The organism is Pseudomonas sp. HC1(2025) (assembly GCF_058742075.1).
In genome coordinates this window covers 4,617,593-4,732,935 of the sequence record NZ_CP196017.1, presented here as the reverse complement: position 1 = coordinate 4,732,935, position 115,343 = coordinate 4,617,593, and the positions used below count along the sequence as shown (strand labels likewise).

92 protein-coding genes (1 of these 92 cut by a window edge) are annotated in these 115,343 nt (G+C 61.5%); 52 read left to right on the top strand and 40 right to left on the bottom strand.

The features are described 5' to 3' along the window. The first annotated feature begins 111 nt into the window (after positions 1–111). Together ACSSVH_RS21145 and ACSSVH_RS21140 are read left to right on the top strand one after the other, a co-directional pair. Positions 112–2,070 (top strand): hypothetical protein, encoded by a 1,959-nt coding sequence (locus tag ACSSVH_RS21145; protein WP_170056772.1) that lies wholly within the window; start codon positions 112–114, stop codon positions 2,068–2,070. 382 nt (positions 2,071–2,452) lie between these two features. Next, entirely contained in the window at positions 2,453–7,036 is a 4,584-nt protein-coding gene (locus ACSSVH_RS21140; protein WP_492633688.1) for an RHS repeat domain-containing protein, read from the top strand. Between the two features lie 17 nt (positions 7,037–7,053). Here ACSSVH_RS21140 and ACSSVH_RS21135 read toward each other — a convergent pair whose 3' ends face one another. From ACSSVH_RS21135 to ACSSVH_RS21125, 3 genes are all read right to left on the bottom strand, one after another. Continuing rightward, positions 7,054–8,181: an NAD(P)/FAD-dependent oxidoreductase gene (locus tag ACSSVH_RS21135; protein ID WP_432754591.1), complete on the bottom strand. Its 1,128-nt coding sequence runs from the start codon at positions 8,179–8,181 to the stop codon at positions 7,054–7,056. Positions 8,182–8,326: 145 nt separating this feature from the next. Beyond that, positions 8,327–9,802 carry an ATP-dependent RNA helicase RhlB gene (rhlB, locus tag ACSSVH_RS21130; RefSeq protein ID WP_169954535.1) on the bottom strand — a complete coding sequence of 492 codons (1,476 nt, stop codon included), beginning with the start codon at positions 9,800–9,802 and terminating at the stop codon, positions 8,327–8,329. Positions 9,803–9,880: 78 nt separating this feature from the next. Beyond that, positions 9,881–10,555: an alpha/beta hydrolase gene (locus tag ACSSVH_RS21125; RefSeq protein ID WP_169954534.1), complete on the bottom strand. Its 675-nt coding sequence runs from the start codon at positions 10,553–10,555 to the stop codon at positions 9,881–9,883. 344 nt (positions 10,556–10,899) lie between these two features. Here ACSSVH_RS21125 and ACSSVH_RS21120 point away from each other — a divergent pair, with 344 nt between their 5' ends. The 4 genes from ACSSVH_RS21120 (at position 10,900) to ACSSVH_RS21105 (ending at position 15,069) form a co-directional block, all read left to right on the top strand. Beyond that, positions 10,900–11,931 carry an amino acid ABC transporter substrate-binding protein gene (locus tag ACSSVH_RS21120; protein WP_169954533.1) on the top strand — a complete coding sequence of 344 codons (1,032 nt, stop codon included), beginning with the start codon at positions 10,900–10,902 and terminating at the stop codon, positions 11,929–11,931. Between the two features lie 72 nt (positions 11,932–12,003). Then, positions 12,004–13,185, top strand: a complete 1,182-nt coding sequence (locus tag ACSSVH_RS21115; RefSeq protein WP_492633687.1) for an amino acid ABC transporter permease — start codon at positions 12,004–12,006, stop codon at positions 13,183–13,185. 10 nt (positions 13,186–13,195) lie between these two features. Then, the gene (locus ACSSVH_RS21110) at positions 13,196–14,293 is read left to right on the top strand and encodes an amino acid ABC transporter permease (protein ID WP_170041786.1); all 1,098 of its coding nucleotides are present in this window, start codon (positions 13,196–13,198) and stop codon (positions 14,291–14,293) included. Between the two features lie 11 nt (positions 14,294–14,304). Beyond that, positions 14,305–15,069, top strand: a complete 765-nt coding sequence (locus tag ACSSVH_RS21105; protein WP_169954530.1) for an amino acid ABC transporter ATP-binding protein — start codon at positions 14,305–14,307, stop codon at positions 15,067–15,069. A gap of 57 nt (positions 15,070–15,126) precedes the next feature. Here the strand turns inward: ACSSVH_RS21105 and ACSSVH_RS21100 are convergent, their stop codons facing one another. Together ACSSVH_RS21100 and ACSSVH_RS21095 are read right to left on the bottom strand one after the other, a co-directional pair. After that, complete coding sequence (locus tag ACSSVH_RS21100) at positions 15,127–15,621, bottom strand: type II toxin-antitoxin system MqsA family antitoxin (protein ID WP_492633686.1); 495 nt, start codon at positions 15,619–15,621, stop codon at positions 15,127–15,129. Further along, positions 15,618–15,929 (bottom strand): type II toxin-antitoxin system MqsR family toxin, encoded by a 312-nt coding sequence (locus ACSSVH_RS21095; protein WP_492633685.1) that lies wholly within the window; start codon positions 15,927–15,929, stop codon positions 15,618–15,620. Before ACSSVH_RS21095 ends, ACSSVH_RS21100 begins: the two co-directional genes overlap by 4 nt. Positions 15,930–16,088: 159 nt before the next feature. Between ACSSVH_RS21095 and ACSSVH_RS21090 the strand changes: the two genes are divergently transcribed. Continuing rightward, the gene (locus ACSSVH_RS21090) at positions 16,089–16,748 is read left to right on the top strand and encodes a FadR/GntR family transcriptional regulator (protein ID WP_432754585.1); all 660 of its coding nucleotides are present in this window, start codon (positions 16,089–16,091) and stop codon (positions 16,746–16,748) included. After that, on the top strand, positions 16,738–18,018 hold the full coding sequence (locus ACSSVH_RS21085; protein ID WP_172312059.1) for a CynX/NimT family MFS transporter: 1,281 nt from the start codon (positions 16,738–16,740) through the stop codon (positions 18,016–18,018). The genes ACSSVH_RS21090 and ACSSVH_RS21085 overlap by 11 nt, the downstream gene beginning before the upstream one ends. Here ACSSVH_RS21085 and ACSSVH_RS21080 read toward each other — a convergent pair. The 8 genes from ACSSVH_RS21080 to ACSSVH_RS21045 form a co-directional block, all read right to left on the bottom strand. After that, positions 18,015–18,662: a DUF1120 domain-containing protein gene (locus ACSSVH_RS21080; protein WP_492633684.1), complete on the bottom strand. Its 648-nt coding sequence runs from the start codon at positions 18,660–18,662 to the stop codon at positions 18,015–18,017. The genes ACSSVH_RS21085 and ACSSVH_RS21080 overlap by 4 nt on opposite strands. Positions 18,663–18,679: 17 nt before the next feature. Further along, positions 18,680–19,822 carry a DUF1120 domain-containing protein gene (locus ACSSVH_RS21075; RefSeq protein WP_170041791.1) on the bottom strand — a complete coding sequence of 381 codons (1,143 nt, stop codon included), beginning with the start codon at positions 19,820–19,822 and terminating at the stop codon, positions 18,680–18,682. A gap of 11 nt (positions 19,823–19,833) precedes the next feature. Beyond that, positions 19,834–22,257, bottom strand: a complete 2,424-nt coding sequence (locus ACSSVH_RS21070) for a fimbria/pilus outer membrane usher protein (protein WP_492633683.1) — start codon at positions 22,255–22,257, stop codon at positions 19,834–19,836. A gap of 193 nt (positions 22,258–22,450) precedes the next feature. Next, complete coding sequence (locus tag ACSSVH_RS21065; protein ID WP_169954522.1) at positions 22,451–23,152, bottom strand: fimbria/pilus chaperone family protein; 702 nt, start codon at positions 23,150–23,152, stop codon at positions 22,451–22,453. Positions 23,153–23,185: 33 nt separating this feature from the next. Then, a complete protein-coding gene (locus ACSSVH_RS21060) occupies positions 23,186–23,812 on the bottom strand; it encodes a DUF1120 domain-containing protein (RefSeq protein ID WP_170041794.1) in 627 nt (208 codons plus the stop codon). Between the two features lie 90 nt (positions 23,813–23,902). Beyond that, positions 23,903–24,523, bottom strand: coding sequence for a DUF1120 domain-containing protein (locus tag ACSSVH_RS21055; RefSeq protein WP_492633682.1), 621 nt, complete (start codon positions 24,521–24,523; stop codon positions 23,903–23,905). Positions 24,524–24,548: 25 nt separating this feature from the next. After that, complete coding sequence (locus ACSSVH_RS21050) at positions 24,549–25,169, bottom strand: DUF1120 domain-containing protein (protein ID WP_169954519.1); 621 nt, start codon at positions 25,167–25,169, stop codon at positions 24,549–24,551. A gap of 32 nt (positions 25,170–25,201) precedes the next feature. After that, positions 25,202–25,822, bottom strand: a complete 621-nt coding sequence (locus ACSSVH_RS21045) for a DUF1120 domain-containing protein (protein WP_169954518.1) — start codon at positions 25,820–25,822, stop codon at positions 25,202–25,204. A 397-nt stretch (positions 25,823–26,219) separates the two neighbouring features. Between ACSSVH_RS21045 and ACSSVH_RS21040 the strand changes: the two genes are divergently transcribed. From ACSSVH_RS21040 to ACSSVH_RS21020, 5 genes are all read left to right on the top strand, one after another. Then, positions 26,220–27,029, top strand: coding sequence for a response regulator (locus ACSSVH_RS21040; protein WP_172312053.1), 810 nt, complete (start codon positions 26,220–26,222; stop codon positions 27,027–27,029). Between the two features lie 194 nt (positions 27,030–27,223). Then, a complete protein-coding gene (locus tag ACSSVH_RS21035) occupies positions 27,224–27,859 on the top strand; it encodes a response regulator (RefSeq protein WP_169954516.1) in 636 nt (211 codons plus the stop codon). 96 nt (positions 27,860–27,955) lie between these two features. Further along, the gene (locus ACSSVH_RS21030) at positions 27,956–28,426 is read left to right on the top strand and encodes a nuclear transport factor 2 family protein (RefSeq protein ID WP_492633681.1); all 471 of its coding nucleotides are present in this window, start codon (positions 27,956–27,958) and stop codon (positions 28,424–28,426) included. Between the two features lie 36 nt (positions 28,427–28,462). Beyond that, a complete protein-coding gene (locus ACSSVH_RS21025; RefSeq protein ID WP_346266476.1) occupies positions 28,463–28,747 on the top strand; it encodes a GIY-YIG nuclease family protein in 285 nt (94 codons plus the stop codon). Between the two features lie 81 nt (positions 28,748–28,828). Next, positions 28,829–29,758, top strand: coding sequence for a glutathione S-transferase family protein (locus ACSSVH_RS21020; protein ID WP_492633680.1), 930 nt, complete (start codon positions 28,829–28,831; stop codon positions 29,756–29,758). A gap of 176 nt (positions 29,759–29,934) precedes the next feature. Here the strand turns inward: ACSSVH_RS21020 and ACSSVH_RS21015 are convergent, their stop codons facing one another. After that, positions 29,935–30,288 carry a glutaredoxin family protein gene (locus ACSSVH_RS21015; protein ID WP_169954512.1) on the bottom strand — a complete coding sequence of 118 codons (354 nt, stop codon included), beginning with the start codon at positions 30,286–30,288 and terminating at the stop codon, positions 29,935–29,937. Further along, the gene (yejK, locus tag ACSSVH_RS21010; RefSeq protein ID WP_169954511.1) at positions 30,288–31,292 is read right to left on the bottom strand and encodes a nucleoid-associated protein YejK; all 1,005 of its coding nucleotides are present in this window, start codon (positions 31,290–31,292) and stop codon (positions 30,288–30,290) included. Before yejK ends, ACSSVH_RS21015 begins: the two co-directional genes overlap by 1 nt. A 396-nt stretch (positions 31,293–31,688) precedes the next feature. Between yejK and ACSSVH_RS21005 the strand changes: the two genes are divergently transcribed. Next, entirely contained in the window at positions 31,689–31,970 is a 282-nt protein-coding gene (locus ACSSVH_RS21005) for an HU family DNA-binding protein (RefSeq protein ID WP_169954510.1), read from the top strand. 67 nt (positions 31,971–32,037) lie between these two features. Here the strand turns inward: ACSSVH_RS21005 and rlmF are convergent, their stop codons facing one another. The 5 genes from rlmF to ACSSVH_RS20980 form a co-directional block, all read right to left on the bottom strand. Next, positions 32,038–33,054, bottom strand: coding sequence for a 23S rRNA (adenine(1618)-N(6))-methyltransferase RlmF (gene rlmF / locus ACSSVH_RS21000; RefSeq protein ID WP_169954509.1), 1,017 nt, complete (start codon positions 33,052–33,054; stop codon positions 32,038–32,040). Between the two features lie 216 nt (positions 33,055–33,270). Next, positions 33,271–36,117 (bottom strand): valine--tRNA ligase, encoded by a 2,847-nt coding sequence (locus ACSSVH_RS20995; RefSeq protein WP_169954508.1) that lies wholly within the window; start codon positions 36,115–36,117, stop codon positions 33,271–33,273. Positions 36,118–36,259: 142 nt separating this feature from the next. Next, positions 36,260–36,652, bottom strand: a complete 393-nt coding sequence (locus tag ACSSVH_RS20990; protein ID WP_170041798.1) for a DNA polymerase III subunit chi — start codon at positions 36,650–36,652, stop codon at positions 36,260–36,262. 7 nt (positions 36,653–36,659) lie between these two features. After that, the gene (locus tag ACSSVH_RS20985) at positions 36,660–37,088 is read right to left on the bottom strand and encodes a DNA polymerase III subunit chi (RefSeq protein ID WP_169954506.1); all 429 of its coding nucleotides are present in this window, start codon (positions 37,086–37,088) and stop codon (positions 36,660–36,662) included. 155 nt (positions 37,089–37,243) lie between these two features. Then, positions 37,244–38,734, bottom strand: coding sequence for a leucyl aminopeptidase (locus ACSSVH_RS20980; RefSeq protein ID WP_492633679.1), 1,491 nt, complete (start codon positions 38,732–38,734; stop codon positions 37,244–37,246). Positions 38,735–39,016: 282 nt separating this feature from the next. Between ACSSVH_RS20980 and lptF the strand changes: the two genes are divergently transcribed. The 10 genes from lptF (at position 39,017) to tadA (ending at position 49,458) form a co-directional block, all read left to right on the top strand. Next, the gene (gene lptF, locus ACSSVH_RS20975; protein ID WP_169954504.1) at positions 39,017–40,135 is read left to right on the top strand and encodes an LPS export ABC transporter permease LptF; all 1,119 of its coding nucleotides are present in this window, start codon (positions 39,017–39,019) and stop codon (positions 40,133–40,135) included. Further along, on the top strand, positions 40,128–41,207 hold the full coding sequence (gene lptG, locus ACSSVH_RS20970) for an LPS export ABC transporter permease LptG (RefSeq protein ID WP_169954503.1): 1,080 nt from the start codon (positions 40,128–40,130) through the stop codon (positions 41,205–41,207). Before lptF ends, lptG begins: the two co-directional genes overlap by 8 nt. Positions 41,208–41,359: 152 nt before the next feature. Next, a complete protein-coding gene (gene lepA, locus ACSSVH_RS20965) occupies positions 41,360–43,159 on the top strand; it encodes a translation elongation factor 4 (RefSeq protein WP_003210439.1) in 1,800 nt (599 codons plus the stop codon). Between the two features lie 5 nt (positions 43,160–43,164). Continuing rightward, on the top strand, positions 43,165–44,019 hold the full coding sequence (gene lepB / locus ACSSVH_RS20960; protein ID WP_032859965.1) for a signal peptidase I: 855 nt from the start codon (positions 43,165–43,167) through the stop codon (positions 44,017–44,019). 154 nt (positions 44,020–44,173) lie between these two features. Further along, positions 44,174–44,863: a ribonuclease III gene (rnc, locus tag ACSSVH_RS20955; protein ID WP_029297476.1), complete on the top strand. Its 690-nt coding sequence runs from the start codon at positions 44,174–44,176 to the stop codon at positions 44,861–44,863. Beyond that, entirely contained in the window at positions 44,856–45,758 is a 903-nt protein-coding gene (era, locus tag ACSSVH_RS20950) for a GTPase Era (protein WP_029297473.1), read from the top strand. The genes rnc and era overlap by 8 nt, the downstream gene beginning before the upstream one ends. Before the next feature lie 188 nt (positions 45,759–45,946). Then, the gene (gene recO, locus ACSSVH_RS20945; protein WP_169954502.1) at positions 45,947–46,636 is read left to right on the top strand and encodes a DNA repair protein RecO; all 690 of its coding nucleotides are present in this window, start codon (positions 45,947–45,949) and stop codon (positions 46,634–46,636) included. Between the two features lie 51 nt (positions 46,637–46,687). Next, entirely contained in the window at positions 46,688–47,431 is a 744-nt protein-coding gene (pdxJ, locus tag ACSSVH_RS20940; protein WP_432754579.1) for a pyridoxine 5'-phosphate synthase, read from the top strand. Between the two features lie 150 nt (positions 47,432–47,581). Continuing rightward, positions 47,582–48,961 carry a multicopper oxidase family protein gene (locus ACSSVH_RS20935; RefSeq protein WP_492633678.1) on the top strand — a complete coding sequence of 460 codons (1,380 nt, stop codon included), beginning with the start codon at positions 47,582–47,584 and terminating at the stop codon, positions 48,959–48,961. After that, positions 48,961–49,458, top strand: a complete 498-nt coding sequence (tadA, locus tag ACSSVH_RS20930; protein ID WP_169954499.1) for a tRNA adenosine(34) deaminase TadA — start codon at positions 48,961–48,963, stop codon at positions 49,456–49,458. The genes ACSSVH_RS20935 and tadA overlap by 1 nt, the downstream gene beginning before the upstream one ends. A gap of 146 nt (positions 49,459–49,604) precedes the next feature. Here tadA and cmoB read toward each other — a convergent pair whose 3' ends face one another. From cmoB to lon, 5 genes are all read right to left on the bottom strand, one after another. After that, the gene (gene cmoB / locus ACSSVH_RS20925; protein WP_169954498.1) at positions 49,605–50,561 is read right to left on the bottom strand and encodes a tRNA 5-methoxyuridine(34)/uridine 5-oxyacetic acid(34) synthase CmoB; all 957 of its coding nucleotides are present in this window, start codon (positions 50,559–50,561) and stop codon (positions 49,605–49,607) included. Beyond that, positions 50,558–51,301: a carboxy-S-adenosyl-L-methionine synthase CmoA gene (cmoA, locus tag ACSSVH_RS20920; RefSeq protein WP_169954497.1), complete on the bottom strand. Its 744-nt coding sequence runs from the start codon at positions 51,299–51,301 to the stop codon at positions 50,558–50,560. Before cmoA ends, cmoB begins: the two co-directional genes overlap by 4 nt. A gap of 36 nt (positions 51,302–51,337) precedes the next feature. Continuing rightward, a complete protein-coding gene (locus ACSSVH_RS20915; RefSeq protein WP_169954496.1) occupies positions 51,338–51,994 on the bottom strand; it encodes a lysoplasmalogenase in 657 nt (218 codons plus the stop codon). A gap of 1 nt (position 51,995) precedes the next feature. Then, positions 51,996–52,388, bottom strand: coding sequence for a protease inhibitor I42 family protein (locus tag ACSSVH_RS20910; RefSeq protein ID WP_432754577.1), 393 nt, complete (start codon positions 52,386–52,388; stop codon positions 51,996–51,998). Positions 52,389–52,571: 183 nt separating this feature from the next. After that, a complete protein-coding gene (gene lon, locus ACSSVH_RS20905; RefSeq protein ID WP_262376934.1) occupies positions 52,572–54,992 on the bottom strand; it encodes an endopeptidase La in 2,421 nt (806 codons plus the stop codon). A 400-nt stretch (positions 54,993–55,392) separates the two neighbouring features. Here lon and ACSSVH_RS20900 point away from each other — a divergent pair, with 400 nt between their 5' ends. After that, positions 55,393–57,729, top strand: coding sequence for a putative bifunctional diguanylate cyclase/phosphodiesterase (locus ACSSVH_RS20900; protein ID WP_170041801.1), 2,337 nt, complete (start codon positions 55,393–55,395; stop codon positions 57,727–57,729). Positions 57,730–57,915: 186 nt separating this feature from the next. On the opposite strand, the gene ACSSVH_RS20895 is transcribed toward ACSSVH_RS20900, so the two are convergent. From ACSSVH_RS20895 to ACSSVH_RS20885, 3 genes are all read right to left on the bottom strand, one after another. After that, complete coding sequence (locus tag ACSSVH_RS20895; RefSeq protein ID WP_172312049.1) at positions 57,916–60,327, bottom strand: glucose/quinate/shikimate family membrane-bound PQQ-dependent dehydrogenase; 2,412 nt, start codon at positions 60,325–60,327, stop codon at positions 57,916–57,918. A 100-nt stretch (positions 60,328–60,427) separates the two neighbouring features. Next, the gene (locus tag ACSSVH_RS20890; protein WP_492634727.1) at positions 60,428–61,765 is read right to left on the bottom strand and encodes a carbohydrate porin; all 1,338 of its coding nucleotides are present in this window, start codon (positions 61,763–61,765) and stop codon (positions 60,428–60,430) included. Positions 61,766–62,605: 840 nt separating this feature from the next. After that, complete coding sequence (locus ACSSVH_RS20885; RefSeq protein ID WP_169954492.1) at positions 62,606–64,624, bottom strand: TonB-dependent receptor; 2,019 nt, start codon at positions 64,622–64,624, stop codon at positions 62,606–62,608. 296 nt (positions 64,625–64,920) lie between these two features. On the opposite strand from ACSSVH_RS20885, the gene ACSSVH_RS20880 reads away from it, so the two are divergent. Continuing rightward, entirely contained in the window at positions 64,921–65,154 is a 234-nt protein-coding gene (locus tag ACSSVH_RS20880) for a VF530 family protein (RefSeq protein WP_057438302.1), read from the top strand. Between the two features lie 4 nt (positions 65,155–65,158). Further along, entirely contained in the window at positions 65,159–65,785 is a 627-nt protein-coding gene (locus tag ACSSVH_RS20875) for a Pr6Pr family membrane protein (protein ID WP_172312045.1), read from the top strand. Positions 65,786–65,891: 106 nt separating this feature from the next. On the opposite strand, the gene ACSSVH_RS20870 is transcribed toward ACSSVH_RS20875, so the two are convergent. Together ACSSVH_RS20870 and ACSSVH_RS20865 are read right to left on the bottom strand one after the other, a co-directional pair. Further along, positions 65,892–66,659, bottom strand: coding sequence for a siderophore-interacting protein (locus ACSSVH_RS20870; RefSeq protein WP_492633677.1), 768 nt, complete (start codon positions 66,657–66,659; stop codon positions 65,892–65,894). After that, positions 66,656–67,228 carry a PadR family transcriptional regulator gene (locus tag ACSSVH_RS20865; RefSeq protein WP_169954489.1) on the bottom strand — a complete coding sequence of 191 codons (573 nt, stop codon included), beginning with the start codon at positions 67,226–67,228 and terminating at the stop codon, positions 66,656–66,658. Before ACSSVH_RS20865 ends, ACSSVH_RS20870 begins: the two co-directional genes overlap by 4 nt. Before the next feature lie 522 nt (positions 67,229–67,750). On the opposite strand from ACSSVH_RS20865, the gene ACSSVH_RS20860 reads away from it, so the two are divergent. The 6 genes from ACSSVH_RS20860 to ACSSVH_RS20835 all read left to right on the top strand — a co-directional run bounded on the left by ACSSVH_RS20860 (position 67,751) and on the right by ACSSVH_RS20835 (position 74,193). Beyond that, the gene (locus ACSSVH_RS20860) at positions 67,751–68,245 is read left to right on the top strand and encodes a CS1 type fimbrial major subunit (protein WP_169954488.1); all 495 of its coding nucleotides are present in this window, start codon (positions 67,751–67,753) and stop codon (positions 68,243–68,245) included. 119 nt (positions 68,246–68,364) lie between these two features. Beyond that, the gene (locus ACSSVH_RS20855; RefSeq protein WP_169954487.1) at positions 68,365–70,890 is read left to right on the top strand and encodes a TcfC E-set like domain-containing protein; all 2,526 of its coding nucleotides are present in this window, start codon (positions 68,365–68,367) and stop codon (positions 70,888–70,890) included. 5 nt (positions 70,891–70,895) lie between these two features. Next, a complete protein-coding gene (locus tag ACSSVH_RS20850) occupies positions 70,896–72,155 on the top strand; it encodes a hypothetical protein (protein ID WP_492633676.1) in 1,260 nt (419 codons plus the stop codon). A 15-nt stretch (positions 72,156–72,170) separates the two neighbouring features. Then, a complete protein-coding gene (locus ACSSVH_RS20845) occupies positions 72,171–72,908 on the top strand; it encodes a fimbrial biogenesis chaperone (RefSeq protein WP_492633675.1) in 738 nt (245 codons plus the stop codon). After that, complete coding sequence (locus tag ACSSVH_RS20840; protein WP_262376936.1) at positions 72,908–73,435, top strand: fimbrial protein; 528 nt, start codon at positions 72,908–72,910, stop codon at positions 73,433–73,435. The genes ACSSVH_RS20845 and ACSSVH_RS20840 overlap by 1 nt, the downstream gene beginning before the upstream one ends. Positions 73,436–73,449: 14 nt before the next feature. Then, the gene (locus tag ACSSVH_RS20835) at positions 73,450–74,193 is read left to right on the top strand and encodes a molecular chaperone (protein WP_170041806.1); all 744 of its coding nucleotides are present in this window, start codon (positions 73,450–73,452) and stop codon (positions 74,191–74,193) included. Here the strand turns inward: ACSSVH_RS20835 and ACSSVH_RS20830 are convergent. Both ACSSVH_RS20830 and ACSSVH_RS20825 read right to left on the bottom strand, forming a co-directional pair. Further along, positions 74,183–79,195 (bottom strand): NEL-type E3 ubiquitin ligase domain-containing protein, encoded by a 5,013-nt coding sequence (locus tag ACSSVH_RS20830; protein WP_492633674.1) that lies wholly within the window; start codon positions 79,193–79,195, stop codon positions 74,183–74,185. The two genes, ACSSVH_RS20835 and ACSSVH_RS20830, sit on opposite strands and share 11 nt — an antisense overlap. Before the next feature lie 118 nt (positions 79,196–79,313). Next, positions 79,314–82,445, bottom strand: a complete 3,132-nt coding sequence (locus ACSSVH_RS20825) for a transglycosylase domain-containing protein (RefSeq protein WP_492633673.1) — start codon at positions 82,443–82,445, stop codon at positions 79,314–79,316. A 601-nt stretch (positions 82,446–83,046) separates the two neighbouring features. Here ACSSVH_RS20825 and ACSSVH_RS20820 point away from each other — a divergent pair. Continuing rightward, positions 83,047–84,465, top strand: coding sequence for an amino acid permease (locus ACSSVH_RS20820; protein WP_170041809.1), 1,419 nt, complete (start codon positions 83,047–83,049; stop codon positions 84,463–84,465). Between the two features lie 48 nt (positions 84,466–84,513). Here ACSSVH_RS20820 and ACSSVH_RS20815 read toward each other — a convergent pair whose 3' ends face one another. Both ACSSVH_RS20815 and ACSSVH_RS20810 read right to left on the bottom strand, forming a co-directional pair. After that, positions 84,514–90,996 (bottom strand): NEL-type E3 ubiquitin ligase domain-containing protein, encoded by a 6,483-nt coding sequence (locus ACSSVH_RS20815; RefSeq protein WP_492633672.1) that lies wholly within the window; start codon positions 90,994–90,996, stop codon positions 84,514–84,516. A 62-nt stretch (positions 90,997–91,058) separates the two neighbouring features. Beyond that, entirely contained in the window at positions 91,059–92,195 is a 1,137-nt protein-coding gene (locus ACSSVH_RS20810; protein ID WP_170041811.1) for an OpgC domain-containing protein, read from the bottom strand. Between the two features lie 263 nt (positions 92,196–92,458). On the opposite strand from ACSSVH_RS20810, the gene ACSSVH_RS20805 reads away from it, so the two are divergent. Genes ACSSVH_RS20805 through ACSSVH_RS20795 form a run of 3 tightly spaced genes read left to right on the top strand, consistent with a single transcriptional unit; the run spans position 92,459 to position 95,282 of the window. After that, entirely contained in the window at positions 92,459–92,833 is a 375-nt protein-coding gene (locus tag ACSSVH_RS20805) for a GtrA family protein (RefSeq protein WP_492633671.1), read from the top strand. After that, positions 92,830–93,765, top strand: a complete 936-nt coding sequence (locus tag ACSSVH_RS20800) for a glycosyltransferase family 2 protein (RefSeq protein ID WP_170041813.1) — start codon at positions 92,830–92,832, stop codon at positions 93,763–93,765. The genes ACSSVH_RS20805 and ACSSVH_RS20800 overlap by 4 nt, the downstream gene beginning before the upstream one ends. A gap of 23 nt (positions 93,766–93,788) precedes the next feature. Then, entirely contained in the window at positions 93,789–95,282 is a 1,494-nt protein-coding gene (locus tag ACSSVH_RS20795; RefSeq protein ID WP_492633670.1) for a glucosyltransferase domain-containing protein, read from the top strand. 38 nt (positions 95,283–95,320) lie between these two features. On the opposite strand, the gene ACSSVH_RS20790 is transcribed toward ACSSVH_RS20795, so the two are convergent. Next, positions 95,321–95,605 (bottom strand): putative quinol monooxygenase, encoded by a 285-nt coding sequence (locus tag ACSSVH_RS20790; protein WP_169954475.1) that lies wholly within the window; start codon positions 95,603–95,605, stop codon positions 95,321–95,323. Between the two features lie 11 nt (positions 95,606–95,616). Then, on the bottom strand, positions 95,617–97,236 hold the full coding sequence (locus ACSSVH_RS20785) for an FMN-binding glutamate synthase family protein (protein WP_169954474.1): 1,620 nt from the start codon (positions 97,234–97,236) through the stop codon (positions 95,617–95,619). A gap of 278 nt (positions 97,237–97,514) precedes the next feature. On the opposite strand from ACSSVH_RS20785, the gene ACSSVH_RS20780 reads away from it, so the two are divergent. The 4 genes from ACSSVH_RS20780 to ACSSVH_RS20765 all read left to right on the top strand — a co-directional run bounded on the left by ACSSVH_RS20780 (position 97,515) and on the right by ACSSVH_RS20765 (position 100,438). Then, positions 97,515–97,787, top strand: a complete 273-nt coding sequence (locus tag ACSSVH_RS20780) for a type B 50S ribosomal protein L31 (RefSeq protein WP_169954473.1) — start codon at positions 97,515–97,517, stop codon at positions 97,785–97,787. A 142-nt stretch (positions 97,788–97,929) separates the two neighbouring features. Then, positions 97,930–99,258 carry a response regulator c-di-GMP phosphodiesterase, NosR family gene (gene nosR, locus ACSSVH_RS20775; protein ID WP_169954472.1) on the top strand — a complete coding sequence of 443 codons (1,329 nt, stop codon included), beginning with the start codon at positions 97,930–97,932 and terminating at the stop codon, positions 99,256–99,258. A 102-nt stretch (positions 99,259–99,360) separates the two neighbouring features. Beyond that, the gene (locus tag ACSSVH_RS20770; protein WP_169954471.1) at positions 99,361–99,774 is read left to right on the top strand and encodes an NUDIX hydrolase; all 414 of its coding nucleotides are present in this window, start codon (positions 99,361–99,363) and stop codon (positions 99,772–99,774) included. 25 nt (positions 99,775–99,799) lie between these two features. Beyond that, entirely contained in the window at positions 99,800–100,438 is a 639-nt protein-coding gene (locus tag ACSSVH_RS20765; RefSeq protein ID WP_169954470.1) for a LysE family transporter, read from the top strand. Positions 100,439–100,442: 4 nt separating this feature from the next. On the opposite strand, the gene metR is transcribed toward ACSSVH_RS20765, so the two are convergent. Then, positions 100,443–101,360 carry a transcriptional regulator MetR gene (gene metR / locus ACSSVH_RS20760; protein ID WP_032859924.1) on the bottom strand — a complete coding sequence of 306 codons (918 nt, stop codon included), beginning with the start codon at positions 101,358–101,360 and terminating at the stop codon, positions 100,443–100,445. A gap of 182 nt (positions 101,361–101,542) precedes the next feature. On the opposite strand from metR, the gene ACSSVH_RS20755 reads away from it, so the two are divergent. The 5 genes from ACSSVH_RS20755 (at position 101,543) to ACSSVH_RS20735 (ending at position 105,176) form a co-directional block, all read left to right on the top strand. Continuing rightward, a complete protein-coding gene (locus ACSSVH_RS20755) occupies positions 101,543–102,562 on the top strand; it encodes an alpha/beta fold hydrolase (RefSeq protein WP_492633669.1) in 1,020 nt (339 codons plus the stop codon). A gap of 61 nt (positions 102,563–102,623) precedes the next feature. Then, positions 102,624–103,277, top strand: coding sequence for a DsbA family oxidoreductase (locus tag ACSSVH_RS20750; protein ID WP_169954468.1), 654 nt, complete (start codon positions 102,624–102,626; stop codon positions 103,275–103,277). Between the two features lie 191 nt (positions 103,278–103,468). Beyond that, positions 103,469–104,389 (top strand): arginase family protein, encoded by a 921-nt coding sequence (locus ACSSVH_RS20745; RefSeq protein ID WP_170041821.1) that lies wholly within the window; start codon positions 103,469–103,471, stop codon positions 104,387–104,389. Next, entirely contained in the window at positions 104,386–104,766 is a 381-nt protein-coding gene (locus ACSSVH_RS20740) for a DMT family transporter (RefSeq protein ID WP_169954466.1), read from the top strand. Before ACSSVH_RS20745 ends, ACSSVH_RS20740 begins: the two co-directional genes overlap by 4 nt. Before the next feature lie 11 nt (positions 104,767–104,777). Continuing rightward, a complete protein-coding gene (locus tag ACSSVH_RS20735; protein WP_170041958.1) occupies positions 104,778–105,176 on the top strand; it encodes an EamA family transporter in 399 nt (132 codons plus the stop codon). A 154-nt stretch (positions 105,177–105,330) separates the two neighbouring features. Here ACSSVH_RS20735 and ACSSVH_RS20730 read toward each other — a convergent pair whose 3' ends face one another. Then, on the bottom strand, positions 105,331–106,095 hold the full coding sequence (locus ACSSVH_RS20730; protein ID WP_170056798.1) for a MipA/OmpV family protein: 765 nt from the start codon (positions 106,093–106,095) through the stop codon (positions 105,331–105,333). Between the two features lie 230 nt (positions 106,096–106,325). On the opposite strand from ACSSVH_RS20730, the gene ACSSVH_RS20725 reads away from it, so the two are divergent. From ACSSVH_RS20725 to ACSSVH_RS20700, 6 genes are all read left to right on the top strand, one after another. Further along, complete coding sequence (locus tag ACSSVH_RS20725; protein ID WP_170041824.1) at positions 106,326–107,024, top strand: MtnX-like HAD-IB family phosphatase; 699 nt, start codon at positions 106,326–106,328, stop codon at positions 107,022–107,024. Next, positions 107,017–108,411, top strand: a complete 1,395-nt coding sequence (locus ACSSVH_RS20720) for an aspartate aminotransferase family protein (RefSeq protein ID WP_057958587.1) — start codon at positions 107,017–107,019, stop codon at positions 108,409–108,411. Before ACSSVH_RS20725 ends, ACSSVH_RS20720 begins: the two co-directional genes overlap by 8 nt. Continuing rightward, a complete protein-coding gene (locus tag ACSSVH_RS20715) occupies positions 108,408–109,262 on the top strand; it encodes an alpha/beta fold hydrolase (RefSeq protein ID WP_169954463.1) in 855 nt (284 codons plus the stop codon). Before ACSSVH_RS20720 ends, ACSSVH_RS20715 begins: the two co-directional genes overlap by 4 nt. A 95-nt stretch (positions 109,263–109,357) precedes the next feature. Then, positions 109,358–110,485, top strand: a complete 1,128-nt coding sequence (locus tag ACSSVH_RS20710; protein ID WP_170056800.1) for a GNAT family N-acetyltransferase — start codon at positions 109,358–109,360, stop codon at positions 110,483–110,485. Beyond that, positions 110,482–112,260, top strand: a complete 1,779-nt coding sequence (locus ACSSVH_RS20705) for a sensor histidine kinase (protein WP_169954461.1) — start codon at positions 110,482–110,484, stop codon at positions 112,258–112,260. Before ACSSVH_RS20710 ends, ACSSVH_RS20705 begins: the two co-directional genes overlap by 4 nt. After that, positions 112,250–113,647, top strand: a complete 1,398-nt coding sequence (locus ACSSVH_RS20700; RefSeq protein WP_169954460.1) for a sigma-54-dependent transcriptional regulator — start codon at positions 112,250–112,252, stop codon at positions 113,645–113,647. The genes ACSSVH_RS20705 and ACSSVH_RS20700 overlap by 11 nt, the downstream gene beginning before the upstream one ends. A gap of 821 nt (positions 113,648–114,468) precedes the next feature. Here the strand turns inward: ACSSVH_RS20700 and ACSSVH_RS20695 are convergent. Then, positions 114,469–114,807 (bottom strand): GlpM family protein, encoded by a 339-nt coding sequence (locus ACSSVH_RS20695; protein WP_057438356.1) that lies wholly within the window; start codon positions 114,805–114,807, stop codon positions 114,469–114,471. Positions 114,808–114,817: 10 nt separating this feature from the next. Beyond that, positions 114,818–115,343, bottom strand: the final stretch of a protein-coding gene (gene aauR, locus ACSSVH_RS20690) for a two-component response regulator AauR (protein WP_170041828.1). It continues 815 nt past the right edge of the window; the window shows 526 of its 1,341 coding nt (coding positions 816–1,341); its start codon lies off the right edge, out of view; it ends in the stop codon at positions 114,818–114,820.

Below are 115,343 nucleotides of genomic sequence, written 5' to 3'. Positions count from 1 at the left end.
CTTAATTACACTAACGGGCATTGGGTTTTCCTTTAGAGATAACCAGGCTGTATTAAGTAGTTATGCCTCCGATTGTACTTCATCGAAGATGAAAGTTTCAGGGAGAAAAAAATGACTGAGGAAAATAAACTGTCCAGGCTTTCCCATTTCAGGGTTACATGCCCGGATGGCTCGAACTTTACGGATAATCTTTATGCCAACGGGCGCCATCAATGTGAGGTTGTTGTTGAAGTAATAAAAGAGTGCCCAAATAGAATTGGGGTATGGGAGCGTACTGAATTAACTGATGAAGAAATTGAAAGTATCAGAGTTGTTTCGTTTTTTTCAGAAGATGGAGGATTTTTACCTAGTGGTTGGAGTTGTGATGAGAGAAAAAATATTTACAGTGAAGGGCTTTGGGAAGGTGATAAAAAAGTAGAACTGAAACCAACTGATTATAATCCGGGTCCCCTGGTTCAGAGGGTTTCTCGTTACTTGCGTTTCAGTTCGCAAGGCTCTATGGAGTCAGTCAGACTTGTAGCATGTATGGTTTTGAACGGTCAGGTTTATAAAACCAAGTCGTTGGCGGAAGATAGCGGTTTTGATTCGTCGGTTACCCTCCAGCCAGTGGTTCCATTTAGACTCTCTGTGAAAGATTTGGTTGAGTATAAACATGCAGCAGTTTCGGATACAACGTTCTATGCGACGGTGTATTATTGGACTCCTCCTGCTGGGGTGGTGTTCGTTGCGCAAGAAGGTCTTGATCGGCCGTTGGATATGGACTACGAGGGTGACCATTTTCAGACTGGTTACGCTTATGCAAAACAGGGCAATAACACTCCCCATAAGGGGGGTGTAGTTGTTAATAAGGAGAACTCTCCCGTTATGCGGTCGGATATATTCAAGCCTTACGGTGTTCCGGTTTACAACCATTATGTGCGGACTGATATGCGGCCGACCATCATGAGGGCAATAACGGCACGATCTCTTGCTTTGAAAGTTGATGTTACGCACGACTCGAATAGCACATGGAGTTTGATAGATAATTTTGGAAACTTACATCAGTTTGTATTGGAGTCGGCCGGTGCTAACTATGAAGGCTTGCGTATAAAAGATAAGGGGCCAAACCTAAACTTGACCTATTTCAAGATAAAGCTTCCTAATAATCAAACTTGGACGGATGCTCTTTATAGCAACGGTCGTCATCAGTGCAAGGTCCAGGTCGAGGTGCTATTGGAGCGCGAGGGTGCAGGTCCTGTTCCACTGACTGCAGAGCAGCGTGCTAGTGTGACGATTACACGTTACTCAACAAATGTACACGAAGTATTGCCGCCTGGATGGTCTTGTGATGTTGAAAAAAACATGTTTGACACGGGACGCTGGGTGAGAGATGGCATCATGGAAGATGAGCAACGCAACATAGGCCCGGATGATAATGGTTCGGTACCGTTTTCAGAAATAATTGATCGGTATATGCGTTTCGACTCGACCACTCCGATCGAAACTCAAAAATTCATGGCCAGAATCATAATAGATGGGGTTGTTTATACAACTAATCCGATATCTACTCCAGGTGGTAGTTCAATTGATATTCTTCCGATTAGACCATACCGTCTAAGCGTGCGCGATTTGACAGTTTATCATGATTTTGATGCGCAGCATGATGCTAATAGTGACGCAGATGTTTTTTATTATAATCCACCGGCGGGACTGAGGATTGTCTCCACGATGGGACTTGACAACCCTTTGCAAGTCAATGATGAGGGTGATTACTTTCAAACGTCATTTTCGCAAAGAATCAACAGAGATGGATATCGGTATTGTAAGGCCGGTGTTGTCTTGCAAAAAGATGTGCCAGGCTTGAAGCTGCGGACTCATGATGTTCAGAAAAATGCAAACTTTCGTAATCCTTATATTGAATACAATGTTGTGTCTACTATTTTTCGTGTAGTGAAAATTTGGACAACAAATCCAATTGTTGAAGGTGATACAAAAAGTACATTGCGTGTCTGGGATAATTTTGGATGTGAGCATAGATTTTTTATAGAGAAGGCGGACAGTGGGCGTAGTTTAGAACTGAGAGATGCATGAGTGTGCGATTTCTGATGGCGAGTTCGGGTATGTAGTGTGCGTTTGGATTTAACTATTTTGCTGGTTGTCTGTACAGTTGAGGAGTTAAAAATGAATGTCTATTCTAATGCTTTTAATTTCAGTTCGTATCTCAACGGTTCAGTTGATCCGCGCACGGGGCAGTATGGTGGGCAAATTCGTTTGGCCACTTTGTATCCTGAAGGCCCACAAGAGGTGAGTCGGGATATTATGCTGTCGTTTTCTATGCTTAATTCCATTAATAGCCCTTACGGTATCGGATGGCAGCTCAGTAATACTTCATTTGATTTGGTCAGTCTGAATTTTACCATTGCTCAATGGCGGAAGATATCAAACCAGTGGTCTGCCTTCGGTAGGCGGCACGATGATATTCAAGGATTACAAGTTAAAAGATCTAGTCGTCAAACGACCGGATACCAATACGCTGCATGTAATTTACAAAGATGGATCTGTAGAAGTTTTACGTCGCACAAGCAGTACTGTGCCGTACCGGATAGACGCTATATTGTTCGAGAATGGCGAGCGCTTGACTTTCCGGTACGGCACTACAGGTTTTTTGGAGCGGATCCTCAACCATAAGCAAGAAGATCTACTTATTCTGACCTACTCCACCGGGCGTTTGTCGTACGTAGATGCTCGGGTCGAAGGAGGGCGTTATGCCCGCATTCAATTTACACAGATCAATAATCTTTTGACGAGAGTGACGGCCCCCTATGATCGTAGTGAGCCGCCCGGCGCTGCGGCTTATGCGTTTGAATACTGGCCGGAGTTTCGCAACGGCCTGGTCCCTATTAAGCGAGTTTATTCGCCGATGGGTGGGGAGGAACTGATTAGTTATGAGGAGAACGGGCACCAATATGCCAACAACCAATACATTCCACGGGTCGTCCGTTGGGTGCAGACACCAGGGGCCAGTCAGCCGGACATGATCCGGACCTATGCCTACAGTCAGGGCAAGAATTTTACCGGTTACCCGTTCTCCGGCGGTTTTCGCGAAGGCGAAGACAACCTGTACTTGGTAGGCAGCGCTTATGACTACTGGACCGAAGAGACCAGCCGCAGTGCTAATAATGCGGTGCTGAGCGTCAGCCGCACCACCTATAACAAGTTTCACCTGTTGACCGAAGAACGGGTTACGCGCGAGGGCGCGCGGACCCAAATGAGCATCACGTACAACACGGTCCCCGGCCTGTTTCCCGCCCAGCCAGCCAATCTCCACCTTGCCAAAACCATCACCAAACGCTATGAGCTAGTGGCTGGTGGTACCCCGAGGGAAGAGATCCAGCAGATAGAAACTGACGACTACGGCAACGAACTCAGTCGCACTGAGCCTTCCGGTATCCGTACCGAATACAGCTATTACCCGATTGCGGGAGAAAGCGGCAAGTGCCCTGCCGACCCCCACGGTTTGTTCCAGCGCTACCTCAAAGAAGAGCGATTCGTGCCCGTAGGAGGCCCGCCTGCCGCGCGGCTCACGGAATATACCCATACACGTGTCCCGCAGACGGGCAGTAGCTATTTTGTGCTGCAGCAATCCATCAACCAGGCTGGTGTGCTGGCCATGCAGCAGACTTATTACCAAACCCCTGTCGAGCTGGCTGGCCGGTTGAAGAGCGCCACCAGTACGGTCGGCGGGCAGGCGCTGACCAGTGAGTTCAGTTACGTGATTCAAGGCGATAATGTGCTCGAAACCCGGCGGCTGAAGGGGCGCGAGGGGCAATGGCTCGAGGCCAAGCGCACGCTTTCGCTGGTCAATCGACGCCTGTTGTCGATGACGCGAGACGGCGAAAGCACTCTGGAACTGGCTTACGACGTCAGTGGCCGGTTGACGGTGGAAACGGTTGCTCCCGGCACACCGCAAAAAGCCACGCGGCAATACGCCTACCATTTTGCGCAGGGGGTGACGCGTGCCCATTTGATCACCACGGATGCTCAATGGATCAAGGCCATTACTTACTATGATGGTGCTGGCCGCCAGGTGGCCGAAGCACAGGTGATCGGCTCGAATCAGGAGCGACCCACTTGTACCTGGCGTTATGACGCGCTCGGGCAAACCGTCGAAGTGGTCGATATGGATTACGTGACCGAAGGGCAACGCTTGTTGAAAAGCACCCACACCTACAACCGCTGGGGCAACGCGAGCCGTGTCACCCACGCCGATGGCCGCGTAGTGATCAATGAGTACGACCCGCTGCTCAATCTCACGGAAGAGGGCGTTGTGGGCGGGGAACGCCGTATCACCTATTTCAATGCCTACAACCAGCCGATCAAGGTCGAGCGCCTGGATGCCAGCAACAATAAAGTTGAAGTGGAGTCGTACACCTACGATGGCCTGGGGCGATGCCTGACGGTATTGGATATCAATAAAACCCTCACTGAGTTGACTTACGACGGGTTTGACCGGCTGGTGACGACCCTGCAGAAACCGGTCGACGGTACTCCGCAGCGGCTGAGTAAAACTGACTACGTCCCAGGAACCAGCAGTGAGTTGGCCAGTGCCATCACCGTCGACGGCAAGCGGTTGGGGGCCCGTACTTACGACAGCCTGGGCCGGATGACCAGCCAGGTGCGTGGGACGGGACAGGCTACGACCTGGGAATACGAGGCCGGTTGGTTTGAACCTATTGCCATGGTTTCCCCCCGTGGCGGGCGCCAGGTCATGACCTATGACAAGCAACTCGATGTGCCGACTCGGATTGAGATGACAGGACTGCCGGTGAGCACCTACCGGTATGATCCGGTGGGCGGAGCATTGACGCGTTCGGAGGCCAATGGCCTGATCCATGAGCTTTTCCAGGATGCCATCGGCCATCCCGAGAAGGACATTCAAACCGCCAGCGGTACGTCGCTGACTTCCCAGTATGGCTACTCCCCCGCAGGGCGCCTGCTGCATCAGACCTCAGCCGATGGCCAGCGCAGTGCGCTTGCATACGATACCCTCGGGCGATTTTCCAAGATGACCACCGGCCCCCTGGTGATCGAACAGACTTACGACACCCTGGGCCGGCCGCAGAACCTGACCACCACCTATGAAAGCACGAAGATTCTCACACGCGTGACCTACGACTCGCTGGGTCGGGAAGCTGAGCGCCGCTTTGAGCAAAACGGTGCATTGTTCCAGGTGTTGGCCAGTACGTATTACGTCAACGGTATGTTGGCGACTCGGTTTCTTCGCAATGCGAGTTCACAGGTGGTCATTGGCGAGACCTTCACCTACGACGCCTACCTGCGGCTCAAGACCTATCGCTGTGAGGGGCCTGAACATCCCAAGGATCACCTGGGCCGGGGCATTGTCGGGGAGGATTACACCTTCGACAGCCTCAATAACATCACGCGGGTCGTCACTGCATTTGCCGATGGCACACAAGACACCTGCCAACGTTATTTTACCGGTACCGACCCCACGCAGTTGACCCGCCTGACCCATACCCGCCCGGTGCAGGATGTCACCCTGACATATGATGCAGCGGGCAATTTGCAGGCGAGCCCAGAGGGCCACGCCTATACGTACAATGGCTTTGAACAACTGACGGCGGTGAAGGCCGGCCCTCTCAACTACAGCTATAAGTACGATGCCGAGGCGCGCCAGGTGCATGCATCCCGGGGCGCTGAACCGCCCGTGATGCTGGCATACGCCGGTAGGCGTCTGGATCTGCTGGTTGAAGGCAGTAAAAAGATCCGTTTCGCTGACGGTGGGGATGAGGTGATGGCGCGCAGTGGTGGCGTGGACGGCCCACAACTGCATATGAACGATGCCAGCGGTAGTGTGCGCGGCCTGTCAACTCCCGGTCAGCCCCATGTCCGCCGGCACTATACGCCCTATGGTGATGCATATATCCCCCTGGATGATGGCAAGGTCCGCAGCATGGCCGACCTGCAACTGCCGGCGTTCAATGGCGAGCGTCTGGATGTGCCGACCAACCTGTATTTCCTCGGTAATGGTCTGCGGGCCTACAGTCCTAGCCTGAGGATGTTCTTGCAGCCTGATCTGTTGGGCCCATTTGATGAGGGGGGGATCAATTGCTATGCCTACTGTGCCGGCAACCCGATCAACATGCGCGATCCTAGTGGGATGTGGCCTGGCTGGGTGAAGTGGGTATTGACCGGGGTAGCACTGGCGTTGTCGGTGGTAACGCTTGGGTTTGGGGCTGTCGGTCTTGCGGCCACGGTATCAGCTGCTGCAGCTTCGGCAACGTCAGTTGCTGCGGGGTTAGCTGCGGCAACAGTGGCGATGACCGCTGTGGGGGCGCCGGTCGTTGCGGGGGTTTTTGCGGGCGCGGCAGCCACTGCGACTGCGGCTGGCGCTACGATTGCCGCTGCCGCCGCTGCCGCCACAGGGTGGGTTATCGCCTCCAAGGCAGCGATCACCGTCGGAGCGGGGCTCGGTGTTGTCGGCGGGACGTTGAGTGTCGCGGGGCTGGCTACTGCCGAGGTCGATAAAGCCATGGGGTGGGACCGTTCGCACATCATCCGTAGGCTGGGGTGGGCCTCCCTCGGGTTTTCAATTGCCTCGTTGGTAGTGGGTATTGGGGGGGCTTATACCTCGTGGCACATGACCTACACCTCTGCGGCCTCAAAGGCGGCCGGAACCGGAAAACTGCTGGAAAGTCCCGCCGCCTTGGGGTTAATCGCGGGGGGCAAACGCATGTTGGGCTTATCTTACAAATTCACCGATAAATGGGGCATCACCCCATACAGCCAGCTTTTTGGGGCTACACGGGCTGTATTGAGATTTACCAATCTGGGGCGCTCGATTCAAGCGAGAGTCGGCTCACCGGCCACACCTCGACCGGAAGGCGGCGGCCCTGCTCCAGCCCAACCCCAGTCACAACCCACTGCCAGTCGAGTGGTCGATATGCCCGGCAGCAGCGCCGGCTTCTACCAGTCATTCAGAGAGGAAGCCTCGCGCATTCGCCAGCCCATCCTGGGGGAATTGTATCGAGGGTAGTCTTGGCAAACGCCGCATTAACCCAGACGCCGGGGCGACAACATCGCCTCGGTCAACCCCGCTCCCACCAACGCTTCGGGTAACGCCAGCCCACGCACCAGCGCCGCGCTGGCCTGGCCCATCGCCGGTGAGGTCTGGATGCCGTAGCCACCCTGGGCCGCGACCCAGAACAAGCCCTCTACCTGCGGATCAAAGCCACACACCAGGTCGCCATCGCTGACAAAACTGCGCAGCCCGGCCCAGGTGCGCGTGGGGCGGCGGATGCTCAGGGTGGTGGCCTGTTCGATGTGATAAATCCCCGTGGCGATGTCCAGTTCTTCGGGCTGCACGTCGTGGGGCTCGACCGGGTCGGCATTGGCCGGGGAGCCGAGGAACATGCCGGCGTCGGGCTTCATGTAGAACGAGCCGTCGAGGGCGGCCAGCTCCGGCCAGGCATGGATATTCACGTCTGCCGGCGGGGCGAAGATAAAGGCACTGCGGCGCTTGGGTTGCAGGCCGATTTTTTCGGCGCCGGCCAGTTCCGCGACTTGGTCGGCCCAGGCCCCGGCGGCGTTGATGATTACGGGGGCACTGAAGCGCTGTTGCGCGGTGCGCACTTGCCACTGGCCTTGATCGTCACGGGCCAGTTTCTGCACCTCGTTGTCGGTGTGGATTTGCCCGCCATTGCGCCGAATGCCACGCAAGTAGCCCTGGTACAGCGCATCGGTGTCGATATCGCAGACCGTCGGGTCGTAGATCGCGCCGTGGACTTTTTCCGCGCGCAGGATCGGCAGCATACGCAGCGCCTGCTCGGCACTCAGCAGCCGCGTCTCGGGCACCAGCGCCTTGGCGCTCAGGTATTGGCGCTGCAACTCGTCAGGATCGCCCGCCAGGTCCACCAGCAGTTCGCCACGGGGCGTGAGCAAGGGGTGTTCGCTGAAACCTGCGGGCGGGTGATCGAAGAAGTCGCGGCTGCCCAGGGTCAGGGCGCGCACTTGCGGCGTGCCGTAGGCCGCGATGTACAGGGCGGCGGAGCGGCCGGTTGCGTGATAGCCCGGCATGGACTCACGCTCCAGCACGATGACGCGGGCGTGTCGAGACAGCCAGTAACCGGCGCTGGCACCGGCGATGCCGCCGCCGATGATGAGGTAGTCGGCCTGGTTCATGGGTTCCTCCTTGAATATAAAAGCGCTGAAAGCCAATGTGGGAGCGGGCTTGCTCGCGAATGCGGTGTGTCAGTCTCTGGATATATTGACTGATCCACTGCATTCGCGAGCAAGCCCGCTCCCACATGGTTTACCGCAGTCCAGCTTAAGGGCGTTTACGCTCTACGGGGCGCAGCAAGTGCGTCGGCGGCGTCTCGCAGCTGATCTTGCGGCCCAGCAGGGTTTCAATCGACGGCAATTGATACGAATCGTCTTCCCCGGCAAAGCTGATCGATACACCCGCAGCGCCCGCCCGGCCGGTACGGCCGATGCGGTGTACGTAGTCGTCCGGCACTTCCGGCAGGGTGAAGTTGATCACGTGGCTGATGCCATCGATATGAATCCCGCGGCCCGCCACATCAGTGGCCACCAGCACGCGGATCTTGCCCTCGCGAAAGCCTTCCAGGGTCTTGATGCGCTTGTGCTGCGGCACATCGCCCGACAACTGCGCGGCGTTGACGCCATCGCGTACCAGGCGTTCTTCGATGCGCCGGACTTCGTCCTTGCGGTTGGCAAACACCATGACCCGCTCCCAGCCGTTGTCGTTGACCAGGTTGTAGAGCAGCTTGTATTTGTCGGCACCGGCCACGGCATAGATATGCTGCTCGACGTTCTCGCTGGCAACGTTCAGTGCCTCGATCTCGACGATGGACGGGTCGGTGGTCCATTGCTTGGCAAGGTTCATCACGTCTTCGGTGAAGGTCGCGGAGAACAGCAGGGTCTGGCGCTCGTTTTTCGGTGGGGTCTGGCGAATGATCTGACGCACTTGTGGGATAAAACCCATGTCGAGCATCCGGTCGGCTTCGTCCAGCACCATCACTTCGACCATGTCCAGGTGCACGTCGCCGCGCTGGTTGAAGTCCAGCAAACGGCCCGGAGTGGCGACCAGGATGTCGCAGTGCCGCGCTTCCAGGTGCTTGAGCTGTTTGTCGAAGTCCATGCCACCGACGAACGTCATGACGTTGAGCCCGGTGTACTTGGTCAGGTCGGCGGCGTCCTTGGCGATCTGCACCACCAGTTCGCGGGTCGGGGCGATGATCAGCGCCCGTGGCTCACCCATGTAGCGCTCTTTGGGCGGTGGGGTCTGCAGCAACTGGGTAATGATCGAGATCAGGAACGCAGCGGTCTTGCCGGTGCCGGTCTGGGCGCGGCCGATGGCGTCTTTGCCGGCCAGGGTAAAGCCCAGGACCTGGGCCTGGATCGGTGTGCAATACGGAAACCCCAGGTCCTGGATGGCGTGCATCAGTTCCGGAGCCAGCTTGAAGTCATGAAAGCGAGTCTTGCCCTCTTGGGGCTCGACCACGAAGTCTTCCAGCTTCCACGGCTTTACCACAGGTTTTGGCGCGCGTTCGCGGCGCGGTTTTTCTGCGCGCGGCGGTTCTTCTGCGGGCTGGGCGGCGACAGGGGCCGGGACAGCAGGCGTGGCGGGCGGCGGTTTTGGCGAGGCAACAGGCGCGGTTCGGCCAGGCTGTTTACCATCATTGCGGCTGCCGGACGTTTGGACAGGGGCGCTGGGAACAGGGGCGAGTGGTTCAGCCTCGCTTTTACCGAACATCTTCTTGAGTGCTTTGAGCACGGTCATCTCATCAATTGGTTAAGGAATGTACGCCGGCCAGTGTAATGCAAGAATCGGGCGCGGCGTAGTGCGTTGGTCATGCGGCTACATAATGGCGGGCTTTGAGCCCAGGCGGCCGGACAACCAGGTGCCGATGTCGCGGATTTCTTCGGGTAACACCTCGTGACCCATTGGGTATTCCTGCCATGTCACGGTGACACCACGCAGCTTTAAATGCTCGTAGGCGCTGCGGCCCATGGCGTTCTGCACCACCTCATCGTACTGGCCATGCAGGCACAGGGCTGGAATTCGCTGCTGGCTGGCGGACAGTTCCAGCTCATCGCTGAAAGTCGGCGCATAAGTGGAGAGGGCAAGCACGCCACCCAAGGCACCCTGCCATTTCACAAACGCGGCGTGCAGGACCACGGCGCCACCCTGGGAAAAGCCGGCAAGGAAAATTCGCGAGGCGTCTATCCCGCTGGCTTTTTGTTGTTCGATCAAATCGATGACCATGTCTGCCGACTCATCCAGCTGTTCGCGGCTGATGGCCCGTGCCGGACTCATGGCCAATATGTCGTACCAGCTTGGCATCTCGTAGCCACCATTGATGGTCACCGCACGGGTCGGCGCCTGGGGCAATACAAAGCGCGTGGACAGCAAGGTTTCCTGCAACGCTTCGGCCACTGGTAGGAAGTCGTAGCGATCGGCACCCAGGCCATGCAACCAGATTACGCAGGCGTCTGCGGGCTTGGCGGGCTGAAGAATCAAGGGTTCGGTCATGTTTGCTCCAAAAATGTGCGTGCGCGCCGATGGGGGGCGTCGGGGCGGTGCGTGGACGGTGGCTCAGTTAACAAGATGTCGCATGGCTGACTGTTTTGCGATTGATCCTGGGCTGAAACGGCTCAGCAGACACTCTGGTACGCCGCTTGCTATGTGTAGGTCGATGTCAGAACTATCTGAGGACGGTAACACTATCAGTGACTGCCGCCTCTGGGATAGCCGCTGCAATTACAGCGAAAGTCTCTGTCGCTTGACCCAAAAAAAAGCCAACACGGGTCGATATCGCCTCATAAGGGTGCGCAGAGGTTGGAGCTCCGACACAACAAGAGCAATTGGAGGTTTGAATGAAGGTATTGAAGTCTACCCTGGCCATCGTGACCGCGGCGACCGTCCTGGGCATCAGTGGCCTGGCCCAGGCCGGTGCCACCCTGGATGCGGTACAGAAGAAAGGTTTTGTGCAATGTGGCGTCAGTGATGGTTTACCGGGGTTCTCGGTGCCGGATGCCAGCGGCAAGATCCTCGGGATCGACGCTGACTACTGCCGCGCCGTGGCCGCTGCCGTGTTCGGTGACGCGACCAAGGTCAAATTCAGCCAGTTGAATGCCAAGGAGCGTTTCACCGCGCTGCAGTCTGGCGAAGTCGACATCCTCTCGCGCAACACCACCATGACCAGCTCCCGTGATGCGGGCATGGGCCTGAAATTCCCAGGGTTCATCACCTACTACGACGGCATCGGCTTTTTGGTCAACAGCAAGCTGGGGGTAAAAAGTGCCAAGGAACTGGACGGTGCGACCATCTGCATCCAGGCCGGTACTACCACTGAGCTGAACGTTTCCGACTACTTCCGTGGCAATAACCTCAAGTACACCCCGATCACCTTCGATACCTCCGACGAAAGCGCCAAGTCCCTGGAGTCCGGGCGCTGCGACGTGCTGACCTCCGACAAGTCGCAACTGTTCGCCCAGCGCAGCAAGCTGGCCGCGCCGAAAGACTACGTGGTATTGCCGGAAACCATTTCCAAGGAGCCCCTGGGCCCGGTCGTGCGCAACGGCGACGACGAGTGGCTGGCCATCGTGCGTTGGGTAGGCTACGCCATGCTCAATGCTGAAGAAGCCGGCGTCACCTCGAAAAACGTCGAGGACCAAGCCAAGTCCACCAAGAACCCGGACGTTGCGCGTCTGCTGGGGGCTGACGGGGAGTACGGAAAAGACCTGAAAGTGAAGAAGGACTGGGTGGTACAGATCGTCAAGCAGGTCGGCAACTACGGCGAAGTGTTCGAACGCAACCTGGGCAAGAGCACCCCACTGGAAATCGACCGTGGCCTGAACGCGCTGTGGAACAACGGTGGCATTCAATACGCACCACCAGTGCGCTGATAGCTGATGGTTCTATCACCCGGTGGGCCAACCGCCGGGTGATGTTCTGTTCCATTATTCCAGGGGCACTTAATGCAAACTCAAATCGGCGCACCAAAACAGAAGCTCAGCTTCAGTGATCCAAAAGTGCGTGGGTGGCTGTTCCAGATCATCACCATCGTGGCGGTGGTCTCGTTGGGCTGGTACCTGTTTAACAACACGCAAACCAATCTTCAGCACCGGGGCATTACCTCCGGTTTCGACTTCCTGGAGCGCAGTGCCGGGTTTGGCATCGCTCAGCATTTGATCGACTACACCGAATCGGACAGTTATGCCCGGGTCTTTGTGATCGGCCTGCTCAACACCTTGCTGGTGACCGTGATCGGTGTGGTCCTGGCGACGCTGCTCGGGTTCGTCATTGGGGTGGCGCGGCTGTCACCGAACTGGATGATCAACAAACTGGCGACCGTGTATGTGGAAGTGTTCCGCAACATTCCGCCGTTGTTGCAGATCCTGTTCTGGTATTTCGCGGTGTTCCTGACCATGCCGTTGCCGCGCAACAGCCATAACCTGGGCGACACCTTCTTTATGAGCGCCCGGGGCCTGAATATGCCGGCGGCGCTGGCGGCCGACGGTTTTTGGCCGTTTGTGGCCAGTGTGGTGGTGGCCATCGTGGCAGTCGTGCTGATGGCGCGTTGGGCCAACAAGCGCTTTGAAGCCACCGGCGTACCGTTCCATAAAATCTGGGCGGGCCTGGCGCTGTTCATCGTGATTCCGACGTTGTGCACCTTGATCTTCGGTGTGCCGCTGCACTGGGAAATACCCAGGCTTGCGGGTTTCAACTTTGTCGGCGGCTGGGTATTGATCCCCGAACTGCTGGCGCTGACCTTGGCGCTGACCGTCTACACCGCCGCGTTTATCGCCGAAATCGTGCGCTCGGGCATTGAGTCGGTGAGCCACGGCCAGACCGAAGCTGCGCGCTCCCTGGGCCTGCGCCCGGGGCCTACGCTGCGCAAGGTCATTATCCCGCAAGCCCTGCGGGTGATCATTCCGCCTTTGACCAGCCAATACCTGAACCTGGCGAAAAACTCATCCCTGGCCGCCGGCATCGGCTACCCGGAGATGGTGTCGCTGTTTGCCGGCACGGTGCTCAACCAGACCGGCCAGGCCATCGAGGTCATTGCCATCACCATGAGCGTGTACCTGGCGATCAGCATCAGCATTTCCCTGCTGATGAACTGGTACAACAAGCGCATTGCGCTGATCGAGCGGTGAGGAAACCAGCATGACTTCCCATACTTTCAAACCTGACATGCCACCACCGAACAAAGTGTTCGGGCCGATGGCATGGATGCGCGCCAACCTGTTCTCCAGTGGGTTCAACACCCTGCTGACGTTGCTGGCGATCTACCTGGTCTACTTGGTGGTGCCGCCGATTGTGCAGTGGGCGATCCTCGACGCGAACTGGGTCGGCACTACCCGGGCCGATTGCACAAAGGAGGGTGCTTGCTGGGTGTTTGTCCAGCAGCGCTTCGGGCAATTCATGTACGGCTATTACCCCGGCGACCTGCGCTGGCGCGTGGACCTGACCGTGTGGTTGGCCATCGTCGGCGTGGCGCCGTTGTTCATCTCGCGTTTTAAACCCAAGGCGATCTACGGCCTGGGCTTTCTGGTGGTGTACCCGATCATCGCCTTCTTCCTGCTGCACGGCGGAATCCTTGGCCTGGCCAACGTCGCGACCAGCCAATGGGGCGGGCTGATGCTGACCCTGGTGATCGCCACCGTCGGTATCGCTGGCGCCTTGCCGCTGGGCATCGTGCTGGCGTTGGGGCGGCGCTCCAAGATGCCGGCGATTCGCGTGATCTGTGTGACCTTTATCGAGTTCTGGCGCGGCGTGCCGTTGATCACGGTGCTGTTCATGGCGTCTGTGATGCTGCCGCTGTTCCTGCCAGAAGGCATGAACTTCGACAAGCTGCTGCGGGCGTTGATCGGTGTAATCCTGTTCCAGTCGGCCTACGTGGCGGAAGTGGTGCGCGGTGGCCTACAGGCGATTCCCAAGGGGCAATACGAAGCCGCCGCCGCGATGGGCCTGGGCTACTGGCGCAGCATGGGCCTGGTGATCCTGCCGCAAGCGTTGAAGCTGGTGATCCCCGGCATCGTCAACACTTTTATCGCGCTGTTCAAGGACACGAGCCTGGTGATCATCATCGGTCTGTTCGACCTGCTCAACAGCGTCAAGCAAGCCGCCTCCGACCCGAAATGGCTGGGCATGGCCACTGAGGGCTATGTGTTCGCGGCCCTGGTGTTCTGGATTTTCTGTTTTGGTATGTCGCGCTATTCCATTCATTTGGAACACAAGCTCGACACTGGCCACAAGCGTTAGGAGTTCTTTTGATGAGCGAAGCAATCAAACAGCCTGTGAGCCCTGAAGGCATTATCCAGATGCAGGGCGTCAACAAGTGGTACGGCCAGTTCCATGTGTTGAAAGACATCAACCTCAACGTCAAGCAGGGCGAGCGTATCGTGCTGTGCGGCCCGTCGGGCTCGGGCAAATCCACCACCATCCGCTGCCTCAACCGCCTGGAAGAACACCAGCAGGGGCGCATCGTGGTCGATGGCGTGGAGCTGACCAACGACCTCAAGCAGATCGAAAGCGTGCGCCGCGAAGTGGGCATGGTGTTCCAGCACTTCAACCTGTTCCCGCACCTGACCATCCTGCAGAACTGCACGCTGGCGCCGATGTGGGTGCGCAAGATGCCCAAGCGCAAGGCTGAGGAAATTGCCATGCACTACCTGGAGCGCGTGCGCATCCCGGAGCAGGCCCACAAATTTCCGGGGCAATTGTCCGGCGGCCAGCAACAGCGCGTGGCCATTGCCCGTGCCTTGTGCATGAAGCCGAAAATCATGCTGTTCGACGAGCCAACCTCGGCCCTCGACCCGGAGATGGTCAAGGAGGTGCTGGACACCATGATCGGCTTGGCTGAGGACGGCATGACCATGTTGTGCGTAACCCACGAAATGGGCTTTGCGCGCACCGTGGCCAACCGCGTGATCTTTATGGACAAAGGCGAGATCGTGGAACAGGCGGCGCCCAATGACTTCTTCGACAACCCGCAGAATGAGCGGACCCAGTTGTTCTTGAGTCAGATTTTGCATTGATTGCGATGTGATGTTCAAAAGCAAACCCGGCCTGGCGCCGGGTTTGTTTTTTGCGAGCTAGGAAGCTTTGAGTGCTTCAGCGTCGTTGTTTACGGCATACGTGAAGGCTGCGTGCAAATCAGCACCTTCGGCGAGGACTTTTGCCTCCGCCAGCAAGTGCGGGTGACGGTCCAACAACCGCATCAACAGCACCAAGGGTTTGGGCGCCATAAGCTCACCGCGCTCATATCGAGAGAACGCGTTGTGGCCGCCCCCGGACAACCATTGCACCGCTTCCTTTTGTGTAAGGTGAAGTTTTCGACGGATGCGTTTCATCTCGGTGCCGATCATTTTCCGAGCTGCCAGAACTAACTCGTCACCTGCTTCTCCATAGCGATCGGCACTATCGGTCTCGGGGTCCCAAAAGCCGTCGCCGCAGGCTTTGCATTCCCAGCCTGAAAGATTGTCGACCCGACGCTCCATGCCGTGGACACTGATGGTTTCGCTGCGGCCCTCGAAATAGCTCAAGGCATCAGGGGCGCCACAGATGTAGCACAGCTCGGTTTTTTTCATGGATTTTTCTCCTTGAAGGAGATTACCGGAGGCCTTCCGTCTGTGCGGTAAGTGACCTTGATGTAAATCTCCCGGTCTTTTGAGTGAGTGTGGTACACGTCCTGCCAGACTCGATGGTCTCCATAAGTGGTCATCGACTTGTACAACATCCAGTTTTCCAACGCATAGATCACTTCCTGTATTTCCTCGATGCTCAAGCGCAGGTTCCAGGCACATTGCTGTGCTGTCTTGGTAAATGCGTTCCTCCCAAGCCGCCTGACATCCGCCTTTATCACCGCCAAATCGTAATGAGGTGTGTACTTTTCCATAAGACACCTGCGTTCAATAATTACCCTCAGAGGGTAATTTTACTAATCGAAAATTCGGTTCTTTTGCCCGCCTGAAAATCCTAGTGCGTTGCTTCCGTAGGCAACTCCGAATAGGCTGTACGAAAATTCATCCTATGATTGGACGAAAGCACCAGGCCCATGCCAAACATCGCCCCGCTTATCAAACGCTCCCTGGTCGATCTGGCCCTCGATCAACTGCGCCAGCGCATCACCCAGGGCAAGTGGGCCATTGGTGAACGCCTGCCCACCGAGCCGGAGCTGTCTGCCGAGCTGGGCATCAGCCGCAACACCGTGCGCGAGGCGATGCGCGTGCTGGCGTTTTCCGGGTTGATCGAGATCCGCCAAGGGGACGGCAGCTACCTACGCTCGATGACCGACCCGTTGGGGGTGATGAATGCCATGTCTCATTGCACCCTGGTCCAGGCCCAGGAGACGCGGCAGATTCTCGAAGTCGAGGCCATTGGCCTGGCGGCCTTGCGCCGTACGCCGGAGGATTTGCTACAGCTGCGCCAGGCGCTGCAGGCCAGTGGCGAGCACTACCACGGCGACCTGGAGCACTACATCCAGTGCGACCTGGTGTTCCACAAGCGCCTGGTGGATGCGGCCCACAACCCGGCCCTGAGTGAGCTGTACCAGTACTTTTCGAGCATTGTCGGCGCCCAGTTGCGCCAAACCCTGAATATCAAGCCGCGCCGCCAGGCGGTATTCGACCTGCATGTCGAACTGCTCGAGGCCGTGGAACAGCAGGACCCGGAGCGTGCCAAGGCGCTGTCCCGGCAGTTGATCAATGAACCTTGAACCCGAGAACGCCATGCCCCGTGCAGATAACGCCCTTGAAGAATTGCTGATCGACGCCGAAGCCGATGATGCGGTGGTCCAGCACAGCCCGGTGCAGGTGCATCGCCCGTGGCTGTTGTTGCTGGGCCTGATCCTGGTGGCGTTGAACCTGCGTCCGGCGCTGTCGAGCATGGCGCCGTTGCTCAGCGAAGTGTCCAGCAGCCTGGGGCTGTCGGCGGCCCAGGCCGGGCTGCTGACTACCTTGCCGGTGCTGTGCCTGGGCCTGTTTGCGCCCATGGCGCCGATCCTGGCCCGCCGTTTTGGCGCCGAACGGGTGGTGCTGGGGATTTTATTGACCCTGGCCGCCGGGATCATTCTGCGCAGCTCGTTCGGTGAGGTCGGGCTGTTCGCCGGCAGCCTGCTGGCCGGGGCCAGTATCGGCATCATCGGGGTGTTGTTGCCGGGTATCGTCAAGCGTGACTTTGCCAGGCAGGCCGGGGCCATGACCGGTGTCTACACCATGGCCCTGTGCCTGGGCGCGGCGTTGGCGGCCGGTGCCAGCGTGCCGTTGAGCCACTATTTCGCCGACAGCTGGAACATCGGCCTGGGCTTCTGGATGCTGCCGGCACTGGTGGCGGCGCTGTTCTGGTTGCCGCAAGTGGGGCACAGGCACGGTGCGCACCAGGTGGCTTATCGGGTCAAGGGGCTGTTGCGTGATCCGCTGGCCTGGCAGGTGACCTTGTATATGGGCCTACAATCCTCCCTGGCCTACATCGTGTTCGGCTGGTTGCCGTCGATCCTCATCGGCCGTGGCCTGAGTGCCACCGAAGCCGGGTTGGCCCTGTCCGGCTCGATCATCGTGCAGTTGGCCAGTTCCCTGGCCGCCCCCTGGTTAGCCACCCGTGGCAAGGACCAGCGCCTGGCGATTGTGGTGGTCATGCTGCTGACCCTCGGCGGTTTGTTCGGGTGCCTGTACGCACCGCTGGACGGTTTGTGGGGCTGGGCGATCCTGCTGGGCCTGGGCCAGGGTGGCACGTTCAGCCTGGCGCTGACCCTGATCGTGCTGCGCTCGCGCGACTCCCACGTGGCCGCCAACCTGTCGAGCATGGCCCAGGGCATCGGCTACACCCTGGCTTCCCTCGGCCCGTTCGCGGTCGGCCTGGTACACGACTGGACCGGCGGCTGGACTGCCATCGGCTGGATTTTCGCGCTGATCGGCCTTGGCGCAATCGCCGCCGGGCTCGGCGCCGGGCGTGCGCTGTATGTGCAGGTCAGCAGCGAAAAACTCTAGAGGTACAGCACTTCCAGAGTCGCCGAGCCGTCGAGCGGGGTGTCGCGGCTCAGGTCCAGGTTCTGCCGGGCATTGATCACCGCTTCGACCTTGACCGTGCTGACCAGCTCATGGATCGCCGACGGCCCGGCGGTGCTGCCCTGAATGTCGGTGAACCCCAAGTAGCTGTTGGCGCCGATATCGATGGGGTTGAGGTTGGCCGTGCGCCAGGCCAGGCCGCCTGTGGTGGACTCGGTGCCAAAGACCGTTGCGGTGCTGTCCACCAGGGTGTGGCGCGGGTCGAAACTCATGGAGTAGAGGCCGATGCGATTGCCGCTGTGGTCCAGCCCCAGCCCGTAGTAAATCTCGCTGTTGACCGTGGCCGTGCCATCGCGATTGTCGCGCATGCGCAAGGCAAAGCGACTCGGGGCGTTGCAGCCGATACTGACTTGCAGTTGCTTGATTGGCAGGCGCGTGCCGCGTTCGAGGTTCAGGTCCTGCTGGGAAATCTTGCCGTAGTCGATCAGCCCGCCACTGGACAGCAGTGGGGTGCAGGCGGTGGGCGTGATCCGGCCCGTGACGCTCAGGTCGACGGTCGAGGCTGCTGTCGCAGGGAGGGCGGCCCACAGCAGCAGGGAAGAAACAGCCAGGCTCAAGTTGTTCATAAGACAGGTTCCAGAGGTCAGAGGTAGATGATTTCGAGGGTGCCGGAGCCGTTGATATGCACCACGTTGCGCAGGTCCAGGGACTGGATCGGAGCCAGGTAGGCCTTGACGCGTACCGTGCCGGCCAGGTGCTGGATGGCAATCGGGCCCTGGGTGTTGCCGACGCTGTTGGTGAAGCCCATCAGGCTGTTGGCGGCGATTGGGATTTGCCGGGCACTGGAGCTGCTCCACGCCCGGCCATTGCTGGTGGAGTCGGTGCGATACAGCGTGCCGAAACTATCGGCGCTGAAGTCTGCGGGGTCGATGTTCAGGTAGTAGCGTCCGATCTTGTTCCGGCTGGCGTCCAGGTCCAGGCCGTAGGCGGTTTCATCGGTGCCGCCGGTAGCCGAGCCGAAGCGGTTGTCATGCATCAGCAAGGCAAAGCGTGCGGGCGCATCGCAGCTCACGGAAAACTGCAAGGTGCGGGTGGGTAGTGGGTTTTCTTGGGTGGCGCTCAGGTCCTTGGCCAGCAACGTGCCGTAGTCCACCAGGCCGCCATTGGACAGCAATGGGGTGCAGGCGGCAGGGGCGAAGTGGGCGTGCAGGGTCAGTTCCCGGTAGCGCCCACTCTGGCGTGCGTCGAATGTCCCGGACACTTCCCAGGTGGTTGCCTCACGCACGTGGGTGGCGGCCACATCGGCCCAGGCGCTGAGGCTCAGTTGCAGGGAAAACTGCCGGCCCTGGACCACGCTGGCACCTTGTACCGGTGCGACGCCATGGCCTGGCCGCCAGCTCAATGCGCTAGCGACGCTGGCCGGTGGCTGGCCGGCGCCAGGCAACAACCCCAGCTCCACGGCCTGGCCATCCAGCACGCCATCGCTGACATGCAGGGCATAGGTGCCGTGCTCGGTAAATTGCAGGCGGTGTGCATTTGCAGCCAGGGCGCTATAGAACACGCTCATGTCCGACGGTTGCGGGCAATTGAGGTTCAGGCTCAAGCGGCGTTCGCCGAGCAGACGCTGGGGGGCACTGTCGTTTTGTGCAAGACGGCTCATCTGGCCGAAGTCCAGCAGCGACTCGCTGATATTCAACTGGCACTCGTCATTGGCCAGGGCGTTGCCGGCGAGGCCGACGCTCAGCACTGCAGCGGTCAGTCGCCGCAGGGCGCGCAGAAGGGGCATGGTGATCTTCCTCATAAGGGGTTGCAGCGCGCGGGCGCGGTTTCGAAATACACCTGGGGATCGCCCTTGGCCGGCAGTTCGAACTGCAGCCGGCAACGCGCCAGACCTGGCGCGCTGACCCACAATCCCGATGGCTCCAGCACGTTGGGCAGAAACACCTGGCCGCTGTCCTGGACCAGGGTCACGAACTCGCCGCTGGCGGTACTGACCGAGGCCCCGCGGGGCAACAGCACGCCCTGTTCGGTGCGTGCGGTGAGCAACACCCGGCGGGTCAACGTCACTGCGAAGTCCACCCGATCCACCGCCCCGCGCCCGGCCGAGATCATCGTCAGGCCATTGTTGATATCGGCATTGCGCGGCAGCGAGCGGGTCTGCACTTCCACCGGGCTGCGGCCATAGGCGCTCACCTGGGGGACGACGGCCTGGCCTTGCCAGTCGGTCCATACCGGGCCGCTGGGGGTGCTCAGCTTGATCCCGCCCATGTCGCCCACCGCGACCACGGCAAAGGTGTCGCGCACCGGATAAGGGGAAAACGTCACGCCACCGTCGTGCACCACCACGCCGCCGCGGGCGCTGCCCTGGTAGCTTGAACGCTCGGCGTCGGAGCGGCTGTAACTGAAGTCCAGCTGGCTGTAGCGGGGCAGGGCGGAGACGCCGAGGGTGGTTTCCACTTGTTGGTCACGGGTGTCGTGTTCGGCGCTGACGCGATAACTCAGTTGATCGTCGATCTGTTCGTTCAGTCCCAGCCCCGTGCGATGTTCGCCGCCCGAATTGCGGACCCAGCCCCGCACCCGACGGTTCTCACCCAACGGCAGGCTGACATTCAGGTACACCGCGTTGTCCTGCTGCTGGTGGCCGCCCATCTGCCACTCGGCACTGGCCGACAACGACACGCTACCGACGCTGGTGCCCCAGGACGCCAGGCCGCGGCTGCTGCTGTCGCCATCAAAGCTGCTGGAGCGCGACACCCCGGCACTGAATGCCCCCAGCCACGGGTGGGACCAGCCCACCGTGGCGCTCTGTTGATCGCGATAACGGGAGCGGCGCTGCTGGGTGGATTGCGGTTCATAGGTGGCTTCTTCCAGTTCCCGGTAGCCCGGTGTGCGCCAGGAGTTGGCCACGCTGAACGCCCATTGTTCATTCAGGCGCTGGGACCATGACAGGTCGGTCTGCACCCCCCGGACTTTGTCCGGGGCCTGGGTGTCGGCCACTTGGGTGGCCAATTGCACCTGGCTGTCGAGCCACGGCAGCCACCCCAGGCTCAGCCCCGCCGCCCGGTATTCGCTGGACGCCAGCACGCCACTGCCCAGGGACAGCTGCGGATGTACAGCGCCGGTCCAGCCCGCGCTGACCACCCACGGATCGTCGCCCTGGGCATCGCCGATATTGCGCACGCGGCCTGCCGCCACCGAATACCCCGGCGCGGGCAACCCAAGGCCGAGCATGGCGGCGGGGACCGTAAAGCGGCGTTCGCCACCGCTGCTTTCCTTGACCGTGACTTCGACGTCCGAGCGTGAGTTCAGGCGGCGCACATCGGTCAGGGAAAACGGCCCGGCTGGCACCACTGTGGAGTGAATCAACGCGCCGTTCTGCCGCACCTCGACCTGGGCCGGACTGTTGGCGATGCCTTCGATGGTTGCGCCCTGGCCTTGCTCCTGCAGGGCCTGTTCGGTGAGCACTTGCACCCCGGTGATCTGCGCGCCGGCCAGTACCGGGTTGTAGAGGTTGATCTGCCCCGTCTGCAGCACTGCCTGATGGTTGGCAAAGGTGCGTTGGGCGTAGGCTTCCAGGTGGGTGCTGCGCGACAGGCCATCCTGCCAGGTCTGCACCTGGCGGCTGCGCACGATCCAGTCACCGGCGTTGAAACCCACTTCGGTGTTGGCCGAGCCGAACCGGCTGTCGTCGTCACCGAAGCGGTTGTAGAACCCGGTGAGATCGTAATTGAGCAGGCCGGCAAACCCCCCGGTCCGATAGCCCGAGACGTCCTGTTGCAACGGCCGCAGCGCCTCGGTCGGCACCACCAGCGATACGCTGAGGTTGGCCGGCTCGGGTTCTACCAGGCTTTGCGGATACTGCGCGAGCACATCGTGACAGGGGCCGCTGTCATCGGGCACCACCAGGTTGGCGGCGTCCAGCAAGGCCTGGTCAAAGCACAGGCGGCCCTGTGCATCGAAGCGCACTTCCAGGCGCCCGCGGTGCTGGCCATTGACCCGCAAGGTCACGGCGTGCTGGCCTGCGGTAAAACGCGGGGCGTCCAGTAGCAGGCTGGCCAACTGCGGGTCGATACCGCGCTGGTGCAGGGTGGTGGCGTCGAAGCCCGGCTGCTCCTGGGCCCAGCCCGTGGCGGGCAATAGGACTCCCGCCAGCAGCAGGGTGGGGAAGGTGAACCGTGTGGGCACGGCGTTGCCGGCACGGCAGCTCAATACTGTTTTCACGAAAGGCACTCGAGTGATGGGCGTCTGTGCGCCCTGGCGACGGTCTTCGAGCAGGCCCACTGTGGGCGCCGGCTGACCAGCGAAAGCCGTCGACGATTGCGCGGGGGGTCTGGTGCCTCGCGTTGCTCTCGTTTTTTTCGCCGGCAAGCCGGCGCCTACAGGGGGGCAGGACGCCTGGCTCTTGGTTTTTTCGTCAGGTGATAGGGGCTTCGTAGGCGGCCACGGCAAAGCCATAGACGGTGGCCGGTTGCAGCCGCACTTTGCTGGCAGGGCCGCCGGTGGCCGGCACACTCAGGGTTTCCCCTGGCAACACGTAGGTGCGTGGCAGCATGGCCTTGCCATCGCCGGGCAGCAGGCGCAGTTCCTGGGCCAGGCGCACTACATACGGGCTGTCGTTGCGCACCTGCAGGGTGTTGCCGTGCTGCGACCAGGTGAGTCCGGTCCAGGGCGTGCGATTGGGCGCCAGGCCTTTTGGATGAATGATCACCGGCAGGTTCTGGCGGACCGTCACCCCCACACGGGCATGCCCCGCTTCGGTGGCCGGGCGGCCCTGGGGCATACCTTCGAAGATCGCCCGCTTCAGCCGTTGGGTCAGCAGCGGTTGCGGGCTTTGCAGGATAAACCGCACCAGTTGCGATTTGCCCGCCTCCACCCGCGACAGCGGCGGCGTGACCACCAGCAGCGGTTCGCTGTCTTCGGGAATGTCTTGCAAGGTGACGTGCAGCAGGGCCAGTTGGCTGTCGGTGTTGGTGACCGAAACAGCGGCCTCACCTTCGGCTTCGTAGACGATGACCACGGAGGTATCCGGGACCATGCCGTCGGCCTGCGCAGGGGCGCCAAACAGCAGTGTCAGGGCCACGATGCAGGCCCTGGTGTTGAACAATGTCGTCGTCATGACGGGGTTTTCCATGGGGGCTGCGTGAAGAGGTCAGAGGTAGCGCAAGTCCAGCACGATGGAGCCATCGAGCGGCACTTCCTGATTGAGGGTCAGGTACTGGGCGAAGTTGATGGACGTGTCGATGCGCAACTGGGCGCTCAACTGGCCGATAAAGTCGGGTTGGCGGTCACCGGGCGGGGCAAAGCCGACATAGGATTTGGGGTAGGCATTGGGTTCCGGCGACCAGGTTTCACCGTTGTCGCTGGAGGCCAGGGTTTGCATGGGTTGCGCGTCACCCACCGGGTTGCGGTAAGACAGCGCCACCGATCCCAGGCGCTCGGCCGGGACGTGAATGTTGCGGCCCAGGCCGTAGAAAAAACCGGGCGCCAGTGAGGACTCGGCGCGGTTGTCCAGCCCCACCAGGGCAAACAGCATCGGCCTGTTGCACTGCACGTTGAGCTCCAGCAATTGGCTGGGCAGCACGGTGAACTCGTTGGAGATCAATGTATGGGCAGGAATCTTCCCGTGATCGACCGTGCCGTCGTCAGACAGCGTGACGTGGCAGGCATCCGGTGTCAGGCGGCCGGTCACTACAAGGTCGACAAAGGAAGCGGCTAAGGTCGCCGCAGTGGTCGTCAACAAAAGCAATACTGTCAGGAGGCGAGGGAGCGTGTTCATCAGTGGGCGCCACGGGTCGGGGTGAATGCGGGCGATACAAAAACAACGCCCATGCCGCAGAGGGGTTGCCAGGCATGGGCGCCCATGGCGTTACAGGTATTTCACTTCAAGGGTTGCCGAGCCGTCGAGGGTGACCTCGTTGCTCAGGTCCAGGCCGTCGGTACGGGCGATGCTGGTGACGACCAGCAGCTCGGTGACCATTTCCTTGACGGAGGCGGGCTGGGTGGCGTCGTCCAGGGCGGCGACTGCCATGTACAAGCCCGCGTCCCAGAACTTCTCGCTGTACCAGGTGTTGCCGCCGTCCCCGGAAGCAATCGGTTGCATCGCCACGCCATCGGCCACGGGATTGCGCAAGGTCAGTTGATACCAGCCCAGCTTCTGGGTGCCGTTGATCAGGCCCAGGCCGTAGTCGGAGGCCACGGTGGAGGATCCGGCACGGTTATCGATGGAGTGCAGGGCAAACTGAATCGGCGCATCGCACAGCACAGCCAGGGTGATGACGTGGCTGCCGATATGCGTCGGGTTGTCGGGGCGCAAGTCCTTGGCGGAAATCTTGCCGTGGTCGATCACCCCGCCGCCGGACAGGTTGGGGGTGCAGGCGCTAGGCACAATCAAGCCCTTGACGGTGAGGTCGACGGTCGATGCGGCGTAGGTGCTGGCGCAACCGAGCAGCATCAGGCTGGTGGCGAGGGCGGTAAACAGGGGCTTCATGGGGACGAATTCCTTTCGATTAGGTTTATAGATAGGTGACTTGGACCGTGGCGTGCCCATCGACGGGGACTTCGTCGGTCAGGGTCAGGCCATCGGCGGGGGCGATGTGGGTGTACAGGCGGATCTGTGCGTCGAAGTCCCGTACCGCAATCGGCACCAGTTGGTTGCCCAGGGCGACGGCCGTCAGCATGTTGTGGGTGAGCAGGCTGGTGGGTAGCCAGGTCACGCCGCCGTCCACGGAAGTGATGGTGCGCACCGCCACACCATCGGCCACGGGGGCATACAGATGGAACGCGGCACCGCCGAGTTTTTCCCCTTCTGCCGTCATGCCCAGGCCATGCCAGCTGGCGTGGTTGGCCGAGGAACCGGCGCGGTTGTCGACCGTGGTCAGGGTGAAGAACGTCGGCGCCTCGCAGCGCACGCTCAACTGCATGGATTGGCTGGGCAGTGCGGTGTACTGCTCGGCCTGGAGATCCCTGGCGGCCATTTTTCCGTAGTCGACCATGCCACCGCCGGAGATCAGCGGCGCACAGGCGCTGGGGGTAATGGTGCCTTTGACGGCGAGGTCGGTGCTGCTGGCGGCCAGGGCCAGTGGCGAGGCGGCAAGCCACAACACGGCCAATGGAATAGCGGTGGAAAAATGCATGATTGGAACCTTCCGTGTGGACGGGGTTTTAGTTACAGGTACAGCACTTCCAGGGTCGCGGAGCCGTCGATGGGCGTCTCTTGACTGAAGTCGAACTGGTCGGCACGGGCGATGCTGGCGCCGACTTCCAGGTCCATCACCAGGCTCTTGACCGGCAGCAGGGTGGTGGCGTCGTCCAGGGCGCCGGCGCCCCATAGGGTCTGCAGTTCCCAGTTGCGCTCGTTGTACCAGGTGCGGCCACCGTCACCGGAGGCGATAGGTTGCACACTCACGCCGTCGGCGAGCATGTTCAGCGGGGTCAGGTAAAACCGGCCCAACCGCTTGTCGCCATTGACCAGGCCCAGGCCGAAGTCGCTGCCGCTGGTGGAGGTGCCACTGCGGTTGTCGATGGGGTTGAGGGCGAAGGGAATGGTTGCGTCGCAATCGATGGTCAATTGCAGCGTCACCCGGGGCAATGAGGTGGGATTGTTCTGGAGCAGGTCCTTGGCGGCGATTTTTCCGTGGTCCACCACGCCCCCGGCGGAAAGCGCGGGAGTACAGGCATTCGGGGTGATCAGGCCTTTGACGGCCAGGTCCACGCTGCTGGCGGCGAAGGCGGAGGTAGCGCTGGCGAGCAACAGGGCGGTGCCCACCAGGTTTAGCGACTTGTTCATTTCAGGTTGTTCCAGTGCAAGTTCGGCGATTGATGCGTGCAGCCGGCAGTGCCTGTCCCTTGGAGGGGGCGGGTTGCAAGGCGGCTTGGCGTATCTGTTTCGGGGTGGCCGCAGTGCAGCCTGCCCGTTCCCTCTGATTGGGGTGGAGCGCAATTTAGCGACGGAGGGGAGCGGGGGAAATACAACTATTACGACAATCACCGGGAGGCGGAAATCAGTTTTGTTTGTGTCGGAATAGGTTGCTGGATATGTAGGAAAGTTGGGTTTTTCGTAGTTGTTGCATCGTCATGCCGCCATCCATAAGGCTATTTTCAGGCGGCGATAGCAGTCATTAGGGTTTGGCTGTTGCGTCAGCGCCCTCGTGCGCTGCAGGACGGATCGTCACAATGAGGTGAACATGGAGACTGACGTATCGTTGAGCGCAGTGCTTTCCCGTGAATTGACACCCTCGAGCGCCCCCCCACTGCATTGGCAGCACCTGACCGTATTGGTGGTGGAAGACCACTCCACCTACCGCGCGCTGATGGGCTGGTTCCTGAAAAAACTGGGGCTGGGCCATCACTTGGTTGGCGACGGGCAACACGGCCTGGCTGCCCTGGCCGAACGTCCGTTCGATCTGGTGATCAGCGATTGCCAGATGCCACTGATGGACGGCTACACCATGAGCCGGGCGATCCGCCTGCGCGAACACGCCAACGCACAGCGGCGTGTACCGATCATTGCCTTGACCGGCAACCTGGTCCACGACGATCCCCAACGCTGTCGTGATGCCGGCATGGACGCCTGGTTGCTCAAGCCGCTGAGCCTCGAGCAACTGCATGGCGTGCTGGCGCTATGGCTACCCGGCCCGGCGACCATCGCCCCGAGTGCCATCGCGCCGGTGCCCTGGCCGACCCGTGCCGGCCTGATCGAGACCTTTGGCGATGCCCGCGTAGTGGACCAGATGCTCACCAGCCTGCTGTGCGAAGCCCGGGAAGACAGCGCCGCCCTGGCTCACGCACGCCAAGCCCTGGATGCGCCGTTGACCGCCGAGCGCCTGCACCGCCTGGTGGGCAGCCTGGCGTTCCTCGGCGTCGCCGAACTGGAGCTGCGCGGGATGAGCCTGATCGAGCGCATCCACACCCAGGGCATAGTGCTGAGCAAACAGCAGTTGGACGCCTTTCAGGAGGACTTGCGGGCGTACCTTCGTTACTTGGGGGCGTTGTGATCAGGGGGGCTTGTAGGTCATTGCCAATCTGTACTGCGGGTTATGTATGTAGGTAATTTCTGTTTACTTTGTAGGCTTTAAAAAAATCACTACAAAACACTGATCGCCACGCAAAAGCCTGGGGTATGGACGGTTGTTGAGGGCCGCCGGCGAGGGTATTTTGCGGGCTCAGTTGCCATCATCCGTGGGGATTTATGCTTCGCGTAATTATTGCTGACGATCATCCCATTGTGCGTATCGGGCAGAGAGTGGTGATCGAGGCGAACGGTCGGTGCAAAGTGGTGGGGGAGGCTGACGGGCCCGATGAGCTGCTGCGGTTACTGCAAACCACTGCGTGCGATGTGCTGGTGACCGACTTCGCCATGCCCGGCGGGCAGCAGGCCGATGGCTACGGCTTGCTCAGCCTGTTGCACCGCCAGTATCCACAGTTGCCGGTGATTCTGGTGACCATGTTTGCCAACGTCGCCACCCTACGGGCTTCTTTTGCCCATGGCGCCCAGGCCATTGTCGCCAAGAGTGCTTCGGCCAAGGAGTTGCCCCAGGCGATCAAGACGGTGAGCGCCGGCCAGACCTTTGTCAGTGAATGCCTGCGGGTGCAACTGGTGGAGGCGGGCACCGGCGATCAGTCGCAACAACCGCAATTGTCCGGCAAGGAACGGGAAGTGGTGCGCATGCTCGCCAGCGGCATGACGGTCAGCCAGATCGCTGCTCGGGTCAATCGCAGTATTTCCACCATCAGCAAACAGAAAAGCACGGCCATGAACCGCCTGTGTATTTCCACCGACGTGGATCTGTTCGCCTATGCCCGTAGCTGCGGCATGGTGCCTTAGGGGTTTACCCCTGGCATTCCCGGGATTGATGCCGATGGCGTTGCAGGCCATTGCACACTATCGTGACTGACTTCCCACCTTTGCCGGATGCAACCCATGAGCGACGCCCACAACGCCCTGATCAGCGAGTTCTACAGCGCCTTCCAGCGCCTGGATGCCGAGGCCATGAGTGCCTGCTACACCGAGGATGTGCGGTTCAGCGACCCGGCGTTCGGTGAACTGCGCGGGCGCGATGCCGGCGACATGTGGCGCATGCTCACCACTCGGGCCAAGGACTTTTCCCTGACCTTCGACCAGGTGCGCAGCGACGACACCCTCGGCAGCGCCCACTGGGTGGCGACGTATCTGTTCAGCCAGACCGGCAACACCGTGGTCAACGATATCCAGGCCCGTTTTGTGTTTCGCGACGGCAAGATCTGCGAGCACCACGACTACTTCGACCTGTGGCGTTGGTCGCGCCAGGCCCTGGGTGCGAAGGGCCTGCTGCTGGGCTGGACGCCGCTGGTGCGCAACGCGGTGCGCGCCCAGGCGTTGAAAGGGTTGAAGGCGTTCCAGGCCAGTCGTTGATAAGATTGGCGCTCTTTTCGTTTGCCAGAACCTTTTGTGAACAATCCACCTGAACCCATCGCGCCCAAGCCCTGGTTTGTCTACCTGGTGCGGGCGGCCAATGGCTCGCTCTATTGCGGGATCAGCAACGATCCGCTGCGCCGCTTTGCGATGCATCAGAGCGGCAAGGGCGCGCGGTTTTTCCTGTCCAGCCCGGCGGTCGCGCTGGTGTATACCGAGGCCTGCGCGAGCAAGGGCGAGGCGCTGCGCCAGGAACGCCTGATAAAAAAGCTCAAGAAAAGCGCCAAGGAGTGTCTGGCCCGGGCTTATCAATCTGACTGATCAGTTCCCATCAGGCCAATGGCTAGGCCGCAGGGTTTTTGCACGATAATCTGGCCGCTCCTTCATCTGGCGGAGTCCGGCATGTCTGAGTTGATCCTGCACCACTACCCCCAATCCCCTTTTGCGGAAAAAGCCCGCCTGCTCCTGGGCTACAAAGGGCTGTCCTGGCATTCGGTGACCATTCCCCCGGTGATGCCCAAGCCCGACCTGACGGCCCTGACCGGCGGCTACCGTAAAACCCCGGTGCTGCAAGTGGGTGCAGATATTTACTGCGACACCGCGCTGATCGCACGCCGCCTGGAACAGGAAAAGGCCACGCCGCCGCTGTTTCCCGAGGGCCAGGAACTGGTCAGCCAGAGCTTTGCCGCCTGGGCCGATTCTGTGGTGTTTTCCCATGCCGTGGCCTTGGTGTTCCAGCCCGAATCCCTGGCCGTGAAATTTGCCAAGGTGCCGCCGCAGTTGCTGCAGGTGCTGGTGGCTGACCGCAGCAAGATGTTCGGCGACGGCAGCGCCAGCCGCGTGCAACTGGACGTGGCGCGGCACCAGTGGCCGGCAATCATTGCGCGCCTTGAGCAGCAATTGCAGCGCCAGTCGGGGGATTTCCTGTTTGGCGAGCCATCGATTGCCGACTTTGCCATGGCCCATCCGTTGTGGTTCCTCAAAGGCTCGTCGGTGACCTCGCCGCTGGTGGATAACTATCCGGCTGCCAGCGCCTGGCTGGCGCGGGTCCTGGGCTTTGGGCATGGCACTGCCAGCGAGATGAGTGCCAAGCAGGCCCTGGAAATCGCCCGCGATAGCGCGCCTGCAGCGTTGCCGGATGAAGTGTTTGCAGAGCCCAACGGGTTCAGGGTCGGCCAGCAAGTGACCATCGCCGCGACCGACTACGGCGTCGACCCGGTGGCGGGGGAGTTGATGTTTGCCGGCCGTGAAGAACTGATCCTGCGTCGCGAGGATGAGCGCGGCGGCACTGTGCATGTGCACTTTCCGCGCCTGGGCTTCTTAATCCGTTAATCAAACCGCTGTAGGCGCGGGTTTGCTCTAATGCGCAGATCGCCTGTGGGAGCGGGCTTGCCCGCGATAGCGGTGGGTCAGTTAATGCAACTCTGACTGACACACCGCCATCGCGGGCAAGCCCGCTCCCACATTTGATCTGCGCTTAACTGATCGGTATTAGGGCTTGCTCGCGCCTACAGGTTCAGGGCGGACAGGATGGCATCCGGGTTGTAGTCGCGAATCTGCGTGCCATTCACGTCCACAAATGGAATCCCGCCGCCGCCCAGGGCCTCATAGGCCTTGCGGCCCTGGGTATCCTTTTCGATATCCACGCTCTTGTAGGGAATGCCTTTCTGATCGAGGAACCGCTGGGTCTGCTTGCAGTACCCGCACCACTCGGTGGTGTACAGCGTCACCCGGGCGGTGGCCCGCACCTGCTCCGGCACCACCTGCGAGGGGTTGAACAACCGCTCGATCTTGCCCCAGTTCTGGATCGCCACCACCACCAGCAGCACCAGCAGGACTTTCTTCAGGACCCCGCCGAGCATCAGTTACGGCGCTTGAGCTGGTCGGTCAGTTGGGTCGGCAAGCCCTTGATGATCAGGGTGCCGGCGGCTTCGTCATACTCGATCTTGTCGCCCAGCAGGTGTGCTTCAAAGCTGATGGACAAGCCTTCTGCGCGCCCGGTGAAGCGGCGGAACTGGTTGAGGGTGCGCTTATCGGCGGGGATTTCCGGTGACAGGCCGTAGTCCTTGTTGCGGATATGGTCGTAGAACGCCTTTGGCCGATCTTCATCGATCAAGCCCGACAGTTCTTCCAGGCCCATCGGCTCGCCGAGCTTGGCCTGGCTGCTGGCGTAGTCCACCAGGGTCTTGGTTTTCTCGCGGGCGGACTCGTCCGGCAGGTCTTCGCTCTCGACGAAGTCGCTGAAGGCCTTGAGCAGGGTGCGGGTCTCGCCCGGGCCGTCGACGCCTTCCTGGCAGCCGATAAAGTCGCGGAAGTACTCCGAGACCTTCTTGCCGTTCTTACCCTTGATAAACGAGATGTACTGCTTGGACTGCTTGTTGTTCTGCCATTCGGACACGTTGATCCGTGCCGCCAGGTGCAACTGGCCCAGGTCCAGGTGGCGCGAGGGCGTCACGTCCAGCTCGTCGGTCACCGCCACGCCTTCGCTGTGGTGCAGCAGGGCGATGGCCAGGTAGTCGGTCATGCCCTGTTGATAGTGGGCAAACAGCACGTGGCCGCCGACAGAGAGGTTGGATTCCTCCATCAGCTTCTGCAGGTGTTCCACGGCAATCCGGCTGAAGGCGGTGAAATCCTTGGCGCCGTCGAAATATTCCTTCAACCAGCCGCTGAACGGGTGCGCGCCGGACTCGGCATGGAACAAACCCCAGGCCTTGCCTTGCTTGGCGTTATAGCTCTCGTTGAGGTCGGCGAGCATGTTCTCGATGGCGGCGGACTCGGCCAGTTCGGAGTCACGGGCGTGGAGAACTGCGGGCGTGCCGTCGGGTTTTTTGTCGATCAGGTGGACGATGCAGTGACGGATCGGCATGGGCTTCTCGGCTGGTTGGGCGGGAGCGGTTGGCCTCCCGGAAAAAGTCGCCAGTGTACCGCACCCGTTGGTCGCGGCGTCGTTTGCAGCGGTTTTGGCAGGCCTCTGACGGCCCATATGCCTTTTTTTCACGGTTTAGAGCGATAAAGCTGACCAAATGGGTAGGTAGAAGCGGATATTTCCCCGTCTCTGTGCTAGTTTTGCCCCGTCTTACGCGATGTATCGGCGTTAAGCGTGCATTCAGCATTTGTCAGGTCGAACCAAACCCCGTTTCAAGCATCTATAACCCCGATCTCTCGCGGTTATGGCCAGGGGTGCCAGGCCTTGACGGTCGGGCTCGATGGCTGACACTGCACTCTGCAATCCAAATGAATTTGATAGGGAAGGAACACCACAATGGCTTTGACTAAAGACCAACTGATCGCTGATATCGCCGAATCCACTGACACCACCAAGGTTCAAGTACGTGCAGTACTGGAGCAACTGGCTCAGATCGTTGGTGACCAGCTGGACAACGGCGGCGAAATCACTCTGCCAGGTGTTGGCAAGCTGAAAGTGGCCGAGCGTCCAGCCCGTACCGGCCGTAACCCTTCGACTGGCGCTGCCATCGAAATCGCTGCGAAGAAAGTGATCAAGCTGGTTGTGGCCAAAGGCCTGACCGACTCGATCAACAAGTAAGACGCAGCAAAAAAAACCGTGCATCGGAGCGATCCGGGCACGGTTTTTTGTTGCCTGCGATTTGCCTCTAGCGCACCCAGCGCTGGCGCCAGATTTGCTGCTCGTTCTTGGTCTGGAAGGTCCATGCCACAAAACGGCTCTGTTTCTGGCCCTGGGACATCTCCACCACCTGGCTTTCCAGGACCCCGGCCTTTTTCAGCGCGGTCTCGATGGCAGGCAGGTTGGACGCTTTTGACACCAGAGTGCTGAACCACAGCACCTTATGCGCAAAATGCGCGCTTTCGGCGATCAATTGCGTGACAAACCGCGCCTCACCGCCCTCGCACCACAGCTCTGCCGATTGGCCGCCGAAGTTCAATACCGGCAATTTGCGCTTGGGGTCGGCCTTGCCCAGGGCACGCCACTTGCGCTCGCTGCCTTTGGTCGCTTCATCCATGGAGGCATGGAAGGGCGGATTGCACATGGTCAGGTCAAAACGCTCACCCGGCTCCAGCAGCCCCAGCAGAATATGCTTGGGATTGGTTTGCTGGCGCAGTTGGATGACCTTGCTCAGGTCATTGGACTGCACAATGGCCTTGGCGGCGGCCACGGCGGTAGGGTCGATCTCGGAGCCGAGGAAGTTCCAGCGGTAGTCCATGTAGCCGATCAGCGGATAGACGCAGTTGGCGCCCATGCCGATGTCCAGCACCTTGACGATCGAGCCACGGGGAATCTTGCCGTCGTTGACGCTGGCCAGCAGGTCGGCGAGGAAGTGCACGTAATCGGCACGGCCCGGCACCGGTGGGCACAGGTAGTCAGCCGGGATATCCCAGTGCTGCACGCCATAGAACGCCTTGAGCAGCGCCCGGTTGAACACCCGCACCGCGTCCGGGCTGGCGAAGTCGATGCTTTCCTTGCCGTAGGGGTTGAGGATCACATACTGGGCCAGTTCTGGCGTGGTCTTGATCAGCGCGGGGAAGTCGTAACGGCCCTGGTGGCGGTTGCGCGGGTGCAGGGTCGCTTCCTTGCGCGGCGCGACGGGCTTGGCCGTGGCGGCGGTTTTCGGCTTCTTGCGGGGCGGTTTGGGTGTGCTGGGGGCGGTCATGATGATTCTGGTGTTGGCTCAAAGTGGCGGCCATTGTCACACATCCTGAGCCCAACCCGTTCAACTGTAGGAGCCGGCTTGCCGGCGATGCGGGTGACTCGGTGCATCGGGCAGACCGAGGTGATGCTATCGCTGGCAAGCCGGCTCCTACATTGATTGGGTTTGCAGGGCCAAAAAAAAGAGACCCGAAGGTCTCTTTTTTACGCAGGCCGGCCCTTACAGGCTGGAAATCCGCGCATGTTGCTCCGCCAGCTTGCCCAACGCCTGTTCGGCCTCGGCCAGCTTGGCGCGTTCCTTGTCGATGACTTCGGCCGGGGCCTTGTCCACGAACGCCGCATTGGACAGCTTGCCACCGACGCGCTGCACTTCGCCCTGCAAACGCAGGATTTCCTTGTCCAGGCGTGCCAGTTCGGCGCCTTTGTCGATCAGGCCGGCCATCGGCACCAGCACTTCCATCTCGCCAACCAGTGCGGTGGCAGACAGCGGTGCTTCGGCGCCATCAGCCAATACGGTGATCGACTCCAGCTTCGCCAGCTTCTTGAGCAAGGCGTCGTTCTCGGTGAGACGGCGCAGGTCTTCGGCACTGGCGTTCTTCACGAACACCGCCAAAGGCTTGCCCGGGCCGATGTTCATCTCGGCGCGGATGTTGCGCGTGCCGAGCATCAGGGCCTTGAGCCATTCGATATCGCTTTCGGCGGCCTCGTCGATGCGGGCTTCATTGGCCACCGGCCAAGGTTGCAGCATGATGGTCTTGCCTTCGATACCGGCCAGCGGCGCCAGGCGCTGCCAGATTTCCTCGGTGATGAACGGCATGAACGGATGCGCCAGGCGCAACGCCACTTCCAGCACGCGCACCAGGGTGCGACGGGTGCCGCGCTGGCGCTCGATCGGTGCGTTCTCGTCCCACAGCACCGGCTTGGACAGTTCCAGGTACCAGTCGCAATACTGGTTCCAGATGAACTCGTACAGCGCTTGTGCGGCCAGGTCGAAACGGAACTGGTCGAGTTGGCGGGTCACTTCGGCTTCGGTGCGCTGCAACTGCGAGATGATCCAGCGATCAGCCAGGGACAGCTCAAAGGCTTCGCCGTTCTGGCCGCAGTCTTCGCCCTTGTCCAGCACGTAGCGCGCCGCGTTCCAGATCTTGTTGCAGAAGTTGCGATAGCCTTCGACGCGGCCCATGTCGAACTTGATGTCGCGACCGGTGGACGCCAGCGAGCAGAAGGTGAAGCGCAGGGCATCGGTGCCGTAGCTGGCAATGCCGTCGGCGAACTCGTCGCGGGTCTGCTTCTCGATCTTTTTCGCCAGTTTCGGCTGCATCAGGCCCGAGGTGCGTTTTTGCACCAGGGTTTCCAGGTCGATGCCGTCGATGATGTCCAGCGGGTCCAGCACGTTGCCCTTGGACTTGGACATCTTCTGGCCCTGGCCATCACGCACCAGGCCGTGCACGTACACGGTCTTGAACGGTACCTGCGGGGTGCCGTCCTCGTTCTTCACCAAATGCATGGTGAGCATGATCATCCGGGCAACCCAGAAGAAAATGATGTCGAAACCGGTGACCAGCACGTCGGTGGAGTGGAATTTCTTCAGGAACTCGGTCTGCTGCGGCCAGCCCAGGGTCGAGAAGGTCCACAGGCCCGAACTGAACCAGGTGTCCAGTACGTCGTTGTCCTGTTGCAGCGCCACGTCCGCACCGAGGTTGTGCTTGGCGCGCACTTCGGCTTCATCGCGGCCGACGTAGACCTTGCCCGACTCGTCGTACCAGGCCGGAATGCGGTGGCCCCACCACAACTGACGGCTGATGCACCAATCCTGGATATCGCGCATCCACGAGAAGTACATGTTTTCGTACTGTTTGGGCACGAACTGGATACGGCCATCTTCCACGGCAGCAATCGCAGGTTCTGCCAACGGCTTGGTGGAGACGTACCACTGGTCGGTCAGCCACGGCTCGATCACGGTGCCGGAGCGGTCGCCTTTCGGTACTTTCAGGGCGTGGTCATCCACGCTGACCAACAGGCCGGCGGCATCGAACGCAGCAACGATCTGCTTGCGTGCTTCAAAGCGGTCGAGGCCGGCGTATTCGGCCGGGATCTTGCCGTCGATGCTGTCGTTCAGCGTGCCGTCGAGGTTGAACACCTGGCAGGCCGGCAGAACGGCGGCGTTCTTGTCGAAGATGTTCAGCAGCGGCAGGTTATGGCGCTTGCCGACTTCGTAGTCGTTGAAATCGTGGGCCGGGGTGATTTTCACGCAGCCGGTGCCGAATTCAGGGTCGCAGTAATCATCGGCGATGATCGGGATGCGGCGGCCGACCAATGGCAGCTCGACAAATTTGCCGATCAGGGCCTGGTAGCGTTCGTCTTGCGGGTTAACGGCCACGGCGGCGTCGCCGAGCATGGTTTCCGGACGGGTGGTGGCGACGATCAGGTAGTCGTTGCCTTCGGCGGTCTTGGCGCCATCGGCCAGCGGGTACTTGAGGTTCCACAGGAAACCTTTCTCGTCGTGGTTTTCCACTTCAAGGTCGGAAATCGCCGTGTGCAGCTTGGTATCCCAGTTCACCAGGCGCTTGCCGCGGTAGATCAGGCCATCTTCGTGCAGGCGCACGAAAGCTTCCTTGACCGCTTCCGACAGGCCGTCGTCCATGGTGAAGCGCTCGCGGCTCCAGTCTACGGACGAGCCGAGGCGACGGATCTGACGGCTGATATTACCGCCGGACTGGTCCTTCCATTCCCAGATTTTTTCCAGGAATTTCTCGCGGCCCAGGTCGTGACGGCTCTGGCCGGTGGCTTCCAGTTGGCGTTCCACCAGCATCTGGGTGGCGATGCCGGCATGGTCGGTGCCCGGCTGCCACAGGGTGTTGCGACCCTGCATGCGGCGGAAACGGATCAGGGCGTCCATGATCGCGTTGTTGAAACCGTGACCCATGTGCAGGCTACCGGTGACGTTCGGCGGCGGGATCATGATGGTGTAGGACTCGCCCGCACCTTGCGGAGCGAAATAGTTCTCGGACTCCCAGGTCTGGTACCAGGAAGTTTCAATAGCGTGCGGCTGGTAGGTCTTATCCATGCGCGGCGGGACCCTAGTTGGCATTTATTCAGGAAAGCCGACAAGTATAACGAGGGATAGGGGAGAGGGCGAGACGAAGAGAAGGGCTAAGACTGGCGCGGGTCAAATGTGGGAGCGGGCTTGCCCGCTCCTACAGGGGATCTCAGGACTGGTACTGGCTGAGCAACCGCTCCATGCGCGCATCCATCCGGCGCTTGATCTCGGTTTCGATGTGCGGGGCAAAGTCGTCGATCACGTCCTGCATGATCAATTGCGCAGCGGCGCGCAGTTCGTTGTCCAGGTGCAGCAGCAAGGCGTCGGGGGCTTTTTCGGCGGCAGGTTGCGCGGGCGCCGCTTGTACGACGGGCGGCTCGACAGGCTCGGCTACGCCAGGCTTGGCGCCGACCTGGTCGAACAGCAGGGGGATCTGTACCTCTTCTGCGACAGTATCGGTCAGCAGCGGTGGTTGCAGGTTGTCATCACCCAGCAACTGGCGGATCGACTCAAGGTCGTCCAGCAGGTGGTCAGACGGTTTTAGCGGGTTTGAAGTGTCCATCATGTGCTCAGAGTCGCTGTAATCGGTGATCTTGCAGAGAATAGCCCTGTTCGCGGTAGAAACGGAAACTCTCCCGCGCGGCCTGACGAATAGCCGGATCTTCCACCACCACTTCCGCCACGCGGGCGAAACCCTTGGCGAACGCCGGCACTTTCAGGTCCAGGTTGACCAACAGGTCATGGTGATCACCACAACTGTCGCCCACACCCAGTACCACCAGGCTCTCAGGCTCCGATTCTGCGGGGCCGTGGGGCACGAAGCTCTCGCCCTTGAAGCGCCACAGGCGGGCATCGAGGTCGTCACGCTGGGCGCTGTCGCTGCAATGCAGGTAGATGCGATGGCCCATGCGCCAGGCTTTTTCCGTGAGCTTGCAGGCAAAGTCCAGGCGCGCCGACGGATCGGCGCTGGGCAATATATAGAAGTCGACTTGGGTCATTACATGTCCTGCAGCGGCCTGCATGCTTTGCCTGTAGGAGCGAGCTTGCTCGCGAAAATCGTTAACGATGACGCGTTCATTCTGAATGAACGCGTTGTCCTCAGGTTTTTCGCGAGCAAGCTCGCTCCTACAGGGTCAAGCAGGGGCCGTGATGTTTAGGCCTTGGCGCGATCCAGCAGGTATTGGGTCAGCAGCGGCACCGGACGACCGGTAGCGCCCTTGTCTTTGCCTCCGCTGGTCCAGGCGGTGCCGGCGATGTCCAGGTGGGCCCAGTTGAAGTTCTTGGCAAAGCGCGACAGGAAGCAGGCGGCGGTGATGGTGCCGGCCTTTGGTCCGCCGATGTTGGCGATGTCGGCGAACGGGCTGTCCAGTTGCTCCTGGTACTCATCGAACAACGGCAGTTGCCACGCACGGTCGTCGGCGGCCTTGCCGGCGCTGAGCAGTTGCTCGACCAGCTCGTCGCTGTTGCCCAAAAGGCCCGAGGTATGGGAACCCAGGGCGACGATGCAGGCACCGGTCAGGGTCGCGATATCGATCACCGCCTGTGGCTTGAAGCGCTCGGCGTAGGTCAGGGCATCGCACAGCACCAGGCGGCCTTCGGCGTCGGTGTTGAGGATTTCCACGGTCTGGCCGCTCATAGTGGTGACGATGTCACCTGGGCGCGCAGCCCCGCCGCTCGGCATGTTCTCGGCACAGGCCAGGATGCACACCAGGTTGATCGGCAGCTTGAGTTCGAGCACGGCACGCAGGGTGCCGAAGACACTGGCGGCGCCGCCCATGTCGTACTTCATCTCGTCCATGCCGGCGCCCGGCTTGAGGCTGATGCCGCCAGTGTCGAAGGTGATGCCTTTACCGACCAGGGCGAACGGCTTGTCGGCCTTCTTGCCGCCGTTGTATTGCATGACGATCAGGCGGGGTGGCTGGTCGCTGCCCTGGCCCACGGCATAGAACGAGCCCATGCCCAGTTCCTTGATCTTCTTCTCGTCGAGCACTTCGACTTTCAGGCCCTTGAACTCTTTACCCAAGGCCTTGGCCTGTTCGCCGAGGTAGGTCGGGTGGCAGATGTTGGGTGGCATATTGCCCAGGTCGCGGGTGAACGCCATGCCGCCGGCGATGGCCTGGGCGTGGGTGGTGGCGCGCTGTACTTCAGCCTGGGCGGCCTTGATGGTCAGCAGGGTGATTTTCTTCAGGGCGCGGGGTTCGGCTTTCTGGCTCTTGAACTGGTCGAAGGTGTAGCCGCCATCCAGCAGGGTTTCGGCCAGCAGGCGGGTCTTGCCATAGCTGTCGCGGCCCTTGACCACGATTTCGTCCAGCGCCAGTGCCGCATCGCTGCCGCCCAGGCCCTTGAGGGTGTTGAGGATGGCGCTGATGATCTTGCGGAACGGGCGGTCGCCCAGTTCGGCGTCCTTGCCCACGCCCACCAGCAATACGCGGTCGGCCTTGAGGTTGGGCAGGCTTTGCAGCAGCAGGCTTTGGCCGACCTTGCCGGCCAGGTCGCCACGCTTGAGCACGGCGCTGATGGCGCCACCGCTCAGTTCATCGACTTGTTTGGCGGCCGCGCCGAGCTTGCGGCCTTCGCCGATGGCGACCACGAGGGTGGCGGTCTTCAACGTTTCGGGGCTAACGCTTTTTACAACCAATTCCATGTTCGGGTCCCTTATATAAGGTCAAAGAGCCTGGAGTCTGTACTCCGGCCTGTAGGCTGGGCCGCCTGTAGGCGAGCCCGACAAGGCCCGCAGTTTGTACCGCGCCGCCCGAGCCTGACAACCCTTGACGCCAGCTTTGTGCACGGGTGTGAGCAAGCTCCGTGACAGGCGCCGACAATCACAGGATAATGCGCCATCTTTTTCGCCGGCCCGTGTCAACGGGGCGACTTGATATGCTTGCTTGTTTGGCCGCCTTAGCCTGACAACCCTGGAGTGTCTGGTTTGATTGTCTTCCGTTATCTGTCCCGCGAAGTCCTGCTGACCCTGAGTGCCGTGAGTGCGGTGTTGCTGGTCATCATCATGAGTGGTCGTTTCGTCAAATACCTGGCCCAGGCTGCCTCGGGGGCCCTGGATCCGGGTTCGCTGTTCCTGATCATGGGCTTTCGCCTGCCGGGGTTCCTGCAACTGATCCTGCCCCTGGGCCTGTTTCTCGGGATCCTGCTGGCCTATGGCCGGCTCTACCTCGAAAGCGAGATGACCGTGCTCTCGGCCACTGGCATGAGCCAGCAGCGCCTGCTGGCCATGACCATGGTCCCGGCCACTGGCGTGGCGCTGGTGGTGGCCTGGTTGAGCCTGAGCCTGGCCCCCCAGGGCGCCATGCAGTTCCAACTGGTGCTCAACAAACAGGACGCGATGACCGAGTTCGACACCCTCGAACCGGGCCGTTTCCAGGCGCTCAACGACGGCACCCGCGTGACCTACACCGAGCGCATGACCGACGATCGGGCCAACCTCGGCGGCGTGTTCATCTCCGAGAAGCGCCTGGGCCAGGACAAGAAAGACCGTGGCATTTCCGTACTGGTGGCCGATAGCGGGCGCCAGGAAGTGCGTCCGGACGGCAGCCGCTACCTGATCCTGGAGAACGGCTATCGCTACGACGGCAGCCCCGGCCAGGCCGACTACCGCGCCATCAAATACGACACCTACGGGGTGATGCTGGCCCGGCCGGATGTGAGCAACGAGGTCACTGACCGCGACGCGATCCCGACCCCGGCCCTGATCGGCAGCAAGGAGTTGCGCTCGATTGCCGAACTGCAATGGCGTATTTCCCTGCCACTGCTGGTGTTTATCGTCACGCTGATGGCGGTGCCGCTGTCCCGGGTCAACCCGCGCCAGGGCCGCTTCCTCAAGTTGCTGCCGGCGATCCTGCTGTACATGGCCTACCTGACCATCCTGATTTCCGCCCGTGGCTCCCTGGAGAAGGGCAAGCTGTCGCCGACCCTGGGGCTGTGGTGGGTCCACGGCATCTTCCTGGTGATTGGCCTGGGCCTGCTGTATTGGGAACCGATTCGCTTGAAAATGCAGAGCCGTCGCGGCATGAAGGAGATGGCTCGTGGGTAAGTTGGATCGCTACATCGGTAGCAGCGTACTGGTCGCCATCCTGGCGGTATTGGGCATCATCCTCGGATTGGCGTCGTTGTTTGCCTTCATTGATGAAGTGGGCAACGTCACCGATACCTACACGGTCACTGACGTGCTGAGCTACGTGGCGCTGACCGCACCGCGCCGCCTCTACGACATGATGCCGATGGCCGCGCTGATCGGCTGCCTGATCGGCCTGGGCAGCCTGGCCAGCAACAGCGAGCTGACCATCATGCGCGCGGCGGGGGTGTCCATCGCCCGTATCGTCTGGGCGGTGATGAAACCCATGCTGCTGCTGATGGCCGCCAGTGTGTTGATCGGCGAATACGTGGCGCCACCGGCGGAAACCACCGCCCAGGCCAACCGTGCGCTGGCCCAGGGCTCGGGCGACGCCCAGAGCTCCAAGCGAGGCCTGTGGCACCGCCAGGGTGATGAATTCATCCACATCAACGCGGTGCAACCCGGTGGCCTGTTGGTGGGTGTTACCCGCTATCGCTTTGATGAAGAGCGCCACATGCTGTCGTCGAGCTTTGCCAAACGGGCACAGTTCAATGACAACCAGTGGGTGTTGAGCGATGTCACCACCACTCATTTCCGCAACCCCGGCAAAGGCACCGAGGCCAGCACCGAGGTGATCAACGAGCCGACACAGGCCTGGGACATCGCGCTCAAGCCGGAACTGCTCAATACCGTGGTGATGATCCCGGAAAGCCTGCCGATCTCCGGTTTGTGGAGCTATATCCACTACCTCAAGGACCAGGGCCTGAACAACGGCCGCTACTGGCTGGCATTTTGGGTCAAGGTGTTGCAGCCGGTGGTGACCGCTGCGCTGGTGTTGATGGCGATTTCGTTTATTTTCGGCCCGTTGCGCTCGGTAACCCTGGGCCAGCGGGTATTTACCGGGGTCTTGGTAGGGTTCACCTTCCGCATTGCCCAGGACCTGCTGGGGCCGTCGAGCCTGGTATTCGGCTTTTCGCCGCTGTTTGCGGTGCTGGTGCCGACTGCCATCTGTGCCCTGGCCGGGTTCTGGCTGCTGCGCCGGGCCGGTTGATCCGCGCTTGTTGAACAAAAAATGCCCCATTCGCAAGAACGGGGCATTTTTGTTATTGGTCGCCAAAGATGACGTCTGGCCCGAGCATCAGGTACAATTCCCGGCTATTTTTCAGCGGGCAATCTGCCTGCAGCCTTTTTGAGTGTTGATCCGTGAGTGATTTGAGTCATATCCGCAATTTCTCCATCATCGCCCACATTGACCATGGTAAGTCGACGCTGGCCGATCGATTCATCCAGATGTGCGGCGGCCTTGCCGAGCGTGAAATGGAAGCCCAGGTCCTGGACTCCATGGACCTCGAACGCGAGCGCGGGATCACCATCAAGGCCCACAGCGTTACCCTGTACTACACCGCCAAAGACGGTATCAAGTACCAGCTGAACTTCATTGACACCCCGGGCCACGTCGACTTTACCTATGAAGTCAGCCGTTCCCTGGCGGCCTGTGAAGGCGCGTTGCTGGTAGTGGATGCGGGCCAGGGCGTAGAAGCCCAGTCCGTGGCCAACTGCTACACCGCCATCGAGCAGGGCCTGGAAGTCATGCCGGTGCTGAACAAGATCGACCTGCCACAGGCCGATCCGGACCGCGTGAAGGAAGAAATCGAAAAAATCATCGGCATTGACGCCACCGACGCCGTCGAGTGCAGCGCCAAGACTGGCCTGGGTGTCGACGAAGTGCTCGAGCGCCTGGTCAAGACCATTCCCGCGCCAACCGGCAACTACGAAGATCCGCTGCAAGCGTTGATCATCGACTCCTGGTTCGACAACTACCTGGGCGTTGTGTCCCTGGTACGCGTGCGCCATGGCCGGGTGAAGAAGGGCGACAAGATCCTGGTCAAGTCCACCGGCAAGATCCACCTGGTGGACAGCGTCGGTGTATTCAACCCCAAGCACACCGCTACCACTGATCTGAAAGCCGGTGAAGTAGGCTTCATCATCGCCGGTATCAAGGACATCCACGGTGCGCCGGTCGGTGACACCCTGACCTTGAGCTCGACGCCTGATGTCGATGTGCTGCCAGGTTTCAAGCGCATCCAGCCACAGGTTTATGCCGGTCTGTTCCCGGTCAGCTCCGACGACTTCGAGGATTTTCGCGAAGCCCTGCAAAAGCTGACCCTCAACGACTCTTCGTTGCAGTACACCCCGGAAAGCTCCGACGCCCTGGGCTTCGGCTTCCGCTGCGGGTTCCTGGGCATGCTGCACATGGAGATCATCCAGGAGCGCCTGGAGCGCGAGTACGACCTGGACCTGATCACCACCGCGCCAACCGTTATTTTTGAGCTGGCGCTGAAAACCGGTGAAACGATTTACGTCGACAACCCGTCCAAGTTGCCGGATCTGTCGTCCATCGAAGACATGCGCGAACCGATCGTGCGCGCCAATATTCTTGTGCCGCAGGAACACCTGGGCAACGTCATTACCCTGTGTATCGAAAAGCGTGGCGTGCAGCACGACATGCTGTTCCTCGGTACCCAGGTCCAAGTGACCTACGATTTGCCGATGAACGAAGTGGTCCTGGACTTCTTTGACCGTCTCAAATCCACCAGTCGCGGCTATGCTTCGCTGGATTACCATTTCGACCGTTATCAATCGGCCAATCTGGTGAAGCTCGATGTATTGATCAACGGTGACAAGGTTGATGCCCTGGCGCTCATCGTCCACAAGGACAATGCGCACTACAAAGGTCGCCAACTGACCGAGAAGATGAAAGAACTGATTCCGCGCCAGATGTTCGACGTCGCGATCCAGGCCGCCATTGGCGGGCAGATCATTGCGCGGACTTCCGTCAAGGCACTCAGAAAGAACGTACTGGCCAAATGCTATGGCGGCGACGTGAGCCGTAAGCGCAAGCTGCTCGAGAAGCAAAAGGCCGGTAAAAAACGCATGAAGCAAGTGGGCAACGTGGAAATTCCACAAGAAGCCTTCCTTGCGGTGCTCAGGTTGGATAGTTAGGTCCTATGTCACTAAATTTCCCGCTGTTGCTGGTCATCGCCGTTGCCGTCTGTGGTCTCCTGGCGCTGCTCGATCTGCTGTTCTTCGCCCCGCGTCGTCGGGCGGCCATCGCGTCCTATCAGGGCAGCGTCAGCCAGCCCGATGGCGTAGTGATCGAGAAGCTGAACAAAGAGCCTTTGCTGGTTGAATACGGCAAGTCGTTCTTCCCGGTGTTGTTCATCGTGCTGGTGCTGCGCTCGTTTCTGGTAGAGCCGTTCCAGATTCCTTCGGGCTCGATGAAACCAACCCTGGATGTGGGCGACTTCATCCTGGTGAACAAGTTTTCCTACGGGATCCGCTTGCCGGTGATCGACAAGAAAATCATCGAGGTGGGTGATCCGCAGCGCGGCGATGTGATGGTATTCCGCTACCCAAGCGACCCGAACGTCAACTACATCAAGCGTGTGGTCGGCCTGCCGGGTGACGTGATCCGCTACACCAGCGACAAGCGCCTGTTCGTCAATGGCGAATCGGTGGCCGAGAAACTCATCGGTTCCGAGCCGAACACCCTGGGCAGCGCCGAGCTGTACGAGGAAAAACTCGGGGCGGTAGAGCACCAGATCCGCAAGGAAATGAGCCGCTACCGTTCGCCGCCCGACAACCAGTGGACCGTGCCTGCCGGGCACTACTTCATGATGGGCGACAACCGCGACAACTCCAATGACAGCCGCTACTGGGATGATCCAAGCATTCCCAAGGAGCTGCTGGGCATGGTTCCCGACCAGAATATCGTCGGCAAGGCCTTCGCGGTCTGGATGAGCTGGCCCGAACCCAAGCTCAGCCACCTGCCGAACTTCTCGCGGGTGGGACTGATCAAGTAATCCATGCGGCGCTGTGAACACAGCGCCGAATGCTTTTCTGGGGCTTGGACATTGGTCCGGCCTCGAGCAACACACAGCATTGCCAGGATTTGAATTTGAACACAGCGTTAATCGTCGATGGCCTTTGCCGCCACGTACTGAAAGTAGGTAAACCGTGAGCGTTTCTTTGAGTCGTCTTGAGCGTCAGCTCGGCTACACCTTCAAGGACCAGGAATTGATGGTCCTTGCCCTCACACACCGCAGTTTTGCCGGGCGCAACAACGAACGCCTGGAATTCCTCGGTGATGCCATTCTCAACTTCGCCGCTGGCGAAGCCCTGTTCAACCGCTTCCCCCTGGCCCGTGAAGGCCAGTTGTCGCGCCTGCGCGCGCGCCTGGTGAAAGGCGAGACCCTGGCCGTCCTGGCCCGTGGTTTTGACTTGGGCGAATACCTGCGCCTGGGTTCCGGCGAGTTGAAAAGCGGCGGTTTCCGCCGTGAGTCGATCCTGGCCGATGCCCTGGAAGCCCTGATCGGCGCGATCTATCTCGATGCCGGGATGGAAGTGGCCAAGGAACGGGTCATGGCCTGGCTGGCGTCGGAAATCGACAGCCTGACCCTGGTGGATACCAACAAGGATCCCAAGACCCGCCTGCAGGAATTTTTGCAGTCGCGCGGCTGCGAACTGCCACGCTACGAAGTGGTGGATATCCAGGGTGAGCCGCATTGCCGTGTGTTCTTCGTCGAATGCGAAGTCACCTTATTGAACGAAAAAAGCCGAGGTCAGGGTGTGAGCCGTCGTATTGCCGAACAGGTAGCGGCCGCTGCAGCACTGATTGCCCTGGGCGTGGAGAATGGCCATGACTGATTCAACCGCAACACGCTGTGGCTATGTTGCCATCGTCGGCCGTCCCAACGTGGGCAAGTCCACGCTGCTCAACCATATCCTGGGGCAGAAGCTGGCGATCACCTCGCGCAAGCCGCAGACCACCCGCCACAACATGCTGGGCATCAAGACCGAAGGCAACGTGCAAGCGGTCTATGTCGACACCCCGGGCATGCACAAAGGCGGCGAGAAAGCCCTGAATCGCTACATGAACAAGACCGCTTCAGCGGCGTTGAAAGACGTCGACGTGGTGATCTTCGTGGTTGACCGCACCAAGTGGACCGATGAGGACCAGATGGTGCTGGAGCGTGTGCAGTATGTCACCGGCCCGTTGATCGTCGCGCTGAACAAGACTGACCGTATCGAAGACAAAGCCGAGTTGATGCCGCACCTGAGCTGGTTGCAGGAACAACTGCCGAACGCCCAGATCATGCCGATCTCGGCCCAGCACGGGCACAACCTCGAAGCCCTGGAGCGGGTGATCGCCGGCTACCTGCCGGAGAACGAGCACTTCTTCCCGGAAGACCAGATCACCGACCGCAGCAGCCGTTTCCTCGCCGCCGAACTGGTACGCGAGAAAATCATGCGCCAGATGGGCGCCGAGCTGCCGTACCAGATCACCGTGGAAATCGAAGAGTTCAAGCAGCAGGGCAAGACCCTGCATATCCACGCGCTGATCCTCGTCGAACGTGACGGCCAGAAAAAAATCATCATTGGCGACAAGGGCGAGCGCATCAAGCGCATCGGCACCGAGGCGCGCAAGGACATGGAATTGCTGTTCGATTCCAAGATCATGCTTAACCTGTGGGTGAAGGTTAAGGGCGGCTGGTCTGATGATGAGCGCGCACTGCGCTCCCTGGGCTACGGCGACCTGTAATCAGTCACCAGTAACACCGCAGGACAAAATGTGGGAGCGGGCTTGTGTGGGAGCTGGCTTGCCTGCGATAGCATCGCCTCGGTTTACGTGACACATCGAGGCGTCTGCATCGCAGGCAAGCCAGCTCCCACACAAGACAGGTCCCACATTGGTTTATCGCTGTTCTTAAGTTCTGCGAAGAGACATTCATGTCCCAATCCCCACCCCCCAGCCAACCCGCCTACGTCCTGCACAGCCGCGCCTACCGCGAGACCAGCGCCCTGGTGGACTTCCTCACGCCCCAAGGCCGGCTGCGCGCGGTATTGCGCAGCGCGCGGGGCAAGGCGGGCACGTTGGCGCGGCCATTCGTGGCCCTGGAGGTGGAGTTTCGCGGCAAGGGTGAGCTGAAAAACGTCGGCCGCCTGGAAAGCATCGGCACCTCGGCCTGGCTCAATGGCGAGGCGCTATTCAGTGGCCTGTACCTCAACGAACTGCTGATCCGTCTTTTGCCCGCCGAAGACCCGCACCCAGCGGTGTTCGATCACTACGCCGCCACCTTGCTGGCCCTGGCCGAAGGCCGTCCCCTGGAGCCGCTGTTGCGTGCCTTCGAATGGCGCCTGCTCGACGACCTGGGCTACGGTTTTGAACTGAGCAACGACCTGCACGGCGAGCCCATCGCCAGCGACGGCATGTACCGCCTGCAAGTGGACGCCGGGCTGGAGCGCGTCTATCTGCTGCAACCGGGCCTGTTCCAGGGCACCGAACTGCTGGCCATGAGCGAGGCTGACTGGACAGCGCCTGGCGCCCTGTCTGCCGCCAAGCGCCTGATGCGCCAGGCCCTGGCCGTGCATCTGGGCGGTCGGCCATTGGTCAGTCGCGAGTTGTTTCGAAAGCCCTGACATCCCCGTGTATGCTGTGCGCCGATTCTTTCCCTTTTCAGGAGCGCTTCCGTGACCACCAGCAATCGCATTCTTCTTGGCGTCAACATCGACCACGTTGCCACCCTGCGCCAGGCCCGGGGCACCCGCTACCCTGATCCGGTCAAGGCCGCACTGGATGCCGAAGAAGCAGGCGCCGACGGTATCACCGTGCACCTGCGCGAAGACCGCCGGCACATTCAGGAGCGCGACGTACTGGTGCTCAAGGACGTGCTGCAAACCCGCATGAACTTCGAAATGGGCATCACCGAAGAAATGATGGCCTTCGCCGAGCGCATCCGTCCGGCGCATATCTGCCTGGTCCCGGAAACCCGCCAGGAACTGACCACCGAAGGCGGCCTGGATGTGGCCGGCCAGGAAGCGCGGATCAAAGCCGCCGTCGAGCGCCTTTCGCAGATCGGCAGTGAAGTCTCGCTGTTCATCGATGCCGACGAACGACAGATCGAAGCCTCGCGCCGTGTGGGCGCCCCGGCCATTGAGTTGCACACCGGACGCTACGCCGATGCCACAACCCCGACCGAAGTCGCCGACGAACTGCAACGCATCATCGATGGCGTGGCCTGCGGCCTGCGTGAGGGCCTGGTGGTCAACGCCGGCCATGGCCTGCACTACCACAACGTCGAAGCCGTGGCGGCGATCAAGGGCATCAATGAACTGAACATCGGCCACGCCCTGGTCGCCCATGCGCTGTTCGTCGGCTTCAAGGGCGCGGTCGCTGAGATGAAAGCGCTGATCCTGGCCGCCGCCAAGCCCTGAGCAACGCTGAAGATCCAACGTGGGACGGGCTTGTGTGGGAGCGGGCCCTTTCCCACATGCGGCAATGCGAAGCCTTACTGTTTAGCCAGCAGGGGTGTATCGTATTTGCCCTTTGCGGGCCCTGGGCCCGCGCAGATCCGTGAGGTTGTTGTGTCCCGATCCTTTTCCCGTCGACAAATCCTTGGTGGCCTCGCCGGCCTGGCAGTGGTGGGTGTCGGTGCCGGTGGCGCCTATCGCTACTGGCTGGGGAAAGTCGCGGACGCCAGCGTCGGGCGTGATTACGAGTTGATTGCCGCACCGTTGGACGTGGAACTGGTGCCGGGACACAAGACCGAAGCCTGGGCTTTCGGCCCCTCGGCGCCGGGCACCGAGTTGCGTGTACGCCAGGGCGAATGGCTGCGGGTGCGCTTTATCAACCACCTGCCCGTTGCCACCACCATCCACTGGCACGGCATCCGCCTGCCCCTGGAAATGGACGGCGTGCCGTACGTCTCGCAATTGCCGGTACTGCCTGGCGAGTATTTCGACTACCAGTTCCGCGTGCCCGACGCCGGCAGCTACTGGTATCACCCCCATGTCAGCAGCAGCGAAGAGCTGGGCCGTGGCCTGGTCGGCCCATTGATTGTCGAGGAGCGCGAGCCCACCGGCTTCCAGCACGAACGCACCCTGAGCCTGAAAAACTGGCACATCGACGAGCAGGGTGAGTTCGTCGAGTTCAGCATCCCCCGCGAAGCAGCCCGTGGCGGTACGGCCGGGCGCCTGTCGACCATCAACGGTGTGCCGCAGGCGGTCATCGACCTGCCTGCCGGGCAAATCACCCGGGTGCGCTTGCTCAACCTCGACAACACCCTGACCTATCGCCTGAACATTCCCAACGCCCAGGCGCAGATCTACGCGCTGGATGGCAACCCCATCGAGCCACGGCCTTTGGGCAAGGAATACTGGCTAGGCCCGGGCATGCGCATCTGCCTGGCAATCAAGGCTCCGCCGGCCGGCGAAGAGCTGTCGATCCGCAATGGCCCGGTGCGTCTGGGTACCTTTCGCTCGGTGGCTAATACTGATGCGCCGGGCGAGTGGCCGCCCGCGTTGCCGGCCAACCCGATTGCCGAGCCGGACCTGGCCAATGCCGAGAAACTCAACTTCAATTTCGAATGGGTCGGCTCGGTCTCGGTCAACGTCGAAAACAGGCCGCCGAGCCTGTGGCAGATCAACGGCCAGGCCTGGGATATCACCGACAAGACCTGCGCCGACCGCCCGATTGCCAAGCTCGAGTTGGGCAAGAGCTACATCTTTGAATTGAAAAACATGACCCAGTACCAGCACCCGATCCACCTGCATGGCATGAGCTTCAAGGTCATCGCCTCGAACCGCCATAAAGTGACGCCGTACTTCACCGACACCTACCTGCTGGGCAAGAACGAGCGCGCCCGCGTGGCGTTGGTGGCGGATAACCCCGGGGTGTGGATGTTCCACTGCCATGTGATCGACCACATGGAAACCGGCCTGATGGCCGCCATCGAGGTGGCGTGATGCGCCAGATTCGCCCCACGGCGATCATCGACCGCAGCCGTGACCAGGACTTCATGCGTGAAGCCCTGGCTCTTGCCGCCCAGGGCGCGGCCCTGGGTGAAGTACCGGTAGGCGCGGTGCTGGTGCAGGACGGCGAAATCATCGGGCGCGGCTTCAACTGCCCGATCAGCGGCAGCGACCCGAGCGCCCATGCCGAGATGGTCGCCATCCGCGCGGCGGCCCAGGCCGTCAGCAACTACCGCCTGCCGGGCAGCACGCTGTACGTGACCCTTGAGCCGTGCAGCATGTGCGCCGGGCTGATCGTCCACTCGCGCATCGCCCGGGTGGTGTACGGCGCGCTGGAGCCCAAGGCCGGGATTGTGCAGAGCCAGGGGCAGTTCTTCAGCCAGGGCTTTCTCAATCACCGGGTGTTGTATGAAGGCGGGGTGTTGGCCGAGGAGTGTGGGACGGTGTTGAGTGAGTTCTTCAAGGCCAGAAGGGCCAAGCCCAGCACCTGATCTCAATGTGAAAACCCAATCACTGTGGGAGCTGGCTTGCCTGCGATAGCGGTCTGCCAGTTGCCAAATGTGTAGCTGACCCACCGCTATCGCAGGCAAGCCAGCTCCCACATTCTTGATCTGCATTTTCTCAGGGCGATTGGGGGTTACTTCTTGGCGATAATCACCGCGCGCATCGGCGCCGGCAGCCCTTCAATCGTCTTGCTGTGATCCTCAGGGTCGAGGAAGTCACTCAAGGACTGATACTTCATCCACTCTGTCCCACGCTGTTCCTCGACCGTGGTCACGCTCACATCCACGCAACGCACTTCGCTGAACCCGGCACGCCGCAGCCAGAGCATCAACGCCGGCACCGAAGGCAGGAACCACACATTACGCATCTGTGCGTAACGGTCTTCTGGCACCAGTACCTGTTGTTGATCACCCTCGATCACCAACGTCTCCAGCACCAGTTCGCCTCCCTTGACCAGGCAATCCTTGAGCGCCAGCAAATGCTCGATCGGCGAGCGGCGGTGGTAGAACACGCCCATGGAGAACACTGTGTCGAAACCTTCCATGTTCGGCGGCAGGTCCTCGAACGGGAACGGCAGGTGCCAGGCGTTGGGGGCCGACAGGTAGCGCTGCACCGCCTGGAACTGGCAGAAGAACAGCCAGTTGGGATCCACGCCAATCACACTGTCGGCGCCGGCGCCGAGCATGCGCCACATGTAATAACCGTTGCCACAGCCCACATCGAGGATGCGCTTGCCTTTGAGGTTCAGGTGCGGCGCGACCCGCGACCATTTCCAGTCCGAGCGCCATTCGGTGTCCACATGCACCCCGAACAGGTTGAACGGCCCCTTGCGCCACGGGCTCAGGCCCATCAGCGCGGCATGCATCTGCTCACGGGTTGCGTCATCGCAATCGGTGTCCAGGGTCAGGCCGTTCAGCAGGTCGATTTTGCTTGGCTGGATCTTGGGCAAGGCGTCCAGCGCACTTTGCCAGCGGGCCAGGTCGCCATGGCCCTTTTCCATCTTTGCATCGAGTTGTGCTTGCAGGCCCTGGGCCCATACGGCCAGGGGAGTGCCGACCAGATGGCGGGCGAGGGGAGACAGATCAATCATGGCAAGGCAATCAACGAGGCAAAGTTAAGACACTGGAACCACGGCACGACTTTCGAGAACCCGGCCGCCAGCAGGCGTTCACGGTGTTCCTCGAGGCTGTCGGGCTTCATGACGTTTTCGATGGCGCTGCGCTTCTGGGCGATTTCCAGTTCGCTGTAGCCGTTGGCGCGCTTGAACGCCACGTGCAGATCGGTGAGCAATGCATGTTCTTCGGGATCATTGAAGCGCAGTTTTTCCGAGAGAATCAGCGCGCCACCGGGCAGCAGCGCCTGGCGAATCCGCCCAAGCAGCGCCAGGCGCTCCTCGGGGGCGATAAATTGCAGGGTGAAATTCAGCGCCACCACCGAGGCCGGCTGGAACTGCAGGGCGAGGATATCGCCTTCGATTACCTCCACCGGCAGCAGCTCCTGGAACATCGAATCCTGGCCGTTGAGGTATTCGCGGCAGCGCTCGACCATCGCCGCCGAGTTATCCACAGCGATCACCCGGCAGCCGTCGGTGCGCACATGGCGCCGCAGGGCCTGGGTCACCGCGCCCAGGGACGAACCCAGGTCATACAGCACACTGCCCGGCTGGGCGAACTGCGCTGCCAGTACGCCGAGGTTCTCGACAATGGTCGGGTAACCGGGCACCGAACGCTTGATCATGTCCGGGAACACCCGCACCACGTCCTCGTTAAAGGCGAAGTCCGGCACCTGGGGCAAGGGCTGGGCGAATAGGCGATCGGGTTCTTTGCTCACGGCTGTTCCGGCGACGAAGTGGAAAAGGCCGGCATTTTAGCCAGGTTGGCGAGGCGATGCGCGGGTTGTCTGATGGAAAGCCGATGCGGTGATGCCCCATTGCCCCAACCAGTAGGTGATGATCAACAGATACGGCGCGGCATCGAAGGTCACCACAAAGCGGTTGATGCCGATCAGCGTGTCGGAAAACACAAACAACGCCGCGCCGATGGCCGCCAGCTGTGCCGAGCGCTTGGGCACGTCGCTGCCCAGGCGAGCCAGCGCACGCCAGAGCATGGCGCTGATCACCAACGCGTACACCACCACCGGAATCAGCAAATCGCCCAGGCCGTGGGAAATCAGGATGCTCAACAAAATTGCCCCAACCCCCAGCGCCAGGGCCAGTGGCAACAGGGCCGGGCGGCGGCAGTCGCTGAAGTAGGCCTTGAGGTACGCCAGATGCGCGAACAAAAACGCGCCCAGGCCGAAGATAAACAGGTCGCCGGGCCAGGCCAGCAACACATCGCCCACTACGGAGAAAATCAACCCCAGGCTGATCCAGCGTCGATAGTCGCTGGGCGGCGCGTCATGCAGCCAGCCCAGCATCGCCAGCACTGGTAGCGGCTTGACCAACAGGCAAAGCAAGGTGGCATGCGTGCTCAGACCGTAGATAAAGGTACCGGCACCCATCAACGCAAGAATCATCCATGGCATATCAGTTCACCGTAATGGCGCAGTCAAAGGTGTCCACCGGATTCACTTCCGGGGCCCAGGGTTGTTGGGAAGTCAGGCGCAGGCGGCCACTACCTGCGGTAAAGGCCTGGAAGCGCCAGGTGGATTGCCCGGCGGCACCCACTACGCCGGCGTCCTCCGGGTTGCTGTAGACCTCGGGGCCGAGGCTGCGCAGCACGCCGCCGGCCGAATCCTGGATCGCCCAGCGATAACCGGTGGTGGGGTTGCTCGGCAAGGTCAGGGTCAGGTTTTGCCCGGCCTTGAGCTTGAGCGGGCAGGCGCTCTGTTTTTCGACGGTGACGTTTTGCTTCGGTGCACTGGCGCAAGCCCCGAGCAGGGCGAGGCTTAGCGCAAGAAGCAGGCGGGCAGCGGTCATGAAGGCTCCGTTTATTGGCGACGAAGGGCGAGCATAACCGAAGATGAGACAAGGTGTTACAGCAGGGGGTTGATGTTGGCCGTGCTGGCCCTATCGCGGGCAAGCCCGCTCCTACAGAGTACGCATTCCAACTGTAGGAGCGGGCTTGCCCGCGATGAGGCCAGTGCAGGCGCTACAGAACTATCAGAACAACACCTTCGCCACATCCGCAAACCGCTTGGCAAAGTGCACCGTCATGCCCTCTTTGAGGTACTCCGGCAACTCTTCAAAGCTGCCACGGTTAGGCTCTGGCAGGATCAACTCGTGAATCTTCTGCCGCCGCGCCGCAATTACCTTCTCGCGCACACCGCCAATCGGCAGTACATGCCCGGTCAGGGTCAGTTCGCCGGTCATGGCCACGCCTTTTTTCGGCGGCTGGTTGCGTGCCAGCGAGAGCAACGCACTGGCCATGGTCACCCCGGCACTTGGGCCGTCCTTGGGCGTGGCGCCTTCCGGCACGTGCAGGTGCACGAAGGCTTCGTCGAAGAACTTCGGGTCACCGCCAAACGACTTCAGGTTGGAACTGATGTAGCTGTAGGCGATTTCGGCGGATTCCTTCATCACTTCACCCAACTGCCCGGTGAGCTTGAAGCCGCGATTGAGCGTGTGGATGCGCGTCGCCTCGATCGGCAAGGTGGCGCCACCCATGCTGGTCCAGGCCAGGCCGGTGATGACACCCGTGCCCGACAGTACCTGCTCGTTACGGAACACCGGCATGCCCAGGGAGCTTTCCAGGTCCTTGTTGCCGATCTTGATCACCGAGTCCGGCTCATCCAGCAGCTTGACCACCGCCTTGCGTACCAGCTTGCCCAGTTGCTTCTCCAGCTGGCGCACCCCGGCTTCGCGGGCATAGCCGTCGATCAGCGCGCGCAGGGCGCCGTCGGTGATGCTCAGGCTGGTTTTTGCCACACCAGCTTTTTCCAGCTGCTTGGGCCACAGGTGGCGCTTGGCGATGGCGACTTTTTCTTCGGTGATGTAGCCCGACAGGCGAATCACTTCCATGCGGTCCAGCAACGGGCCGGGGATCGAGTCCAGGGTGTTGGCGGTGCACACGAACAGCACTTTGGACAGGTCCAGGCGCAGGTCCAGGTAGTGGTCGAGGAATTCGACGTTCTGTTCCGGGTCGAGGGTTTCCAGCAGGGCCGACGCCGGGTCGCCCTGGTAGCTCTGGCCCATCTTGTCGATCTCGTCGAGCATGATCACCGGGTTCATCACTTCTACATCTTTGAGCGCCTGCACCAGCTTGCCCGGCAGGGCGCCGATGTAGGTGCGGCGATGGCCCTTGATCTCGGCCTCGTCGCGCATGCCGCCGACGCTGAAGCGGTAGAACGGCCGCCCCAGGGACTCGGCAATCGATTTGCCGACGCTGGTCTTGCCCACGCCCGGCGGTCCCACCAGCAGCACGATGGAGCCGGCGACTTCGCCTTTATAGGCGCCCACGGCAAGGAACTCGAGGATGCGACTCTTGATGTCGTCCAGCCCCGCATGGTGTTTATCCAGGACTTTGCGTGCGTGCTTGAGGTCGAGCTTGTCCTCCCCATACACGCCCCACGGCACCGAGGTGGCCCAGTCCAGGTAATTGCGCGTCACCGCGTACTCCGGCGACCCGGTCTCGAGGATCGACAGCTTGTTCAGCTCTTCATCGATGCGTTTCTGCGCCTGGGCCGGCAGCACCTTGCCTTCCAGGCGTTGCTCGAACTGCTCGACGTCGGCACTGCGGTCGTCCTTGGTCAGCCCCAGCTCCTGCTGGATCACCTTGAGCTGTTCCTTGAGGAAGAACTCGCGCTGGTGCTCGCCGATCTTGCGGTTCACCTCGGCGGAAATTTCCTTTTGCAGGCGCGCAACTTCCACCTCTTTGCGCAGCATCGGCAAGACTTTTTCCATGCGCTTGAGCATCGGCACGCAGTCCAGCACTTCCTGCAACTCGTTGCCGGTGGCCGAGGTCAGTGCGGCGGCGAAGTCGGTCAGGGGCGACGGGTCGTTGGGGCTGAAGCGGTTGAGGTAGTTCTTCAGCTCTTCGCTGTACAGCGGGTTGAGCGGCAGCAGTTCCTTGATCGCATTGATCAGCGCCATGCCGTAGGCCTTGACCTCATCGGTCGGCTCGCTGGGCTGGTGCGGGTATTCGACTTCCACCAGGTACGGTGGGCGGTGATGCTTGAGCCAGGTCTTGATGCGCACGCGGGTCAGGCCCTGGGCAACGAACTGCAGCTTGCCGTTTTCGCGGCTGGCGTGATGCACCTTGACCAGGGTGCCGTACAGCGGCAGGGCGGAGGTGTCGAAATGCCGTGGGTCTTCGGGTGGCGTGTCCATGAAGAACAGCGCGAGGGAGTGATGGTCGGATTTGCTCACCAACTCCAGGGTCTCGGCCCAGGGTTCTTCATTGACGATCACCGGCAACACTTGCGCCGGGAAGAACGGGCGGTTGTGGATCGGGATGATATAGACCTTGTCCGGCAGGTTTTGCCCAGGCAGGGCCAGGCCGGTGTTGGACGACGGGGTTTGTGCGTTTTCGGGGTCGGCGTAGTCGTTGAGGTCGATATCGGGGAATTCTTGCTGGTCGCTCATGGGGCACCTGCATAGTGAAGTATGGAGGTTAGATGGGGCAGGTGAGCGGTGGTTTCAATGGCGGCGGGTGGTTAGCAACAAATTGCATGATATTTCGACGTCAGCGCGGTGCCGCTGCGGGAACGGGCAAGTCACCGCGCACCGGCACTCTCTTGCGCAAAAAAACACGGCGATTTGAGGCCTGCCCGTGGGGTTTAGACGGTGATCTGTCGTCAAAATAATGTCAGCCAGGCGCCCGCATTTATTAGGTTTACTTCTGCCCGGCTGCGGCTAATCTGGGTTTTCCAAATGCCCCGAGAGAACGGGCATTTATTTGACACCGGGTCTGCAGTCGCGAGGGATGCGTATGACAAAAGGACGCTTGAGCTGGGGCGCGGGCACGCTGCCAGGAGGCAAGCGAATGAAGTGGCGCCACGCTTTCCAGACGCGGCTGGTCGGGGTGTTGGGGTTATTGCTGCTGGTGGTGGTGGGCGCGGTGTACTTCGCCGTGAAGGTTGCCACCACCCGCGCCGTGGAAAACCAGGCCCAGGTGCAACTGGAGACCGGCAGCCGGGTGTTCGAGCGCCTGCTGGACCTGCGCGGACGGCGCCTGCAATACGGCCTGGACTGGCTGACGGTGGACGAGCAATTTCGCCGCGCGGTCGCCGAGGGCCAGCCGGCACCGATCCTCGCGGCCCTGCGCCGGCATGGCAGCGGGATCCGTTCCAGCGAGGTGTTTGTGCTGGGGCTCGATGGCCAGGTCATCGTCAGCACTCTGGCTGGCGTGCCGGCGCAGCAAGCCTTCCCCTATGCCGATGCACTGCGTCATGCCCGGCGCAACTCCCTGCAAATGTTGATCGTCGCCCTGGCCGGCCAGCCGTTTTTGCTGGTGCAGGAAGAGGTGCTGGACCCGCTGCCCATTGCGCGGGTGGTCATGGGCTTTTCCATGGATGAGGTGTTTGCCGCCGAATTGCGCTCCCTGAGCAATCTGGAGGTGTCGTTCATGAGCATGGACCAGGGGCAGCCGGGCACCCTGTTCAGCACCCAGCCCTCGGCCGACCGCCCGGCCATCATCCAGGCGCTGCAGGAATCGAGTACCGCCGAGCTGGCGCAGATGAGCGAATTGCACGGCCAGCGTTTTCTCAGCCAGGTCCTGCCCCTGGCCAACACCGGTGATGGCGGGCAAGTCATGGCCTTGCTGCAAAGCCCGCTGGACCATGCCCTGCAATCCTTTGCGCCGCTGGACCGGCAGTTTCTCGGCATCGCCCTGGCGGCCCTGCTGGTCTCGCTGGTGGGCGCGCTGTTGATGGCGCGCCGCGTGTCGCGCCCGCTCGATGCCCTGGTGCAGGCGGCCGAGCGTATTGGCGGCGGGGATTACCGCACCCCGGTGGCGGTGCGCGGCAAAGATGAGTTCGGCCTGCTGGCCCGGGCCTTCAACGCGATGCAAAGCGGCATTGCCGTACGCGAGCGGCAGTTGGCGCACAACGCCCTGCACGATGCGCTGACCGGCCTGCCCAACCGCGCCCTGGCCATGGAACGCCTGGGCAGTGCGATCAGTGCGCGGCGGCCGGTGGTGGTGCTGTACCTGGGGATTGAAAACTACCGGGTGATCAACGAAGGCTTTGGCCCCCAGGGCGTCGAGGAAATGCTGCGTGAGGCCAGCCGCTGCCTGCTGTCGAGCCTGGCGGCGGGGGATTCGGCGGCGCGCATTACCGGCAGCGAATTCCTCGTATTGCTGGAAAACACCAAGCTCGACAGCGCCGTGGCCCGCGCCGACCGCCTGTACAGCCTGTTGACCGAGCCGCAGCGGGTCGGTGGCGACGAACTGCGCCACGAAGTGAGCATGGGTATTGCCGCCTACCCCGAGGATGGCCAGCAGGTCGAAGAGCTGATCAGCCGCGCCGCCATTGCCCGTCACGACGCGGCCGCGCTGCCTGGCTATTTACAGATTTACCAACAGGACCGCGACCTCGCCCATCAACGCCAGATCAGTCTGATCCGCGACCTGCGCCGCGCCGCCATCGAAGACGAACTGTTCCTGTGCTATCAACCCAAGCTCGACCTGCGCCACGGCTATGTGCGCCAGGCCGAGGCGCTGTTGCGCTGGCAGCACCCGACCCTGGGCCTGGTATCCCCCGCCGAATTCATCCCCCTGGCCGAACGCTCCGGCAGCATGGCCAGCCTGACGCACTGGGTGATCGAAGAGGCGATCCGCCAGTTGGCAGAGTGGAGCGTGCGTGGGCTGGAAGTGCAGCTGTCGCTGAATATTTCGGTGGACGACCTGGGCGATGAAGGGCTGGCACCACGGGTCACCGAGCTGCTGGAACTGCACGGGGTGCTGGCCGGGCAGTTGATTTTCGAGATCACCGAAAGCGCGATCATGCACAATCCGGAACAGGCGTTGCGCATTCTCGAGCAATTGCGCGGCTGTGGCATCAGCCTGTCGGTGGACGACTTCGGTACCGGCTACTCGTCCCTGGCCCAATTGCAGCGCTTGCCGGTGCAGGAACTGAAGATCGACCAGTCGTTCGTGCGCAACCTCGACAGCACCAGCGGCGACGCGGTGATCGTGCGTTCGACCATCGAGATGAGCCACAACCTGGGGCTCAAGGTGGTGGCCGAAGGGGTGGAGTTCGAACCCAGCCTGAGGCTGCTCAAACAATGGAATTGCGACACCGCCCAGGGCTACCTGATCAGCCGGCCATTGAATGCCATGGCCTTTGAGATGTGGATGCGCCGCGATCGCAGCACGGTGTGACGGGCCCGGCGCGGTCAACATGTGGGAGAGGGCTTGTGTGGGAGCTGGCTTGCCTGCGATAGCGGTGGGTCAGTGCAACATATGCCAACTGATCCAGCGCTATCGCAGGCAAGCCAGCTCCCACATTTGAACGGTATTTCAAATAAAAAACCCCGGAATCCCGGGGTTTTTTGTTGCAGCTGTCGCTTAATCCGCCAGCTTGAACGCCATCACATAGTCACCCTGCTTGGTCCCCAGGGAACCATGACCGCCCGCCACGACCAGCACGTATTGCTTGCCGTCCTTGCCGGTGTAGGTCATCGGGGTGGTTTGCGCGCCCGCAGGCAGGCGGCCTTCCCACAGTTGCTTGCCGTTTTTCACATCATAGGCACGCAGGTACTGGTCGAGGGTACCGCTGAGGAAGGACACGCCACCGGCCGTGGTGAAGGTCCCGCCCAGGCTTGGCACGCCCATGCTCAGGGGGATGGGCACTGGCGAGCTGTCACGCACGGTGCCGTTCTTGTGCATCCAGATGGTCTTGTTGTTGGTCAAGTCCACAGCGGCCACATAACCCCAGGCCGGCGCCTGGCACGGCAGGCCCATGGGCGAGAGCATCGCTTCCAGGACCACGCCATAAGGGGTGCCTTTGTTCGGCTGCACGCCTTCGGTCTCGCTGACACGCGGGCCCATGGCGGCGATTTTTTCCGCCGGGATCATGGTCGACTTGAACGCCATGTAGCTTGGGTTGACGAACGCGATCTGGCGTACCGGGTCAACCGAGATGCCGCCCCAGTCGAACACGCCGAAGTTGCCTGGGTAGACGATCGAGCCTTGCAGCGAGGGCGGGGTGAACGGGCCGTCGTAGCGCAGGGACTTGAAGTCGATCCGGCACAGCAGTTGGTCGAACGGGGTCACGCCCCACATGTCACGTTCCTTGAGGGGCGGTGGCATGAAGTTGAGGTCGGACTTGGGCTGGGTTGGCGAGGTGTGATCGCCCGCGACCGCACCTTGCGGTACCGGGATTTCGTTGATCGGCACCACCGGCTCGCCCGTTGCGCGGTCGAGCACGTAGATGCTGCCTTGCTTGGTCGAGGCCATTACGGCTTGCTTCACGCCGGCGGCGGTCTTGATGTCGATCAGGCTTGGCTGGCCGCCCACGTCCATGTCCCACAGGTCATGGTGAGTGAACTGGAAATGCCAGCGCACTTTACCGCTGTCGATATCCAGGGCAGTCAGGCCGGCAGCATGCAGCTCGGAAGCCGGGGTACGGTAGCCACCGAACTGGTCCGGGGTCTGGTTGCCCATCGGCAGGTAGAGCATGCCGAGTTTTTCATCGACCGCGAACATCGACCACATGTTGGGCGAGTTGCGGGTGTAGGTCTTGCCTTCGGCAATCGGCGTGGTGTCGTCCGGGTTGCCGCTGTCCCAGTTCCACACCAGCTTGCCGGTGTGCACGTCGAACGCGCGGATCACGCCGCTCGGCTCGTCGGTGGAGACGTTATCGGTGACGTGACCGCCAATCACCACCAGGTTCTTGGTGACGGCTGGCGGCGAGGTGGAGTAGTAGCCACCGGGGGCGAACGTGCCGATGTTGGCGCCCAGGTCGACCTGGCCTTTGTCGCCGAAGTCTTCACACATCTTGCCGGTGTCGGCGTTCAGGGCGATCAGGCGGGTGTCGGCAGTCGGCAGGAAGATGCGGCGCGGGCAGGCATTGGCGGCTGGCGCAGCGGCGCCGGTGGCCGGGCTTTGCTCGGTGGCGGCATAGGCTGCGTCATCGTGATACGACACGCCACGGCAGGTCATGTGTGCCCAACCCTTGAAGTTCGCGGCTTTTTGCGTCGAGAGCTTGGGGTCGAAACGCCAGATTTCCTTGCCGGTATCCGGGTCAAGGGCAATCACCTGGCTGTGCGGGGTGCACACGTAGAGCATGCCGTTGACTTTCAGCGGGGTGTTTTCCGCAGTGGTTTCGCCGGGGTCGCCCGGGCCAGGCAGGTCGCCGGTGCGATAAGTCCAGGCCGGTACCAGCTTGTGGGCATTTTGCGGGGTGATCTGCGCCAGCGGCGAGTAACGGTCACCGAAGGCCGAGCGGCCATAGGAATTCCAGTCGCCATCGGCCTGGGCCGGCGCGGCATTGGTCATGCCCGGTACCGCGTCGCGGTCCAGTTGGCCCTTGATTTCACCGGGGTTGGTGAACTGGCTGGCGATGGCGGTTGCGCCGGCCAGCACCACGGCCACGCTCAGCGCGCCGGTGCCCAGCGGGGCGGGTTGGCCACGCAGCAGGGGACGGCGCAACCACGGCAGCAGCATGACGATGCCCAAGGCGAACAGCAGGGCCAGGCGCGGCACCAGTTGCCACCAGTCCAGGCCGACTTCCCACAGGGCCCACAGCGTACTGGCGAACAGCACCACCGCGTACAGGCCCAGCGCCGCGCGGCGCGTGGCCAGCAGCAGGAGGCCGGTCAGGGTGATGCCGATACCGGCCAGCAGGTAGTACAGCGACCCGCCGAGCATGCTCAGCTTGATGCCCCCGGCCAACAAGGCCAGGCCCATGATCAGCAGCAAGATCCCCAGCAGCCTGGGCAGCAGGCGGCTTGGACTTGAAGCACCATCAGTGCTCATAGTGTGATTCTCCGTGACGTTTAAGGTAGTCCCGCGCTTGTTCACTGTAGATGACGTTTGCGCACAGGCTTGGTTCAGGGCTAATTGCGTTTATTGCGATTCAAAAGGACGCTTGCAGCTTGATCCCGCCGACCAGCGCGTCATCCACCTGGGCGACGGCCCCCGGATGACGGATGTATTGCAGGTTCGGGCGCACGGTCAGCCAGTTGCTGACGTGCACGCCGTAATAGAGCTCGGCGCTGTATTCGGTGTCTTGCACCGGCAGGTAGGCGCCGTCGTCAAAATCGTAGAGCGCACTGGCCTGGTTGCGGGCCTGGGCGTTCTTGCGATAGGCCGGGTTGACGTGCACGCGGGCCACGGCAAAGCCGATATCGTCGCGGGCGCGGGCATCGAAGGGGCCTTTGTAGACCACACCTGCCTGCACATAGTTATCCACAGCGTTGGTTTTCTTATCGTGCATCGTCGCGTTGGCGAACACGCTCAAGCCACGGGAGTGGTCACTGGCCAGGCTGGTGACTTGCTGCTGCACACCCAGCCACACGCCATGCTTGCTGGAGGCGCTGCGATAGGCCTCGCCACTGACGGCGGCGGGTTGGTCGTGGCGGTCCTTGTACACATCGCTGGCCTTGGCGCTGCTGTAGTAGTAGCCGGCGCGGTATTCGCCCGGCAGGTCGTGGAACGTTGGCGTCCACACCAGCTCCACCGGTAATAGGGCGCCCTGGGTGCCGCTGCCGCTGAGCTTGAAGCCATTGCCGCGATCGAGGTTGGACGGGTTCTGCTCAAAGGCGCCGATTTGCGCGTACAGCTCGGGCGTCAGGTGGTATTTGACCCGCAGCGCCCATTGGCTCACCGGCCAGTTGTACCAGATGCCACCGACCCAATTGCCCACCTGGGAGCCGCAGAACGCCAGGTTCTGGAAGTCGCAGGGGAAGCTGTTGAAGTCTTCGCCTTCGCCAAAACGCCCAGCTTTGATATCCAGTTTTTGGTCGAAGAATTTCTGCTGGTACCACATCTGCGTCAGGCGCCAGGTCTGGCCACGGCCCCAGACTTCCTGGGACGAGGTAAAGCCGCCGACCCGCGGGTCGTTGATGCGGTCGTTGCTGATGTTATTGCCACTGCGCTCGGTGATCGTCAGTTGGAACTCGGCGTCGTGCCAGCCGAGGATCTTCTGCAGATCCAGGTGACTGCCGAAGGCCCACTGGTCGCTATAGCGAGCGGTGCGGTCATGGTCCGAGCCGCCGTGCAGGTTGCTGCCCATCTCGCCTGTGTAGTCGATCTTGAAGTCGTAGCCTTGCTCAGACAGCGCTGTCCGGGAACCGCCAAGATCACCCAGCATCCACGAGGACTCATGGTCAAAGGCAGGGACGGCCTGGGCGCAGTCGATCAGGCACAAAGGCAGCAGCGCAGCGCACAGGCGCAGTGTTGGGAAAGCAGGCATAGGCAAGGGCAGGTCTTAATAGTTTTTGGTTTTAGTACGCAAACGGCGGCCGGGGGATGGACGCTCGTCAGGTCTGGCTGAATGATGAAACGTTTCAGTTTGTTGCAGACAAGGATAAAGCGCCGGCTCGGGGAGAGAAAGGGCTAATCGCAAGATGGATTATTTCGGATTTGGTAACAGTCGGCGCAGATACCGCAGAGCGATGTGGGAGCAGGCTTGCCCACTCCCACAGGGGGGCTCGTTTGCAGCACGGGTTTGGCTAGACAACACAATTTAATGTGGGAGCTGGCTTGCCAGCGATAGCGTTGTGTCAGCACCGGATAAGCTGGCCGACCCACCGCCATCTCGGGCAAGCCCGCTCCCGCAGGGGGGCTCGTTTACAGCACGAGTTTGGCTAGACAACACAATTTAATGTGGGAGCTGGCTTGCCAGCGATAGCGTTGTGTCAGCACCGGATAAGCTGGCTGAGCCACCGCCATCGCGGGCAAGCCCACTCCCACAGGGGATCTCGTTTACAGCACGGGTTTGGCTAGACAACAGAATTTAATGGGGGAGCTGGCTTGCCAGCGATAGCGTTGTGTCAGCACCGGATAAGCTGGCTGACCCACCGCCATCGCGGGCAAGCCAGCTCCCACAGGGGGCTCGTTTGCAGCACGGGTTTGGCTAGACAACTCAATTTAATGTGGGAGCTGGCTAGCCTGCGATAGCGTTGTGTCAGCACCGGATAAGCTGGCTGACCCACCGCCATCGCGGGCAAGCCCGCTCCCGCAGGGGGGCTCGTTTGCAGCACGAGTTTGGCTAGACAACACATAGCTCCCACAGGCTGAACATCACTGTCTGTTAGAAGGTCGTGCGCAGGCCCACCTGCACACTACGGCCTGGCGCCGGCGCGATATCGCGCAGGATCGAGCTGGCATAGCGTACGGTCTGGTTGGTCAGGTTCTCGCCGTTGACGAACGCCAGCCACTGGCTGCCGCCCAGGTTGAAGCGATAGCCGGCACTGGCGCCCAACGTGGTGTAGCCATCGGTGCCGCTTTCGTTGCTAGGCACCCGGCCCTGGCCAGCAGCGTGCTCAACATCAATGCGCGCCTGCCAGCGATCCAGTTCCCACAGCAAGCCGCTGTTCAGACGCAGTGGAGCAATCCGTGGCAGGGCTTCGCCAGTATCCAGGTTGGTGGCGCGGGTGTAGTCGCCCGACAGTTCCAGGGCAAATTTGCCGTAGGCACTTTCGCCAAGTTTCCAGTGGTCCTGGGCTTCGAAGCCGACGAAACGTGCGCGCACACCCGAGTAGGTGTATTCCGGGATGCCATCGGCAGCCTCTTCGCCCTCGTCATTCAAGGTGCGACCGCTGTTCAGCAGGCCGATGTAGTTGGAAAAGTGGCTGTAGAACACGCCAACACTGCCCTTGTGCGTGCCATTGTCAAAGCGCAGCGCCAGGTCGCTGGCCACGGCTTTTTCCTTGGACAGCTTGGCATCGCCCACTTCATAGGTGCCGGTGGCGACGTGGGCGCCATTGGCATACAACTCGTAGAAGGTCGGCGCGCGTTCGGTGTAGCCCAGGGTCGCGGCCAGAGACCAGATCGGGGTCAGGGTGTAGACCGCACCCGACGACAGGCTGCCGGCAGTGAAGCTGCTGGAGCTGTTGGCATTGGCAAACCGCTCGTTGCCTTTGCCATCCGGGTCGACGGTGGTGTGTTCCAGGCGCCCGCCCAGGCTCAGTTTGAGGCGTTCGGTGGCCTGCATTTCTTCGAGGATAAACAGCGCGCCGGCATTGGTATCGGTTTGCGGTACGAAAGCTTCCTCGCCCAGTGCGGAAAATTCGCTACGGCTGACCTGGGCACCGACGATGCCATCGAACGGCCCCAAGGGCTGGTGCCGCGCCTCGATGCGCGCTTCATAGCCCTTGTTCTTGAAGGTGGTGCCGGTTTCGCCGCCTTCGATTTCCCGGTGTTCGTAGTCGGTGTAGCCGGCGTCGAGTTTGACCGAGGTAAACGGGCCTTGCAGGTTGCGGATCTCGGACGCGAAGGCGTAGTGCTCCTGCTGCATGCGGATGCGCACGTCCTGTTCGGCGGGCGAGCCGTAGTTGCTGTCGGAGTTGCTGTAGGACAGCCCGGCGTAACCGTCGTCCCACGTGTAGGAACCGCCCACTGCACCACTGTCCTGACGCCCGTCGCTGTTGCCCAGACGGCCGTTTTTGCCGGGGCCGTTTTCGCTTTCCGCAGCGTGGCGGCTGCGGGCGTAACCTGGGATTTTCAGGTCGTTGAATTGCCGTGCGCTGGCATCCAGGTGCAGGGCGAAGGTGCCGTTGCCGGCCTCCAGTTTGCCCGCGCTGCTGCGGGTGGTATCGGCGCCGCCGTAGCGCAGTTCGCCCGCGCCATGGATGCCTTCGATGGCTTCGGTGGGGATGCGGTTGTCGAAGGTATTGACCACCCCGCCGATGGCGCTGCCGCCGTAGAGCAGGGCGGCCGGGCCACGGACGATCTCGATGCGCTCGACGTTGACCGGGTCCAGCGGCACCGCATGGTCATACGACAACGACGAGGCATCCAGCGCGCCGACACCATTGCGCAGGATGCGAATGCGGTCGCCATCCTGGCCACGGATGATCGGGCGGCTGGCACCGGGGCCGAAGTACGACGACGACACCCCAGGCTGCTTGTTCAGGGTTTCGCCCAGGCTGCCTTTTTGTTGCAGGGTCAGGTCATCGCCTTCCAGCACGGTGCTTGGCGAGGCCAGTTGTTGGCTGCCCAGCGGGTTGCCGGTGATGACTTGGGGTTGCAGTTCCAGGGCGTGGGCCTGGGTACTGATCAGCAGGGCAGCGGCCAGCGGGGTCAGGCGCCAGAGAGGGGAGAGGGACATCGGGGGTTCCTTGGCAAAGCAGAGAGGTTGTATATGAATGGTTACAATATAACATCTCTTTTTCCTCCGGGAAGCGGAACTTTTCATAAACCCCTGTAGGAGCGAGCTTGCTCGCGAAGATCGTCAACGATGACGCGGGCAGCCTGAATACACGCAGTGCTCCTACGTTTTTCGCGAGCAAGCTTGCTCCTACATTGGTTCGGGAGTGGGCCTACAATCATGGCAATGCTTCCACCTGCCTGGCCTCTCGGCTAAGGTGCGCGGCTTCCTCTTTATTTACTTGGCAAAGGCCCGGCATGACCGCATCGAACAACAACCCCCTGCACGGCGTTACCCTGGAGCAGGTGCTCACCGCACTGGTGGCGCATTACGAATGGGAAGGCCTGGCCGAGCGCATCGATATCCGCTGCTTCAAAAACGACCCGAGCATCAAGTCCAGCCTCACCTTCTTGCGCAAGACCCCGTGGGCGCGGGAGAAGGTCGAAGGCCTGTACGTCAAGCTGATGCGCACCAAACGCCCGCTGGACTGATCCCATGAAGCGGTATGTGGCGGCAGCGGCGCTGGCCGGTTGGGCAGGCCTGGCGATCCAGCAATACTTGATCCTCTACTCACGCTGGCTGGTCGATGCCAGCCTGTTGGGCGGGTTGGTGAATTTCTTCAGTTTCTTCACGGTGCTGAGCAACACCCTGGCGGCGGTGGTGCTGAGTTATGCACTGGTGAGTCGGCCTTCGGCCGGGCGCAGTTTCTTCCTACAGCCTGCGGTCAGCAGCGGCGTAACCGTGAGCATCGTGGTCGTAGGGCTGGCCTATAGTGTGCTGCTGCGGCATTTGTGGAGCCCCGAGGGCTGGCAGTTCATCGCCGACGAACTGCTCCACGACGTGATGCCGCTGCTGTTCCTCGGCTATTGGTGGTGGTGCGTGCCCAAGGGCACGTTGCGCCTGGGGCACATCGGCTACTGGGTGATTTACCCGCTGGTGTATTTCGTTTATGTGCTGCTGCGCGGGCATGTGCTGGGGCAGTATCAGTACCCGTTTATTGATGTAGGCACCTTGGGTTATCCACAGGTGTTTATGAATGCAGGGGGGATATTGCTGGGGTTTGTGGCGGTGGCGTTGGCGATAGTAGGGCTGGACAAGCTCCCCAGGGCAACCAAGAACTAATGTGGGAGCGGGCTTGCCCGCGATTGCAGTGGATCAGTAGCAAATGTGCCGACTGATACAGCGCAATCGCGGGCAAGCCCGCTCCCACATTTTGACCGAGTGAGTCCTATTCTTCGCTGCTGCCCTCGGCCCGCCAGTAGCCCACCGCCTTGACGAACTCGTCGTTAAGCTGATGTTTATCCAGCAGCACCCGCCGAACCTGGCGCGATAGCTTGGTCTCGGTGGCGACCCAGGCATACAGCGATCCACCCGGTAGCTGCAGGTTCTCCACGGTGCTCAGCAGGTCATCGATCCCGCGCACCACCCAGATCACCTCGACATTAGCCGCACTGCCAAGCGCCTGCTTTTCATGCACATCGGCAATTTCAATCACCGCCAGCACCGTGCGCCCGGCCGGCAGTTCTTCCAGGCGTCGGGCAATGGCCGGGATCGCGGTTTCGTCGCCCACCAGCAGGTAGCTGTCGAAGATATCCGGCACGATCATCGAGCCCCGTGGCCCGCCGATGTACAGGTGTTGGCCGACGGCAGCCTGTTCGGCCCAGGTCGACGCCGGGCCGTCGCCATGCAGTACAAAGTCGATATCCAGCTCGCCAATGGCCAGGTCGAAACGCCGTGGCGTGTAGTCGCGCATCGCCGGTTGTGGGCCTTCGCCCTTGATGGCGAAGGTCGGGCTTTGCAGCGCAGCCAGTTCAGCGGCGTTCTGCGGGAACAGCAGCTTGATATGGTCATCGCTGCCCAGGCTGACAAACCCGGCCAGTTGCTCGCCACCCAGGGTGATGCGGCGCATGCGCGGGGTGATATCGACCACCCGCAGTACGTCCAGGCAGCGGCGTTTAATCTCGTGGGTGACGCGGTGGATGACGGGCTTGTTCATTCACTTTTCCCCTGTACAGGTTGGACGGCGGGGCCATCCACAATGGCTTGGGCGGTGCTGTTGAGCAGCTCCGCGACACGCGTGATTTCTGCCGGGCTCCAGCGCCCGTGGTGCAGTTGCAAGGCATGGCGCAGGTTATGCACCGCCTCGTGGATCTCCGGTGGCCGGTCATGGCCGCGCAGCGAACGCTTGCTCACGTCGATGCGCATGCGCACACCGTCCAGGGCAATTTTCTGTTCGCTCAAGAAGAGACGTCCGGCGTCGGTGATTGTGTAGCGTTTTTTCCCGCCCTCGGCGTCGCCACTGATCAATTCGCTCTCTTCGAGAAAGGTCAGGGTGGGGTAGATCACTCCGGGGCTGGGGCTGTAGGCACCGTCGAACAGCCCTTCGATCTGGCGGATCAGGTCGTAGCCGTGGCACGGCTGCTGGGCGATCAGCGCTGGCAGGAGGATTTTCAGGTCGCCGGGGGCAAAGACCCGCGGGCCTCGGCCACCGCGCTCGCGGCCTGGGCGTTTCTCGAAGCCGTCGCGGCCGTCACCGGGTTCACGGTGGGAATGATGGTCTCTCATTGTGCTGCTCTCTGTGGTTATCTAAGACATAACGTAAGATATATCTTATGGATCGAGCAATGTGTTCTGACGAACGGTAGGCTGGCACTCCTGCCTGCGGTACCCGGTCTGCCACGTCAAATAATTGCAATATCCACTACAAACTAACGAGTTCTCGGCTTAAATAAGGCGTGGAGTCTTTGCTCTAAATCGAGTGATGATTAGTTGTGCTGGTGCATGTAATACATTTCTGACGGAATGATGTTTTCAGTATGTAAGTTAAACAGGTTCCAGTTGTCTTCCATGTATGACAGTTAGTCCGTGATTTATTGAGAAATAAGGTTTTTTTCTGCCTGTGTATAAGGGCTGGAAACTACGTGTTACACGGAATTTGCTGGCTTACCTGAAGTTGAATTCGGTTGATCATTTACTTGCGTCTTAGGACTCGACTTCTTCATTGAATGTTAGGTTTTTTGCGCGGCGTGAAGTTTCGATCGACTCGAATCTTTAACTTACTTAAAAAGCACCAACAGGTATTTAACGATGCTGAAAAAAACTGCTCTCGCCCTGCCACTGGCCTTGCTGGCCGTCGCTTCCTCCAGCGTGTTTGCTGCCGGTGAAGCCACCAGCGTGATCAACATCAAGGCCTCGATTCCTACCAAGCAGTTCCACGCCCAGCCGCTGGATCCGGACTTCGGTAAGGACGAAACCATGACCTACAACACCGTCACCGGTCAGTTGAGCTCGCTGCGGGCCACTTATGCGGTAAAAAACACCGACGGTTCGATCAACGCCTACATCCAGGGTGGCCCGGCGTCCCTGACTAACGGCACTTCCTCCATTCCCCTGACCACCACCTTCAACGGCGTGACTCTGACCGCTAACCCGCAGCAAGTTGTCGATGACGCCAGCTCGACCCCAGGCACCCAGGCCGACATGGTGGTCGCCGCTGCCAAGCCAGCCGACACCGATGCGGGCCTGTTCACCACCGACTTCACCGTGGTGTTCGACCACGTGCCACGCGTCTCCAACCCTTGAGCGCGGCGCGTTGATCAATAAGTCCTGGCTTGTTGCTTGACCTCTACCGATCGACAGGCAGCCGCTGTCGGTTGATCGGTATTCAAGTCTTCCCCTGAGCGTAATCAGAGTATCCGTTCATGTTCCCGATGATTCTCATCGCGGCAGCGCTTGCCTTGTTGTTTTGTACGGGGGCGTTTGCAGCTGACGCGGCAACTGGCACAACCCCAAGAAGTTTGCTGTCCCAGGCCAAGGGTTTACCGGCGGACTTTGAAGAACATTTTTTTGATGTGCCATTGGCGGTACGGGTCGAACTGGACCAGGAGTTTGTGTCCGAGGCGATGATCGTCCTGACCCGCGATGACCGCCTGACCCTGCTGGATTTCACTGACCACGAAGGCAGTGTGATCAAGGACATCGACCGCGACCGCTGGGGTGACTACCTCAAGCAGGGCGTGTCCCTGGGCACCTGCGCCACTGATTGCCCGGAGCAATTGCTGGCAGTGCACTACAACCTGGAAAAGTCCCTGGTCACCTTGCTGACCGAGAACGCCGAGCGCGATGGCCTCCAATCCCAGTACTACACGCTGCCCACCGCAGGCAGCAGCGGCTTGATCGTGCGTAACCAACTCAATATCAGCGGCGGCCAGGGCCAGGACCTCGGCGGGCGCCTGGGCCTGGATGCCAGCGGTAGCCTGGGTAACTGGAACCAAGTCTTGAACATGCAGTTCTCGCGCCTGGGCGGGCCGGATGATGACGACCTCAACCACGCGGTGTACTCGCTCTACGGCCAGCGTGAATTGCACGGGCAATTCCTGCGCCTGGGTTACTTCACGCCCAACGCCGAAGGCCTGACCCGCCAACTGCGAACCTTCGGCGCCAGCCCCGACACCGCCGTAGGCGTGATGTATGGCAGCTCCGACAGCCTGATGATCAGCAACCCCAAGCCGAGCATCTACCCCATCTACGTCACCGCCAACCGCCAGGGTTCGGTGGAGATCTACCGCAACGGCCTGCTGATCAACACCCAGGCGGTCGGCACTGGCCTGCAAAGCCTGGATACGCGGCCGTTGCCCGGCGGGATCTATGAAGTGGAAGTGCGCCTGCTCGAAGACGGCCAGGTCACCAACACCACCCAGGAGTTGGTGTACAAGCCCAACAACTGGCGCAACCTCGACAACCGCTGGCGCTATAACGTGTTTGCCGGCCAGGAAAGCAAGCTGCTGAGCAACTGGGACAACCAGTCCAGCGGCGACCTGACCGCCGGAGCCTCGGTCAACTACCTGGCGCACCCACGGGTGGTGCTTGGGCTGTCCGGGCGCCAGGTCAAGGACAGCATGCAGTACGGCACGTCCATCGACTGGAGCCTGGCCAATAACTTCAGCCTCTACGCCAACGTCTACCAGACCGATGACTACGGCACCGGCGTGGACCTCAACAGCCTCTATAACTACGGCCTGGGCAGCGTGGTGTTCAGCCACACCCGCAGTTGGCTGGATACCCGCAACACCTACGAAACCCTGCCCGACGGTACGCGCATTCGCCAGCGCGATGTGTTTGTCGGCCAGACCAGCCTGTCGTCGGTCTCTCTCAGCCATCGCTTGAGCAACCTGCGCTCCATCAGCGCGCGGCTGTCCTACAGCGAAGGCAATGTGCAAGGTACCGGCCTGGACCTGGGCTGGAACGAACGCAGCCATCTGTTTGGCAGCGACGCCAACTGGCGCTTGTCGCTGTTCGACCGCCCGGCCAGTGCCAGCACTGGCGACAAGCGTAACCGTGGGGTCGACCTGAGCGTCAGCCTGGCCCTGGGCGGCCCAGGCGAGCAGTGGGCGGCGAGTATCGGCACGCGCACCTCCCGCGAGGGCGAACGTGACAACAATGCCTCGCTGAGCTACCGCCGCGACCTGCAAGACCACGTGCTGCAAAGCGTCTCGGGCACGGTGCTGGCCGACACCTATGGCGTGGGCCTGTCGGGCATGGCCAGCTTCCAGACCGACAGCGTCAATGGTGATGGTTTTGTCCAGCGCTCATCGTTTAACAACGACCTCACCGGTGGCCTGAACCTGGACAGCACCTTCGCCTTAGGCGGCAACCGGATGGTGCTGACCAGCCAATACTCCGGCGCGGGCTCGGGAATGATTGTCGACGTAGAAACCGATGTCGATGACATCGTCCTGCGCGCCGATGACTTGAGCGGTGGCAGCACGGTCCTGCGTCCGGGGCGCAACTTTATTCCGATCACCGCCTACAAGGGCAGCTCGGTCAGCTTCGACTTCGACGGCAACCACGCGCCTGCGGCCAGCATCCAGCCGCCGCGCGCGGCCTACCACCTGAACAAGGGGGGCGTGGACTACCGCAAGGTCAGCGTGATGCGCAGTGTCACGGTGCTCGGGCGCCTGGTGGACCCTGAGGGCAAGCCGCTCAAGGGCCATCACATCATCAACCACGCCAGCCGTGGGGTGAGCGAGGTCGACGGGTTCTTCTCCCTGGAAATGAACGCCAGCTCGCCCACCCTCGAAGTGCGCCGCGATAACCGCCTGCTCTGCCAGTTCCGCCTCGACACCAGCGGCGCGCGGGAGGCCGACGACGTGCTGATGATCGGCGACCTGCGCTGCACGCCGGACACCCTGGCCGATTCCACTTTTACCACTCAGACCGCAGGTTGAGGGTCATGACGAGATTGCCTAGCACCATGAGACGTATCAGCACCTTGATCACCCAGCTTGGGGTCGCGGGCGCGGCACTGTTGTGCAGCTCCACGGCGCTGGCCCTGACCCAGGACATCACGGCGGTATTTACCCCGGACCCTGGCAACCCTTTTGTGAACACGTTTCGCAATACCACGCCGGTCAGTTCTATCTGTCAGTCGCACATTCCCAGCCAGTGCAAGGCGCTGAACTTGTTCAGCCTGCGGATCCCGGCGTTCGACGCCCTGAGCAACGCGCCGATCCAGGCCAACCACGAAGATGAGCGCCAGGGTTTTATGGTGCAGGTGCCCTCCAGTTGGCGTGATGCACAAGTCACCCACACCCGCACCGGGGAAGTGGAGACCGTGCAGATGCGCATCGCCGGCTTCGGTGGGCTGTGGCAGGTTTCCTATCCGCCGGGCGTGTCGGGCTGGGCCCAACCGGGGTTTTTTTGGACGACTCAATGGCTCAGGGCCCCAAGCCCTTGCGTCAGTACTGGCCACCTTGCGGCGGGTCGGCAAACGGCGACCTACTTCTGGATCGTCCCGGAAGGCGCCGGGGTGTGCAGTCGCAAGCCGTCCCAGGACCTTGACTACATGCGTATCTACCAAATGGAGTACGCCTATGAGATCCGCACGCCCAACCCCTTGGGTATGTCCAGTGGCGAGTACACCGGCAGCCTGACCTACACCCTGGGGCCACGGGGTGACTATGACTTTGGTGATGTGCTGATCCCCACCGACAACCAACTGACCTTCAACTTCAACCTAGAAGTGCAGCACCAACTCCAGGTGGAGGTCCCGCCGGGCGGCAACCGCGTCGAGTTGGTGCCCCAGGGCGGCTGGCAAGCCTGGGTCAACCAGGGCCGCAAACCGGCGCGGCTGTTTCGCGACCAGACCTTCAATATCTCTGCCTCGTCACGCTTCAAAATGCAGATGACCTGCGAGCGGGTGATCGGCGACACCTGTGCCTTGCGCAACACCAGCGACGGTCACGAGGTGCCGGTGGATGTCGCCGTCAGCCTGCCCCACGGCCTCAACCGTGAGGATGGCGCCGGGGTGATCCGCCAACCGCTGTTGCTCAGTGGCGTCGGCACCGAGATGTTGCAACCGACTTTCTACGTCAACCGCCGGCCCGGCACGTTGCACTTCGAGGTCAAGAAAGAGTACGCCGACCAGATGCTGGAGCGTGGCGGCACCACCTATGCGGGCCAGGTCACGGTGGTCTGGGATTCGGAGCTTTAAATGAGGTGTATGGGTATGAAATATCTGTTGGCGCTGTGCACGCTCTGCTGGCTGCCGCTGTCGATGGGCGCGCCGAACATCAATGTCGGCGTGTTCTACGACTACCTGGCTGAGGACAAGAGCACCTACCTCAAGCGGGTGTTCAACAGCGGCGACAGCACGGCGTTTATCAAGGTGTCGGTGATGGAGATTGTCTACAACGCCGACGGCACTTCCGAAGAAGTCGAACTTAAAAGCAACCCCGAAAACACCGCCCGTGACGGCTTGGTGGCGACCCCGGCGCGGCTGATCGTACCGGCCAACGGCATGCAGGGCACGCGCCTGCTGTACCTCGGCCAGCGCGACAAGGAGCGTTATTTCCACCTGCGTTTTGTGCCGGTGATGCCAGAGCCCGAAGACGGCTTTGTGGTGTCCAGTGAAGAGCGCGAGACCTACAAAAATAGCCTGTCGGCCGGGGTCACGGTACTGGCCGGGTTTGGCACGGTGTTTTTCGTGCGGCCCAAACACAGCCGCTTCGCCACCCGTGTCGATGAGCGCAACGACGCCTATGGCCTGCACAACGACGGCAACAGCGTGGTGGTGGTGGATCAGTTCAAGGACTGCCCCACTGGCCAGACCCAGGAGTGCCTGCCCGTGACCAAGAACCACATCCTGCCGGGGCGCAGCTTCAGCTTTGCCAAAGAGGCCGGGCGTACCTACCGCTTTACGCTGGTCGAGGGCCGCGCGAAAAAACACTACGAGGTCAAAGGCTGATGATCATTCAACGCGCCCCCGAACCCCCGCGCCGCTCGGGCAAATTGTGCAAGGTGCTGATGGCAACCCTGCTGCTGCTCGCCGTGGCCCTGCTCAGTACCCAGGCCCTGGCGATTCGCGAAGAACAGGTGTTTGACGTCACGGTGAGCATTCCCACCGCAGACTTTTATGTGCTGCCGATCCGCCCCGCGTTCCTTGAGCGCCAGCAGGAAATGACCTGGAACCTGGTGACCCGCACGCTCAAGCCGCTGCGCGAACAGTTCGACGTGAAGAACAGCGGTGGCGGCATTGTCGCGCGCCTGGGCCAGTTGCCGACCCTGTCCAATGGCCGGCGCCTGATCCTGCTCAATGTCGAGTTCAACGGCCAGTTGCTGGATTTGACCGATACCCAAGTGGTCTCTGCCGAGCAAGCGCGGGCCGGCAAACGTGTGCAGCTGGAAATTTCCGCCGTCGAGCCCGAGGACGGTTATGTGGCCGGCGACTATTTTGGCAGTGTGCATCTGATCTTCGACGCGCTGCGCCCGTAATCAATGAGGTGCTTATGAAATACCTGTTTGCAGCACTGGGAATGTGCCTGTGGTCGCTGAATGCCCAGGCGGGACCGGCGATCAATGTCGGTGACTTCTACGACTACATGAACGGCGACAAGAACACTTACCTCAAGCGCGTGTTCAATGGCGGCACCAGCACCGCGTTCGTCAAGGTCGACATCACCGAAATGCTCTACAAACCCGACGGCAGCTATGACGAAGTGCCGCTCAAGGACCAGGCCGGCACTGGCCTGGTACGCGATGGCCTGATGGCCAGCCCGGCGCGCCTGATCGTGCCGGCCAACGCCATGCAGAGCACGCGCCTGCTGTTTATGGGCGAGCGCGACCGCGAGCGTTACTTCCGCGTGCGCTACCTGCCGGTGGCGCCGGAGAAGGACGACGAGTTCGGTGTCAGCGACGAAGACCGCACCGCCTATGAGGCCTCGCTGGCGGGCGGGGTGCGGGTGATGTCCGGCTACGGCACGGTGTTCTTCGTACGCCCCAGCCAGAGCCGCTTCGACACCCGTGTCGAGAACGGTGGCCAGCGCTACACCTTGCGCAACGCCGGTAACACCGTGGTGGTGGTAGACGAGTTCAAGGACTGCGCCGTGGCCGATCGCCTGGACTGCGCGCCCGTGACCAAGAACCACATCTTCCCTGGCCGGGTGTTCAGCTTCGACAAACAGGCCGGGCGGATCTATCGGTTTTTCCTGGTGGAAGGCGCGGCCGAAAGGGTGATTGAAATCAGCGGCTAGCCCGGCGATTACGCAGCTCTCGCGCCGCCATCAAGGCGGTGCGGGTGCGCTGGCGCATCCACTCCTCGGCGTTGTAGCCCAGTTCCTCCTCACGTTTTTCGCAGGCAGCTTGGAATTTCAGCGGGTCTGCCAGGTTCGACTCGGTCATGCCCTGCGCCTTGGCCAGGGCAGCGATCTGTGCGGGTAACGGTACTTTCTGCGGCACCTGTTCCCACATCTCTTGCAGATCAAGCAACTGCTCATGCTGGGTCCTGAGCCACTGCTGCTGTTCGGCGTATTGGCCGGCATAGCGCTTTTGCAGCCAGGCGCGCCAGTGCGGGTCCAGCAGCATGCGGTTGACCAGACCGTCGCCGTTTCCCAGCTCCTGCACCCGGGCATAGGCCGCGTCAATCTGCGCGGCGCTGACCCGGGCGGTGCTGCGGTACAGCATATGCTCGGCGATCCACGGCAGGTCCAGGCGCACGGCAAGTGCGGTCTGGTAGGCCAGGTAGATTTCTACCTCATCGACCTGGCCGGCCACGCCGTCGACCACTTCGGTGAGAAACCGCAGGCCCTGGCCGCCCTCGGCGACCGGCGCCAGGCGTTGTTGCACATCGGTGCGGATCACATCGTTGAGCTGTTGCAGGCGCGCCCGGCCCCTGATCAGGGTGGCCAGTTGCAGTTCATGCGCCTCTGGCGTCTGCGCCTGGTGCTCGATCTGGTAGAGCAGCACCTCGACCCCCAGTTCATTGAAAATCTGCGTCCCCGCATCCGGGCAGTTGCTGGGGAAGCTGGCCATCTCGAACAACCGTTTGCGCAGCGGCGTGTCGACCACTGCCGCTTGCAGCAAGAGCCACACCTGCTGCGTCAACTGGCGGTGGTTGGCGGCGTAGCGTTGTTGATCTTGCGGGGTCTGGAACACCTCCGGCTGCTCCAGGGCCTTGAGCACCTCGAACAAACCCTGGGAGCCATGTTCGTGCTCCAGCGCGTCCCAGACTTGCCGGGCTTCTTCCCGGGCGGCCGGCGACAGGTAGTTCAGCCACGGCGTGCAATCGCCGCGAGGTTCATAGGTGCGCTCCGGGTCCAGGCCGACCGACGCGCGGTAGGCTTTGAACTGTTCGCGTTGCAGGGCGTCCAGCGCCGAGCGGTTGAGGTAGGTGCGTGCCACCAGCGCGGCTTCGCGACTGCCCAGGGCCACCGCGGGCAGGCGGGTGATCGCGGTGCCTTGCAGGTTCAAGAAGAACGGCGCCGGTCGCGGCACCTCGAACAGTCCTTCGGGCCAGCGCTTGATTGGGCTGTGGCTGAGGTCCAGGTGTATCAGGTCGCGCATGCGCCCGATGTCCGGCGCTTGCTGGGCGCGGGTGTTGTTGAGCTTGAGGCGCCGCAGGTAGCGCAGGTTTTTCAGGCGGGTGATGTCTTCGACCGGCAACGTCAGCGGGCACCCGGCCAGGTCGAGGTCTTCCAGGTGGCGCAGCTCGCGGATTGCCTCAGGCAGGCGGGTCAGCGGGTTCTCTGCCAGATACAGGGCCGACAGTTGCGGGAAGTGCTGCAGGAACTGGCCGTGGGCCGGGCCGAACTGACTGCGGATCAGGTTCAGCTCCGTGACATGGCTGAAGTCGGCGCGCAACGGCGGCAGCGTATCGGGCAGTGTCACGCCGCTGAGGTCCAGGCGCGAGCCGAGGGGCTCGGTGGCGGCGCGGATCTGGTCCTGCCAGCATTCGAGAACTTGCCCCTGAATGAAACTGCGCAACTCCCGTTCCATGGCGGGCGGATGATGCCCCGGCTGGCGCGACCAGTGCGCCAGATCGCCGTCCAGACGGTAATGCTCAACGATTAACTGGTTGACCCGGGAGCCGATCTGCTCGTGGCCGACCTTGTCCATAAAGGCCAGGATGCGCGCTTCGCTCTGGTGCGCAAAGACTGTCTTCAAGGCGTTCAGGATCAACGCGTCTGCACTTCTGAGTACCGCAGTGCGCACGGGTATGGGTTTGCCGAGCAGCTTCAGCGTTTGCGGGTCGGCGTGGCGTGGGACCGGCAGTTGGGCCAGGGCGGCGCGGCGTTCGGCCAGAGGCTCAAGGGTGGTCAGCAGCCAATGCCGCAAACCTTCGCCCTGGCCGGGGCCAAGGCCCAGGGCCCGGCGGCTGTCGAGGGGGGCGGCGTGCAGCAGGGCTTCGTACAGGGTGTCGAGGTCATGCAGCTTGCGGTGCTCGGCATCGCGCACTTCGTAGCCCAGGTGGTCTTTCCTGACCAGGATGCGCCGGGTACTGGCGTTGGCCGGCCCTGCCTCGCAGCGCAGCCGGCCATCTGCGCTGTGCTCGCGGATTTGCAGGTGCAGGTCGGCAAACCAATCGCTGTGGCGTTTGAGGGTGCCGAGCAGCATGCGTTCGCTGTCGATACTCTGGCGCCAGGGGAAGTAGAAACCTTCATAGGCGTGGCTGGTGCCGGCGCTGAAGTGCAATTCGCGGGCGAGGTTTTTCAGGCGCAGCGGCAGGCGCCCCTGGGTCGCCATCAGGTTGCGCTCGGCTTCATCGGCAGTGGCGAGCAAGGCCCGCGCCACGCTCGAATCCATCTGCGCGAAATGCTCGCGCAGCAGGCGGATACCCGGCTCATCGGACAGCTCGCGCAGATGATGGGCGTACTGGCCGATCTCTGGCGCCTGGCGGGTGACGTAGGCCGCCAGTTGCTCGCGCAGGTGTTGCACTTGCTGGGCCTTGGGCACCTGGGCGCCGAGCAGGGCACGGGTTTGCGGCTCATCGAGAAAACCCAGTACCTGTTCCGGCAACTGGCCGGACATGACTTGCGCCACACTCAGGCGCAGGGTGTCGGCAGGCGCCGCAGCGAGGTTGCCGTAGCGGTGCGAATCGCCGCTCAGGCTGGCGCTGAGGAACACTTGCAGGGCCTTGTCCTGGGGCCAGCCCTCCAGTTCGGTGACGGTTTGCTCGAACCAGGCGGAGTCTGGGGCCAGGGGCATGCCTGCGCGGATCTGCGCGCTGGCCTGTTGTGCGCTGGCGTAGGCCTCGAAGCGGTTCAGGGTGTCGGCCAGCAACGGCGGCAGAGGCTGCTCATGCAGGTACAGGCTGCGCAACTGGTCGTCATCGCAGCCACTGGTGCGGCGGATCTGCTCCAGTTGCGCGGCGCTGAAAGCCTCGGCCCTGGGCCCGAGGCGGCGCATCAGGGTGGAGCTGTCCCAGGTTTGCGGCTGCTCGGCTTCATGCACCACGATGCCATTGCCGCGCCGATGCACGTGGGGCCGGTAGGCATCCGCGCGGCGCGGGTGGACGATGCGCCCGTGTTGCACCTGATACTGCGCACCCTCGTGGCGCATTAACGGTTGATCTGCGGGTGCGCCCGGGTCGGCGACATAGGGCGCCAGGTCCGGGTTCCATAGGCGCCGGCGGCCGTCGGCGAGCGTCACTGGCGTGAGCCCTTCGACAAACGCCGACAGCTTGAGGCGCAGCGGCGCCGCCACCTGGATGCCGGCGGCGAACAGGCCGAACTGCACCAGGTCCTGGGCCACCCCGATCAAATGCTGCGCCGCCTCTGTGCCTCGGCCCTGGGCCCAGTCGACCACCCCCTCGAACACCTGGTCGGTGAGCTGATAGGCGGTGTAGGCGAGCATCACTTCCCCCAGCCCCGGCACAAACGGGGTGAGCACTTGCAAGGCGGCGTTGAGGATATCGCCGAGGATTCGCCCCAGGTTGTCCCACCAGGCCTGGCGGGCCAGGCGGTCGACGCGGCTGGTCGAGACGGCAATGTCCTGGGCGTCATTGAGCACCTTGTTCAGGTGCACCCGGTAACGGTAGTGCCACAGGTCATTGTTGCCGCTTGAATGCGCGCGGTTCTGGTAGTCGTCGGCAATGGGCTGCACATGGAATTGCAGGTGGGGATGGTCCAGGGGCGTGTCTTGCCAGGTCGGTTGGCTATCGGTCGCGGCTTTGGCGCGCCACTGCACCCGGCTCAGGCGGGTATTGAGGTTGGCGAAAAAAAAGCCGCGCTGATCATGGTCGACAAAGCGGCTGAAGAACACCTGATAGCGTTCGCTGTCACGCAACTGGCGGGTCAGTTCGCGAATGAAGGCCAGGGGCGTGGGGTATTGCTTGAGGGGGTGCGCGGGGTCGTCCGGCACATAGGCAATCACCCGCGCCGCCGAGTGGGGTGTGGCGCAGAACAGCAGGATGCCGGTCAGGCGCGTGTTCATCAGGTCCAGGGTGTGGCCGGCAAGCACCTGGCCATCCAGGCGCAGGGCCGTGTTGCCAGCGATCAGCGCGAGCACTTCGTCACAGGCATCCTGGGGCAGGTCGCCCTTGACCAGGGCCAGGTGGGCGGCGGCCTTCAACGCGGCTTGGTGCTGGGCGATCACCTGGCGGCGCAGGTCGCGGGCCACCGTGGGGTTGTAGACACCCATGACAATCTTCAGATGTTCACGGTAGTGCCCGCCGATGTTCAGTGCGCGGCACAGTTGCTTGAAACCCTCGGCGGTCAGGGGCGTGCCGCGGGTCTTGTGCTTGAAGGTCAGGCTGCGCTGCTGCCCACGGGCATCGGCGCCAGACAGGAAGGCATAGTCGACAAAGCTGTCGGTGGCGGCAAAGTTATGCAGCGCCGCATCCAGCAGCGACAGCGTATGGCTGGTGACGCCTGACTTGAAGTCATGTACCCACCAGGCTGTCGACGCTTTGGCATACAGGCGCACATAGGTGTTGCGCACATCAATCGGGCCATAGTCGGCGCTTAGCGCGCCGCCCAGGATGCGCTCGGCGTAGGCATACAGATCATTGAGGGGCTGGAGGCGCTTATCCAGGGTGTTGAGGGCTTGCCAGTGGCCGGCGATAGCCTGCCGCAGGTTGGCGTGCTGTGCCGGCGCGGCGTTCGGGTAGGGCGCCGGGTCCTGGAGCCCGACGGCCTGCAAGGCATCCAGGCGGTGCGGGGCGGTGGTTTTCAGCCACGGCGGCAAGGCACTTTCAAGCAATGGGTAGTGCCGGCCTTGAAACGTGGCCGGGCGCGGGGAAGGGAGTAAATCAGCCATGCAACAGATCCTGAAAAGAGCCATGAAAGCGCTTCAGTCTATTTTGGGCTGGGGCCGAGAATAAGTTTGAATACTGGGTCCAACAGGCCGCTTACACAGGCGAACCGTTCAAAAATCATCACCTTGAAAACAGCCGGTTACCGCCCTGGTTCAGCGCCATTGAGGCGGGGGCACACAAGGTGTGGCTGCCCGGTTGCAGATAAGGCGTGAGGATCGGCGCCATGCCCTTGAGCACCTGCACCGGCAAGGCCGAGGTGAAACTGAAGCCCTGGGCCGTGGCGCCGGGGACGAAGGCGGTCAAGGTGCCGAAATGGTGCTCGCCGATATAGAACACAAACGTCGCCGTGCGGTTGATGGCCTTGGAGCTGAGCACGCGCCCGCCGGCCCCGATGGCTTCGATGCGGTTGTCGCCGGTGCCAGTCTTGCCACCCATGGCCAGTGGTGTGCCGTCGGCCAGCTTGAAACTGCCGGCCACGCGCTTGGCGGTACCGGCATCCACCACTTGCGACAGCGCCTCGCGCAGGGCCGTGGCCACGGCGCTGGGCATCACCCGCTTGCCGCGCTCGGGGTCGTTGACCAGGCGTGTGTCATAAGGCGTGCGGGCGGCAAAGTGCAGGCTGTCGATGCGCAGTGTCGGCTGGCGGATACCGTCGTTGAGAATAATCCCCACCAGTTCGGCGAGCGCGGCCGGGCGATCGCCGGAACTGCCGATGGCGGTGGCGAGGGACGGTACCAGATGGTCGAACGGGTAGCCCACCTGTTGCCAGCGCTGGTGGATATCCAGGAAGGCCTCGATCTCCAGCATGGTGCGGATGCGGCTGTCCCGCGCGCTCTTGTGCCGGCTCTTGAACAGCCAGCTGTAGACCTCCTGGCGCTCGTGCGTGCTGGCCGCCACCGCCTGGGTGAAGGTGGCGTCGGGGTGTTGCAGCAGGTAGCCGAGCAACCACAGGTCCAGGGGATGGACCTTGGCGATATAGCCCTGGTCCGGCAAGTCGTAGGCACCGGGGCCGTAGTTCTGGTAGAGGTTGGCCAGGCGTTCGTCGCTGAGTTTGGCGCGGGCCGTGGGGTCATTGAGGTGGGCGCGCACAAAACTGTTGAAACTTTGCTGGCTGGCCTGCGGCAACAGGTAGCGGTGTACGGCGGCCAGGCGGATGGCGGTGGGGTGCAGGCTGTCGAGAAAGGTGTCGAGGCGCGCCTGGGTGTCCTTGTTACGGTACTTTTTCCAGAACCGCAGCAAAAAGGTGGTGCCCTCGCGGTCGGCGAATTTGGCCAGGTATTCCTGGCGGCGCGGGTCGCTGTCGTCCTTGAGCAGTTCGGCGCTGTTGTTGGCGCCCTGGTAGGTGCTGTAGCGCACCAGGTCGCGCATCAGGCGGATAAATGGCAGGTTGATCGACTCGCGTAGCGCCTCGCGCAAGGTCGGGTTGCGGCCGTTGTCTTCGTTGCGAAAGTTATGGAAGTGATGCAGGCCGCCCCCTGTGAAAAAACTTTCGCCGGGGCTGGCGGAGTAGTGCCGGTCCAGGGCTGCGGCGAGCATCGTCGGCAGGTTGCGGTCACTGTTCTGCGCCAGGTAATCCACGGCCCAGCGTGTCAGGCGGTCCTGCTCGTCGATGACGACTTTTTTCAGCGCCGCCGGGCTCTGGTCGGCATAGCGTTGGTGCAGTTCGCTGATGATTTGCATGTAGGTGGTCAGCACCCGCAGCTTGGCGGTGGAGCCCAGTTCCAGCTTGCTGCTTTCATTGATATCGAAGGGCTGGTCGGTGTTGTCGGTCTGCACCCGCACCCGGGCGCCGTCGGTGGTCATTTCGTAGAGGGTGAAGCTATAGCGCACCTGGGCCGTGCTGGCGGGGGTCAGCAGACGCGGCCCGAGCAGGCCGAGCTGGCCGGCGAAGGCCGGGTCGGCCAATTGCTTGAGGTACGCGGTGGCCTGGCTTTGCAGATCGCTTTGCAGGGTGCTGGTGGCGGCCAGGTCGAGGCGGTCGAGGTCGTACAGCGGGCGATCGAGCAGGGCGGCCAGGCGGCTGCGCGCGACACTGATGCCCTTGTTGGTTTCTATGGGCTGCAGGGTCGGTTGCTGCTGCCAGTTGCGGTAAGTGACCTGGCTGGCCAGTGCGGCGCTGGCCAAGGCCGGATCGATCACCGCGTTCTGCGCCAGCAGGCGGATATGGCTGTCGGTGAGGCTGGCCAGCTCGTCGCGGCCCTTTGACAGGTAGTGGGAAGGACGGCGCTGGGCGATGGTCAGCGACAGCACTTCACGCAGGGCCAGGCCTTTTTGCGCAAGATCCTTGGGGTCGTCACTGGCCAGCAGGCTGTTGGTCCGGTTGAAGTCGGCGCCGTACCAGACCCGCAAGCCTTCGGCCATACCATGCACTTCACCATGCCCGGGCACCGCCGACAGCGGCACGCTGTTGAGGTAATCGCGCACGATCGCCTGGCGCGCTACCAGCGTCTGGGGGCCGTCCAGGTAGGTGCGCACGCTGGCGGAAATCATCTGGCGGATCTTCTCGCCACCCGACAGTGTCAGCCCGTCGGGCGAGTGGCGATATTTCTCCAACTGCGTGGCCAGGGTGCTGCCGCCTGCAGTCTGGCCCGGCAGGTGCAGCAGCCGGGCCACCTGCGACCAGGCGGCCTTGGCAAAACGCGGCCAGTCCACGGCGGGGTTGGCCTGGGGCTGGGCGGGGTCGAGCAGCTCGCGGTTCTCGATAAACAGCAGGCTGTTGACCACCACCGGCGGGATCGCGGCAAAGGTCGGATAGAACTGCTGCGGGTAGCTGAACTGGTACAGCGGCTCGGCGCGGCAATCGCTGATCGACAGGCCTGCCTGGATCTTCTCGTCATAGGGCACAAACAGCCCCTGGCGGCTGTAGTCGAGCAAGGCCTGGGAGAACTGCGCCTGGCTCTGGATCAGGTAATTGCGCTTGAGCAGGCGTGGCAGAAAATCACTCAGGGCACTGTAGCCCAGGCGTTTGTCGAAGGGGCCGGCGCCGGGGTAGACAATCGCCGCGCTCGGGCCGGGCTGCACCTGGTAACTGAGGGTGGCGGCGATCCGGCTGAATTCCCGGGCCTGCCACTTGGAGGTGCGCATTTCCCGGGACGCGGCATAGGCCAGGCCGATCAGCAGCATCACCAGCAATAGCCAGAACATGCGCCAGCCGAAGCGGTGTGGGCGGGTTTTTTGTGGCAAAGGCGGTTCATCCGCACTGTCGGTTGGCACCGCAGCCTGGGTCGAATCGGTTTGCCATAAAACACCCATAGTCGATTGATCCATTCACGCAGATTGATCGGACTTGTTTCAAGCGTAGTCGCTGATTGGTCCACGCAAGGAATTTGTCTGCGCCGGCCATGACCGACTACCACCGACGGCAGCGGGCGCGGCCTTTCGCAGCATCCAGGCCGGACAGAGCGGGCGCGTGACGCATGCCCTGGCGATTCATCGCGGCGAAATCAACTTGCGCGTGGCGCGCGAGCTGTTCTTTGACGCGCCGCCCTGGCCTGAGGGCGAAGTGCCGTTCTAGAGCCTTTGCGATTGGTAAATGCGACCAGGGTAGGGGCATGACGCTGCACCCATGCTGTGCAATACTCGCCGCCGTTTTCCAGGGAGAACGGCGTTCCAGGCAGATGATGCCTCGCCGTCATATCGGCTTTTGCCGAGAGTTCTCGCTGAATTTTGCCGTTTATTGAGTGAAAAGCTCTATAGGGAGCTTTTTATACTGCACGCCCGCTGATCTGGCCGGTTTTCCTGTCAGACGGATCTGCCCACAAGGTAGGCCCGGTGACCCAGGCGTACGAGCCCACCCGCTGGTACGCCCGAGACTCGGTGGTTCAATCCAATAACAAAATGAGGTTGTACCCCTATGCCTGTTGGCAACCATCAGCCCCACGGCGAGACCGCTTCCGGCGGCCCGCTCAAACGCGAACTCGGCGAACGGCATATTCGCTTGATGGCGCTCGGCGCCTGTATCGGTGTCGGTCTGTTCCTTGGTTCGGCCAAGGCCATTGAAATGGCCGGCCCGGCAATCATGCTCTCGTACATCATCGGCGGCCTGGCGATCCTGGTGATCATGCGCGCCCTCGGTGAGATGGCCGTACACAACCCGGTGGCCGGCTCCTTCAGCCGTTACGCCCAGGACTACCTCGGCCCGTTGGCGGGCTTTTTGACCGGTTGGAACTACTGGTTCCTGTGGCTGGTGACCTGCGTTGCAGAAATCACCGCCGTCGCCGTGTACATGGGCGTCTGGTTCCCCGATACACCGCGCTGGATCTGGGCCCTGGCCGCCCTGATCAGCATGGGCACCATCAACCTGATCGCGGTCAAGGCCTTCGGTGAGTTCGAGTTCTGGTTCGCCCTGATCAAGATCGTCACCATCATTGCCATGGTGATTGGCGGCGTCGGTATCATTGCCTTTGGTTTCGGCAACGACGGCGTGGCGCTGGGGATTTCCAACCTGTGGGCCCACGGCGGCTTCATGCCCAATGGCGTGCAGGGTGTGTTGATGTCCTTGCAGATGGTGATGTTCGCCTACCTGGGCGTGGAAATGATCGGCCTGACCGCCGGTGAAGCGAAGAACCCGCAAAAAACCATCCCCAATGCCATTGGCTCGGTGTTCTGGCGCATCCTGCTGTTCTACGTCGGTGCGTTGTTCGTGATCCTGTCGATCTACCCATGGAATGAAATCGGCACCCAGGGCAGCCCGTTTGTGATGACCTTCGAGCGCCTGGGCATCAAGACTGCCGCCGGCATCATCAACTTCGTGGTGATCACCGCCGCGCTGTCGTCGTGCAACGGCGGGATCTTCAGCACCGGGCGCATGCTCTACAGCCTGGCGCAGAACGGCCAGGCCCCGGCGACCTTCGGCACCACCTCGCGCAACGGCGTACCCCGCAATGCGCTGCTGCTGTCGATCTTCGCCCTGCTGCTGGGCGTGCTGCTCAACTACCTGGTGCCGGACAAGGTCTTCGTGTGGGTCACTTCCATCGCCACCTTCGGCGCGATCTGGACCTGGGTGATGATCCTGCTGGCCCAGCTCAAGTTCCGCAAAAGCCTGAGCCCGGCCGAACAGAAAGCCCTGAAGTACCGCATGTGGCTGTACCCGGTCAGTTCGTACCTGGCCCTGGCGTTCCTGGTGCTGGTGGTGGGCCTGATGGCGTACTTCCCCGATACCCGTATCGCGCTGTATGTCGGGCCGGTGTTCCTGCTGTTCCTGACCGTGCTGTTCTACGTGTTCAAGCTGCAACCGACCCAGGCCGGCGTCGGTTCACAGCGTTCGGCGTAAACCCTTGAGCCCTGGCCGGCCTGTCACCTGCGACAGGCCGGCCCAGGTTCAGGTGCGCATCAGCGCCCGTTGCGTGCCCTCCGTCAACTGCCGGACCAGGCGGTTATGTTCGCTGGTTTCCAGGTCAACCAGTGCCTGGCGCCGCTCCAGAAATACCTGCGAACGTTTGTCCTGGAGTTCCCGATTCAACAGGCTGACCTTGTAGCTCACGGCTTGCTTGACCGTGATAAAAGGCTCCGGATGACTGTTGGCCAAATACTCAATCCAGAACTCACTCATCAAAATCGCCTCCTGCACGGCCGGTGATTGGCCGAGTCTGCGCAGGGTGCTGCGTGCCCGGCCCACCACCTCATCGGTGACATAGTCATCCACGGTGTACAGCAGCTCCAGCGGATAAAACGGCAATTTGAATTCACTGGCCAATTGGCTGCGCAGGTATACCGTGACCTCGGCCGGATCGACAGGCAGCCCGGCACGCTCGCGCTCGAGAATGAACTGGTCGGCAAAGTGGTCCAGTTGGTTGAGGTAGAAGCAACTCTCGGCCAATTCCAGCAACGCCCGGTCAGCCAGATAACTGCGCGGTTGCAACTTGGCCTGATGGATCCGGTGGTGCAGTTCCATGTTGGTAAAGGCCAGCAGCACACTGTCGCCGCAGTTGCCGGAGCCGTAGGTGTTGAGGCACACCGCGTTGCGCAGTTGCGTCGACTCGCCCATGGCCTGCAACAAGGTCCAGACTCGCTTGGTCAGGCCAGGCCTCAACTTTTTGTTGCGGTAGGCGTGCGTATTCTTCAGGTCACGCAGCACGCGGAATACATCATCGGCACTCGCCGTTTCATTGGCCTTGAGCTGTTCCCACAATTGTCGGCGCGGCGTTACGTCCTTCTCGGCGACGTCGGTCAGCCAGGTGTCGAAGTCATTGGGCGTCGCTGGGGCATGGGCGGGGGTGCGCAGTTGGCCACCCAGGCGAATACCGGTCTCGAGGTAGTAGCGGTCGATGCGTGCCAGGGTCTCGGCGGTCAGCGGGTTCTCATGCAAAAAGGTGTTGCGATTGGCGGCTTGCAGCCACGGGTTGGTGAACACTTCTTCGGGAATGGTGCTAATCGAGTTGGTCTGCAGGTGCAACTCCTCCAAAACCGGCAGGGCGCCGGCGCCGATCGGCCATTGGCTGATGCCGGTGTTGGCCAGGCGCAGGCGGCGTAGCCGGCTCATTTGGCTGACATCCGGGGTCAGGTCCAGGTCCGGATTATCGTTGAGGTCGAGGTGTTGCAGATTGACCATGCCGGCCAGGCGTTGCACGGCGTCTTCGGTCAGGCGAAGGTCGTTGTCGTTCAGGTCAAGGTGGTTGAGCGTGGTCATATCGGTGACCGCGCTGGGCAGTTCCGTCAGGTAACAATCCAGGCGCAGCACTGCGAGCCCGGTGAACTTGGTCAGAAAGTCCGGCCCCGAAGCGGGGAACGCGTTACCGGAAATCCGCAGGAATTGAATGTGATTGAAACCGCTGGTCCCGGTTATGAACGAGGCCGGTGGCAAGCCTTCGTCGTCCAGTTGCAACTCCAGTGACGGTACGTTGAACAGGCCGGCCATGTACACCGTGGAGGTTTCCCGGCGCCATGCCGCACACAGTTGGGAGGCGATATAGCGCCGCCTGCCCCGGCCGGTGCCCAACGGGTCGATCAGAGGGTTGTCGGCCGCCACAGGGGTTTCGCTCCAGCGCGTCAGTTGCGTATCCATGGCCTGGTACTCGGCTTTCAGCCGTTCCAGTTCGAGCAGTTTTTCCGGGTCGGTCATGTTCAACGCGCTCAGGAAGCTGCGTGCATCGGCATTGCCCAAGCGCGGGTACAGCTCCTGGACCTTGGCTACCAGGTTCGGCGGCCGTGGCCCGTGAAACGGCCAGAGGCGCTGCCACAGCGGGTACACCAGGAACGAACGATCCAGGCCCATGGGCGGTTGCATCCAGGGCTGCAAGTGCGGGATATCCAGCAGGCCCTTGATCTCCACGCGGCGAGCCAGGGCCTGCTCGGCGATCTGGCGGCGCAACTCGGCAATCGCGCTGTCGGTGTCAGCCTCCAGCAACACCTGCTCGGCAGCGGACAAGGTGCTGAGAATGACCATCAGCAATCGGGTCGACGGTTGGCCGAGTGTCTTGCCGTGTTCGTCATAGGCCTGATATCCACGGTTGGTCCTGGCCACGGTCTTGCGTGACGAACCCGCCAGGTGGCCCGCTGTTTCCAGCAGGCGTCCCTGGTCGTCCCATTCGCGGATATCGACGCGCAGGTTCTTCGGCCAGGTCGGCAGCCGGCGCAGCAGGTACAGCGTGATCCGGTCGCTGTCGGCATTGGCGCAGGCGTCCACATACAAGCCTTCGAAGGCACGGTTGAGGCGCAAGTCATGGGTTGTCAGGCGCGCCTGTTCTGACAGGCGCAGGCTCAGTTGGTTTTTTTCATGCAGTTGCTTGAGTTCCCGCGGCGAGGCATGGCCGAGAATCGCCTTGACCGCGTTGTTCGGCAGCGCCGGGTACTGGGTCTTGACGGGGCGCTCCTGGGCGGTGGTTGCGGCCTCGCTGCGCTGGTACATGGATTCGAGGATTTGCCCACGCTCGCGCTCAGTGTATTCGACCATCCGGTTGATCAGTTGGACCAGGCGCTGTTCCAGGGTTTGCGGCAGCTCGCCGAGCAGGGCCAGGGCAAGGTCGTCGTCGGTGACGAGTTTTTCCAGGAGCCCGGGGCTCCTGATGTCCTGGTCGGTGACTTGTACCACCTTGGCCCCGGGTGCTTGGTTTGTTGGGTAGCGCAGGGGGCTGGCGCTGCCGACAATCTCCAGCACGTGGCTGGCGGGCCAGCCTGGCAGGCTGGTGAGGATCAGCAGGCGCAGGTCCGGGTTGGCGACCGAGGTGCTGGGCACCTGATAGAGCGAGACGATGAACTGGGTGATCTGCTGGTCCATCCTGAAGCGCTTACAGGTATCGGCAAGCATCGGCGGGGCCGGCCGGCCGCTGCGGTGGACCTGGCGCAGCACGTGGGCCGGGGTGTCGGTCAGGGCGATGATTTTCGCAGCTTCGCCCTCGTCGACCAGTTGGTGGTCACCCCCCAGGCGGTACAGCAGTCGATGCTCGTCCCATTCCATGGGGTTCTCGCTGGACAGACGCCAGGCCCCTTCACGGTTGTGTTCCAGGGTGGGCGTATCGACGCCAATCTTGTCCGGGTGCTTGAGCCGCCACCGGAAAACCCGCTGGTCATAGATGACGCGGTACAGCGAGCCAAACAACGGCAGGTAATGCTCGCCCTCATGGGAATACAGCCCCTGGGTATCGGGCAGCAGTTTGGCCGGCAGAGACAGGGTGTGCTCGTATTGCTTCAGCGAACCGTCGGCCAGGCGCACATAGCCTTGCGGGTTGCGCTGGTCGCTCATGTACTTGCCCAGGGTGTTTCGCAGGCCTGGGGCGTCGGTCACGCTGGCCATGCCCAGCAGTTCCCGCTCATGGGGTTGCAACACCGAACCGATGGCCAGGTAGAAACTGTCGACGGCCGGTGTTACGGCGATCGTGCCCGCGTTGCGCATGTCATAGGCTTCATAGTGGCCCTCGCCGCTGTGGCGCAGCTCCACGGTGAGATCGTCAGGACCGCTGGAGCGATAGGGTTTGGCGATCCCGCCGTCGCGCACCTCGGTAATCACGAAGCCGCGCTGGAGCCGCTGGCGTACCAGGGCCGAGGCGAACTCCCTGGCCCATTGGTCGGCGTCGTTGTTGAATAACCGTGGGTGGTACAGGCCATCGATGGCCGCGTCGATGCGCAGGCAAGTGCGGTGGTTGTCCAGCAATTCACGAAAGGCGCCGGGCAGTTCCCCACCTTGCAGGTAGGCCCGTTGTTGGCGGGGTGTCAGCGGCTGTTGTTCCAGCAGCCGTTCCAGCAGGGCTGCAGACAAGGGGCGGTTTAGGTCGCGCAGTTTTTTCAGCAGCGGTGTGACGGCCACCAGCGGCGCGGAGGCCTTGACGGGCAGGAAGCGGCGCACAGCGGCGGGCGGCAGTTGCTCGGGTTTTTCATAGCCGGCGTAACTGACCAGCGCGGCAAACAGCGTCAGGCGCTCCTGGCGTGCCAGGGTGACCACGGCCTGGCGCACCGCCATGATCCGCTGGGCCGGCGTGGCATCGGGTTGGTTGCTCAGGCCCAGTTGCGAGGTGCCGGGTTGCAGGCTGATCACCAGGCCCAACAGCGGTTCGGCGCGGTAAGGCACCTGGCCGCTATCCTCTTCACTTTGGTAGCTGCCGTCTTCGTTGCGGATGATCGTAATGGTCGTCGGCTCGAGCAGTGGCTGGGTGCTTTTGCCGAAGGTCTCGATCACGCTGCGCTGCGGATCGCGGATGCTCAGCAGGGCGGTGGCCGGCCATTCGGGCAACTGGGTCAGCAGGCACAGCACTACGCTGTCGCCATAGGGCGGCAGATAACCGGCTTGATGGAAGCGCCCGATGATGTGCTGGATCAGTTGGTCGGCTTGCAGGCGCCGCACACCTTCGATCAGGTTCAACGGCGCCGGCTCGCCGTGCCATACCTTGTCGAGGGTTGCACGGGAGGTGGCGGTGCAGAGCAACATTTGCTCGAGGTCGAGCTGGGTGATGTTCGAGGAGTCGCCGGGCAGCATCTGTTGCAGCAACTGGGTATCCGACAGGGCCTGGGCGTTATGCAGGTCGAAGGTCCAGGCTTGCAGCGCCGGGTCGAACACGATGGGTGGCTTGTAGCTGCTGCGCCCGTTCTTGAGCACGTAGCGCTGGGTTTGCTGGTCGTGGGTGACTTCGGCGACCTGGGTCTGCTGTTCATGGTGCAGCTTGACGTACTGCTTGCCCTGCACGGCGAATACGCACAGGGCATCGGCAGTCTTGCCCTCCAGCAGGTAAGGCTCGTCATGGGCGTAGGGGTGCGCGTCAGGCTTCCACAGTTCATCGACCCTGTCGGGCCGCGTCACCTTGCGCGGGTTGCCCAGGCGCTGCAGGTGTTCGAGCATGCGCTGGCGATGGACCCTGCCGGCGATGCTGATCAGGCGCCCGCTGATGGCCAGGTCGGCGACATCGCTGAGGGTCGTGGCAAAGCTGCTGGCATCGCCCTTGGCTGCTTCATTCAGGCCCACGCTGACGCTGTAGGTCATGCTGCCCAGCACCGCCAGTTGCATCACCCGGTTCATTCCCGTGACTCCGCCGGGCAGGGGCGTGAGCAGCAGTTGCAGGACTTCGGCGGCGATGGCCGCAGCGGCGTCCTTGAGTGCTTGCCAATCGGCTTCGGAGCGGGTGTTGGCCAGGGTGTCCATATCGGCCTGGCAGCGCTGGACCTGCCGATAAGTCAGGGTTTGCAGCAGGGTTTCGGCGGGGCCTCTGGGTGGATCGGCGGCGAAGCGGATGTCGTCGAGGGTGCGTTCGGGGAAGGCTGCGTGAAACCCGTCGTACAGCTTGCCGGCCAGCCAGTTCAGGCCTTCGGGGCGCTTCTCCAGGGTCAGCAACGGCTTGAACACCGACAGCCCCACCAGCGGCAGTTGCCGGGCAAACCAGCCGAGGTCGTCCTGGCGATGGCTGTCGCACAGTTGCCGGCGAAAGTCGGCTTCTGCCGCGCGCGCGTCGGGGTGGTAGCGAAACGCACCGCCGGGGCGGAAAGGGAAATACGACAGCACCCCGAGGCTGGCCACGCGGATCAGCAGGAGCGGCACGGGAATGGCGCTCTCCCAGGGCACGAAGGGCACGGCGGCAATCGGGGTGACGCCCGAGGTCAGGCTCAGGCTCTCGACCGCCAGTGGCGGCCCGCTGCCATCGAGCGAGGCGGTGAGGCTTGCGTACACCGTTTGCGTCAGGCCGTTATGGGCGCGGTTGCGCCAGGCGTCCAGGGCATCGAACTGCAACAGGGCCTGCGCTGCCACCCCCATCAAGCGGCGCAGCGTACCCTGCTGATCGAGGGTGGCCTTGATCTTCACTTGCAGTTGGTGGCCCAGGTCCAGCTCGCGGGCGATGGCGATAAACTCCCGAGCCTTGAGACTGCGATCGCCGTCGGGGCCCACCACTTTGCTGGCGTCGACGAGGCTGTAGCCGGAGTCCTGGCGCAGGCCTGAGGTGAAGCCGAAGTTCACACAGGCTGCTTCCCACAGGGACATGCTCTTGACGTGTTCGATTTCGCGGTAATCGATATCGGAGCGGCGCGGCGTGCGGATGTGGCTGCCGGGCTGGCGATCCCAGGGTAAGGGTTGCTCGATTTTTTCAATGTAGGTGGTGTCGAAGCGGTACTGCTCGGGATCGCGCCCGCCGATCCGGCTGCGCAACTGCGCCAGGCCATCGGCCTTGAAGGAACGCACCACCCGTTCTTTTTCGCTTTCAACGGCCGCCAGTGCCGCGTGGGCCTGGCGTTGCAGTTGCACGAAACGCTGTTGTTCTTCGGTGTCCAGGCCCTGTAGGGCTTGGGTCACATTGCGCTGGATCAGCTCCAGCGCCTGTTGCTGGGCCCAGGAGGTACTCGATTGCAGATTGCCAGACAGGCCGTTGAGTAAATGATGAGTCGGCATGCGCTCTACCTTTCACGATAAGTGGAAGGCAGATGGAAGCACTGCGCATGCGCGCCCGGGGCCTAACTATTTAACGGGCGGCCCTCACTGCGTTGGGCCTGGTTCAACTGCTTGTTGAACTCCAGCCACGCCGCCAGCCCGGCCATCAACACCAGGCCCAGCAGCGCACTGAATATCTGCATCGGCCAGGCGTCGTCGACCTGGGCGTTGAGCATGTCCGCCAGCGGCGCCAGCAGCACCCCCAAGCAGAACACCTCCAGGGAGTAGCGCCCCATGCGGCAGCTTTGTTGCGCCAGCCAGTTTTGCGTCCAGCCCCGGCCGGGCAGCAGCTTGGCGGTGACATAGGCCAGGGCCAGGAAGTGCAGCAGGCGTACCGGCGACAGGTCGGTCTTGCTGATGGGGTACAGCAGCTCGCTCAACACGGCCGGCATCACGGCATCGTGGATTTCGGGCCAGCGCCAGGACAGGGTGATCACCCCAGCCAGCAGCGTATAGGCCGCCGCGCCAAGAAACAGCGGCTGCCTGTGCAATGGCCGGGTTTGCGGTGCGCGGGGCATACCTGCGCGGATTGCCGCCGCACCGCCGAGGACGAACAGGAACTGCCAGGTCACCGGATTGAAGTACCACACGCCATCGGCAATCGCCGCCAGGTTCCAGCCCAGCCGTGGCGCCAGCAGGTACACCACCATCGACACCACTACCACCGCCAGGGGCTTGCGTACCAGCACCGGCAGCACCAGCGGCAAGCCCAGCAGCAACACGATATACAGCGGCAACGGGTCCATCAGGTTGGGCTTGAAGCGCAGCAGCAATTCATCGGTCAGGGCTTGTTGTGGGTTGGTGATGAAGTGGGTCAGGCCCATTTCCTGCACCAGGTCGCGGGTTTCTACCTTGCTGTTGGCGAAGAACACGATGCCCATCAGCATCGCCAGCAAAAAGATATGCACCACATACAACACCCAGGCGCGGCGCAGGATTTTCAGGCAGGCCATCGGGTAGCCTTCGCGCTGCAACACCTTGCTGTAGGCCAGTACCGAGGCGTAGCCGGCGAGGAACACAAAGACCTCGGCGGCGTCGCTGAAACCGAAATTGCGCAGGGTGATCTGACCGAGCGGGTTGTGGGGCACGTGATCCCAAAAAATGAAGATCAACGCCAGGCCCCGAAAAAAATCGATGCGCGGGTCGCGTCCGTTAAGCATGGCTGCGGGCTCTTGAACAAGTCGTTAAGTAATGACCCGGGATGGTCGGCAATGGTACGCGCCGTACGTCGGGCCGGCGCAGGTTGGCGGTATTTGTAAGCAATTGCAAAGGTTGGGTATTACTGAATGTCTCAATTGCCCGAAAGGGTCATGCCGTTGGTCGTATAAGCGCTGCTACCTGTTATTTCTGACAGTAGACGGGCTTTTGTGAGCATGGCTTGCTTGCCTATCGGCTGCGATAGGCAACGAGGCGTGATGGTGGCATGAGCAGACTATGGATAGGGTTCTCCAGCTATACGGTGATTGGCATCGCCAACACAGTGATCCACTGGCAGCTTTTTTTCGTGCTCCGGGCAGCGCTTGACCTGAGCCAGGCCTTGAGCAATTTCCTGGCGTTTTGCGTGGCGGCGAGCTTCTCGTTTTTTGTGAATGCCACGTTCACCTTTGGGGTATCCGCTTCGCTTGGCCGCTACCTGTTATTCATGCTGTGCCTGGGCAGTTTGAGTCTGGTGGTCGGCTGGATGGGTGACTATTGGCGATTGCCCGGCCTGGTCACGGTGGCGGTGTTTTCCCTCAGTAGCCTGTTGTGTGGCTTCCTGCTGTCCAAGTACCTGGTGTTTCGCAGGCCTGAATCATGAGGCTTTCGCTGATCGTGCCGTTGTTCAATGAAGAACTGGCGATCGAGCCGTTCTACCAGGCCATACGCCGCGAGCCATCGCTGCTGGAGCATGAGGTCGAGATCGTCTTTATCAACGATGGCAGCACCGACCGCACGCTGGAGATCGCCAGGGATATCGCGCTGCTTGATCGCAACGTGGTGCTGATCAACTTTTCGCGCAACTTCGGTAAGGAACCGGCGTTGTTTGCCGGCCTTGAGTACGCCAGTGGCGAGGCGGTGGTGCCGATGGACGCCGACCTGCAAGACCCGGTGGAGGTGGTTGCTTGCCTGATCGAGAAATGGCAGCAGGGCGCCGATGTGGTCCTGGCCAAACGCCGCGACCGCTCCAGCGATGGCTACCTAAAACGCCACAGCGCCTCGCTGTTCTACCACCTGCTCAATCGCATCGCTTACACCCATATCGAAGAAAACGTCGGCGACTTCCGCCTGATGGATCGCAAGGTGGTGGACGTGATCAAGGCGCTGCCAGAGCAGCAACTGTTCATGAAGGGCGTGTTGTCCTGGGCAGGGTTCACCGTGGCGATTGTCGAATATGACCGGGCCTCACGGGTGGCTGGCCAGAGCAAATTCAATGCCTGGAAGTTGTGGAACCTGGCGCTGGAGGGCATCACTTCGTTCAGTACCTTGCCGTTGCGGTTATGGAGTTATATCGGTGCCGGTATTTCGTTATTGGCACTGGGGTATGCGGGGTACCTGATTGTCGACAAGTTGCTGTTTGGCAATGAGGTGCCGGGGTATCCGTCGTTGATGACGGCGATCCTGTTTCTGGGGGGTGTGCAACTGATCGGAATAGGCATATTGGGGGAGTATGTGGGGCGGATCTATATGGAGGCTAAGCATCGGCCGAGGTATGTAGTGAAAGAAGTAGTTCGGAACATGGCTCGGAGGTAGGTGCGATGTGGAATCAAAGGGAGTTGAGCCGAAAAGAAATAATGATAGTGTTTGTAGTGCTTTCCTTCGCTTATATTTATCCACTTGTTCATGCGGACTATGCCTATGTCGATGATAATTGGCGAGCTTTGCATCAGGCGCAAGAAGCGTGGAAAAATCAAGGCCGGATCTTGCTTGAAGTGTTGCATAGGGTCTTGACGTTTACCGGTGGTACAACCAATATATTTCCTCTGCCGCTGTTGATATCTGTATTCGCACTTGCATTGGCCATGACGCGGTTGACCCTGTGGTATTTTACTCGCCCCTGTATTTTAAGTTGCCTGGTGGTGTTGCCCATTTTATGCAACCCCTTTTTCTTGGGCAATCTGACTTATCAGTTTGATGGTCCAGGCATGGTGTTGGCGGTTGTTGCGATCATTTATGCAATTACCTGCACTATTGAGCATGTGGTTTATCGGGGTTTTGCATCCGCATTATTGATAGCTATTTCATTGAGCTTGTACCAGCCCACCCTGTCGCTGTTTGTTGGCTTGAGCATTGTTGAATTCGTCTGTGGAGTAAAAAATAGGATTTCTACCGTTAAAGCTTTGTCATTAGCTACGCAGAGGTTTGTGCAACTGACTGCAGGAAGCCTGATCTATGCTCTGACTGCCTACCAGTTGACTGTGGATGGGCGAGGAAACTTGAGTGTTTTTGACGCTAGATGGCTTGAGGTAGCGGGTCAAAAACTGATCTTCGCTATGGAACAGGTTGGTCTATTGGTTAACCCTGGGGCAATTTATTTTACTGTTTTGTTGCTGGTTGTCGCGACGTTTGCGTTTGTTTTATTTATGAAAAATATCGTTGATATGCCAGGAGGAGTACTCAGCAGAGTTATAGTGCTGGCTGTGTATTTGCTTGGTTTTCCAATATTGCTGTTAAGTATCCCTGGCGTCATGCTGTTTCTCGTGGAGCCAAATCTGGATGCAAGAAATTACATCGGATTTTCCGCTGTCTTGGTTCTTGTCTTGTATTTGAACTATGAGGTGCTGGGGCGAGCTTGGCTAGCCGCTCGATGGGTGTTGGTAGTTCCGGTGTTGTTCATGTTTGCCTTTTGTTATGCCTATGGACAGGTAATTATCGCGAAAAAAGAGCTTGAGATGGCGATGGCTCAATATATTGCAAAAGACATTGTTTCGGAAAAACAGCTGGGATTGGTACCGGTATTTTATTTTGTAGGTCCACAAACGGGAGGTAACTGGCTACCTCGGGGGCACGATGCCATGACCTATATGCCAGCACTGAGGTATATTTTGAGTAATGCTAACGTCTTGCTGCATCCTCACTTTTTTCCTCGGTTGGGAATCAATAATGTTGTTGGCGGTAAGCGTGATGTTTTTAACAAGTTGGTTGCTTTAAATGGCGTGGGTTCGCCTGTGGTGGACAGTAAGTTCTATTCGATTTATGTGACCTCTGAAGGGGGATACATTGTCATGAAAGAAATACGCGATTCTGAAAACTACAATGACATCCCCTAGAGCCGCTGCCGAATCGATGATCGGCAGCGGGAGATTATTTAAAACCCATCCATCAACAACACCCGGCAAGGCCTGGCCTGATACGCATTGATCTGCGGCACCAGGCGGGTGAAGTGTTCGGTCTGGCAGTGCGCATCCAGCGCGGCCTGGTCGGGCCATTGCTCGATAAAGATAAAGTGCCCCGGGTCTTTCTGGTCGATGAACAAGTCGTAGGCAATGCACAGCGGTTCCTGGCGGGTTTTTTCCACCAGTTCGGCGTACCAGGGGCGCACGGTGTCCAGGTGTTCGGGTTGGATAAAGTCTTCAGCAATAACTTTCAACATCAGATCGGTCCTTAGGCAGCTTCTACTTCATGGGGCTCGAAACTGTCGGCTCGCGCCATCTGCCACATACGCGAATAAAACTCGCCGTTCACTTCGCCGGTCAGCAGTTCCCCAGGCTTTAAGAACACATGCAACTGCGAAAACAGTTTGATCTCGGTGGCCGACATGCGCCGCACCAGGTGCTTGGCCGACAATTGCGACGGATGATCAAGGCCGGCCGCCGCGAGCATTTCCGCCAGGGCCTTGAGGGTGTTGCGGTGGAAGTTGAACACCCGCTGGGCCTTGTCCGGCACCACCAGTGCGCGTTGGCGCAAAGGGTCCTGGGTGGCCACGCCGGTCGGGCATTTGTTGGTGTGGCAAGACTGCGACTGGATACAGCCGATGGCGAACATAAAGCCCCGGGCCGAGTTGGCCCAGTCGGCGCCGATGGCCAGCACGCTGGCGATATCGAAGGCGCTGACGATCTTGCCGCTGGCGCCCAGTTTGATCTTGTCGCGCAGGTTCAGGCCCACCAGGGTGTTGTGCACAAACAGCAGGCCTTCGCGCAGGGGCACGCCGATGTGGTCGGTGAATTCCACGGGCGCAGCGCCAGTGCCGCCTTCCTTGCCGTCGACCACGATAAAGTCCGGCAGGATCCCGGTTTCCAGCATGGCCTTGGCAATGCCCATGAACTCCCACGGGTGGCCCAGGCAGAACTTGAAGCCCACCGGCTTGCCGCCCGACAGCTCACGCAACTGGGCGATAAAGTGCATCAGTTCAATCGGCGTGGAAAACGCGCTGTGGCGGGATGGCGAGATGCAATCTTCGCCCATCAAAATGCCGCGGGTCTCGGCGATTTCCTTGGTCACCTTGTGCTTGGGCAGAATCCCCCCGTGACCGGGTTTGGCGCCCTGGCTCATCTTGATTTCGATCATCCGCACTTGCGGGTTTTGCGCCTGCACGGCAAAGCGTTGCGGGTCGAAACGGCCGTCGCTGGTGCGGCAGCCGAAGTAGCCGCTGCCCAGCTCCCAAGTCAGGTCGCCGCCGTTTTCCCGGTGGTAGGCACTGATGCTGCCTTCGCCAGTGTCATGGGCGAAGTTGCCGAGCTTGGCCCCCTGGTTGAGGGCGCGGATGGCATTGGCGCTCAACGAGCCGAAACTCATCGCCGAGATATTGAACACCGACGCCGAATACGGCTGCGTGCACTGCGGGCCGCCGACCATCACGCGAAATGCGCTGGGGTCGCTCAACGGGGCCGGGCGCATGGAGTGGCCGATAAATTCGAAGCCGGACTGATACACGTCGATCAGGGTGCCGAAGGGTTTGTCGGCGCTTTCATTCTTGGCCCGCGAATACACCAGCGAACGCTGGGCCCGGGAGAAGGGCAGGGCATCGCTGTCGGACTCCAGCAGGTACTGGCGGATTTCCGGGCGGATGCCTTCCACCAGGTAGCGGATATTGCCCAGGATCGGGTAATTGCGGCGCACCGCGTGGGGGCTTTGCAGCAGGTCGAACACGCCGATCAGGCTGAGCACGCCGGTCACCAGGGTAAAGGGCCACAGCCATTCGTGTTGGATAAAGGGGAGGCTGGCGAGGGTGAAAATCACACACACGGCAAAGAATGCATAACGGCTAAGCAACGACAGGCTCATACGGTTTCCTTGGGTTCGGACTCTTTCTAACCTGCGGGAGCCGGCTGGCCGGCAATGGCGTTTTCGATCGCGCTATCGCTGGCAAGCCAGCTCCTGCAAGGATCTCCAGGCTATGGATGCCTGTGCTCTCACGGAGTCCCAGCTTACGGGCGAGGTCCTTGCCGGGGCAACCACATAGAACCCGGGCTTCTATCGGTATTGCAATACGTTCTCGTTTGGGTGCATTATTTGTGTTACTGTATAACGTATTGATTCTGCCCAAACGCCCTGGAGGCCCTATGAAAGCTGGTATCCATCCCGACTACCGCACCGTGCTGTTCCACGATACTGCCGCCGATGTGTTTTTCCTGATCGGCTCCACAGTCGACACGGACCGCACCTACCAACACAGCGATGGCAACACTTACCCCTATATGGCCCTCGACGTGTCCAGCGCATCCCACCCGATCTACACCGGCCAGCAGCGCAAGACCCAGGTCGAAGGACGGATTGCTGGCTTCAACAAGCGCTTCGCCTCGTTCAGTTCGTCCGGCAAAGCAGCTGAGGCCTAAGGGGCTTAAGGCACACTGGTGGCAAATGGCATCATTTAGCCACTATCGACTGAAAACTGACTAAACTACTAGGTAATAGCCAGGAGGCTGTTACCTTGACCGTAGGAAGCGCACACCGACGCGACTAGATCCGAGGTGTCCCGTGGGAGAGTCAGTTACCTTTTCTGAAACCGATCGTCCCGTGGTGCTGTTGATCGACACCCACCCGGACGTGCATGACCGCCTCGCGCAGCTGCTGCGCCTGGAGCCCTTTGAACTGTGCAGCGCCACCACGGCGGCCGAGGCCCTGGCCATTCTGGCGCGCCAGCCCGTGGACCTGGTGATGAGTGCCGCACGCCTGCCGGATATGGACGGGGCCACGCTGCTGGCGCAGATCCATCACGCCTATCCCCAAACGGTGCGCCTGTTGTTGACCGGCGAGACTGACCTGACCCTGATCATCAAGGCGATCAACGAAGGGCAGATCTACCGCTACCTGAGCAAACCCTGGAAGGATGAAGAACTGCTGCTGGCCCTGCGTCAGTCCCTGGCCCACCAGCATTCCGAACGGGAGCGCCTGCGTCTTGAGCAACTGATCCGCCAGCAGAACGAGGAGCTCAAGCAACTCAATGCATCCTTGGAAAAACGCGTGGTTTCGCGCACCAGTGAATTGCAGCAGACCGCCGACATGCTCGACCTGGCCTACGAAGAACTCAAGCACAGCTACGCCACCGGCACCGAGGTGTTCTCGCTGCTGGCCAACCTGCGCCTGCCGCGCAGCAAGCAGACCAATCGGCAGATCATCGAGCTGGTCCGCACCTGGTGCGTGCTCCATGGCCTGGACGATGCCAGCAGCCGCGACCTGACCATGGCTGCGGCGCTGTACAACATCGGCAAGTTGAGCTGGAGCGACAGCATGATGGTCGCGCCCTCGGACTTGCTGCACAGCACCGACCGCGAGCGCTTTCGCGAGTACTCCACACAGAGCGAGTCGCTGTTGATGACCCTGGAGCCGATGAAGGACGCCGCGCGGCTGATCCGCCATCACCAGGAACGCTGGGACGGCAGTGGTTTCCCCGACCATCTCAAGGGCGAGGCAATTCCCTTTGGCTCGCGCCTGCTAAAGCTGGCGGTGGACTTTATCGAACTGCAGCGCGGCCTGATCCTTGAGCGGCAGATGAACAGCGACGAGGCGCTGCTGTACATCCGCAAATACGCCGGGCGCCTGTATGACCCGGACATGGTCGAAGACTTCGTCCAGGCCTGCGCGGCCTTCCTCAGCGACGTGACCCTGGGCGACCCGATGGTCAAGGTGCTCGGCACTCGCGAGCTGGCCGAAGGCATGGTCTTGGCGCGCAACCTCAATGCCGACAACGGCATGCTGCTGCTCAACGCCGGCAAGGTGCTGAACCTGCCGCTGGTGGACAAGTTGATCGCCTTTGAAGCCATGGAGGGCGCCAAGTACAGCGTGTTCATCAAGGAAGCCGAGTAACCCGAAACTCTGTAGGAGCCGGCAAGCCGGTTCCTACATTCATTGCGAGGAACAGGGCAGCCGTGTGATCCTTTGCGCCCTTTACTCCAAGGCGTTTTTTTCATGTCCAAGACCATCCGTATCGCCGCCGCCCTGTTGATCGGCAGCGACGGCCAGACCCTGCTGGTGCGCAAGCGCGGCACCCAGGCCTTCATGCAGCCGGGCGGCAAGATCGACGCGGGCGAGCAACCGGCGCAGGCCCTGGCGCGTGAGCTGCACGAAGAACTTGGTCTGCGGATCGACCCGGCAGCGGCGCAGTACCTTGGCCACTTCTCGGCGCCAGCGGCCAATGAGCCGGGGTTTACCGTGGAGGCCGAGTTGTTTGAAGTACGGATCGATGTGCCGGTGACACCCGCCGCCGAGATCGAAGAAGTGCGCTGGATCGACCCGGCCGGCGATGGCGGCCTGCAGTTGGCGCCCTTGACACGTGACCTGATCCTGCCGTTCTATCGCGCATCGCTGACTACCACTGCCTGAACTGTCGGGCGCAAAGGACTGAGCCGTGATCCCCCTCAATGACCTGCTGATTTTTGCCGCCGCCTCGCTGCTACTGGTGCTGACACCCGGCCCGAACATGATTTATTTGATCTCCCGTTCGATCTGCCAGGGCCGCAAGGCCGGGGTGACGTCGTTGCTGGGGGTGGTCGCGGGTTTTTTTGTACACCTGTTTGCCGCCGCTGCCGGTTTGACCGCGGTGTTTCTTACGGTGCCGGTGGCCTATGAAGTGCTGAAATGGGCCGGCGCGCTGTACCTGCTGTGGCTGGCCTGGCAGGCGGTGAAACCGGGCGCGCGTTCGCCGTTCGAGGCCCAGCAACTGCCCGCCGACTCACCGCGCAAGCTGGTGACCATGGGCTTTTTGACCAGTGCGCTGAACCCGAAAATCGCGGTGTTCTACCTGTCGGTATTCCCGCAGTTCATCACCCCGGAGCACGGCTCGGTCTTCACCCAGAGCCTGATGCTGGGCTTTACCCAGATCAGCGTCAGCTTTGTGGTCAACCTGCTGATCTCGCTGTGCGCCGCCAGCATCGCCGCCTGGTTTATCCACAACCCCACGTGGCTGGCGGTGCAGCGTTACTTCATGGGGTTTGTGCTGGCCGCCCTGGCGGTGCGCCTGATGCTGGAGCAACGGCGCAGCGCGTGAGCCGTCACCGCACCGCGCTGACCCCATCCAGGGTCGAAAACGACGTGTCCTTGGCCGTCAGCAAAAAGTCGCGCATGTACGGCGCATCCAGCATATCTGCGCGGATCCCGGCGTACAGCGTGGCGAACAGACCCTTCTCCCCCAGCCGCTTGGCCTTCACATAACCCCGCGAGCTGTACTCGTGCAGCGCCCAGTGGGGCATGCCACACACGCCGCGTCCGCTGGCCACCAGTTGCATCATCATCACCGTCAGCTCCGAGGTGCGCACCTGGGCGGGTTCGACGTCGGCCGGTTCCAGAAAACGGGTGAAAATGTCCAGGCGGTCGCGCTCCACCGGGTAGGTGATCAAGGTTTCGCTGAGCAAATCCTCGGGCACGATGTACGGCTTGTTCGCCAGGGCGTGCTGGTTGGCCACGGCGAGCATCGCTTCATAGGTGAACAACGGCACATAGGTGATGCCCGCCAGCTCTAGCGGGTCGGAGGTCACCACCAGGTCCAGGTCGCCACGGGCCAGGGCTGGCAGCGGGGCGAAGGCAAAGCCGGAGGCCAGGTCCAGCTCGACTTCCGGCCAGGCATCGCGGAACTGGTCGATGGTCGGCATCAGCCACTGGAAGCAGCTGTGGCATTCGATCGCCATATGCAGGCGCCCGGCAGTACCGCCGGCCAGGCGCGCAATATCCCGTTCGGCACCGCGCAGCAGCGGCAGGGTGGCATCCGCCAGTTGCAGCAGGCGCAGGCCGGCGCTGGTGAAGCGCACCGGCTTGGTCTTGCGCACAAACAGCGGCATGCCCATGCGCTCTTCCAGCTCCTTGAACTGGTGGGACAACGCCGACTGGGTCAGGTGCAGGCGCTCGGCGGCTTCCACCAGGCTGTCGGCTTCGCGCAAGGCGTGCAGGGTCTTGAGATGACGGATTTCGAGCACGGGCTCTCCATGAAGACAATTTGTGACAAGTTCGGATAGCGTGAGTTTGTCTCATGTTGGCAAATCTGTCGACCATGACCGCTGGGCGCTCTTCATCAAACTGTCACGTAAATGTGGCAGCGCGCTTGAACAAACTTCATCAGACTCGCGCTCTACTGGGGTTCTGCGTTTCGGTGTTTTTCATGCGCGTGTTGCTTTTACTGGCTGCCTTACTGGTCGGCCTGCCGTCTTTTGCGGCGTCTCGATGTGATGTCAATGTCCCGACTGAGCGGGTCGACCTGGACCAGGTGAGCCTGGCGTACCAGAGCATTGGCCGTGCTTCTGACCCAGCGTTGCTGCTGGTGATGGGCTTGGGCGGGCAGTTGATCCATTGGCCGGACGAGGTGGTGGTCGCCTTGTGCCAACAAGGTTTTCGGGTGATCCGCTACGACAACCGCGACGTCGGCCTGTCCACCTGGCGCCAGCCGCCCGCCAGTGCCAACCTGACCTTTGAAGTGTTGCGCTACAAACTCGGCCTGCCGGTGGCCGCGCCCTACACCCTGACCGACATGGCCGACGACGCCCTGGGATTGATGGATGCGTTGCAGGTGCGCCAGTTCCATGTGCTGGGCGCGAGCATGGGTGGGATGATCGCCCAGCACCTGGCGGCCATGGCCCCGCAGCGCGTGGAAAGCCTGACCCTGATCATGACCAGCTCCGGTGCCGAAGGCCTGCCTGCGCCGAATGCCGCGCTGGTACAACTGTTGTCACGGCGCAGTGCGCCCAACCGCGAAGTGGCCCTGGAGCAGCAGGCCGACTTGCTGGCGGCCCTGGGCAGCCCCGAGGTCAAGGATGATCGCCAGGCGTTGTTGCAGCAGGCTGCGCAGTCCTATGACCGGGCGTTCAATCCCGAGGGTGTGAAGCGCCAGATCATGGCGATCCTTGCCGAACCGAGCCGCGTGCCGCTGCTCAACCAACTGCGGGTGCCGACCCTGGTGGTGCATGGCACGGCCGATCCATTGCTGCCGGTGATGCATGGGGTGCACCTGGCGGCGCATATCCAGGGCAGCCAGTTGCGGCTGATCCCGGGTCTGGCCCATCGGTTCCAGGAAGCGTTCAAGGCGCCGTTGCTGGCGGCGGTGTTGCCGTACCTGCAAGCCCACCGCGAAGAGGCGGCGCATTGGGCGCAGGTTGATCCCGCGCAGCCTTCCAAGGTTTTATGAGCGGCGCGTAGGGGTGTATGGTGCGACATTTATGGCGTGTAATGCCTGCGAGGTTGCCTGAATGAGTACTTCCCTGAAAATCGATTTCGTCAGCGACGTGTCCTGCCCCTGGTGCGTCATCGGCCTGCGCGGCCTGACCGAGGCCCTGGACCAGCTGGGCGCCGAAGTGCAGGCCGAGATCCACTTCCAGCCGTTCGAACTGAACCCGAACATGCCTGCCGAAGGGCAGAATATCGTGGAGCACATCAGCGAGAAATACGGCTTCACTGCCGAAGAGTCCCAGGCCAACCGCGCGCGCATCCGCGACCTGGGCACCGCGTTGGGCTTTGCGTTCCGTACCGATGGCCAAAGTCGTATCTACAACACCTTCGACGCCCATCGCCTGCTGCATTGGGCTGGGCTTGAGGGCTTGCAGTACAACCTCAAGCACGCGTTGTTCAAGGCTTACTTCAGCGATGGCCAGGACCCGTCCGACCACGCCACGCTGGCAATCATTGCCCAGAGCGTTGGCCTGGACCTCAAGCGCGCAGCCGAGATTCTGGCTTCGGACGAGTACGCCGCAAAGGTGCGCGAGCAGGAGCAACTGTGGGTATCGCGCGGGGTGAGTTCGGTGCCGACCATCGTGTTCAACGACCAGTACGCGGTCAGCGGCGGACAGCCGGCTGAAGCGTTTGTGGGGGCGATCCGCCAGATCATCAACGAAGCCAAAAGCTAACAAACACCACCGGCCAAAGGTGGGAGCGGGCTTGCCCGCGAAAGCGGTATATCAGCTAAGTATCTCTTAACTGACCCACCGCCTTCGCGGGCAAGCCCGCTCCCACATTGGCTCCTGGCCCATCCCTTGCATTACCCCCCTAAAGCCCAGCCGGCATGCGGTTGGGCACTGCCAAGGGGTGAAACATTACCTTGAATATTCTCGATCTCGACCACAGCCTCACAGCCCAGGCACCCATTGCCCGGCGTCTGGCCAGTGGTCAGGCCACGCGCCTGGATTTGCTCGACCTGGGTCCGAAACTGCGCCTGTGGTCCACCGAAAAAACCTGGAAACGCTTTGCCCAGCGCCTGGCCCAACGGCCCCGGCCAAGCACGGCGCGGCCGGAAATCTTCTTTGTCGGCTCCGGCGACTACCACCACCTGACCCCGGCCTTTCTCGCCGAAGTGCAAGAGCCGATCAGCCTGATCCACTTCGACAACCACCCCGACTGGGTACGCCTGGCCCCGCGCCGGCACTGCGGCTCGTGGGTCAACCAGGCCCTGAAGATGCCGGCGATCAAGCGCATCGTCACCCTCGGCCCGTGCAGCGATGACCTGCACAACCCGCAACTGCGCGGTGGCAATCTTGGCGCCCTGAAGCGCGGGCACCTGCAGTTGTTTCCCTGGCAGCACGCGCCGTCGAAAGTCTGGGGCCGGGTTGGGGATGGCGCCGGCCATGCACAGCAGGAAAACCACCTGCACTGGCGCAACCTCGCTGAGCTCGACTGGCCTGCATTCCTTGAGCAAATGATCGCCAGCCTGCCCACCGAGGCGGTATGGATCACCCTCGACAAGGACGTGCTAGCCAGCGAAGACGCGGCCACCAATTGGGACCAGGGCGGCATGCGCCTGACGCACCTGTTGCAAGCCCTGCGTGCGTTGGCGGCGAGCAAGCGGATTATTGGCATTGACGTGTGTGGCGAGTTTGCCCGGCCTGCGTTCAGCAACGCGTTCAAACGCTGGGAAGCCAAGTCCGACCAGCCACCGGCCGAACGCTGGAGCGACGACGACCTGCTGCGTAACGCGACCACCAATGAAGCGTTGATCAACCTGTTCGAGGAGCTGTTTCCGTGACCCTGACCGTGGTGTTGTTGGTGGCCATTTCCATCGTGCTCGATGTGATCGGCCAGTTGTGTTTCAAACTGGGCCTGGACCGCTTGCCGGAGCTTTCCGGCGGGTTTCGCCTGAGTGCCTTCTGGGGCCAGGTGTTCAATGCGCCGTTGCTGTGGGCGGGCATCGGCGCCTATGTCATCGAATTTTTCGTCTGGCTCGAAGCCTTGTCCCGTGCGCCGTTGAGCCTGCTGTTCCCGGCCGCCGCGCTGGCCTATTGCGGGGTGGTGCTGGCGGGCAAAGTGGTGCTGGGCGAAACCGTCAGCCGCCGGCGCTGGTTGGGCACGATGGTGATTACCGCCGGCGTGATGTTGGTGGCTGTAGCAGGAGCACAATCATGAGTGCGCAAGAGATGACTATCCGTCCGGAAGGCTGGCTGCATGGGCGCCTGGGCACGGTCGTGTTATGGGCGCTGTTGATCCTCACCGAAAGCGCCGGGCAGCTGTTTACCAAGGTGGCCGGCGATCAAATAGGGCAGATGGATTTCAGTTGGCAGTGGTTGGCGGCGGTGGCGGTCAACCCGGGGATCCTGGCGGCGATTGCCTGCTATATCGGCGCGTTCTTTGTGTGGATGCTGATCCTGCGACGCAGCAGCCTGTCCCTGGCCTTCCCCTTGAGTTCGCTGGTGTTTGTGGTGGTGTTGCTCGGCTCCTGGCTGGGGTTGGGCGAGCACATCAGCTTGCTGCATTGGGTGGGCGTGGTGGTGATTATTGGCGGGATTGCACTGCTGGCCGAGGGCGAAGAAAACTGAGTTCCCTGTGAAATACGGACTAAATGTGTGAGCGGGCTTGTGTGGGAGCTGGCTTGCCTGCGATGCAGGCGCCTCGGTGTCTCAGTTACACCGCGGTGATGCTATCGCAGGCAAGCCAGTTCCCACATTTTGATGGGTGTCGCCCTTGAGACAATCAATCGAAGGTATAGCTGATCGCCGTCTGCACCTGTCCCTGGTTGACCTCGCCGGTCTGGCGCACGATGCTGCTGTCGGCCGCCGATCCCAGCAGATGCACCCAACTGGCACTGGTCAGTAACGTCCACTTCGGTGCCAGGGGGATCTGCAAGCTCTGGGTCAGGGTCAGGTTCTGGAACCCGCCGCTGGCGCTGTACGGACGGATCCCGGAGTCTGTCGCCTCATGCTCATCCACCCCGAAAAACGTCTGGGCCTGGCGGCCGTCGGCAAAATGCGCGACCAGGCCCGTGCTGCCAATCACTGCGCCGCCCAGCGGGTAGCCCAACTCCCCACCCAACTTGCCGAGCACGCCGCTCTGCTCGCGGGCACCGCCCACAGCCCGGCCCAGTTGCGCATAGACCCGCCAGAAGTCGGCAGGCGCGTACTGGATAAACCCGCCGACCTCGGCCATGTCCGACACATCCCGCAAGCCCTGTAGCGGCCCGTTGGCCGTGCGTCCCGGCAAGTAATTGAGGTACGGCCCGGCACTCAAGCCATTGCGGTTGAGCGCGCGCCAGGTCAGGCCGTCATCGGTATCGAGGCTGACATCTCCCCAATCCAGATCGAAGTAAGGCACAGGCACGGTCTGATAACGACTGGCGGCGGGTTCCCGTGGCTGATAGCTCAAGCCCAGGCCCACCTCGCCGCTGATGCCGGCCGCCGCTGCCGAGTCCATCCACAGCCCCAGGACGCCGGCGAATACCAGCGAAGTCACCCTGAACATATTGCTTGCTCCTCTTGCAAAACATGCGCGCATGAACGCGCAGGCGCGGGGGCTTGTGCAAGCACTCATGTTGTTTGTAGCGACCTACAAAATTTGTAGCTTCGCCGCAGCCTTTATCACCCATCCATGCCCGCGAGCCCCAGCCCTGATGGGTTTTGCCCACTTGGCACAGTCCCTGCTCTATCCCTGGTAACGGCGCATCAGCGCGCTAGCATCCAAGGTAAACGCAGATGAATGACTGGCATATCGTGTGTGACTTCGATGGGACCATCACACCCACCGATGTCATCGACAATGTTCTCCAACGCTTCGCCGGCCCCGAATGGGAAACCATCGAGCAGCAATGGCTGGATGGCCATATCGGTTCGCGCGAATGCCTGAGCCGCCAACTGGCGCTGATCAAGGCGAGCCCGGCCGAACTGCTGGCGTACTTCGACACCGTCGAGATCGACCCGGACTTCCCGGACTTCGTCGACCATGTCCTGGGCCAGGGCGCGTCCCTTGAGGTGGTCAGCGACGGCATCGAGCAAGGCATCGCGCGGATCCTTTCGCGCAACTACGTGACCCTGCTGCCGATCATCGCCAACCGCCTGCGCCAGGTTGACCAGAACAGCTGGCGCATCGACTTCCCCCATGCCAGCGACGCCTGCCGCGCGGCCTCGGGCAACTGCAAATGCAAGTCCACCCCGCGTAACAAACGGGTGTTGGTGATCGGCGACGGCAAGTCCGATATGTGCGTCTCGACCACCGCCGATTTTGTCTTCGCCAAGGGCAGCCTGGCGCAGTACTGCCAGGCCCACGAGATCCCCCATCTGCGCTTCGACACCTTTGCCGAACTGCCGGCCTTGCTGGCCAAGCTGCCCCAGGGCATCGCCGCCAACGCCACCCATTTCACTTTTGAAAATCAGGAACTCTTTCATCATGTCTGATATCCGTATCGCTACCGCCGAAGACCAGGTTCTGCTGGATAAAGAAGCCAAATACTGCTCCTACGGCGACACCGTCCACTACATCGACCCTCCGCGTATCTTCAGCCGTTGCGAAGGCTCCTACGTGTGGGACACCGAAGACCAGGCCTACCTCGACCTGCAAATGTGGTACTCGGCGGTCAACTTCGGCTACGCCAACCCGCGCCTGAACAATGCGCTGAAACAGCAGATCGACACCCTGCCGCAAATCGCCAGCCAGTACCTGCACAAGGGCAAGATCGAGCTGTCGGAAATGATCGCGGTGGACGCCAAGAAAAAATTCGGCCTCGATGGCCGGGTGCATTTCAACGTCGGCGGTTCGCAGTCCATCGAGGATTCGCTCAAGGTCGTACGTAACGCCACCAACGGCAAGAGCCTGATGTTCGCCTTCGAGGGCGGCTACCACGGGCGCACCCTTGGCGCGTCGTCCATCACCTCCAGCTACCGCTACCGTCGTCGCTACGGCCACTTTGGCGAACGCGCCAACTTCATCCCGTTCCCGTACCACTTCCGTGGTCCCAAGGGCATGACCAAGGAAGAATACGGCAGCCACTGCGTGCAGCAGTTCGCGCGCCTGTTCGAGACTGAATACAACGGTGTGTGGGACCCGAAAGTCGGCCAGAGCGAGTACGCAGCGTTCTACGTCGAGCCGATCCAGGGCACCGGCGGCTACGTGATCCCGCCGATGAACTTCTACAGCGAACTCAAGCAGGTGCTCGACCAGCACGGCATCCTGATGGTGGTCGATGAAATCCAGATGGGCTTCTGGCGCACCGGCAAGTTGTGGTCGATCGAACACTTCGATGTGCAGCCGGACGTGATCGTGTTCGGTAAAGCCCTGACCAATGGCCTCAACCCCCTGGGCGGCATCTGGGCCAAGGAAGAGTTGATCAACCCGAAAGTCTTCCCGCCGGGTTCCACCCACTCCACCTTTGCCTCCAACCCGCTGGGTACGGCGGTGGGCCTGGAAATGTTCAAGATGACCAGCGAAGTCGACTACGGCGCGATGGTCATGGCCAAGGGCAAATACTTCCTGGAAGGCCTGCAAGAGTTGCAAAAGCGCTTCCCGATTATCGGCGACGTCGATGGCCTGGGCCTGGCCCTGCGCTGCGAAATCTGCGGCCCCGATGGCTTCACCCCGGACAAGGCGACCCTGGACTACATGGTTGACGAGGGCATGAAAGGCGACATGCTGGTCGACGGCCAGAAACTCGGGTTGATCCTCGATGTGGGCGGCTACTACAAGAACGTGATCACCCTGGCGCCGTCCCTGGAAATCAGCTACCCGGAAATCGACCTGGGCCTGAAGCTGCTGGAGCAACTGCTGACCCGAGCGATGAAGCGGTGAGCCTGGCCGATATCGATCTCGGCGAAGGCAACGCCGGCTTCGTTCTCGGCAACGGTCCGGTCGGGGTCTTGTTGATCCACGGCCTGACCGGCACCCCGACCGAGTTGCGTCGGGTCGCCCAGGGCCTGGCCAAGGCGGGCAACTGCACGGTGTACGTGCCCACCCTGGCCGGGCACTGCGGGGGCAACGAAGACCTGCAGGCCACCGGCTGGCGCGACTGGTACGAGGGTGTGCGCAAGACCTTTGTCGGCGTGCAGCAGCGCCATGCGCAGGTGTTCGTCGGTGGCTTGTCCATGGGCGCGGTGATGTCGATGTACCTGGCCTCGGAGTTTGCGGGCCAGGTCGCCGGGTTGCTGATGTACTCCACGACCCTCAAGTACGACGGCTGGAGCATCAACAAATTTGCCTTCATCACGCCGTTGCTGATCCGTATTCCGTTCGGCGTGCGCCTGTTCCGTTTTACCGAGAAGCCGCCCTACGGCATCAAGAACGAACGCTTGCGGGCCATCGTCGAGCGGCAGATGAAAGAGGGCGAGAGCAGCGAGGCCGGGTTGTTGACCATGGAGGGCGTCACCGTACGCGAGCTGCACTGGATGAACGCGGTGGTGAAAAAACGCATGCCGTCGATCAAGACCCCGGCGCTGGTCCTGCACTCCATCGAGGACGACATCACCAGCCGCTGGAACGCCGACTACGTGGAACGCCACCTGGGCGGCCCGGTGACCAAGATCCTGTTGGACAACTGCTACCACATGATCACCGTTGACCTGCAATACCGGCGGGTGATCGAGCTGAGTGCGGACTTTATTGAACAACACACCACCCCTGTGGACGAATATCTCCGGGCTTGACACCGCCCCCTGTGGGAGCGGGCTTGCCCGCGATGGTCGTGAACGATGACGCATATGGCCCGGTTTACGCGGTGTTTTTAGATGAAGGAAACGCTGTGATCAGCACTAAAGCCTATTCAACTATCCAAGCCATCGACCGCAGCGCCTGGAACGACTGCTTTCCCCAGGCCCTGGAAGATTGGGACTACTACGTTGCCGTGGAAAACGCCGCCATCGAGGATTTCCAATGGCGCTACCTGGCCCTTTATGAGGATGGGCAACTGCTGGCCGTTGCCCCGGCGTTCATCACCCATTACCGCCTCGACACCACCGTGTCGGGCATCGCCAAACGCTTTACCCAACGCCTGGAGCGCTGGCGGCCCGGGGTTTTGCGCCTGGGCCTGTATGCGATCGGCTCGCCGGTGGCCGAGCAATGCCATGCCGGTGTCGCCAGCCACGTGCCCGCTTCACGCCGTGGCGCACTGTTGGCACACCTGCTGGCCGCCGCGCGCCGAGATGCCGATGCCTTTGGCATCGGCTTGCTGGCCGTCAAGGACGCCCCGACCCTGGACCCGGACTGGGCCGACAGCTGCAAGGCTGCCGGCCTGCACAGCATGCCGAGCCTGCCTACGGGGCTGTTGCCGCTGCCCTACGGTTCGGTGGATGCCTACCTGGGCTCCCTGGGCAAATCCACGCGCAAGGACTTGCGGCGCAAGATGCGCGCGCCGGGGCCGCAGGTGGAGTGGCGGGACAATATCGATGATGTGCTGCCGGATATCATGCGCCTCTACGAGGCCACGCTGGCCCGCGCTGACCTGCAATTCGAACGCCTGCCCGCCGGGTATTTCAGCCAGGTGCTCGCCCAGCTTGAACAACGGGCGCGCTGTGTACTTTACTGGGTGGACGGGCAACTGGTGGCGTTCAACCTGGTGCTGCTGGACCAGCACCGGCTGATCGACAAGTTCTTTGCCCACGACCTGGCCCACAGCCGCGAACATAACCTGTACTTTCGCAGTTGGCTGACCAACGTCGACTACTGCATCGCGCACAATATTGCGTTGTATGAGTGCGGGCAGGCTGGGTATGCCAGTAAGCTACGCCTGGGCTGCGAGTTCGCGGGTAATGCGCTGTTCTTCCAGCATCGCAACCGCCTGCTCGACACCCTGCTCAAGCTGGTAAGAATGTTTATTCGCCCGGACCGATCCGACCCTGCCATGGCTGCTGCAATAAGCGAAACCCGATGATTGCCAAAACCCGCCAGAAAGCCCGCCCGTTTGCCATTTCCCGCTGGAGCCTGCAGCGCAAGCTGGTGTTGGCGTTCTGGCTGGTGACGGTGATCCCGACGATGATCGCCGCGGAGCTGGCAGCCACCACCCTGTCGCAGATTTTCGACAGTAACGTGCGCATCTGGCTGCAAGAGTCGACCCGCATCGTCAAGGATGAAGTCAGCGACATCCTGCACGACAACGCCCGTGTCGCGCAGATCTTCCTGCGGTATGTGCGTCCGCCCTCCAGCCATGAAGCGATGCGTCATGACCGTTTGATCGCGGACATTGCCAGCGCCACTGATATTGACGTGGTGACGCTGATTCGCAGCAGTGACAGCAAGGTGATGTTCAGCACCGTGGGCGATGATGTGGTGAAACAAATCAGCCTCGCCCCCAATGCCGTACTGCAAACCGTGCAGGTCGGCGGCGTGGCCACCGGGGCCGTGATTTCGTCGTTCGAGACCAGCCAGGATGGCGTCGACTATGAACTGCTGGTCGGCACCTACCTGGACAGCAGCTTCCTGACCAGTGTCGCCGAGGTGCATTCCCTGGACTTGCGCCTGTACCTGGCCAATACCGATGGTTTCTCGGAGATCTTCTCTACCCAGCGTTTTGAAGACCACCCGACCCGCGTGCCGAAATCCGTGGAAACCCTGCTGCGCAGCACCAAGCAGCCCAGCGAACAGTTCACCAGCAACTACAGCGGCCTGTACTGGCCGATCTTCAATGACACCGGCGAGTTGCAGGGTGTGATCTTCAGTGGCCTGCTGCGCCACACCAGCCTGGTGGGGCTGGTGAACCAGAGCAATCTGTTCGTGCTGATCTTCCTGCTCAGCTCCGCTTTGTCCCTGGGCGCCGGGGTGCTGGTTTCCCGGCACCTGACGCGGCCGCTGCGCGAGTTGTCCCAGGGCGTGAGCGCGGTGATCAGCGGCAACTACCAGCACCGCGTGGCCGTCACCGGCGGTGACGAGTTGGCGCAACTGAGCAGCACTTTCAACCACATGACCGAACGCCTGGGTGAGTTGCATCACCTCGAAGCGCAACTGCGGCGCCGCGATCGCCTGCATGCCCTGGGCGAAGTGGCGATGGGCCTGGCCCATGAAATCCGCAACCCCCTGGGCATCATCAAGACGGCGACCCAACTGCTGCACCGCCGCGCCGATCTACCGGAGACCGACAAGCGCCACCTGGAATACGTGATCAGCGAAGTCAGCCGGATCAATGACCTGATCACCGACTTCCTCGACTTTGCCAAGCCCAGCGAACCGCTGCGCAGCCAGCAACTGGCGCGGCCGCTGGCGCAAGAAATCCTCGGTTTCTGCGCGCCGGAGCTGGCCAGTCATGCCATCGACGCGCACCTCGACGACCAGGCGCCCGGCGCGACCCTGTATGTGGACGCCAAGCAAATCAAGCAGGCGTGCCTGAACCTGATCCTCAATGCCGTCGATGCGATGCCCGAGGGTGGGCGCCTGACGTTGGGTATCAGCCGCGTCGAACACTTCACGGTGATCAGCATCAGCGACAGCGGCCCGGGCATCGCGCCGGAAATGATCGAGCGGATCTTTACCCCCTTCGTCACCACCAAGGCCTCGGGCACCGGCCTGGGCCTGGCGAAAGTCTACTCAATCATGGAAAGTCACGATGGCCGCATCGAGTGCACCAGCGAGAAGGATGCGGGTGCTACCTTCAGCCTGTACATACCGGCCAACGGTGAAGATGACGGCGACGACGAGGACAGTCATGACGCATAACATATTGGTGGTCGACGACGAGCCCAAGCTCTGCGACTTGCTGGCGTCGGCCCTGAGCCAGAACGACATCCAGGTGTTTATCGCCGGCAACGGCCTGCATGCCCTCAAGGTGCTGGAGCAGGAAGACATCGACCTGGTGATCAGCGACTGGCGCATGCCCGGCATGGACGGCCCGCAACTGCTGGCCGAGATCAAGGTGCGCTACCCGCAGTTGCCGGTGATCGTGATGACGGCCTACAGCACGGTGAAAAATGCCGTGCAGTCGATGCGCAATGGTGCCTACGACTACATTGCCAAGCCCTTCGATATCGACGAGCTGGACATCACCGTGGCCAAGGCCTTGCAGTTTCGCGACATCATGCGCGACAACGCACGGCTGCGCGCCGAGCTTGATGAGCACGCCCAGTTCGACAGCCTGGTGGGTGACAGCCCGGCGTTTCGTCGGGTGTTACAGGCGGTGGATTCGGTGCGTGAGAGCAATGCCACCATCTTGCTGACCGGCGAAAGCGGCACCGGCAAGGAAATGGTCGCCCGCGCCATTCACAAGCATGGCAACCGTGCAGACAAACCCTTTGTGGCGGTCAATTGCGCGGCGATCCCCGAAGGCTTGCTGGAAAGCGAAATGTTCGGTCATCGCAAAGGCGCGTTTACCGGCGCCGTGGCTGACCGGGTAGGGCGCTTCATGCAGGCGGACAAGGGCACGCTGTTTCTCGACGAAGTAGGCGATATGCCCTTGGCGTTGCAGGCCAAGATCCTGCGCGCCTTGCAGGAGCGGGTGATCGAGCCGGTGGGTGACCCGCGTGAACGCAAGGTGGATGTGCGGGTGATCGCCGCCACCAACAAGAACCTTCTGGACGCGGTGGCGAACAAGGAGTTTCGCGAGGATCTCTACTACCGTCTCAACGTCTTCCCGATCCCGCTGCCCGCCCTGCGCGAGCGTGTCGAAGACATCGCCCCCCTGGCCCGGCACTTTGCCCGCAGCCTGAGCGCCACAGCCGGCAAACGCATCACCGGCTTCAGCGCAGATGCCTTGCAGGCCATGGCCGCCTACAACTGGCCGGGCAATATCCGCGAGCTGCAAAACTGCGTGGAGCGCGCGACCATCGTGGCGGCCAGCCCGGTGATCGAGGACATTGACCTGCCGGCCTATCTGTTCGCGTCCCAGCCGACGGCGGGTGATGTGACGACGATTCTCAGCGAAGGCCCGGGCGTGCCTCGGGACCTGGATGCGGCGCTGGCAGAAGTGGAGAAGGCGTACATCCTGGCGGCGTTGCAGGAGAGCAATGGGGTGCAGGCGGCTGCGGCGTCAAGGATCGGGATCTCCGAGCGCAGCTTCTGGTACCGCTTGAAAAAGCTCGGCATCCAGATTGACAAGATCGTGCGCTGAGCCCTGGGAGTCACACAGCTCCCACAAGGGATTGGGGAAGCACACTGAGCAAATGTAGGAGCTGTCGAGCTTTAGCGAGGCGGCGATGCAGGCAACTAGGTTTTGCAGGTGTACCGAGTTGATCCTATCGCAGCCTCGCCGGGGCTCGACAGCTCCTACAAGGGATCGGGGATACACACTGAGCAAATGTAGGAGCTGTCGAGCTTTAGCGAGGCGGCGATGCGGGCAACTGGGTTTTATGGGTGTACCGAGTCGATCCCATCGCCGCCTCGCCGGGGCTCGACAGCTCCTACAAGGGATCGGGGAGGCACACGGAGCAAATGTGGGAGCTGTCGAGCTTTAGCGAGGCGGCGATGCAGGCAGTTCGGTTTTGTAGGTATACCGAGTCGATCCCATCGCCGCCTCGCCGGGGCTCGACAGCTCCTACAAGGGATCGGGGATACACACTGAGCAAATGTAGGAGCTGTCGAGCTTTAGCGAGGCGGCGATGCGGGCAACTGGGTTTTATGGGTGTACCGAGTCGATCCCATCGCCGCCTCGCCGGGGCTCGACAGCTCCTACAAGGGATCGGGGAGGCACACGGAGCAAATGTGGGAGCTGTCGAGCTTTAGCGAGGCGGCGATGCAGGCAGTTCGGTTTTGTAGGTATACCGAGTTGATCCTATCGCAGCCTCGCCGGGGCTCGACAGCTCCTACAAGGGATTGGGGAAGGACACTGAGCAAGTGTGGGAGCTGTCGAGCTTTAGCGAGGCTGCGATGCAGGCAGCTCGGTTTTATGGGGGTATCGAGTTGGTCCAGTTCCCACAGGGGAGCGGTGGAGTGTCAGGCGTGGATTCGAATCCACACACTCACCAGCACCGTCGCCGCCATCAACCACGCCACTGCGGCCACCGCCAGCGAGGCCTCCAGGCGCATGCGATCGACCATCACGTACAGCGTCGCCAGGTACACAAAGTACGGAATGATCGACCACATGCCGAACACAATGGTGGTCTTCAGATCGTCTACCGAGCGGCCCTTGCCGACGATGTAGTGGGCGATCAGGGCAAAGGTCGGAAACAGCGGCACCAGGCCGGCGATGTAATAGTTCTTGGTTTTGGCCAGCACCGCCAGGAGCAATACCACCGCCGCACCGAGGGCGGCCTTGAAGACTAAATCCACGCAGTTCTCCTTAATGGCTCAGGCCGTATTTCTTGACCTTGTCGAACAGGGTGGTCTTGGCCATTCCCAGTTCCAGGCTGGCCTGGGTCAGGTTGCCGCCGCTGCGTTGCAGGGCGTCGCTGAGCAGGTTGCGTTCAAAGGCTTCCACCGCCTCGGTAAAGGCCAGGCCATGGTTGTCGGGGCTGGTGCCGCTTTTCTTGAAGGCCGGCAGGCCCAGGGCAAAACGTTCGGCGACGTTGCGCAGTTCTCGCACGTTGCCGGGCCAGTCGTGGCTCATCAGGCTGGACAGGGTCTGGTTGTCCAGTTCCGGGGCGATGCGGTCAAAGCGCAGGGAGGACTGCTGCAGGAAGTGTTCGAACAGTTGCAGGATATCTTCACGACGCTCGCGCAGCGGCGGCAGTTCCAGGGTGACCACGTTCAGGCGGTAGTACAGGTCGCTGCGGAACTGGTTGGCGCGACTCAATTCGTCGAGGTCGGACTTGGTGGCGGCGATCACCCGGCAATCCACGGCCACGCTCTGGTTCGAACCCAGGCGT

Bases quoted from the DNA above. Each gene is read 5' to 3' on its own strand.
- ACSSVH_RS21145 (WP_170056772.1), top strand. From the start codon at position 112: ATGACTGAGGAAAATAAACTGTCCAGGCTTTCCCATTTCAGGGTTACA.
- ACSSVH_RS21140 (WP_492633688.1), top strand. From the start codon at position 2,453: ATGATATTCAAGGATTACAAGTTAAAAGATCTAGTCGTCAAACGACCG.
- ACSSVH_RS21135 (WP_432754591.1), bottom strand. From the start codon at position 8,181: ATGAACCAGGCCGACTACCTCATCATCGGCGGCGGCATCGCCGGTGCC.
- rhlB (WP_169954535.1), bottom strand. From the start codon at position 9,802: ATGACCGTGCTCAAAGCACTCAAGAAGATGTTCGGTAAAAGCGAGGCT.
- ACSSVH_RS21125 (WP_169954534.1), bottom strand. From the start codon at position 10,555: ATGACCGAACCCTTGATTCTTCAGCCCGCCAAGCCCGCAGACGCCTGC.
- ACSSVH_RS21120 (WP_169954533.1), top strand. From the start codon at position 10,900: ATGAAGGTATTGAAGTCTACCCTGGCCATCGTGACCGCGGCGACCGTC.
- ACSSVH_RS21115 (WP_492633687.1), top strand. From the start codon at position 12,004: ATGCAAACTCAAATCGGCGCACCAAAACAGAAGCTCAGCTTCAGTGAT.
- ACSSVH_RS21110 (WP_170041786.1), top strand. From the start codon at position 13,196: ATGACTTCCCATACTTTCAAACCTGACATGCCACCACCGAACAAAGTG.
- ACSSVH_RS21105 (WP_169954530.1), top strand. From the start codon at position 14,305: ATGAGCGAAGCAATCAAACAGCCTGTGAGCCCTGAAGGCATTATCCAG.
- ACSSVH_RS21100 (WP_492633686.1), bottom strand. From the start codon at position 15,621: ATGAAAAAAACCGAGCTGTGCTACATCTGTGGCGCCCCTGATGCCTTG.
- ACSSVH_RS21095 (WP_492633685.1), bottom strand. From the start codon at position 15,929: ATGGAAAAGTACACACCTCATTACGATTTGGCGGTGATAAAGGCGGAT.
- ACSSVH_RS21090 (WP_432754585.1), top strand. From the start codon at position 16,089: ATGCCAAACATCGCCCCGCTTATCAAACGCTCCCTGGTCGATCTGGCC.
- ACSSVH_RS21085 (WP_172312059.1), top strand. From the start codon at position 16,738: ATGAACCTTGAACCCGAGAACGCCATGCCCCGTGCAGATAACGCCCTT.
- ACSSVH_RS21080 (WP_492633684.1), bottom strand. From the start codon at position 18,662: ATGAACAACTTGAGCCTGGCTGTTTCTTCCCTGCTGCTGTGGGCCGCC.
- ACSSVH_RS21075 (WP_170041791.1), bottom strand. From the start codon at position 19,822: ATGCCCCTTCTGCGCGCCCTGCGGCGACTGACCGCTGCAGTGCTGAGC.
- ACSSVH_RS21065 (WP_169954522.1), bottom strand. From the start codon at position 23,152: ATGACGACGACATTGTTCAACACCAGGGCCTGCATCGTGGCCCTGACA.
- ACSSVH_RS21060 (WP_170041794.1), bottom strand. From the start codon at position 23,812: ATGAACACGCTCCCTCGCCTCCTGACAGTATTGCTTTTGTTGACGACC.
- ACSSVH_RS21055 (WP_492633682.1), bottom strand. From the start codon at position 24,523: ATGAAGCCCCTGTTTACCGCCCTCGCCACCAGCCTGATGCTGCTCGGT.
- ACSSVH_RS21050 (WP_169954519.1), bottom strand. From the start codon at position 25,169: ATGCATTTTTCCACCGCTATTCCATTGGCCGTGTTGTGGCTTGCCGCC.
- ACSSVH_RS21045 (WP_169954518.1), bottom strand. From the start codon at position 25,822: ATGAACAAGTCGCTAAACCTGGTGGGCACCGCCCTGTTGCTCGCCAGC.
- ACSSVH_RS21040 (WP_172312053.1), top strand. From the start codon at position 26,220: ATGGAGACTGACGTATCGTTGAGCGCAGTGCTTTCCCGTGAATTGACA.
- ACSSVH_RS21035 (WP_169954516.1), top strand. From the start codon at position 27,224: ATGCTTCGCGTAATTATTGCTGACGATCATCCCATTGTGCGTATCGGG.
- ACSSVH_RS21030 (WP_492633681.1), top strand. From the start codon at position 27,956: ATGAGCGACGCCCACAACGCCCTGATCAGCGAGTTCTACAGCGCCTTC.
- ACSSVH_RS21020 (WP_492633680.1), top strand. From the start codon at position 28,829: ATGTCTGAGTTGATCCTGCACCACTACCCCCAATCCCCTTTTGCGGAA.
- ACSSVH_RS21015 (WP_169954512.1), bottom strand. From the start codon at position 30,288: ATGCTCGGCGGGGTCCTGAAGAAAGTCCTGCTGGTGCTGCTGGTGGTG.
- yejK (WP_169954511.1), bottom strand. From the start codon at position 31,292: ATGCCGATCCGTCACTGCATCGTCCACCTGATCGACAAAAAACCCGAC.
- ACSSVH_RS21005 (WP_169954510.1), top strand. From the start codon at position 31,689: ATGGCTTTGACTAAAGACCAACTGATCGCTGATATCGCCGAATCCACT.
- rlmF (WP_169954509.1), bottom strand. From the start codon at position 33,054: ATGACCGCCCCCAGCACACCCAAACCGCCCCGCAAGAAGCCGAAAACC.
- ACSSVH_RS20995 (WP_169954508.1), bottom strand. From the start codon at position 36,117: ATGGATAAGACCTACCAGCCGCACGCTATTGAAACTTCCTGGTACCAG.
- ACSSVH_RS20990 (WP_170041798.1), bottom strand. From the start codon at position 36,652: ATGGACACTTCAAACCCGCTAAAACCGTCTGACCACCTGCTGGACGAC.
- ACSSVH_RS20985 (WP_169954506.1), bottom strand. From the start codon at position 37,088: ATGACCCAAGTCGACTTCTATATATTGCCCAGCGCCGATCCGTCGGCG.
- ACSSVH_RS20980 (WP_492633679.1), bottom strand. From the start codon at position 38,734: ATGGAATTGGTTGTAAAAAGCGTTAGCCCCGAAACGTTGAAGACCGCC.
- lepB (WP_032859965.1), top strand. From the start codon at position 43,165: ATGTCACTAAATTTCCCGCTGTTGCTGGTCATCGCCGTTGCCGTCTGT.
- era (WP_029297473.1), top strand. From the start codon at position 44,856: ATGACTGATTCAACCGCAACACGCTGTGGCTATGTTGCCATCGTCGGC.
- recO (WP_169954502.1), top strand. From the start codon at position 45,947: ATGTCCCAATCCCCACCCCCCAGCCAACCCGCCTACGTCCTGCACAGC.
- tadA (WP_169954499.1), top strand. From the start codon at position 48,961: ATGCGCCAGATTCGCCCCACGGCGATCATCGACCGCAGCCGTGACCAG.
- cmoB (WP_169954498.1), bottom strand. From the start codon at position 50,561: ATGATTGATCTGTCTCCCCTCGCCCGCCATCTGGTCGGCACTCCCCTG.
- ACSSVH_RS20915 (WP_169954496.1), bottom strand. From the start codon at position 51,994: ATGCCATGGATGATTCTTGCGTTGATGGGTGCCGGTACCTTTATCTAC.
- ACSSVH_RS20910 (WP_432754577.1), bottom strand. From the start codon at position 52,388: ATGACCGCTGCCCGCCTGCTTCTTGCGCTAAGCCTCGCCCTGCTCGGG.
- lon (WP_262376934.1), bottom strand. From the start codon at position 54,992: ATGAGCGACCAGCAAGAATTCCCCGATATCGACCTCAACGACTACGCC.
- ACSSVH_RS20900 (WP_170041801.1), top strand. From the start codon at position 55,393: ATGAAGTGGCGCCACGCTTTCCAGACGCGGCTGGTCGGGGTGTTGGGG.
- ACSSVH_RS20895 (WP_172312049.1), bottom strand. From the start codon at position 60,327: ATGAGCACTGATGGTGCTTCAAGTCCAAGCCGCCTGCTGCCCAGGCTG.
- ACSSVH_RS20890 (WP_492634727.1), bottom strand. From the start codon at position 61,765: ATGCCTGCTTTCCCAACACTGCGCCTGTGCGCTGCGCTGCTGCCTTTG.
- ACSSVH_RS20885 (WP_169954492.1), bottom strand. From the start codon at position 64,624: ATGTCCCTCTCCCCTCTCTGGCGCCTGACCCCGCTGGCCGCTGCCCTG.
- ACSSVH_RS20880 (WP_057438302.1), top strand. From the start codon at position 64,921: ATGACCGCATCGAACAACAACCCCCTGCACGGCGTTACCCTGGAGCAG.
- ACSSVH_RS20875 (WP_172312045.1), top strand. From the start codon at position 65,159: ATGAAGCGGTATGTGGCGGCAGCGGCGCTGGCCGGTTGGGCAGGCCTG.
- ACSSVH_RS20870 (WP_492633677.1), bottom strand. From the start codon at position 66,659: ATGAACAAGCCCGTCATCCACCGCGTCACCCACGAGATTAAACGCCGC.
- ACSSVH_RS20865 (WP_169954489.1), bottom strand. From the start codon at position 67,228: ATGAGAGACCATCATTCCCACCGTGAACCCGGTGACGGCCGCGACGGC.
- ACSSVH_RS20860 (WP_169954488.1), top strand. From the start codon at position 67,751: ATGCTGAAAAAAACTGCTCTCGCCCTGCCACTGGCCTTGCTGGCCGTC.
- ACSSVH_RS20855 (WP_169954487.1), top strand. From the start codon at position 68,365: ATGTTCCCGATGATTCTCATCGCGGCAGCGCTTGCCTTGTTGTTTTGT.
- ACSSVH_RS20850 (WP_492633676.1), top strand. From the start codon at position 70,896: ATGACGAGATTGCCTAGCACCATGAGACGTATCAGCACCTTGATCACC.
- ACSSVH_RS20845 (WP_492633675.1), top strand. From the start codon at position 72,171: ATGAAATATCTGTTGGCGCTGTGCACGCTCTGCTGGCTGCCGCTGTCG.
- ACSSVH_RS20840 (WP_262376936.1), top strand. From the start codon at position 72,908: ATGATCATTCAACGCGCCCCCGAACCCCCGCGCCGCTCGGGCAAATTG.
- ACSSVH_RS20835 (WP_170041806.1), top strand. From the start codon at position 73,450: ATGAAATACCTGTTTGCAGCACTGGGAATGTGCCTGTGGTCGCTGAAT.
- ACSSVH_RS20830 (WP_492633674.1), bottom strand. From the start codon at position 79,195: ATGGCTGATTTACTCCCTTCCCCGCGCCCGGCCACGTTTCAAGGCCGG.
- ACSSVH_RS20825 (WP_492633673.1), bottom strand. From the start codon at position 82,445: ATGGGTGTTTTATGGCAAACCGATTCGACCCAGGCTGCGGTGCCAACC.
- ACSSVH_RS20820 (WP_170041809.1), top strand. From the start codon at position 83,047: ATGCCTGTTGGCAACCATCAGCCCCACGGCGAGACCGCTTCCGGCGGC.
- ACSSVH_RS20815 (WP_492633672.1), bottom strand. From the start codon at position 90,996: ATGCCGACTCATCATTTACTCAACGGCCTGTCTGGCAATCTGCAATCG.
- ACSSVH_RS20810 (WP_170041811.1), bottom strand. From the start codon at position 92,195: ATGCTTAACGGACGCGACCCGCGCATCGATTTTTTTCGGGGCCTGGCG.
- ACSSVH_RS20805 (WP_492633671.1), top strand. From the start codon at position 92,459: ATGAGCAGACTATGGATAGGGTTCTCCAGCTATACGGTGATTGGCATC.
- ACSSVH_RS20800 (WP_170041813.1), top strand. From the start codon at position 92,830: ATGAGGCTTTCGCTGATCGTGCCGTTGTTCAATGAAGAACTGGCGATC.
- ACSSVH_RS20790 (WP_169954475.1), bottom strand. From the start codon at position 95,605: ATGTTGAAAGTTATTGCTGAAGACTTTATCCAACCCGAACACCTGGAC.
- ACSSVH_RS20785 (WP_169954474.1), bottom strand. From the start codon at position 97,236: ATGAGCCTGTCGTTGCTTAGCCGTTATGCATTCTTTGCCGTGTGTGTG.
- ACSSVH_RS20780 (WP_169954473.1), top strand. From the start codon at position 97,515: ATGAAAGCTGGTATCCATCCCGACTACCGCACCGTGCTGTTCCACGAT.
- ACSSVH_RS20770 (WP_169954471.1), top strand. From the start codon at position 99,361: ATGTCCAAGACCATCCGTATCGCCGCCGCCCTGTTGATCGGCAGCGAC.
- ACSSVH_RS20755 (WP_492633669.1), top strand. From the start codon at position 101,543: ATGCGCGTGTTGCTTTTACTGGCTGCCTTACTGGTCGGCCTGCCGTCT.
- ACSSVH_RS20750 (WP_169954468.1), top strand. From the start codon at position 102,624: ATGAGTACTTCCCTGAAAATCGATTTCGTCAGCGACGTGTCCTGCCCC.
- ACSSVH_RS20735 (WP_170041958.1), top strand. From the start codon at position 104,778: ATGACTATCCGTCCGGAAGGCTGGCTGCATGGGCGCCTGGGCACGGTC.
- ACSSVH_RS20730 (WP_170056798.1), bottom strand. From the start codon at position 106,095: ATGTTCAGGGTGACTTCGCTGGTATTCGCCGGCGTCCTGGGGCTGTGG.
- ACSSVH_RS20725 (WP_170041824.1), top strand. From the start codon at position 106,326: ATGAATGACTGGCATATCGTGTGTGACTTCGATGGGACCATCACACCC.
- ACSSVH_RS20720 (WP_057958587.1), top strand. From the start codon at position 107,017: ATGTCTGATATCCGTATCGCTACCGCCGAAGACCAGGTTCTGCTGGAT.
- ACSSVH_RS20705 (WP_169954461.1), top strand. From the start codon at position 110,482: ATGATTGCCAAAACCCGCCAGAAAGCCCGCCCGTTTGCCATTTCCCGC.
- ACSSVH_RS20700 (WP_169954460.1), top strand. From the start codon at position 112,250: ATGACGCATAACATATTGGTGGTCGACGACGAGCCCAAGCTCTGCGAC.